The sequence below is a fragment of the Hydrogenophaga sp. RAC07 genome, from assembly GCF_001713375.1.
Lineage (GTDB): Bacteria > Pseudomonadota > Gammaproteobacteria > Burkholderiales > Burkholderiaceae_C > Hydrogenophaga.
The window spans coordinates 3,887,501-4,001,627 of the sequence record NZ_CP016449.1 but is presented as its reverse complement, the minus strand read 5'-3'; the positions used below and the strand labels follow the sequence as shown (position 1 = coordinate 4,001,627).

General features: G+C 67.1%; 103 protein-coding genes and 5 tRNA genes (2 of these 108 cut by a window edge). 66 read left to right on the top strand and 42 right to left on the bottom strand.

The window, feature by feature from the left end:
* The 5 genes from istA to BSY239_RS18595 all read right to left on the bottom strand — a co-directional run.
* Positions 1-1,095, bottom strand: partial view of an IS21 family transposase gene (gene istA / locus BSY239_RS18615; protein WP_083240221.1) — the 5' portion only. It extends 432 nt beyond the left edge of the window; only the first 1,095 of its 1,527 coding nucleotides appear in the window; the start codon lies at positions 1,093-1,095; its stop codon lies beyond the left edge, outside the window.
* Positions 1,096-1,827: 732 nt separating this feature from the next.
* Positions 1,828-2,517 carry an ArsR/SmtB family transcription factor gene (locus BSY239_RS18610; RefSeq protein ID WP_069048105.1) on the bottom strand — a complete coding sequence of 230 codons (690 nt, stop codon included), beginning with the start codon at positions 2,515-2,517 and terminating at the stop codon, positions 1,828-1,830.
* 5 nt (positions 2,518-2,522) lie between these two features.
* Positions 2,523-2,867: an antibiotic biosynthesis monooxygenase family protein gene (locus tag BSY239_RS18605; protein WP_069048104.1), complete on the bottom strand. Its 345-nt coding sequence runs from the start codon at positions 2,865-2,867 to the stop codon at positions 2,523-2,525.
* Positions 2,864-3,202 (bottom strand): NIPSNAP family protein, encoded by a 339-nt coding sequence (locus BSY239_RS18600; RefSeq protein ID WP_069048103.1) that lies wholly within the window; start codon positions 3,200-3,202, stop codon positions 2,864-2,866. Before BSY239_RS18600 ends, BSY239_RS18605 begins: the two co-directional genes overlap by 4 nt.
* Positions 3,203-3,526: 324 nt before the next feature.
* A complete protein-coding gene (locus BSY239_RS18595) occupies positions 3,527-4,468 on the bottom strand; it encodes a LysR substrate-binding domain-containing protein (RefSeq protein WP_069048102.1) in 942 nt (313 codons plus the stop codon).
* A gap of 107 nt (positions 4,469-4,575) precedes the next feature.
* Between BSY239_RS18595 and BSY239_RS18590 the strand changes: the two genes are divergently transcribed.
* Positions 4,576-4,860, top strand: a complete 285-nt coding sequence (locus BSY239_RS18590) for a DUF4242 domain-containing protein (RefSeq protein ID WP_069048101.1) — start codon at positions 4,576-4,578, stop codon at positions 4,858-4,860.
* Between the two features lie 123 nt (positions 4,861-4,983).
* Entirely contained in the window at positions 4,984-6,378 is a 1,395-nt protein-coding gene (locus tag BSY239_RS18585) for an NAD(P)-binding protein (protein ID WP_156775532.1), read from the top strand.
* 356 nt (positions 6,379-6,734) lie between these two features.
* Here BSY239_RS18585 and BSY239_RS18580 read toward each other — a convergent pair whose 3' ends face one another.
* Genes BSY239_RS18580 through BSY239_RS18565 form a run of 4 tightly spaced genes read right to left on the bottom strand, consistent with a single transcriptional unit; the run spans position 6,735 to position 10,595 of the window.
* Entirely contained in the window at positions 6,735-7,493 is a 759-nt protein-coding gene (locus BSY239_RS18580) for a glycosyltransferase family 2 protein (RefSeq protein ID WP_069048099.1), read from the bottom strand.
* Positions 7,490-8,263: a lysophospholipid acyltransferase family protein gene (locus BSY239_RS18575; protein ID WP_069048098.1), complete on the bottom strand. Its 774-nt coding sequence runs from the start codon at positions 8,261-8,263 to the stop codon at positions 7,490-7,492. Before BSY239_RS18575 ends, BSY239_RS18580 begins: the two co-directional genes overlap by 4 nt.
* Complete coding sequence (locus BSY239_RS18570) at positions 8,260-9,261, bottom strand: chorismate transformation enzyme, FkbO/Hyg5 family (RefSeq protein ID WP_069048097.1); 1,002 nt, start codon at positions 9,259-9,261, stop codon at positions 8,260-8,262. The genes BSY239_RS18575 and BSY239_RS18570 overlap by 4 nt, the downstream gene beginning before the upstream one ends.
* A complete protein-coding gene (locus BSY239_RS18565) occupies positions 9,258-10,595 on the bottom strand; it encodes an NAD(P)/FAD-dependent oxidoreductase (protein WP_069048096.1) in 1,338 nt (445 codons plus the stop codon). Before BSY239_RS18565 ends, BSY239_RS18570 begins: the two co-directional genes overlap by 4 nt.
* Positions 10,596-10,870: 275 nt before the next feature.
* Here BSY239_RS18565 and BSY239_RS18560 point away from each other — a divergent pair, with 275 nt between their 5' ends.
* The 3 genes from BSY239_RS18560 (at position 10,871) to BSY239_RS18550 (ending at position 14,307) form a co-directional block, all read left to right on the top strand.
* Entirely contained in the window at positions 10,871-12,586 is a 1,716-nt protein-coding gene (locus BSY239_RS18560) for an autotransporter domain-containing protein (RefSeq protein ID WP_156775531.1), read from the top strand.
* Positions 12,587-12,671: 85 nt separating this feature from the next.
* The gene (locus BSY239_RS18555; RefSeq protein ID WP_083240067.1) at positions 12,672-13,607 is read left to right on the top strand and encodes an aldo/keto reductase; all 936 of its coding nucleotides are present in this window, start codon (positions 12,672-12,674) and stop codon (positions 13,605-13,607) included.
* A gap of 19 nt (positions 13,608-13,626) precedes the next feature.
* On the top strand, positions 13,627-14,307 hold the full coding sequence (locus tag BSY239_RS18550; protein ID WP_069048094.1) for a DUF6064 family protein: 681 nt from the start codon (positions 13,627-13,629) through the stop codon (positions 14,305-14,307).
* Positions 14,308-14,322: 15 nt separating this feature from the next.
* On the opposite strand, the gene BSY239_RS18545 is transcribed toward BSY239_RS18550, so the two are convergent.
* Positions 14,323-15,840, bottom strand: a complete 1,518-nt coding sequence (locus BSY239_RS18545) for a winged helix-turn-helix domain-containing protein (protein ID WP_069048093.1) — start codon at positions 15,838-15,840, stop codon at positions 14,323-14,325.
* Positions 15,841-15,975: 135 nt separating this feature from the next.
* Here BSY239_RS18545 and BSY239_RS18540 point away from each other — a divergent pair, with 135 nt between their 5' ends.
* The 3 genes from BSY239_RS18540 to BSY239_RS18530 are packed head-to-tail and all read left to right on the top strand — an operon-like array spanning position 15,976 to position 18,143.
* On the top strand, positions 15,976-16,788 hold the full coding sequence (locus BSY239_RS18540; protein ID WP_069048092.1) for a class I SAM-dependent methyltransferase: 813 nt from the start codon (positions 15,976-15,978) through the stop codon (positions 16,786-16,788).
* 18 nt (positions 16,789-16,806) lie between these two features.
* The gene (locus BSY239_RS18535) at positions 16,807-17,322 is read left to right on the top strand and encodes an OsmC family protein (RefSeq protein ID WP_069048091.1); all 516 of its coding nucleotides are present in this window, start codon (positions 16,807-16,809) and stop codon (positions 17,320-17,322) included.
* Between the two features lie 2 nt (positions 17,323-17,324).
* Positions 17,325-18,143, top strand: a complete 819-nt coding sequence (locus tag BSY239_RS18530) for a class I SAM-dependent methyltransferase (protein ID WP_069049085.1) — start codon at positions 17,325-17,327, stop codon at positions 18,141-18,143.
* A 4-nt stretch (positions 18,144-18,147) separates the two neighbouring features.
* Here the strand turns inward: BSY239_RS18530 and BSY239_RS18525 are convergent, their stop codons facing one another.
* From BSY239_RS18525 to BSY239_RS18510, 4 genes are read right to left on the bottom strand one after another with little or no spacing between them, the layout of a single operon-like run.
* Positions 18,148-18,954 (bottom strand): carbon-nitrogen hydrolase family protein, encoded by an 807-nt coding sequence (locus BSY239_RS18525; protein ID WP_069048090.1) that lies wholly within the window; start codon positions 18,952-18,954, stop codon positions 18,148-18,150.
* A gap of 5 nt (positions 18,955-18,959) precedes the next feature.
* Positions 18,960-19,838, bottom strand: coding sequence for a class A beta-lactamase (bla, locus tag BSY239_RS18520; protein ID WP_069048089.1), 879 nt, complete (start codon positions 19,836-19,838; stop codon positions 18,960-18,962).
* A gap of 23 nt (positions 19,839-19,861) precedes the next feature.
* Positions 19,862-21,532: a flavin monoamine oxidase family protein gene (locus tag BSY239_RS18515; protein WP_069048088.1), complete on the bottom strand. Its 1,671-nt coding sequence runs from the start codon at positions 21,530-21,532 to the stop codon at positions 19,862-19,864.
* A gap of 25 nt (positions 21,533-21,557) precedes the next feature.
* Positions 21,558-22,187: a LysE/ArgO family amino acid transporter gene (locus tag BSY239_RS18510; protein ID WP_069048087.1), complete on the bottom strand. Its 630-nt coding sequence runs from the start codon at positions 22,185-22,187 to the stop codon at positions 21,558-21,560.
* A gap of 293 nt (positions 22,188-22,480) precedes the next feature.
* On the opposite strand from BSY239_RS18510, the gene BSY239_RS18505 reads away from it, so the two are divergent.
* Positions 22,481-24,760 (top strand): AI-2E family transporter, encoded by a 2,280-nt coding sequence (locus BSY239_RS18505; protein ID WP_172823128.1) that lies wholly within the window; start codon positions 22,481-22,483, stop codon positions 24,758-24,760.
* A 32-nt stretch (positions 24,761-24,792) separates the two neighbouring features.
* Here BSY239_RS18505 and BSY239_RS18500 read toward each other — a convergent pair whose 3' ends face one another.
* On the bottom strand, positions 24,793-25,767 hold the full coding sequence (locus tag BSY239_RS18500; protein WP_172823127.1) for a helix-turn-helix domain-containing protein: 975 nt from the start codon (positions 25,765-25,767) through the stop codon (positions 24,793-24,795).
* 220 nt (positions 25,768-25,987) lie between these two features.
* Between BSY239_RS18500 and eat the strand changes: the two genes are divergently transcribed.
* The 14 genes from eat to BSY239_RS18430 all read left to right on the top strand — a co-directional run bounded on the left by eat (position 25,988) and on the right by BSY239_RS18430 (position 40,231).
* On the top strand, positions 25,988-27,379 hold the full coding sequence (gene eat / locus BSY239_RS18495) for an ethanolamine permease (RefSeq protein ID WP_069048084.1): 1,392 nt from the start codon (positions 25,988-25,990) through the stop codon (positions 27,377-27,379).
* Entirely contained in the window at positions 27,376-28,767 is a 1,392-nt protein-coding gene (locus BSY239_RS18490) for an ethanolamine ammonia-lyase subunit EutB (RefSeq protein WP_069048083.1), read from the top strand. The genes eat and BSY239_RS18490 overlap by 4 nt, the downstream gene beginning before the upstream one ends.
* Positions 28,764-29,561 (top strand): ethanolamine ammonia-lyase subunit EutC, encoded by a 798-nt coding sequence (gene eutC / locus BSY239_RS18485; RefSeq protein WP_069048082.1) that lies wholly within the window; start codon positions 28,764-28,766, stop codon positions 29,559-29,561. The genes BSY239_RS18490 and eutC overlap by 4 nt, the downstream gene beginning before the upstream one ends.
* Before the next feature lie 81 nt (positions 29,562-29,642).
* Positions 29,643-30,551 carry an HTH-type transcriptional regulator ArgP gene (locus BSY239_RS18480; RefSeq protein ID WP_069048081.1) on the top strand — a complete coding sequence of 303 codons (909 nt, stop codon included), beginning with the start codon at positions 29,643-29,645 and terminating at the stop codon, positions 30,549-30,551.
* 30 nt (positions 30,552-30,581) lie between these two features.
* The gene (argS, locus tag BSY239_RS18475) at positions 30,582-32,255 is read left to right on the top strand and encodes an arginine--tRNA ligase (protein ID WP_069048080.1); all 1,674 of its coding nucleotides are present in this window, start codon (positions 30,582-30,584) and stop codon (positions 32,253-32,255) included.
* Positions 32,256-32,269: 14 nt separating this feature from the next.
* Positions 32,270-32,935, top strand: a complete 666-nt coding sequence (locus tag BSY239_RS18470; RefSeq protein WP_069049084.1) for an SPOR domain-containing protein — start codon at positions 32,270-32,272, stop codon at positions 32,933-32,935.
* 77 nt (positions 32,936-33,012) lie between these two features.
* Entirely contained in the window at positions 33,013-33,660 is a 648-nt protein-coding gene (locus tag BSY239_RS18465; protein WP_069048079.1) for a thiol:disulfide interchange protein DsbA/DsbL, read from the top strand.
* 206 nt (positions 33,661-33,866) lie between these two features.
* A complete protein-coding gene (gene lptA, locus BSY239_RS18460) occupies positions 33,867-34,481 on the top strand; it encodes a lipopolysaccharide transport periplasmic protein LptA (protein WP_069048078.1) in 615 nt (204 codons plus the stop codon).
* 5 nt (positions 34,482-34,486) lie between these two features.
* The gene (gene lptB, locus BSY239_RS18455; RefSeq protein WP_069048077.1) at positions 34,487-35,281 is read left to right on the top strand and encodes an LPS export ABC transporter ATP-binding protein; all 795 of its coding nucleotides are present in this window, start codon (positions 34,487-34,489) and stop codon (positions 35,279-35,281) included.
* Positions 35,282-35,286: 5 nt separating this feature from the next.
* Positions 35,287-36,927: an RNA polymerase factor sigma-54 gene (gene rpoN, locus BSY239_RS18450; RefSeq protein WP_069048076.1), complete on the top strand. Its 1,641-nt coding sequence runs from the start codon at positions 35,287-35,289 to the stop codon at positions 36,925-36,927.
* Positions 36,928-37,018: 91 nt separating this feature from the next.
* A complete protein-coding gene (locus BSY239_RS18445; protein ID WP_069048075.1) occupies positions 37,019-38,365 on the top strand; it encodes a THUMP domain-containing class I SAM-dependent RNA methyltransferase in 1,347 nt (448 codons plus the stop codon).
* A 2-nt stretch (positions 38,366-38,367) separates the two neighbouring features.
* Positions 38,368-38,805, top strand: coding sequence for a PIN domain-containing protein (locus tag BSY239_RS18440; RefSeq protein ID WP_236944102.1), 438 nt, complete (start codon positions 38,368-38,370; stop codon positions 38,803-38,805).
* On the top strand, positions 38,795-39,919 hold the full coding sequence (locus BSY239_RS18435) for a toxin-antitoxin system YwqK family antitoxin (RefSeq protein ID WP_156775530.1): 1,125 nt from the start codon (positions 38,795-38,797) through the stop codon (positions 39,917-39,919). The genes BSY239_RS18440 and BSY239_RS18435 overlap by 11 nt, the downstream gene beginning before the upstream one ends.
* A gap of 24 nt (positions 39,920-39,943) precedes the next feature.
* A complete protein-coding gene (locus BSY239_RS18430) occupies positions 39,944-40,231 on the top strand; it encodes a hypothetical protein (protein ID WP_069048073.1) in 288 nt (95 codons plus the stop codon).
* A 3-nt stretch (positions 40,232-40,234) separates the two neighbouring features.
* Here the strand turns inward: BSY239_RS18430 and BSY239_RS18425 are convergent, their stop codons facing one another.
* On the bottom strand, positions 40,235-41,854 hold the full coding sequence (locus tag BSY239_RS18425) for an FMN-binding glutamate synthase family protein (RefSeq protein ID WP_069048072.1): 1,620 nt from the start codon (positions 41,852-41,854) through the stop codon (positions 40,235-40,237).
* Positions 41,855-41,931: 77 nt separating this feature from the next.
* Between BSY239_RS18425 and BSY239_RS18420 the strand changes: the two genes are divergently transcribed.
* On the top strand, positions 41,932-42,744 hold the full coding sequence (locus BSY239_RS18420; protein WP_069048071.1) for a YecA/YgfB family protein: 813 nt from the start codon (positions 41,932-41,934) through the stop codon (positions 42,742-42,744).
* A gap of 15 nt (positions 42,745-42,759) precedes the next feature.
* On the opposite strand, the gene BSY239_RS18415 is transcribed toward BSY239_RS18420, so the two are convergent.
* From BSY239_RS18415 to BSY239_RS18405, 3 genes are read right to left on the bottom strand one after another with little or no spacing between them, the layout of a single operon-like run.
* Positions 42,760-43,422, bottom strand: coding sequence for a glutathione S-transferase family protein (locus BSY239_RS18415; RefSeq protein WP_069048070.1), 663 nt, complete (start codon positions 43,420-43,422; stop codon positions 42,760-42,762).
* Positions 43,423-43,431: 9 nt separating this feature from the next.
* The gene (locus BSY239_RS18410; protein WP_069048069.1) at positions 43,432-44,352 is read right to left on the bottom strand and encodes an alpha/beta fold hydrolase; all 921 of its coding nucleotides are present in this window, start codon (positions 44,350-44,352) and stop codon (positions 43,432-43,434) included.
* A 44-nt stretch (positions 44,353-44,396) separates the two neighbouring features.
* Positions 44,397-45,287 (bottom strand): LysR family transcriptional regulator, encoded by an 891-nt coding sequence (locus BSY239_RS18405; protein ID WP_069048068.1) that lies wholly within the window; start codon positions 45,285-45,287, stop codon positions 44,397-44,399.
* Positions 45,288-45,389: 102 nt separating this feature from the next.
* Here BSY239_RS18405 and BSY239_RS18400 point away from each other — a divergent pair, with 102 nt between their 5' ends.
* Positions 45,390-46,436, top strand: a complete 1,047-nt coding sequence (locus BSY239_RS18400) for an NAD-dependent epimerase/dehydratase family protein (protein WP_069048067.1) — start codon at positions 45,390-45,392, stop codon at positions 46,434-46,436.
* A gap of 23 nt (positions 46,437-46,459) precedes the next feature.
* Positions 46,460-47,620 carry an Acg family FMN-binding oxidoreductase gene (locus tag BSY239_RS18395; protein WP_069048066.1) on the top strand — a complete coding sequence of 387 codons (1,161 nt, stop codon included), beginning with the start codon at positions 46,460-46,462 and terminating at the stop codon, positions 47,618-47,620.
* Here the strand turns inward: BSY239_RS18395 and BSY239_RS18390 are convergent.
* Genes BSY239_RS18390 through BSY239_RS18380 form a run of 3 tightly spaced genes read right to left on the bottom strand, consistent with a single transcriptional unit; the run spans position 47,610 to position 49,753 of the window.
* Positions 47,610-48,752 (bottom strand): DNA alkylation repair protein, encoded by a 1,143-nt coding sequence (locus BSY239_RS18390; RefSeq protein WP_069048065.1) that lies wholly within the window; start codon positions 48,750-48,752, stop codon positions 47,610-47,612. The two genes, BSY239_RS18395 and BSY239_RS18390, sit on opposite strands and share 11 nt — an antisense overlap.
* 9 nt (positions 48,753-48,761) lie before the next feature.
* On the bottom strand, positions 48,762-49,238 hold the full coding sequence (locus tag BSY239_RS18385; protein WP_069048064.1) for a CinA family protein: 477 nt from the start codon (positions 49,236-49,238) through the stop codon (positions 48,762-48,764).
* The gene (locus BSY239_RS18380) at positions 49,238-49,753 is read right to left on the bottom strand and encodes a phosphatidylglycerophosphatase A family protein (protein WP_083240065.1); all 516 of its coding nucleotides are present in this window, start codon (positions 49,751-49,753) and stop codon (positions 49,238-49,240) included. Before BSY239_RS18380 ends, BSY239_RS18385 begins: the two co-directional genes overlap by 1 nt.
* Positions 49,754-49,830: 77 nt before the next feature.
* Here BSY239_RS18380 and BSY239_RS18375 point away from each other — a divergent pair, with 77 nt between their 5' ends.
* A complete protein-coding gene (locus tag BSY239_RS18375) occupies positions 49,831-51,423 on the top strand; it encodes a hypothetical protein (protein WP_156775529.1) in 1,593 nt (530 codons plus the stop codon).
* Here BSY239_RS18375 and thiL read toward each other — a convergent pair.
* Genes thiL through apaG form a run of 3 tightly spaced genes read right to left on the bottom strand, consistent with a single transcriptional unit; the run spans position 51,394 to position 54,801 of the window.
* Positions 51,394-52,386 (bottom strand): thiamine-phosphate kinase, encoded by a 993-nt coding sequence (gene thiL / locus BSY239_RS18370; RefSeq protein ID WP_069048062.1) that lies wholly within the window; start codon positions 52,384-52,386, stop codon positions 51,394-51,396. The two genes, BSY239_RS18375 and thiL, sit on opposite strands and share 30 nt — an antisense overlap.
* The gene (locus BSY239_RS18365) at positions 52,379-54,388 is read right to left on the bottom strand and encodes a site-specific recombinase (protein WP_069048061.1); all 2,010 of its coding nucleotides are present in this window, start codon (positions 54,386-54,388) and stop codon (positions 52,379-52,381) included. Before BSY239_RS18365 ends, thiL begins: the two co-directional genes overlap by 8 nt.
* A gap of 17 nt (positions 54,389-54,405) precedes the next feature.
* Entirely contained in the window at positions 54,406-54,801 is a 396-nt protein-coding gene (gene apaG, locus BSY239_RS18360; RefSeq protein WP_069048060.1) for a Co2+/Mg2+ efflux protein ApaG, read from the bottom strand.
* A gap of 89 nt (positions 54,802-54,890) precedes the next feature.
* On the opposite strand from apaG, the gene rpe reads away from it, so the two are divergent.
* Positions 54,891-55,580, top strand: a complete 690-nt coding sequence (rpe, locus tag BSY239_RS18355; protein ID WP_069048059.1) for a ribulose-phosphate 3-epimerase — start codon at positions 54,891-54,893, stop codon at positions 55,578-55,580.
* Between the two features lie 122 nt (positions 55,581-55,702).
* On the top strand, positions 55,703-56,329 hold the full coding sequence (locus BSY239_RS18350; RefSeq protein WP_236944101.1) for an HAD-IA family hydrolase: 627 nt from the start codon (positions 55,703-55,705) through the stop codon (positions 56,327-56,329).
* Between the two features lie 3 nt (positions 56,330-56,332).
* On the opposite strand, the gene BSY239_RS18345 is transcribed toward BSY239_RS18350, so the two are convergent.
* Positions 56,333-56,941 (bottom strand): chalcone isomerase family protein, encoded by a 609-nt coding sequence (locus tag BSY239_RS18345; RefSeq protein ID WP_069048057.1) that lies wholly within the window; start codon positions 56,939-56,941, stop codon positions 56,333-56,335.
* A 397-nt stretch (positions 56,942-57,338) separates the two neighbouring features.
* Here BSY239_RS18345 and trpE point away from each other — a divergent pair, with 397 nt between their 5' ends.
* From trpE to BSY239_RS18200, 29 genes are all read left to right on the top strand, one after another.
* A complete protein-coding gene (gene trpE / locus BSY239_RS18340) occupies positions 57,339-58,838 on the top strand; it encodes an anthranilate synthase component I (protein WP_069048056.1) in 1,500 nt (499 codons plus the stop codon).
* A 14-nt stretch (positions 58,839-58,852) separates the two neighbouring features.
* Positions 58,853-59,437, top strand: a complete 585-nt coding sequence (locus BSY239_RS18335; RefSeq protein ID WP_069049081.1) for an anthranilate synthase component II — start codon at positions 58,853-58,855, stop codon at positions 59,435-59,437.
* 80 nt (positions 59,438-59,517) lie between these two features.
* Positions 59,518-60,672, top strand: coding sequence for a GntG family PLP-dependent aldolase (locus tag BSY239_RS18330; protein ID WP_069048055.1), 1,155 nt, complete (start codon positions 59,518-59,520; stop codon positions 60,670-60,672).
* Between the two features lie 16 nt (positions 60,673-60,688).
* Complete coding sequence (locus BSY239_RS18325; protein ID WP_069048054.1) at positions 60,689-61,327, top strand: LysE family translocator; 639 nt, start codon at positions 60,689-60,691, stop codon at positions 61,325-61,327.
* A 22-nt stretch (positions 61,328-61,349) separates the two neighbouring features.
* Positions 61,350-62,393 (top strand): anthranilate phosphoribosyltransferase, encoded by a 1,044-nt coding sequence (trpD, locus tag BSY239_RS18320; protein ID WP_069048053.1) that lies wholly within the window; start codon positions 61,350-61,352, stop codon positions 62,391-62,393.
* 14 nt (positions 62,394-62,407) lie between these two features.
* Entirely contained in the window at positions 62,408-63,208 is an 801-nt protein-coding gene (gene trpC, locus BSY239_RS18315) for an indole-3-glycerol phosphate synthase TrpC (RefSeq protein ID WP_069048052.1), read from the top strand.
* 4 nt (positions 63,209-63,212) lie between these two features.
* Complete coding sequence (locus tag BSY239_RS18310; RefSeq protein ID WP_069048051.1) at positions 63,213-63,881, top strand: uracil-DNA glycosylase; 669 nt, start codon at positions 63,213-63,215, stop codon at positions 63,879-63,881.
* A gap of 66 nt (positions 63,882-63,947) precedes the next feature.
* Positions 63,948-64,033 (top strand) — tRNA-Tyr (locus tag BSY239_RS18305).
* 90 nt (positions 64,034-64,123) lie between these two features.
* Positions 64,124-64,197 (top strand) — tRNA-Gly (locus tag BSY239_RS18300).
* A gap of 69 nt (positions 64,198-64,266) precedes the next feature.
* Positions 64,267-64,341: transfer RNA gene (locus BSY239_RS18295), tRNA-Thr, on the top strand.
* A gap of 67 nt (positions 64,342-64,408) precedes the next feature.
* Positions 64,409-65,599 carry an elongation factor Tu gene (gene tuf, locus BSY239_RS18290; RefSeq protein WP_069048050.1) on the top strand — a complete coding sequence of 397 codons (1,191 nt, stop codon included), beginning with the start codon at positions 64,409-64,411 and terminating at the stop codon, positions 65,597-65,599.
* A gap of 80 nt (positions 65,600-65,679) precedes the next feature.
* Positions 65,680-65,755, top strand: a tRNA-Trp gene (locus tag BSY239_RS18285).
* Between the two features lie 142 nt (positions 65,756-65,897).
* Positions 65,898-66,281 (top strand): preprotein translocase subunit SecE, encoded by a 384-nt coding sequence (gene secE / locus BSY239_RS18280; RefSeq protein WP_069048049.1) that lies wholly within the window; start codon positions 65,898-65,900, stop codon positions 66,279-66,281.
* Positions 66,282-66,857, top strand: coding sequence for a transcription termination/antitermination protein NusG (gene nusG / locus BSY239_RS18275; RefSeq protein WP_056267420.1), 576 nt, complete (start codon positions 66,282-66,284; stop codon positions 66,855-66,857).
* A 115-nt stretch (positions 66,858-66,972) separates the two neighbouring features.
* A complete protein-coding gene (rplK, locus tag BSY239_RS18270) occupies positions 66,973-67,404 on the top strand; it encodes a 50S ribosomal protein L11 (RefSeq protein WP_056267423.1) in 432 nt (143 codons plus the stop codon).
* Positions 67,405-68,100 carry a 50S ribosomal protein L1 gene (rplA, locus tag BSY239_RS18265; protein WP_069048048.1) on the top strand — a complete coding sequence of 232 codons (696 nt, stop codon included), beginning with the start codon at positions 67,405-67,407 and terminating at the stop codon, positions 68,098-68,100.
* A 257-nt stretch (positions 68,101-68,357) separates the two neighbouring features.
* Positions 68,358-68,885 carry a 50S ribosomal protein L10 gene (rplJ, locus tag BSY239_RS18260; protein ID WP_069048047.1) on the top strand — a complete coding sequence of 176 codons (528 nt, stop codon included), beginning with the start codon at positions 68,358-68,360 and terminating at the stop codon, positions 68,883-68,885.
* A 42-nt stretch (positions 68,886-68,927) separates the two neighbouring features.
* Positions 68,928-69,302, top strand: a complete 375-nt coding sequence (gene rplL, locus BSY239_RS18255; protein WP_056267435.1) for a 50S ribosomal protein L7/L12 — start codon at positions 68,928-68,930, stop codon at positions 69,300-69,302.
* A 261-nt stretch (positions 69,303-69,563) separates the two neighbouring features.
* Complete coding sequence (gene rpoB / locus BSY239_RS18250) at positions 69,564-73,688, top strand: DNA-directed RNA polymerase subunit beta (protein WP_069048046.1); 4,125 nt, start codon at positions 69,564-69,566, stop codon at positions 73,686-73,688.
* Positions 73,689-73,820: 132 nt separating this feature from the next.
* Entirely contained in the window at positions 73,821-78,044 is a 4,224-nt protein-coding gene (gene rpoC / locus BSY239_RS18245) for a DNA-directed RNA polymerase subunit beta' (RefSeq protein WP_069048045.1), read from the top strand.
* 143 nt (positions 78,045-78,187) lie between these two features.
* On the top strand, positions 78,188-78,781 hold the full coding sequence (locus BSY239_RS18240; RefSeq protein WP_069048044.1) for a LemA family protein: 594 nt from the start codon (positions 78,188-78,190) through the stop codon (positions 78,779-78,781).
* Between the two features lie 21 nt (positions 78,782-78,802).
* Entirely contained in the window at positions 78,803-79,861 is a 1,059-nt protein-coding gene (locus BSY239_RS18235; RefSeq protein ID WP_083240063.1) for a M48 family metalloprotease, read from the top strand.
* Positions 79,862-79,925: 64 nt separating this feature from the next.
* Positions 79,926-81,296: a 16S rRNA (cytosine(967)-C(5))-methyltransferase RsmB gene (rsmB, locus tag BSY239_RS18230; protein WP_069048043.1), complete on the top strand. Its 1,371-nt coding sequence runs from the start codon at positions 79,926-79,928 to the stop codon at positions 81,294-81,296.
* A 34-nt stretch (positions 81,297-81,330) separates the two neighbouring features.
* Positions 81,331-82,041 carry a DUF4390 domain-containing protein gene (locus tag BSY239_RS18225; RefSeq protein ID WP_172823126.1) on the top strand — a complete coding sequence of 237 codons (711 nt, stop codon included), beginning with the start codon at positions 81,331-81,333 and terminating at the stop codon, positions 82,039-82,041.
* 37 nt (positions 82,042-82,078) lie between these two features.
* Complete coding sequence (locus BSY239_RS18220; protein ID WP_069048041.1) at positions 82,079-84,331, top strand: sensor histidine kinase; 2,253 nt, start codon at positions 82,079-82,081, stop codon at positions 84,329-84,331.
* Positions 84,332-84,361: 30 nt separating this feature from the next.
* On the top strand, positions 84,362-85,054 hold the full coding sequence (locus BSY239_RS18215; protein ID WP_069048040.1) for a response regulator: 693 nt from the start codon (positions 84,362-84,364) through the stop codon (positions 85,052-85,054).
* Positions 85,055-85,109: 55 nt separating this feature from the next.
* Positions 85,110-85,185, top strand: a tRNA-Phe gene (locus BSY239_RS18210).
* Between the two features lie 108 nt (positions 85,186-85,293).
* Entirely contained in the window at positions 85,294-85,689 is a 396-nt protein-coding gene (locus tag BSY239_RS18205) for a hypothetical protein (RefSeq protein WP_069048039.1), read from the top strand.
* Positions 85,690-85,765: 76 nt separating this feature from the next.
* A complete protein-coding gene (locus BSY239_RS18200; RefSeq protein WP_156775528.1) occupies positions 85,766-85,990 on the top strand; it encodes a hypothetical protein in 225 nt (74 codons plus the stop codon).
* 15 nt (positions 85,991-86,005) lie between these two features.
* Here the strand turns inward: BSY239_RS18200 and BSY239_RS18195 are convergent, their stop codons facing one another.
* Together BSY239_RS18195 and BSY239_RS18190 are read right to left on the bottom strand one after the other, a co-directional pair.
* On the bottom strand, positions 86,006-86,491 hold the full coding sequence (locus tag BSY239_RS18195) for a hypothetical protein (RefSeq protein WP_069048037.1): 486 nt from the start codon (positions 86,489-86,491) through the stop codon (positions 86,006-86,008).
* Positions 86,488-88,578 carry an ATP-dependent helicase gene (locus BSY239_RS18190; RefSeq protein ID WP_069049080.1) on the bottom strand — a complete coding sequence of 697 codons (2,091 nt, stop codon included), beginning with the start codon at positions 88,576-88,578 and terminating at the stop codon, positions 86,488-86,490. Before BSY239_RS18190 ends, BSY239_RS18195 begins: the two co-directional genes overlap by 4 nt.
* 110 nt (positions 88,579-88,688) lie before the next feature.
* Between BSY239_RS18190 and BSY239_RS22990 the strand changes: the two genes are divergently transcribed.
* From BSY239_RS22990 to BSY239_RS18175, 4 genes are all read left to right on the top strand, one after another.
* Positions 88,689-88,820: a hypothetical protein gene (locus tag BSY239_RS22990; protein WP_257784866.1), complete on the top strand. Its 132-nt coding sequence runs from the start codon at positions 88,689-88,691 to the stop codon at positions 88,818-88,820.
* A gap of 46 nt (positions 88,821-88,866) precedes the next feature.
* A complete protein-coding gene (locus BSY239_RS18185; RefSeq protein WP_069048036.1) occupies positions 88,867-89,829 on the top strand; it encodes an AEC family transporter in 963 nt (320 codons plus the stop codon).
* A 102-nt stretch (positions 89,830-89,931) separates the two neighbouring features.
* Entirely contained in the window at positions 89,932-90,432 is a 501-nt protein-coding gene (locus BSY239_RS18180) for a GAF domain-containing protein (protein ID WP_069048035.1), read from the top strand.
* The gene (locus BSY239_RS18175; RefSeq protein WP_069048034.1) at positions 90,429-90,842 is read left to right on the top strand and encodes a hypothetical protein; all 414 of its coding nucleotides are present in this window, start codon (positions 90,429-90,431) and stop codon (positions 90,840-90,842) included. The genes BSY239_RS18180 and BSY239_RS18175 overlap by 4 nt, the downstream gene beginning before the upstream one ends.
* A 9-nt stretch (positions 90,843-90,851) precedes the next feature.
* On the opposite strand, the gene priA is transcribed toward BSY239_RS18175, so the two are convergent.
* From priA to BSY239_RS18155, 4 genes are all read right to left on the bottom strand, one after another.
* Positions 90,852-92,960, bottom strand: coding sequence for a replication restart helicase PriA (gene priA / locus BSY239_RS18170; protein WP_069048033.1), 2,109 nt, complete (start codon positions 92,958-92,960; stop codon positions 90,852-90,854).
* 469 nt (positions 92,961-93,429) lie between these two features.
* Positions 93,430-94,530: a uroporphyrinogen decarboxylase gene (gene hemE / locus BSY239_RS18165; protein WP_069048032.1), complete on the bottom strand. Its 1,101-nt coding sequence runs from the start codon at positions 94,528-94,530 to the stop codon at positions 93,430-93,432.
* 85 nt (positions 94,531-94,615) lie between these two features.
* Positions 94,616-95,236, bottom strand: a complete 621-nt coding sequence (locus BSY239_RS18160; RefSeq protein WP_172823125.1) for a thioredoxin family protein — start codon at positions 95,234-95,236, stop codon at positions 94,616-94,618.
* Between the two features lie 45 nt (positions 95,237-95,281).
* The gene (locus tag BSY239_RS18155) at positions 95,282-97,495 is read right to left on the bottom strand and encodes a protein-disulfide reductase DsbD family protein (protein WP_069048030.1); all 2,214 of its coding nucleotides are present in this window, start codon (positions 97,493-97,495) and stop codon (positions 95,282-95,284) included.
* A gap of 198 nt (positions 97,496-97,693) precedes the next feature.
* Here BSY239_RS18155 and BSY239_RS18150 point away from each other — a divergent pair, with 198 nt between their 5' ends.
* Positions 97,694-98,932: an SAM-dependent methyltransferase gene (locus tag BSY239_RS18150; protein WP_069048029.1), complete on the top strand. Its 1,239-nt coding sequence runs from the start codon at positions 97,694-97,696 to the stop codon at positions 98,930-98,932.
* Complete coding sequence (locus BSY239_RS18145) at positions 98,929-99,771, top strand: creatininase family protein (protein ID WP_069048028.1); 843 nt, start codon at positions 98,929-98,931, stop codon at positions 99,769-99,771. Before BSY239_RS18150 ends, BSY239_RS18145 begins: the two co-directional genes overlap by 4 nt.
* Before the next feature lie 9 nt (positions 99,772-99,780).
* Here the strand turns inward: BSY239_RS18145 and BSY239_RS18140 are convergent, their stop codons facing one another.
* Entirely contained in the window at positions 99,781-100,464 is a 684-nt protein-coding gene (locus BSY239_RS18140) for a histidine phosphatase family protein (protein WP_069049079.1), read from the bottom strand.
* A gap of 192 nt (positions 100,465-100,656) precedes the next feature.
* On the opposite strand from BSY239_RS18140, the gene BSY239_RS18135 reads away from it, so the two are divergent.
* Entirely contained in the window at positions 100,657-102,999 is a 2,343-nt protein-coding gene (locus BSY239_RS18135) for a hybrid sensor histidine kinase/response regulator (protein WP_069048027.1), read from the top strand.
* On the opposite strand, the gene BSY239_RS18130 is transcribed toward BSY239_RS18135, so the two are convergent.
* Genes BSY239_RS18130 through BSY239_RS18100 form a run of 7 tightly spaced genes read right to left on the bottom strand, consistent with a single transcriptional unit; the run spans position 102,985 to position 108,978 of the window.
* Positions 102,985-103,962, bottom strand: coding sequence for a threonine dehydratase (locus tag BSY239_RS18130; protein WP_069048026.1), 978 nt, complete (start codon positions 103,960-103,962; stop codon positions 102,985-102,987). The two genes, BSY239_RS18135 and BSY239_RS18130, sit on opposite strands and share 15 nt — an antisense overlap.
* Complete coding sequence (locus BSY239_RS18125; RefSeq protein WP_069048025.1) at positions 103,959-104,654, bottom strand: VOC family protein; 696 nt, start codon at positions 104,652-104,654, stop codon at positions 103,959-103,961. Before BSY239_RS18125 ends, BSY239_RS18130 begins: the two co-directional genes overlap by 4 nt.
* Entirely contained in the window at positions 104,651-105,490 is an 840-nt protein-coding gene (locus BSY239_RS18120) for a PhzF family phenazine biosynthesis protein (protein WP_069048024.1), read from the bottom strand. Before BSY239_RS18120 ends, BSY239_RS18125 begins: the two co-directional genes overlap by 4 nt.
* Before the next feature lie 13 nt (positions 105,491-105,503).
* Positions 105,504-106,118: a glutathione S-transferase family protein gene (locus tag BSY239_RS18115; protein ID WP_069048023.1), complete on the bottom strand. Its 615-nt coding sequence runs from the start codon at positions 106,116-106,118 to the stop codon at positions 105,504-105,506.
* A gap of 2 nt (positions 106,119-106,120) precedes the next feature.
* Entirely contained in the window at positions 106,121-107,410 is a 1,290-nt protein-coding gene (locus tag BSY239_RS18110; protein ID WP_069048022.1) for an aminotransferase-like domain-containing protein, read from the bottom strand.
* A gap of 12 nt (positions 107,411-107,422) precedes the next feature.
* The gene (locus BSY239_RS18105) at positions 107,423-108,367 is read right to left on the bottom strand and encodes a DMT family transporter (RefSeq protein WP_069048021.1); all 945 of its coding nucleotides are present in this window, start codon (positions 108,365-108,367) and stop codon (positions 107,423-107,425) included.
* Positions 108,364-108,978, bottom strand: coding sequence for a LysE family translocator (locus BSY239_RS18100; protein ID WP_069048020.1), 615 nt, complete (start codon positions 108,976-108,978; stop codon positions 108,364-108,366). The genes BSY239_RS18105 and BSY239_RS18100 overlap by 4 nt, the downstream gene beginning before the upstream one ends.
* A gap of 142 nt (positions 108,979-109,120) precedes the next feature.
* On the opposite strand from BSY239_RS18100, the gene BSY239_RS18095 reads away from it, so the two are divergent.
* On the top strand, positions 109,121-110,545 hold the full coding sequence (locus BSY239_RS18095; protein ID WP_069048019.1) for an aminotransferase-like domain-containing protein: 1,425 nt from the start codon (positions 109,121-109,123) through the stop codon (positions 110,543-110,545).
* Here BSY239_RS18095 and BSY239_RS18090 read toward each other — a convergent pair.
* Complete coding sequence (locus BSY239_RS18090; protein ID WP_069048018.1) at positions 110,539-112,767, bottom strand: PAS domain-containing hybrid sensor histidine kinase/response regulator; 2,229 nt, start codon at positions 112,765-112,767, stop codon at positions 110,539-110,541. The two genes, BSY239_RS18095 and BSY239_RS18090, sit on opposite strands and share 7 nt — an antisense overlap.
* A 50-nt stretch (positions 112,768-112,817) precedes the next feature.
* Positions 112,818-114,127, bottom strand: partial view of an ATP-binding cassette domain-containing protein gene (locus tag BSY239_RS18085; RefSeq protein ID WP_069048017.1) — the 3' portion only. 589 nt of this gene lie beyond the right edge of the window; only the last 1,310 of its 1,899 coding nucleotides appear in the window; its start codon lies beyond the right edge, outside the window; the stop codon is at positions 112,818-112,820.

The following is a 114,127-nucleotide window of genomic DNA, read 5'->3' as shown; positions in this document are numbered from 1 at the left end:
GCGCACCTGTCGCCCCTCGGGCCCGACCACCAGCAGGCCATCCGCGTAGGCCCGCAGACTGACCACCGCGTGGATCCATTCACACGGCACGCTGTAGCGGTTGCGCTGGAAGTGAATGAGTGAGGTGGCAGAGACCCGCACCGGCTGCTCCACATAGCCATCAAATGCACGGGGGTTGGGCATGAGACGAGCACGTTCGTCCTGCCAGACATCGGCCACCGTGAGCTGTGTCCATTCCGGGTGACTCATCTCAGCCCAGGCCTTCACGCAGGCCTGCTGCAACCAATCGTTGAGCTCATTCAGCGAACTCCAGCGTCGCTCACTGGCCTCGCGCCAGATGTCCTTGCGCCGGTCCTGAACGTTCTTCTCGACGACTCCCTTCTCCCAGCCAGCGGCCCGGTTGCAGAACTCCGGCTCGAACAGGTAGTGCCCGGTCATCGCCTCGAAGCGTGCATTGACGCTGCGCTGCTTGCCCTGGCCGACCTTGTCCACAGCGGTCTTCATGTTGTCGTAGATGCCCCGCCGGGGCACGCCACCGAAGAGGGCGAACGCCCGCGTGTGCGCATCGAACAGCATCTCGTGCGCCTGGCTGTAGTACGCCACCAGGCAGAAGGCGCGACTGGACGCCAGCTTGGTGTGTGCCACCTCCAGGCGGCGGCGCAGCACGCCGATGAACAGGTACTCGCAGCTCCAGTCGAACTGGAAGGCCTCGCCCAACTCGAAGCTCAGTGGTACAAACCCCGCACCACGCGCAGCGTTGCCTTGCTCTTGCTGCCAGCGCTGGGCAAATGCGTAGACCGGCCCTCGGCTGCCGCTGTAGCCCTGCGCACGCAGCGCTTCAAACATCGCCTTGATTCCGCGCCGATCGCGTTTGCTGCGGTGGCTATCGGCCTTGAGCCACTGGCTCAACTGCTCCTTGTACGGATCCAGGATGCTGGGGCCCGACTCGCGCTGCGGGTATCGGGGTTCGGCCATCTGACCGTCCCTGAGCCACTTGGTGGCTGTGTTGCGCGAGATGCCCAGGCGCCGGCTGGCCTCGCGCACCGACACGTCCTGCCTCAGCACGAGGCGGCGTAACTTGCTCAATGTGCTCACGTTGATCACTCCTGCTCCCCCGTGCTGAAAAATTCAGCAGGATAGAGCGGCAACGTGGCTCAAATTTCAACGTGAATGCGTCCCGAAATGGCCCAGCTTTGGAAATGAATCAACACTTTCAACCACCTCCTCTGCAGGCAAACCGCACCTGTTTAAACTGGGTGTGATTGCATCAACAAAGGCTACATATGAAAAGACTGATCGCGGCGATGTTTCTTGCGTCGTCCTTCGCCGGCTGTGCCGTGTACACGCCATCCGGCTCGGTCGTCATTGACCCTGCTGGTCGGCATGACTCAGGTGGCGGCAAGTTCTGCCCGCCCGGACAAGCCAAAAAGGGAAACTGCTAAGCATGCAGTCAGGGGCACACACCGCACGTGCAGTGCGTTCGCAGTCATGTCCTGCCACTGGACACTCATGGCGGGCTCCACCCTTTGGGTGCCCGGTCTTGGAGGTGCAGCAGTCAGAGGAAGGCTGGCCGTTGACTGGCTGGTAGTCAACGCCGCTGTGTTTCGAGACGTCGGGCTCGAAAGACTCAGTTCAGTCTTTAGCTGCCCACCAGAGAGCTGCTTGTCATCGATTGCTTCCTGTCAACCGCTCAATGCGGGCGTCTAAAGCAGGCCAAGAAGCGACGATCGATTCGGCGCCACAAAACGAACCGCAGAGGCGCGAGACGGATCCGTGGCCAACGGCGACCATTTGGATCGGCAAAACCCCGAGGCGACTGTCGCGGTATCAGGGGGTATCGGCGCTCAGGCGAGGGAGCAATTCCTGCTGGCCGCTGATGGTCAGTTCCACGGAACGACCTGCAGCACGGCGCAGCCATCCCGCCTTGGTGAAGTGTTGGTAGATCTCGTCTGCCAGCTGGCCCGCCAAGTGATCGCGGCGTTCGGACCAATCCAGGCAGCGGTAAGCGAATCGGCGTCGTCCACTCGGCGAACCCGGAATCATCCCCAATTCTTGGAGCCACTCTCTTCCCGCTTCGGTCAGTTCGTACCCGTCGGTCGCCGATTTCAGGCGTTCATTTCGCTGCAGCGCATCGAACACCGTGACCGCGAGTTGCCCCGCCAAGTGCCCGTAGCAGCATCTCGCAAAGCGTAGGCGTTTGCGCTCAGGGTGGCCCCACGCGCGGTCGTGTTCATCGCGCTCTGCAACCAGCGCCAAGGCTTCCAGAGCATGCGCCACGTCGACATCAGCCAGGCGGTAGTACCGGTGACGGCCCCTGGGCTCGCAGACAACGAATCCAGCATCCAGGAGCTTGGCTAGATGCCCACTTGCAGTTGCTGGCGTCACCGATGCGGTCTTTGCCAGTTCGCTGGCGCTGGCGTATTCGCCGGACAACAGGTAGGCCAGCATCCGAGAGCGCGCCGGGTCGGCCACGATGGCAGCCACTCGGGCCAGGCGAGGTTCGTGGGGCTTGTTCATGGATGTCAGATTAGCGCACTCTGGGAGTCCGAAGGTGCCTGGTCACGCACCAGCATTCCGTAGTCGCGCACCACCGCGGCAACCCGCAATCGGTAGTCTGCAAGCACATCGCCGCGGCCTTCTTGCTGGGCGTGGCGATGCATTCCGTGGCAACGCCAGTTGCGCACTGCAGCTTCATCGCGCCAGAAACTGAGCGACAAATACCGTCCTGGTTGTGCAAGGCTCTCGAACCGCTCCACAGAGATGAAGCCATCGATGGACTCGAGGTCAGCCTTTAGCGCAGCTGCCAGTTCGAAATAGCGCGGCGCTGCGCCGGGGCGCGGATCCACTTCAAAGATGACCGCAATCATGGCGTCACCTGGCGCGCGACATTGCGTGTCGAATGCACATCCTCAAGCCAAGTCCGCTCCTCGCGAAGAATGAAGCGCTCCGACTGCGCACGCTCGAAGTTGGCACGTCCCTCGGCGTCGTTCTTGAGCGCCGCCCGGTAGCGTTCGTAAGCTGCCATGTCGTCGAAACCGATCAGGCCCCATGCAACATCGTTGCTGCCTTCGTGTGGCAGGAAATAGCCGATGAGTTCGCCGCCGCAGCGCGGAATGACACGACCCCAGGCTTCGGCGTAGCACTTGAAGGCGCTGCGCTGGAAGGGGTCAATCTGGTAGTGGATGAAGCAGGTGATAGACATCGTGTGCGCTCGCAGTTGGAGTGGATGGGAGCGCAACTGTCTACCAAATGACACGCAAGAAGCTTCGGTCGAGGCCGAAGCATTTTGAGCCGCAGGGCCACAGGGCGGCGGGGATTGAGTTGGTCGGGGTTTTCCGCTTCAGTGCTTCGTTCCGATGCCTGCAGCCGGCGTTTTTGGGTCGCCACACTGGGCTTCCCCCAGTCTCCCGAACGGTTTACCTGGTCCATGGCATGGACGAACATACGAGACCCGTCAGAAGCGATCTGAGCCTGGGGAGAGGTCTTCTACGAAAGTGTCAGCCATCGTTCTAACGCTTCCCGTCGACTATCCAGCGTGTGGCTCCAGCCAACGTCGAGTCTCGGCCCCCTCGGCGAGCAACCACTGACGAAAGTGCCGCAGCTGCGGCCGATGCAGCGACTCGGCGCAGAAACGCACCTGGAACGCATGCGACGTGCGTCGGCCGGCCGACATCGGGAACGGCAGAGAGAGCCGCGCTGCCTCAATAACCTCGCGCAGCAGGGCAATGCCGCACATGGCAAAGCCTGCGTTGGCGATCACGGCGTCCATCGCTGGTGTGATGCGCTGGAAGCGAATCCCGCGTTCGGGAGCCGTGCGCGTCAATCCCTGAGACATGAGCCATTCCGGCCACTTGGGTGCCTGCGGGTCATTGCGATAAAAGTCCACGTGCAGAAGCGGAAAGCCCTCCAGGCGCGCAGAGCCGCCGAGTGCAGCGACACGGCGTTCGTTCTCGGGCGACGTCACTGGCAACACATGGTCATGAAACAGCAGTTCCCCGAGACGGTCATCCTGCGAACGGGCGTCACCGACGGGGCCGAAGAAGATCTCGCAATCGGCGGCACGCATGCGCCGCGGCAGATCACCTTCGCCGTTGATCTCGAGCTCGACGTTGGGATGTTTGGCCTGAAATGCGAACAACCTTGGCGCCAACCACAAGTCAACGATGTCGCTGGCCGCAGCTATGCGTATCTGCTGCCGCTGCTGCAATTCGAGCTGATCCGCAGCCAGCGACAGTTCGCGGAACGCGGCGTGCAAGTGCGGCAATGCCCCGCTCAGTTCAAGCGTGGGTTGCAAGCCCGATCGACCTCGCACCACGAGGTCGAAACCCAAGTAGTCCTCGAGTGCCTTCACGCGCTGCCCGACCGCCGCCGGTGTGATTGCGAGCTTTGAGGCAGCGCCCTTCAACGAACCCGTCCGCAGGGCGAGTTCAAGTGCCTGCAGCGAACGCAGATGGCTGGGTTGGTCCATCGACCAAGGCTAAATCTTTTCTTTAGTTGCATCAAGATTATTTAGCTTGCCCCGTGGTGTATTGGTGCGGATGATCCATCCCACATCAACCACCGAGGAGAAGACCAATGACTCAACTGAAACGATTCCTGATCGAGCGGCATATCCCGGGGGTCGGCGGCATGTCGATCGTCGAACTGTGCGGCGCCGCGCGGGCGTCGAACCAGGCCATCGCGAAGATTGGCGCGACGATCCAGTGGCAACACAGCTACGTTGCTGGCGACAGCACCTTCTGTATCTACCTCGCGGACAGCGAGGCAACCATCCGCCAGCATGCAGAGCTCAGCGGCATCCCGGTGGCCAAGATCACCGAGGTTTCACAGATCATTGATCCGACAACGGCGAACAACTGAACAGCGATCGCTGTTCGCAACCAGAAGCCCGATAGGGTGACCCCTGGCAGGCTTTGCCGAGCTGTATCTATTTCTCAATGCCTCGTGTGCGACTTCGCATGAGGACATGCCAATTCAGGAGCGATGAGGCGTGAACCTCTCGAGACTGATTACCTCGTGGTTGGTACGGGAGCGGCCGGCATGGCGTTCACCGATGCCCTGCTCAGCCACTCTGATGCGACTGTCACTTTGGTGGACCGGCGCCACGCGCCGGGTGGACACTGGATCGACGCCTATCCTTTCGTGCGCCTGCACCAGCCGTCCGCTTTTTACGGTGTGTCGTCCGTGCCCTTGGGGCGCGATACGGTCAATCAATCCGGCCTCAATGTCGGATTTCACGAGATGGCAAGTGCGGACGAACTGCGCGCGTACTACGCACAGGTGATGGACCAGCACTTCCTGCCGACCGGGCGCGTACACCACCATCCCTGCAGCGATCACACCATCGGCCTTGATGGCCGTCACTTCATCACCTCGCGCCTGACCGGTGCGGTGCAAGAGGTGCGTGTGCGGCGAAAGCTGGTCGACACCGGCTATCTCGAAGGACGCATACCCGCGACAAGCCCGCCGCCCTTTGAAGTGGCCGAGGGCGTGCGCTGCGTGCCTGCGGGCGATATTGCTCGTTTGACAGAGCGGCCCGAGCGCTACGTGGTCATCGGTACCGGCAAGACTGCGTTGGACACCTGCGTTTGGCTGCTTTCGCAGGGCGTTTCGGCGAGCGCCATCCAGTGGGTCAGGCCGCGCGAAGGCTGGTGGCTGAACCGGCGCTTTTACCAGCCGGGGGAAAGTTTGCCCGACTTCTATGCTGGGGTCGGCTTGCAGCTCAAGGCCATGGCGCAGGGCACGTCCGTGGATGACGTGTTCGCCCGACATGAGGCCGAGGGCCTCTTCCTGCGCGTGGACACCAAGGTCGTGCCCACCATGAGCCGCGGAGCCATGATCAGCGAAGCCGAGTTGGCCTTGTTGCGCCAGATCGACGACGTGGTCCGACTGGGGCATGTGCGCCGGATTGAGCGAGACCGCATCGTGTTCGACGGTGGCTCTGTGCCCACCGGGCCCGGGACGCTGCATGTTCACTGCGCTGCCGCCGGCCTGGCGCGCCCGGCGCTGCGGCCGGTGTTCGAAGCCGATCGGGTGACCATCCAACCCCTGTTCTGGAGCTTCGCCTGCTACCCGGCCGCCCTGCTGGGCGTGATCGAAGCCACCATCGCAGATACCGCCGAGAAGAACCGCATGTGCCCGCCGATCCGGTACTGGGACGAGCCGCGCGACTACCTGTCGACCTACCTCGCGCGGATGGCGCACGACCGCGCGTGCGCGTCTCACCCCGCCGTGGTCGCCTGGTCGAAGAGCACTCGGCTCAACCCCATCTCGGGTCTGGGGGCGCACCGCGACCACCCACTGGTGGCACAGACTTCAGCCGACCTTAAACAATACGGAGCTGCAGCAGCGGGAAATCTGGTCAAGCTGCTGCAATGAGGCTGTCTCATCACCGCCCTCAACTGGCTCACCGGCGCAGGCCGAACCGGGTTTTCGTGGCACCCGTGTGATGTGGTTCGTGCAGCAGTCGCATCCTGGTCTTCGAGATGAAGTGTTGTGGTTCCACGCAGAAAGTCATGTGACATCAGATCCTGCAGTCGTTGTTTTCGCAAAGGCGCCGTAGCAAGTACCCTGGCACCCAACGGTTGAGTACCCGGTCTTGGTGATTCAACCGCCCTTCGTACGGGGTCGGCTGAATGACCGTTGACGGAGGCGGCAGCCTTTCGAGGCGATGCGTCTGAACGACTCCATTCAGTATTCACCCGACCTTTGCGGCCAAGAGCCATTGCCCCTGCTCAGTTCGTCAGGCGCCGCCACAGCAGCAGTGGCAGGCGCAGCACAAACCCGATGAACAGGCGCGTGTGCATCCAGGTCAGCAACACGTTGTCGCGCAGGTATTTGAAGTGCGACACGCCGCCTTCCTGCGCCGAGAAGTAGCGCACCGGCGCGTCGATGTTGATGGGCCGCACGCCGGCCCAGCACAGGCGCACCACGGCCTCGGGGTCGAAGTCGAAGCGGCGCATGAAGCGGGTGCCGTGCATCACGCGCATGAGCGGCGCGATCGGGTACACGCGAAATCCGTAGAGCGAATCACCGATGCCCATGCCCAGCGTTTCCAGGTTGGCCCAGGCGTTGGAGACCTTGCGGCCGTTCACGCGCAGCGCGGGCGCTTCGGGGCCGAACACCGGTTTGCCCAGCACCATGGCCGCAGGTGTGCCTTGAGAGGCCGCCATGAAGTCGGGGATCAGCGTCTCGGGGTGCTGGCCGTCGGAGTCCATGGTCAGCGCGTGCGTGAAGCCGGCCTGCGCCGCCAGCGTGATGCCGTGCAGCACGGCCGAGCCCTTGCCCTGGTTCTGTGGCAACACGATCACCCGCAGGCCTGGGTCTTGTGCGGCCTCGGCTTGCAGCCAGTCGGCCGAGCCGTCGTTGCTGCCGTCCACCACCACCCACACCGGTGTCCACCGCGCGCGCGCGGCGCGCACCGTGGCCAGCACCTTGCGGCCGGGGTTGTAGCTGGGGATGAGGACCAGATGGGTGGTGCTGGTTGCGGTCATGGGGCAGGCGGTGAGGCGAGTTCGGCGCGAAAGTACGCTTCGAGCTCGGTGGTGAAGGCGCGCGCATCGTGTGGCGCGTCGAACCGCCGGCCCAGGCGCACGCGGCAGGTCAGTGGCAGCGAGGGCTTGCGCCACAGCGGCCAGCCCTTGCCCACGTAGGGGCTGGAGAATTCGATGATCACGGTCTGCACCGGCACGCCGGCGCGGGTGGCGATCAGCGCGGTGGAGCGCGACAGCGGGTTGAGCGGGTTGGTCGGATAGCCCAGCGTGCGCGTGCCTTCGGGAAAGATCACGAGCTGCGCGCCTTGTTGCAGTTCGCGCCGGCAGCTCAGCACGGCGCTGAGCAGGTTGTCGTTGCGCACGTATCGCGCCATGCGCGCACCAGCTCCAAAAAGCGGGTTGTCCATCAGGCTGGACTTCATGAGGCAGAACGCGTTGGGCAGACGCGAGGTGATGAGCACCGCGTCGAGCAGCGAAGGGTGGTTGGCCGCGATGACCATGGGCCCCTGGTCGCGCAGCGTGTCGAGCGCGCCGAGGTCGAAGCGGCAGGTGCACAGTGTGCGCAACACACCCACGTAGAGGCGAAAGCCCCGCATGATGGCCTGGCGCCCCAGCCAGCGGCCGAGCGGCCCGGGCAGCACCCGGTACAACACCAGCGCCAGCGGCAACCAGCTCAGGCAAACAACCGCCAGCGCGCTCAGGCCCACGACCATGGCGAGGTGTTCGTACAGGCCCCACAGCAGCGAACGGGGGCGGGCCTCGGTGTTCATGGACAAGGCATCGGGTGGATCGCCTGCGACTCGATCTCCACCAGCAGATCGGCCCGGCAGATGTCGGCCTGCACGCAGACCACGGTTGCGCCGCGCAGCAAGGGCGCCAGCGTGTGCTGCACGGTGTCGGCGTCCTGCGCATGGCGCACATACACACGGTGGCTCAAACCTTCAAGCGAAAACGGCCGGACCGATCGCGCCACGCGGTTGGCCTCCTGCACCATGCACCCGATGTTGCGCACGGACTCGACGCACTGCGCCGCCACGTCACCTGCGTGCAGCGTCTCGTGCCCCACGATGCTGGCCGTGCCCGAGACGAACAGCACCTCTTTCCCGCGTGGGTAGGCCAGCGCCGCGCGCGAAAACGTGGGTGCGCGTGGCCCGTATTGCGCCGGGTAGTTCCAGGCGCTCACCTGGCGCGGGTTCTCCAGCGGCACCAGCGGCGAGGTGCCCGCCAGAAACGCCACCGAGAGCGGGCCGGCCGCCAGGCCGATGGCGCACGCCGCGGGCACCTGGCCTCCGGTGTCGCGCTGCGCCTGCACAAAGGCGTTGTATCGGCCCTGGTTGAACTGGCGGTAGCGCTCCAGTCCATGCGATTCGCCGTTGATGTCGGCCAGGTAGTTCCACACCCGCCACAGGTGGGGCAGGCCTTGCGCGCGCAGCAGACCGAACACGCGCTCGTAAACCAGCTGGCTCGCCGCTTGCAGTGGTGTGGTGCCGCCGGTGGCAGCACAGGTGTCTTCAGGCAACTCCACCACGCCGTAGAGAACATCGGCGTGGCGCCGCCAGTGGATGCCGTCGCTGCAGCCCGATGCCACCGGACCATCGGTGTGCCAGACCTCCTGCAGAAAGGCCGCGCGGGCAGACAGCAAGGGCACGCGCAGGCGTTGCAACGGCCAGTCTGCGTCGGGCGCCCTGGAAAGATCTCCCATGACCACGCCGCCGAGCACCTGGCCGGCGTTGCCCGGTGTTGGCCAGGCCGTGTGCAGCAGCGTCACGGCGTCTGGGCCAGGGCTGCGTCGTCCACTGGCCGGATGTTGGCGCGGCGGTTGCGCCAGGCGGCGAAGGCGCGCCGGGGCTGCATGATGTTGGCCGCGAAGTACAGGGCCTTGAACGCGAGCAGCGAACGCCCGATGGGCGCGCCGCCGTACACGTCGCCCGCCAGCGTGGAGAGCAGCGCCTCTTTCACGCGGAAGATGTTGCGCGGCCCCATGAAGAAGTCCCGCATGATGGGGTTGGTCACGCGGTAGATGAACCACGAAAAGGCCTTGGGCCCGTGGCGGCTCTGGCGGTCAAAACGCTTGAGCGCGGCGCGCGCCTGCTCGGGGTGGCGCAGGCAGGTGTCGATGGTCTGCGCGCCGATCTCGCCACCGCTCATGGCCAGCCACACGCCCGAGGAGAACACCGGGTCGATGAAGGTGTAGGCGTCGCCCAGCATCAGGTAGTTGTGGCCGTGGTTGCGCTGCGCGGCGTAGGAGAAGTTGCCCGTGGCTTCCACCGGTGTGACCAGGTGCGCGTCTTTCAGGCGCTCGGCCAGGCCGGCGCAGGTGGCCACGTTGTCCATCAGGAACTGCTCCACCGTGCGGCCCGCGCGCGTTTTCATGTGGTACGGCCAGGTCACCATGCCCACGCTGGTGGCGCCGTCGTTGAGCGGAATGAACCAGAACCAGCCGTGGTCAAACCAGAAGATGGTGATGTTGCCCGCGGCCTCGCCGTCGTTGCGGCGCGCATTGGCAAAGTGGCCGAACACCGCCGCGCTGTTGTGGCGCGGGTTGCGCTCCTTGATTTTGAAGCGCGAGGCCAGAAAGGTGTCGCGCCCAGAGGCGTCCACGAGAAACTTCGCGTCCCACACGGTGCTGCGGCCATCGTCGTGATCGGCATGCACGCGCACCCCGCCGTCGGGCAGGAACTCGACCGAGCGCGCCTTGCAGCCCTCGTGCACATCCACACCCTTGCGCTGCGCGTTGCGGATGAGAATTTCGTCGAACTCGGCGCGTTTGACCTGGTAGGCGAACGGCATGGACTTGTCCCAGGCGTCGGCGAACTCGAAGGTCTGTGTGTGGTCGTGGTGCGGCGAGACAAATTCGGCACCCGGTTTGTACTGCCCGATGGCGCGCACCGCCTCGCCCACGCCCAGGCGATCGAGCAAGGGCAGGTTGGCCGGGAGCAGCGACTCGCCGATGTGAAAGCGCGGGTGGTGCGCCTTTTCCAGCAGCACCACGCGGTGGCCCTTCTCGGCCAGCAGTGGCGAAACGGTGGAGCCGGCGGGCCCTCCGCCGATCACGAGAACGTCGCACTCCAGACGTTCGGGTCCCTGTTTGTCGTTGTTCATGTGAGTGCACCTTCGGCGCCTGCTCAGGCAGGCACAGGGGGTGTGGGGGCAGTGGACGGTGGAAAATTGTAGCGGGGTCGTGTGAAGCGGCCTGGGATGCGCTGCCACCTCGGGGCCGCGCGGCGCGGGAAGAGGGGGGTGATCCGGGGTCAGTTCAGGGCTTGACCGTCGGTCAGGCGGCGTAACTTCCATGGACGCAGTGGGGACTCACATTCTGCTGCGCAAACCACCCCACCACCTGGGCGGACACGCTCCGCCACACCGAGAACCTTTCCATGAAACACCCCGTTGGCCGCGGTCCGGCCTGCTTGCCGTGTTCGAGCAACCCAGTTCAGCGACTGTTTGCCTTGTCCACGTTGGCGGCTTGTTTGTTGGTGGCGCGTGGCGAGGTGTTGGCGGCTCCTTGTGCGCCCGACGCCAGCGTGACCGTCAGTTGCACGGGTCTGGTGATCAACAACCCGAACCAGACGATCACGATTCAGGCCAACACGACGGTGTCCAACACGGGCAACAACGGTGTTCGGATCAATTCCTCGGCCACCAACATCACCCTCATCAACAACGGCACGATCTCCTCGGACATCGCCACGCTGTTCAACCAGGGAACGATCACCACCTTCATCAACAACGGCGTGATTGGACCGGGTTACCACCTCTACAACCAGTCGGGATCCATCGGCACGCTCACCAACCTGGGGTCGATCACCGGCCAGTTCCGGTCGATCTACAACACGGCGCCCATCATCACGCTGAACAACCGCCAGGGAGGAAGCTCGCCGCTGGTCATGACCAACAGCCTGGTGCCGACCAACTACAACATCATCATCGACAGTCCCAGCGTCTACGGCAAGCTGTCGGCACCCGCCAGCGTGGGCAACCTGACCTTCGGCATCTACAACACCTCGGTGGTGGCTCCCGGTACTTACGAGGACGTGCTCACTGGCCTCGACGCTTCCCGGCTGACCACCACCGCAGGCGCGTTCAACGGCCTCTCATGGTCCCTGCTGTTCGACGGCGCCAACTACGACCTCGTGTTCGCCGCACCTGTCCCGCCCGGCCCGACGGCGCAGGACACCCTGAGCTCGATGCAGTCCACCGCTGAAGGCCTGCGCAGCGCCTTCGCCGTGCAGACCGCCTACCTCAACCCCGGCCTGAGCTACGACTGCGCGCTGTTCGACAGCCAGGGCCTGTGTGTGGCGGCGACCGGGCGCAACACCTCGGTGCAGGGCTCCAACGCGGGTGCCACCTCGGGCGTGGTCACGCTGGCCTGGCGTGTGCAGCCCACGCTTCGCCTGGGCGGCTATGTGGAGCAGACGATCGATTCGACCGGCGACCCGTCGGTGAGCGTGCGCAAGGGCAACCCGGATCTCGGCGTGTTCGTGGTCTGGAACCAGCGCCCCGACGGCGACGGTCCGCAGGTGCGCGTGGCGCACCGCCAGGGACAAAAGAAGGTCGACATCACCCGCCCGGTGGTCGCCGGCTCCGAGCCCGGCAGCGGCACCGCGGGCCTGACATCACGCGGCACCCAGCTGACGCTGAGCCACGGCGTGCGGCTGAACGACACCTGGCGCGTGAGCCCCTATGTGGGTGTGCGGGCGATCGAGATCGAACGCGGCGCCTACAGCGAAGCGGCCTCGGCCAGCGTCACCGCGCCGCTGAGCTACGGCGCCTTGTCCGAGCGTTCGGTCACCCTGCTGCTGGGCAGCCATGTGGCGGCCCGGCTGGCGCCGCGTTTCACGCTCACCGGCTTCGCCGGCGTGGAACACGACCAGTCGCGCAAGACCAGCGAGTACAGCGCCACCGGTGTCGCCGCGCTGTTGCCGCTCGACTTCAACAGCAGTCCGAAGAAGACGCGACCGGTGGCCTCGATCGGCGGCATCTTCGAGATCAACAAGACCCAGCAGCTCAGTGCGCAGTGGGTCTACCGCAAGGAGGCCTTCTCGTCCGCCGCCACCAATTCCTTGCTGGCCACCTACTCGGTCGGCTTCTGAGGGCGGTTCAGGGCCGGCGGCCGGGGTTGGAACTTCCCGCGTCCGCACGGCGTCCCACAGGCCTTGCCATGTCTGGAGGCCCGCCATGCCGACTCTTCCGCCCGGGCTCAGCCGCCGCCAGTGGCTGAGCACCGCCACCGCTTCGCTGGCGCCGCTCGCCTGGCCTGCGCTGGCGCAGCCGGCTGCTGCGTCGGAGGTGTTGGTGCGCCGCATTCCGTCCAGCGGCGAAGCCGTTCCCGTGATCGGGCTGGGCAGCTGGATCACCTTCAACGTGGGCAACGACTCGAAGGCCCGCGACGCCTGCACGGAGGTGGTGCGCGCCTTTTTTGCAGCGGGCGGGCGGGTCATCGACAGTTCGCCCATGTACGGTTCTTCGCAGCCCGTGATCGGCCACGCGCTGGCGAAGCTCGGGCGCTCCACCGCGCTGTTCTCGGCCGAGAAGGTGTGGGTGGGTGATGTGTCGCGTGGGGCAGCGCAGATGGAGGCCTCTCGCGCTTTCTGGGGCGTGCCGCAGTTTGATTTGATGCAGGTGCACAACCTGTTGTCGTGGGAAGAACACCTGCCGCGCCTGCAGGCAATGAAAGCGGCCGGGCGCTTGCGCTACGTGGGCATCAGCACCTCGGAAGGCCGGCGGCACGCCGAGCTGGAGCGCATCATGCGCACGCAAAAAATCGACTTCGTGCAGCTCACCCACAACCTGCTCGACCGCGAGGCCGAGCAGCGACTGCTGCCGCTGGCGCAGGAGCGCGGCATTGCGGTGCTGGTGAACCGGCCGTTTCGCCAGGGCAGTTTGCTGGACCAGCTCGCGCGCCACCCGCTGCCGGGCTGGGCGGGCGAGATCGGCTGCAGCAACTGGGCGCAGGTGGCGCTGAAGTTTGTGGTCTCGCACCCCGGCGTGACCTGCGCCATCCCGGCCACCAGCCAGGTGGCCCACCTGCGGCAAAACATGGGCGCAGCCCTGGGCCCCATGCCCGACGCTGCGCTGCGTGAGCGCATGGCGCGCGACGTCGCCGCGCTGTGATCAACCCCGGCTCCTCAACATGAGCGAGTGGTGGACCTACCGGCCCGAGGACTTCCTCATGTTCGCGCCGCGCACCTACTGGCGGCTGTTCGAGTTGCACAACCAGGCGTGGTGGCCAGCGCATGTGCTGGCCGTGTTGGCGGGGCTGGCCATCCTGGTGGGTCTGTGGCGCTCCGGGCCTGCCGCGCTCCGGTTCGCCACCGGCGTGCTGGCCCTCGGCTGCGCCTTCGTGGCGTGGACGTTTCTCTGGCAAAGCTACGCGGTGATCAATTGGGCGGCGACCGGGTTTGCGTGGGCCTTCGGGGCGCAGGCGATCGGCTTGCTCGTGCTGGCCACGCGGGCGTCGCTGGTGTTGGCGGCCGGGCGGGCGCGCCGCCGGGTGGGCCTGGGTCTGCTGTTCTGGGCGGTGCTGGTGCATCCGCTGCTGGCCCTGGCCTTGGGCCGGCCATGGGTGCAGGCCGAAGTGTCTGGACTCGCGCCGGACCCCACCGCCATCGCCATGCTGGGCGTGCTGGTGTGTGCCGATGCCGGCACCCGCGCCACACGTGTTCTGCTGGGCAGCTTGCGCGCGGGGGCGTTGTTGTGGTGTGCCGTGAGCGCGGCCACCTTGGTCACCATGGGGTCTGCGCAAGGCTGGGTGATGCTGGGTGTGACGGTGTTGGCCGTCGCCGTGTTGGCGCTCGGTCGATCGCGCTGGTGAGCGTCTTGTCGGGTCTCACCCGGCCCGCTCCCACATCAGCGCGATCCGTTCACCGATGCGCCGGCCGTGCGTCAGCGTCACCTCGTCCAGCGACAGTTGGCTGCGGCGTTGGCGCGCGGCGCTCAGCGCGGCGACCGCATCGCTGGTGGCGCCCAGGCGGTCGAGGCTGGCGGCCTGCAGCACGTGCGGCAGATGGAAGCGCGGGTCCGCGCGGCACGACAGCCGGGCCTCCACCAGCGCTTCGTCCACGCGGTCGGCGCGCAGCAGAAAACGCCCGAGCAGCCAGCCCCAGAAGCCCAGGCGGCGGTCGCGCGGGCTGATCTTCATGCCGTAACGCATGCGCTCGATGCCGGCGTCGAGCTTGCGGTTCATGGCCAACGCTGCACCCATGGCCACGTGCGCCTGCGCGTTGCTCGGGTTGAGGTCCAGCGCGCGTTGCAGGGTGTCGATGCCGTGCCTGTAGTGGCCCAGGTCGCACAGGGCGCACCCTGCATAACCCAGCACTTCGGAGCTGCCGTCATCCAGCGCAATGGCATCAACGGCGGAGGTCAGCACGTCCGCGCGCAGGTCGGGCGTGTCCGGGACCAGACCGATGTTGGCCGCCACGATGGTCAGCAGCGCGTAGTGGCCATGGCTCAGGCCGAAGCTCGGGTCGAGCAAGGTGCTGCGCCGCAGTTCAGCCCTCGCGGTGGCCATGCCGTCGGCGCTCCAGCCCTGCGCGGCCATGGCACCCACGGCCTCGTGGTAGTGAGCCCAGGCGTCCAGGTTTTCCGGGCGCTGGCGGCGGATGTGGGCGATCTCGGCGCGGGTGAGTTCGGGTTCGAGCTCGCTGATGATGCCGCGCGCGATGGTCTCCTGCGCGTCCACGGTCTCGTCGGCCGGGCTGTCGAACTGCGCGCTCCACAAGATACGGGCGGAAGCGGCCTCGATGAGCTGCAGCGAAACACGCAGCGCATCGGCCTTGGGGCGCACGCTGCCCTGCACCACGAAGCGCACACCGAGTTGCCGCGCCACGTCCGGCAGCGGGGCCTGGTGGTCGCGAAACACCAGCGACGAGGCGTGTGCGATGAGGATGAAGCCGGGCACGCGGGCCAGCAGCGCGGTGACGTCTTCCACCAGACCCTGCGCAAAAAACCCGATGCGGGGGTCGTCCGACAGCACGCTCAAGGGCATGACCGCGATGGTGGGCCGGTCCAGCGATTCGGTGGCCAGCGGCGCCGGATCGACGGGAGACCTGGGCTGCAGGTCGAGCGTGAAGCGGTAGCCCCGGCCCGACACGGTGGTGATGGCGCCCGCGCCCAGCACCTTGCGCAGCGCGGACACGTGCACCGAGAGGTTGTTTTCCTCCACCACCTGACCTGGCCAGACCTGCTCCAGCACCTCGCCCTTGCTCAGCACGCGATCGCGCTGCGTCACCAGGCACAGCAGCAGGTCAAAGGCGCGCGAGCCCAGCGCGGCGGGCACGCCGTCGACCAGCAGCACACGCTCGGCGGGCCGGAGCTCGAAGCGATCGAAGCGGTAGGACGCGGGCACGTGGGCTCCTGTGGAACAGTGGCTTCAGAAAATACAGGAAGTCTTCAGAAAAAGCCAAAGACGCTCTCGGCACCTCGGGCGGACAGTCGGGTCTCCAGACACCCACCTTGTTCAACCCAACCCGAAGGACGACCCATGGACACCCTGACCGATTTCACCGCGCTCAAACAACGCCAGCAAACCGCCTGGGCCAGTGGCGACTATGCCGTGATCGGCACCACGCTGCAGATCGTGGGCGAATCGCTGGCCGAAGCCTGCGACCTGTGCTGGGACGAAACCGTGCTGGACGTGGCCGCCGGCAACGGCAACGCCAGCCTGGCCGCCGCGCGCCGCGGCTGCGACGTCACCTCCACCGACTACGTGGACAGCTTGCTGGCGCGAGGCGCGGAGCGTGCGCGCGCCGAGCACCTGGCCATGACCACCCAGGTGGCCGACGTGGAGGCGCTGCCTTTCAAGGACGCCAGTTTTGATGTGGTGCTCTCCACCTTCGGCGTGATGTTCGCGCCCGACCAGCAGCGCTCGGCCGACGAGATGGCGCGTGTGTGCCGTTCGGGCGGGCGCATCGGCATGGCCAACTGGACCCCCGAGGGCTTCATCGGCCAGCTGTTCAAGACCCTGGGCCGCCACCTGCCGCCGCCCGCGGGCGTCAAGCCGCCATCGCTCTGGGGCGTGAAGTCGCACCTGGAAACCTTGTTCGGCGACCGCGCCTCGGCCATCGCCGCCACCCCCAAGGTCTTCAACTTCCGTTACCGTTCGGCAGCACACTTCGTCGAGGTGTTCCGCGCCTGGTACGGCCCGGTGCACAAGGCGTTTGCGGCCTTGCCGGCGGAAACCGCGGTGCTGCTGGAGCGCGATCTGATCGAGCTGCTCAACCGCCTGAACCAGGGCGGCGAGCACTCGCTGGTCGTGCCGAGCGAATACCTCGAGATCGTCATCACGCGCCGCTGAAACCACCGGAGATCCGCCATGAACGCACAAGAGCACATCCGCAACGCCTTCGGCCGCATGGCACACGTGTTCGCCAAGAGGCCGGAGGCCGCGCGGGACACCAGCGTGATGCGGGCCCGGGTGGTCGACGGTTTGCATTGCGAGGCCCGCGAGGGCGACTGGCGTTTCAGCATCGACATGCCGGTCGAAGGCGGTGGCGCCGGCGCCGGTCCAACGCCCGGCGTGCACGGGCGCGCCGCGCTGGCGAGCTGCCTGGCCATCGGCTACAGCATCTTCCTGGCGCGCGCCGGCATCGTGGTGCGAAGCCTCGAGGTGGAGGTGGCGGCGGACTACGACAACCGGGGCCTGCTCGGCATGGACGGCGTGTACCCCGGTTACCTGGGCGTGCGCCACTCGCTCTACCTGGACGCGGACGCCTTGCCTGAGCAACTCGCGCCGTTGATTGACGAGGCGCAGCGCTGCAGCCCCTACCTGCATGTGTTCGCCGACCCGCAGCCGCTGCAGGGCAGCGTGGTCTACGGACCCCGGGGTTGATCGTGGACGGGCGGCTTCAGCTGCGCGTGCAGCGCTACGGGTGGGACCGCGCCTCGGCGCGCTACGAATACCTGTGGCGCGAGGTGCTGGCGCCGGCCACCCGGGGCGTGTTGCGCCTGGCGCGGCTGCAACCGGGTGAGCGTGTGCTCGACGTGGCCTGTGGCTCGGGCGTGCTCACGCGCGCCGCGCTGGCCGCCGTCGGGCCGAGCGGCGAGGCCGTGGGCTGCGACGTGTCGGCGGGCATGGTGGCCGTGGCGCAGGCCGCATCCATCGGTTGCCACTTCCTGCGCACCGATGCACAAGCGGTGGGCGAGGTGTTGCCGCCCGGGCATTTCGACGTGGTGCTGTGCGGTCTGGGCCTGATGTACATGCCCGACCCCGAAGCCAGTCTCGCCGCCATGGCGCGCTGCCTGCGGCCCGGCGGGCGGCTGGTCGTGTCGGTCTGGGGCGAACGCTCGGCGTGCGGCTGGTCGGGCGTGTTCCCCATCGTCGATGCGCGCGTGCAGTCCGAGGTCTGTCCGATGTTTTTCCGGCTCGGGGGTGGCGACACCTTGCGCGCCGCGATGAGCGGCGCCGGCCTGCAGGGCGTGCACACCGAGCGCGTGGCCACCACCATCGACTACGCGGATGCCACCACCGCGTGCGACGCTGCTTTTGAAGGGGGGCCGGTGGCGCTGGCCTACGGCCGCTTCGACGCTTCCACCCGCGCGGCCGTGCGCGCCGAGTATCTCGAGTCCCTGCAGCACTGGGCGCGTGCCGACGGATTTGCGGTGCCGGGTGAGTTTGTGCTGGGCATGGGGGAGCGGGCGCCTGCCCTGTGAGCGGTCAGGCCGGGCCGCCGCGCTGGAGGTCGGTGCGCCGGTCGGGCAGTTGGCTGGTGGTCCGCGCGGTGTGCAACGCGGCGCGCGTCAGCGTGGTGAGCAGCAGCTGTTCATCCCGCCCGGCTTGCGCCTGCACCGCCCCCATCGGCGCGCACACGGTGCTGAGCCCGCCGTAGGTGGTGCTGCCCTCCTGCCCGCAGGCGTTGGCGTAGGCCACAAACACGCGGTTTTCCAGCGCGCGGGCGGGCAGCAGCACACGCTGGACCTCGTCGAAATCGACCATGTTGGCCGTGGGCACCAGAACCGCGTCCGCCCCTTGCAGCGCGAGGCCGCGAGCGGGCTCGGGGAATTCGATGTCGTAGCAGATCAGCAGGCCCAGCCGCCAGCCGTTCCAGTCGAATACCGCGGGCGATTGCGGCCCGGGGCTGAACTGCGCGCGGTCGATGCCGCCGAAGAGGTGGGTCTTGCGGTGGTTCGCGATGCGCCCGCCATCGGCGCCGATGAACTGCGCGGCGTTGTACGGCTGGCCCTGGGCCTTGTGTTCAGGGTAGCCGTAGACGATGGCGATGCGGTTGCGCTGCGCGATGGCGGCCACCGCTTGCGCCAATGCGCCGTCGGCCGGCTCGGCCCGCCTGGCCACAGCGTCCGGGCCGATCTGGTAACCGGTGAGCGACATCTCGGGACACACCAGCAGTTCCGCCCCCAGCGCGCTGGCCTCGGCGGCGGTGGTGTCGAGCCGCGCCAAGGCTTCGGCCATGCTGGCTGCGTAGGGGCACTGCCAGAGCGCGAGGGTGAGCGTGTCGGTGGCCATGTTGCTCAGGCCACGAGACCCGCAGCGAGCCGGGCCACACCCGCCAGCGTGGCTTCTTTCACCGCACTGCTGGCCGTACTCTCCGCGAGGTAGGAGGTGATGATGAGGGGAGGGCGGCCGTTGGCGGGCCAGGCGATGCCGATGTCGTTCGCGTCGGTCCTGTTGGTGCCGGTCTTGTCGCCCACACGCCAACCCGAAGGCAGGCCGGCGCGCAGGCGCTTGTCGCCGGTGGTGTTGCCCACCAGCCATTGCTGCAGCAGCTGGCGCGATGCGGGGGAGAGCGCGTTGCCGAGCAGCAGCTTCTGCATCGTGAGCGCCATGGCGCGCGGCGTCGTGGTGTCGAGCAACGCAGCGGCGGTGCCGGTGTTGAGTTCGGTCTCCCGGCGGTCCAGGCGGGTGGTGTCGTCGCCCAGCGCGCGTGCAAAACGTGTGAGCGCCGCCGGGCCGCCGAAGCTGTCCAGAATGAAATTGGCCGCGCTGTTGTCGCTGGTGGTGAGGGTGGCTTCGCACAAGCCGGCCAGGCTCATGCCCTCGGTGGTGCCGGCGAATCGTTCGGTCACGGGCGAATACGTGACGAGATCGGTCTTGGCGAACGTGATGCGACGGTCCAGCGATTCCTGGCCCCGGTCCACCCGCGCCAGCACCAGCGCGCTGGCCAGCAGCTTGAAGGAGCTGAGCATCATGAAACGCTCGTCGGCGCGGTGGCCGTGGACCTGGCCGGTGGCGGTGTCGAGGATGGCCACGCCCAGGCGGCCCTGGGCGGTGGCCTCCAGCTGCTGCAGCCGGGCTTGCCATCCGGGCGCCGAGTGGGCGCACGCGGACAACAGGGTGAAGGGGCTGGCGATGGCCAGCGCGGTGGCGGTTGAAAAGTGGCGTCGTTGCATCGTGGGCAGGACTGTAGCGGGGCTCAGTCCGGCAGTGCCATGGGGCCCAGTTCGGCGAACACATCGCCCGGTCCGGGGTTGGCATCAAACGTCTTGCCACCCAGGTGCTTCACGATGCCCCACACGGCGTTGAGCGAGGTCTGCACCGCGCCTTCGACCCACGCCGGCGTGAACGACACGTCGTCGCCCGCGATGAAGATGCCGCGTTCGGCGGGTGCAAATCCGTCCTGCATGAAGTGGCTGTACATGCGGTGGTTGTAGCGGTAGTGGCCGGGCAGCGCGCCCTTGAACGCGCCGAGGAAATGCGGGTCGGCTTCCCACGACACGCTGATCGGGTCGCCGATGATGTGGCTCGCAATGTCCACGTCGGGGTAGATCTTGGCCAGCGCCGACAGCGCGAGCTGCACACGTTTCTGCGTGCCGTGCGGCAGCATCTTGAGCGCGTCGCCCATCCAGGCGTAGCTCAGGCAGATCACGCCGGGTTGGTCGGGGCCGTTGTCGAACAGGTAGGTGCCGCGCGTGAGCCGGTCGGTGAGCGTCATGCCCAGGGTCGGCCAGCCGTTGGCTTTGAGGTCGTTCCAGAACGGGCGGTCCACCATCACGAAGGTCTTGGACGACTGCATGTAGCGCGTGCGGTCCAGCGCCATCCAGTGCTTCTGCGAGAAGAGGGATTCCTCCACCGCGATCTGCGTGGTCAGCAGCCAGCTCTGGCAGGTGGTGAGCACGGCGGGGTAGACGCCGGTGTTGCCCCAGGTGTCGGTGACGGCGAGCTGGTTGCCCGCCGTGCGGCGGATGGCCGTGACGCCGGCGCGCGGCGCACCACAGTGCAGGCCGGCCAGCGTCGTGCCGGCGGGCCAGTGGCGCATCTCGCTGGCAGCGGGGGCGTGTTGCCACAGGCCCAGCGGCACCTGCTGCACACCGCCGACGATGAGGTGCTGGTTCTCGTCGCAGCCGGTGAGCACCACGCGCAGGATCTCCAGCATGGAGTTGGGGAAGTCCGAGTCCCAGCCACCGGTGCCGAAGCCGACCTGGCCGAACACCTCACGGTGGTGGAAAGAGAGCTTGGCAAAGGCGTCGGACGTGGCCACGAAGTCGTAGAAGGTGCGGTCGTCCCAGAGCGGCACAAGCCGGTCCCACAAGGCCTTGAGGCTCGCAATGTCGCGTTCGCGCAGCGCCTGCTGCAGGCCGGTGAAACCCGCGCCGGCTTCGAGCGCTTGCGCCCAGGCCTCGGCCACTTCGCTGAACAGCGGCGGCAGGTCGGCCAGCGTGCGGGCCCAGTGCGTCTGGCCTTCGAGGTCGACCACGGTGCAACCGGCGGCGGGCGTGAGCGGGTTGGGAAACGGCCGCGTCTTCAGACCCAGCCGGTTCACGTAGTGAAAGAAGGCCGTGCCCGAGGCCGGGAAGCGCATGCCGCCGAGTTCGGCCACCACCCCTTGCCCGCCCTCGAAGGCCTGCGAGCGCAGCCGCCCGCCCATGCGCGAAGCCTCGTAAAGCACGGGTTTGAGGCCCAGCTTCATCAGCTCGTAGGCCGCCACCATGCCCGCCATGCCGGCGCCGACGATGGCCACCTCCTGACCCAGGCGCTCGCTCGGCAACTCGCCCAGGCCTTGCGGGTGGGCGATCCAGTCGTCGAAAGCAAAGGGAAAGTCGGGGCCGAAAACGGTGACGGGCGCCTCGGCGCTGCGCAGGGACATGGGAGCCTCCCGGTGTGAACGGACTTCAGGCCAGGCTGCTCAAGAGCCAGAGCGCCGTGCCCCACATCATGAGCGCAACCAGGCCGTCCAGCGCACGCCACACGTGCAGCGAATTGAGCCGGCGGCCCAGCCAGAAGGCGGCCACGCCCAGCGCGAGGAACCACACCACCGAACCCGCCGCCGCACCCAGGCCGAAGACCCGGCTGCCCTGGCCGTAGGCCAGCGAGGCGGTACCGATGAGCACCGCGGTGTCGAGCCAGGCGTGCGGGTTCAGCCACGAAAAGGCCAGCGCCGACAACACCGCCTGCCGGCGCGAGACCGGCTCGGCCACCACGGTGCTGTCGCCCTCGATGGCGATGGTGCGCGGGTTCAGAAAGCGCTGGAAAGCCTGCCAGCCGTACACCGAGAGGAAAAGCACACCGGCGCCGATCATGGCGCCCATCAGCTTGTCCGACAGGCCGCCAAGCTGCGCCAGACCGAGCACGCCGAGCGAGATCAGCGCAATGTCGGCCACCGCGCACACCGCCACCGTGAGCCACAGGTGCTGGCGCTGCAGACCCATGCGCAAGACGTGGGCGTTTTGTGGGCCGATGGCCATGATCAAGGAAATGCTCAGCACCATGCCGGCGGTGAAGGTGGGGAAGGCGAGGGTCATGGCGAACGGCTCCGGAAACCAAGGGTGCCCGCTGGGGGTGGCGGGTGAATGGGGGGAGTGTGCCTGCGGGCTGGCATGATTTAAACCGAATCAATCCAAACTTGGGTTGATCAAGTAATTGTTGAGTTGGCGCGGTGTCGATCGCCAGACTGTGCGCTGAGCAACCAACAGCGCACCGGGTATTCTTCGAGAATCAGGCCACCGAGGGGGCGTTGCACGGGCGCAGCCCGCCACATTCGTTCCATTTTTTGCTCCCTATCCGGAGGTACAGCTTGCAAGAGCCAGAAACATCGTTGCCGCTTCCCCAGCGCTTGCTGGCGGTAGCGGTCGTCGTGACGGCGCTGTACTTCGGGCGCGACCTGCTGATCCCCCTGGCATTGGCGACCTTGCTGGCGTTCGTGCTGGCGCCCTTGACCGACCGCATACGGCGCCTGGGCATCCCCCGTGCGGTAACGGTGACGGTGGTGGTCGCGATCACGCTGGGCGCCTTGATCGGACTCAGCATGTTCATGGCCGGGCAGGTCCGCGTGCTGGGCAAGGAACTGCCCACCTACCAAAGCAACATCGCGGCGAAGTTCGACCGGTTTCGAGCGCAGTTGCGCACGCCCGGTGTCTTTAGCGAGGCCAGCCGGGTGATCGACGCGGTCGAATCCGAGATCGAACAGACACAGGGGGAGTTCGACGACAAGCCGGCACCCGGCACCCGGCGCCCCGCCCGCGTCGAGCTGGTCCCGACGGCACCCGGGGCCTTTGAGGCGGTGGGCCGCTGGCTGGAACGCATCGGCCCGCCCGCCGCGCTCTTCGGCACCACGCTGATCTATCTGTTCCTGGTGCTGCTGAACCCCGGGGACCTGCGCGATCGGCTGGTCAGCCTGCTCGGTGGCAGCGTGCACCGTACCACCGATGCGCTCAACGACGCTGGCCAGCGCGTGAGCCGCTATCTGACGATGCAGCTGGTGGTCAACCTTTGTTACGCCGTGCCCATGGCGGCCGGGCTGTGGTTGATCGGCGTCCCCGGGGCGCTGCTGTGGGGGCTGCTGTCTGCGGTGCTGCGCTTCATCCCCTACGTCGGTTCGCTGGTGGGGGCGGCGTTTCCGCTGATGCTGGCCTTTGCGGTCGACCCGGGCTGGACGATGGTGGCCTGGGCGCTGGCCCTGATCGTGGTGCTGGAGCTGATCAGCAACAACATCGTGGAACCCTGGCTCTATGGGTCGAGCACGGGCCTGTCGGCCATGTCGTTGATCGTTGCAGCCACCTTCTGGACGGCGCTGTGGGGTCCGATCGGACTGGTGCTGTCGACGCCGCTGACGGTGTGCATGCTCGTGATCGGAAGGCACCTGCCGCAGCTGGCTTTCCTGGACGTGATGCTGGGCAGTCGGCCCGCCCTGGAACTCCCCAGCCGCATGTACCAGAGGCTGCTGGCCGGCAACAGCGCCGACGCCATCGAGCTGGCCGAAGAATCGGTGGCCGGGTCGAGCCCGCGCCAGTTTTACGAAGACGTCGGCATTCCCGTGCTGCGCATGGCCACCGTGGATCACCGCTTGCAGGAGGCTTCGGCGGAACACCGGCACCGCATCGTCAGCGGCATGTCGGCGGTGATTGACGAACTGCGGGTGCGCCACGCCGCCGAGCGGCCACAAGGCCCACTGGAAGCCCTGTGCATTGGCAGCCGCTGGACGGTGGACACCCTGGGCGCCGGCATGGCCGCCCATGCGCTGGCGCTGGATGGTGTGGCCGCGGCGGCAGCGCCGACGGCGGCGGGCGCGGTCACGGCGGAGCTCATCGCGTCGCTGGGCTCCGAGGGCGCGAAAGTGTTTGTGCTGTCGTACTTCAGCCCGCAACCTCAGGAGCACGCGCAGTACTTCTCACGCCGGCTCAAGCGGCGCTGGCCCGACTCGAAGGTGATCCTGGCCTTGTGGAATGTGGAGGGTGCCGAGCTGGCGGCGCTGCCGATTGCCGACTGGGGGGTGGATGCGGCAGTCGGCTCGATCAACGCCCTGGTCACCGAAGTCTGCGCCCGGCTGGAACGCGAAGGAACGGTGGGCTGGACGCCGGCGCAATACGGCGAGGACGACGCACAGCGGGTGCAAGCGCTGCGAGACAGCGGGGTGCTGGACGCTTCGCTGCGCGGCACGTTCGACAGTGCGGCACGCCGCGCCGCCGACATCTTCGACGTGCCCATGGCCATGATCACGCTGATCGACGAACAGTGGCAGTACACGCACGGCGACTCTGCAAAGGCCGGGCGCCTGGGTGTCGGAGAGCCGGAGCGCGGGCCGCAGCGCAGCGCTTCGATGTGCGGACACGTTGTTGCTGGCGGCGCTGCGCTGGTCGTGCCCGACGTGCAGCGGGACCCGCGTTTTGCCGCCAACCCGGCGCTGATCGAAAACGCGATCCGCTTCTACGCGGGGGCGCCGCTTCGGGATGCTGAAGGACACATCCTGGGCACGCTGTGCCTGCTGGACACCCAGCCGCGCACCATGAGCTTGCGCGATGCGAAGCTGCTGGAATCCCTGGCCGACGAGGTCATGGTGCCGCTGCGCAACCGCTCCCGCACGGCGGCCGGTGGCTGAGAACCGGAGGGCGTTGGCGGCAGCGTGCTCCATCAGGCCAGCTGCCGCGTGCGCGAAGGTGTCTCGCCGAACAGCGCCTTGTAGTCCTGCGAGAAGTGGCCCATGTGCCAGAAGCCCCAGCGGGCTGCCGTGTCGGCGATCGTGGTGGTGGACGACTGCTCGCGCAGCGCGCGACGCACGGCGTTGAGCCGCATGGTGCGCAGGTAGGTGGCGGGGCTGGTGCCCAGGGTGTCCTGAAAACCGTTCTGCAGGGTGCGGCGCGTCACGTGCAGGCGGGTGCACAGCTCGGCCACGCTCAGCGGCTGCTCCGGGTGCTCGAACACCAGTTCGCGCACCTTGCGCACCAGCTCCTGGCGGCGCAGCTGGCGCGGGTTCACGGCCTCGCTCAGGGTTTGCGGCATCACCACGTCGCAGAGCACGCTGAGCAAGGCCTCGCGCAGCGTTCGCCGGCTGGCTTCGTGGTGCAGGGCCTCGGGCTGCTCCTGCAGGCAGCGCAGCACCTCGCGCACCATGCCGGCGAGGCGGTAGCGCTGCAGCGCGGTGAGGGCCTGCACACGCGGGGCGCCGGCCCAGTGCTCGGGCCAGGGCTGCTGGTGCACGGCCTGCACGTGGCGCGCGAGCTGTTCCGTGTCGATCACCATGCCGTAGAGGCCGTGGCCGGCGGGCACCTGCAGGTCAAACGGCTCTTCACCCGCGGCGAGCATGAGCTGCAGCCCGTGCGAAGGGCGGCCCATGAAGCGCAGGCCCTGGTCGGCTTCGGGCACGGCCAGGCCCACCCACACACCGCCTGGCCAGGGGCGGCAGCGCTGGCTGGTGGCGCAGGTGGCCACCTCTTCAAACACCTGCAGGCCGTGGTCGACCAGTTCGCGCACCTCGCCGCTGAAGGTGCCGGGCGAAGTCTGTTCGTAGTGTTGTTCCCACGACGCCAGGTTGCGGGCGTGGATGTCCACGTCCTGCGCGCGTTTGACGCGAAAGCAGGCAGTGGCAGCGTCTGGCTGCACCAACATGGCACGCTCCTTCCCGGCGGTTTCCCAACCGGTTGCATGCATCAAGTTTCATGCCACCGTCCGCCCCGGTTCGGTGCGCTATCCCGAATCGGAAAAAACGCGGCCAGCGCGCCACCGCTTGCCCAATCGGGATACCGCCGCGGGCGGCGCCTTGCACAAGATGCGGGCCGGGCTGCCCGAGCCGTTTCGGGCGTCATCCACTCTTGATGCGAGCAACAACATGTCAACAACACCCAAGCTGGTATCGCGGGACCTCAAACCCGTGCTGGGCGCTTTTTCCCTGTGGGGCATTGCCGTGGGCCTGGTGATTTCGGGCGAGTACTTCGGCTGGAGCTACGGCTGGGCCAGTGCCGGCACGCTGGGCTTTCTGGTGGCCACCAGTTTCGTGGCGCTGATGTACACCACCTTCATCTTCAGCTTCACCGAGCTCTCCACCTCCATTCCCCACGCGGGCGGCCCGTTCGCCTACGCGCGGCGTGCCTTCGGTCCCACCGGCGGTTTCATCGCGGGCTACGCCACGCTGGTGGAATTCGTCTTTGCCCCACCGGCCATCTCGCTGGCCATCGGTGCCTACCTCGGGCTGCAGTTCCCGTCGCTCGACCCCAAGATGGCGGCGCTGGGCGCCTACGTGATCTTCATCACCCTCAACGCGCTTGGCGTGGGCATTGCCGCCATGTTCGAACTGGTGGTCACGCTGCTGGCGGTGGGTGAGCTGCTGGTGTTCGCCGGCGTGGTCGCGCCGGGCTGGTCGCTGGCCAACTTCACCGCCAACGGCTGGGCCGGGTCCGACACCTTCACCATGGGCACCTGGGCCGGCATCTTCGCGTCCATCCCGTTCGCCATCTGGTTCTTTCTCGCCATCGAAGGCGCAGCCATGGCGGCCGAAGAGGCCAAGGACCCGCGCCGCACCATTCCCATTGCCTACATCACCGGCATCCTCACGCTGGTGGCACTGGCCTTCCTGGTGATGATCATGGCCGGAGGCGTGGGCGACTGGAGCAAGCTCTCCAACATCAACGACCCGCTGCCCCAGGCCATGAAGATGGTGGTGGGCGAGTCCAGCGGCTGGCTGCACATGCTGATCTGGATCGGCTTGTTCGGGTTGGTCGCCTCCTTCCACGGGATCATTCTGGGCTACTCTCGCCAGATGTTTGCGCTGGCCCGTGCCGGGTATCTGCCGGCTTACTTTGCTGTGGTTCATCCGCGTTTCAAGACGCCGGTGCGCGCGCTCATCGGCGGCGGCGTGGTGGGCGTGATCGCGGTGTTCAGCGACCAGTGGGTCACCTTCGGCGGCCTGCCGCTCACCGCCAACATCGTCACCATGGCCGTGCTCGGCGCGCTGGTGATGTACATCGTGTCCATGGCCTCGCTGTTCAAGCTGCGCATGAGCGAGCCCCAACTCGATCGCCCCTACCGCGCGCCCTTCTACCCGCTGTTCCCGGCCATCGCGCTGGTCTGCGGCGTGGTCTGCCTGGCGGCGGTGGTGTACTTCAACGCCATGGTTACGGCCCTGTTCCTGGGGCTCATGGCGCTGGCCTACCTGTACTTCTTCCTCACCAGCGGACAGCGGGACGCAGCACCGCTGGACGCCATGCTCGGCACTGTGGAATGAACCTGAGCGCCACGCTGGGAGGACGCAGCCACCGGTTCGCCAGCCTGCGCGAGGTGATGGCCAAGGCCACGCCGCTGCGCTCGGGCGACTGCCTGGCCGGCGTGGCCGCCGCCACCGAGCAGGAGCGCGTGGCCGCACGCTGGGTGCTGGCCGACGTGCCGCTGGCTGCCTTCCTCAGCGAAGCGCTCATTCCTTACGAAGACGACGAGGTCACGCGGCTCATCATCGACAGCCACGACGCGCCAGCCTTCGCGCCCGTGGCATCGCTCACCGTGGGTGGGTTTCGCGACTGGCTGCTTTCGACCCAGGCCACACCCGAGGTGCTGCGCGCGCTGGCGCCCGGCCTCACGCCCGAGATGGTGGCCGCAGTGAGCAAGCTCATGCGCAACCAGGACCTGATGCTGGTGGCCAAGCGCTGCGAGGTGGTCACGCGCTTTCGCAACACGCAGGGCCTGCGCGGCCACCTCTCGGTGCGGCTGCAGCCCAACCACCCGACCGACGACCCTTCGGGCATCGTGGCCAGCATGATCGACGGCCTGATGCACGGCGCGGGCGACGCGGTGGTGGGCATCAACCCGGTGTCCGACAGCGTGCCCGACCTGGTGCGCCTGAACCATGTGCTGGCCGACGTGCTGGCGCGCGGCGAGATCCCCACGCAGAGCTGCGTGCTCACCCATGTGACCAACAGCATGCAGGCCATGTCGCACGGCGCCCCGGTGGACCTGGTGTTCCAGTCCATCGCCGGCACACAGGCGGCCAACACCTCGTTCGGCATCGACCTGGCCCTGCTCGACGAAGCCCACGCCATGGCGCAGGCGCTGGGACGCGGCACGGTGGGCAACAACGTCATGTACTTCGAGACCGGGCAAGGCAGCGCGCTCTCGGCCAACGCCCACCACGGGGTGGACCAGCAAACCTGCGAGGCGCGCGCCTACGCGGTGGCGCGGCGCTACCGGCCGCTGCTGGTCAACACCGTGGTCGGCTTCATCGGACCCGAGTACTTGTTTGACGGCAAGCAGATCACCCGCGCGGGGCTCGAGGACCACTTCTGCGGCAAGCTGCTCGGCCTGCCCATGGGCTGCGACATCTGCTACACCAACCACGCCGAAGCCGACAGCGACGACATGGACAACCTCATGGTGCTGCTCGCCACCGCGGGGCTGAACTTTTTGATCGGTGTGCCCGGCGCCGACGACATCATGCTGAACTACCAGAGCACCTCGTTCCACGACGCGCTGGTGCTGCGCGACATGCTGGGCCTCAAACGCGCGCCCGAATTCGAGGCCTGGCTGCAGCGCGTGGGTGTCACCGGCGCGCAGGGCCAGTTGTTGCCCGCACCGAGCCAGCCCGCGCTGCCGCAGCTGCTCTGGACATCGCCCGCCGCATGACCACCCCCGCACGCGACCCCTGGGCCCACCTGCGCCAGCACACCTCGGCGCGCATCGCGCTGGGGCGCACCGGCGTGAGCCTGCCCACGCGCGAGTTGCTCGATTTCGCACTGGCCCACGCGCAAGCGCGCGACGCCATCCACCTGCCGCTGGACACCGACAGCCTGAGCGCCGACCTGCAACCGCAGGGTTGGCCTGCGCCGCTGCTGCTGCACAGCCAGGCGCGCGACCGCCACGAATACCTGCTGCGCCCCGACCTCGGGCGGCGGCTGGACCCGGCCAGCGCGGAGCGGCTCGACGCCGTTGAACGCGACAGCCCCGACCTCGTGCTGGTGCTGGGCGACGGCCTGTCGGCGCTGGGCATCCAGCTGCACGGCGCGGCGCTGCTGGGCGCGATCCGCCGCGCACTGTCATCGGCGTTTGACCCGGCACTGCGCCTGGGCCCGCTGGTGGTGGTGCGCGAGGCGCGCGTGGCCGTGGCCGACGAGGTGGGCGAACGCCTGGGCGCTGCGGCGGTGGCCATGGTGGTGGGCGAACGCCCGGGCCTGAGCTCACCCGACAGCGTGGGCATCTACCTCACGCACGCGCCGCGCGTGGGCTGCAGCGACGCGCAGCGCAACTGCATTTCCAACGTGCGCCCGGCGGGACAGGACCTGGACACCGCCGCGCGCCGCCTGGTCTGGCTGCTCGGCGAGAGCCGCCGCCTGGGGCTCAGCGGCGTGGGGCTCAAGGACCACAGCGGCCTGCCACTCACCGGCTTGCCAGCGGGCTCGCAGACCCCCCGGCTGGACTGATGCGACAGGTCCCCGCCGAGAGGCGCAGGACTTAAACTGCGCCTGACCAAACCCCATCGGGTTGAGTTTTTCTCAAGCGCCATGCTCGACGCCCGCCAACTCGAAGCCCTCAACGCCGTGATCGAACACGGCGGCTTCGGCCCCGCCGCCAAGTCCCTGTCCATCACGCTCGCCGCTGTCTCGCTGCGCATCAAGTCGTTGGAGGACACGCTGGGCCAGCGCCTGCTGGTGCGCGGCAAACAGGTGCGCGCCACGCCGGCCGGGCAGGCGCTGCTGGGCCATGTGAAGCAGGTGCGGTTGATGGAGGCCGACCTGCTCGACGGTTTGCAGGGTGGCGCCAAACCCAGGAGTGGCGTGCGCTGGCAACACCTGGGCGTGGCCATCAACGCCGACTCGGTGGCGAGCTGGTTCCTGCCCGGCGTGGCCGCTTTGCTGCAGCGGCATCAGCTGCTGCTGGAGATCCTGATCGACGACCAGGACCACACCCACGACGCCTTGAAAAGCGGTGACGTGACCGGCTGCGTGACCACGCTCACCACCGCCATGCGCGGCTGCGTGGCCGAGCCGCTGGGCGTCATGCGCTACCGCTGCGTGGCCTCGCCGGCGGTGGCGCAGCGCTGCCGCACGCCGCGCGGCGCGGTGTCGGTGCACAAGCTGCTGGCGCAGCCGGCGGTGATCTTCAACCGCAAGGACGCGCTGCAGGACACGTTTCTGCTGCAGCACTTCGGCCTGCGCCAGCCCAACTACCCGCGCCATTTCGCGCCCGCGGTGGAGGCGTTCGAGACCGCGATCGAGCTCGGCCTGGGCTGGGGCATGGTGCCCGAGCAGCACCTGGCGGCCCGCCCCGGCCTGCAGGAAATCCTGCCCGACGCCACGGTGGACGTGGTGCTGTACTGGCAGCACTGGGCGCACGAGTCGCTCTCGGCGCAGCGGCTCACGGCGGCGGTGAAGGAAGCTGCGCACAAGCACCTGCGGCCCGTGCCGCCGTGAGGCCGGAGCCCGACGCCTAAAATTCAGCCCATGCTCAAGATCAAACAGGAATTGCTCGACGGCCTCGCCGCCGAGCTCGACACACTTTTGCCCGGCGCTGCCGCGCGCGCGGCCTTCGAGTCGCCCAAGGTGGCGGCGCACGGCGATTTCGCCAGCACCGCGGCCATGCAGCTGGCCAAACCGCTCAAGCTCAACCCGCGCCAGCTCGCCGAGACCCTGCGCACCGCGCTCCTGGCCCGCCCCGAGTACGCGCAGTGGGTGTCCGACGTCGACATCGCCGGCCCCGGCTTCATCAACATCCGCCTCAAGCCGGCGGCCAAGCAGCAGATCGTGCGCGAGGTGCTGGCCTCGGGTGCGCGCTTCGGCATTGCCGAGCCCAATGGCCAGAAACTGATGGTCGAGTTCGTCTCGGCCAATCCCACCGGCCCGCTGCACGTGGGCCACGGCCGCCAGGCCGCGCTGGGCGATGCGATTTGCAGCCTGTTCCAGACCCAGGGCTGGAGCGTGCACCGCGAGTTCTATTACAACGACGCGGGTGTGCAGATCGCCACGCTGGGCACTTCCACCCACCTGCGCGCGCAGGGATTCAAGCCGGGTGACCCTCAGTGGCCCGAGAACGCCTACAACGGCGCCTACATCGCCGACATCGCGACCGACTTCCTGGCGAAGAAAACCGTGACGGCCGACGACCGCGCATTCACCGCGAGTGGCGACATCAACGACCTGGACGGCATGCGCCAATTTGCGGTGGCCTACCTGCGCCACGAACAGGACCTGGACCTGCAGGCCTTCGCGGTGAAGTTCGACCACTACTACCTGGAGTCCAGCCTGTACACCAGCGGGCGCGTCGAAGCCACGGTGCAAAAACTCATCGACGCCGGCAAGACCTACGAACAGGACGGCGCGCTGTGGCTCAGGAGCACCGACTACGGCGACGATAAGGACCGCGTGATGCGCAAGTCCGACGGCTCGTTCACCTACTTCGTGCCCGACGTGGCGTACCACATCAGCAAGTGGGAGCGCGGTTTCACCAAGGTCATCAACATCCAGGGCACCGACCACCACGGCACGATCGCCCGCGTGCGCGCCGGCCTGCAGGCGGCCAACGTCGGCATCCCGGCGGGCTACCCCGACTACGTGCTGCACACCATGGTGCGTGTGGTCAAGGGCGGTGAAGAGGTCAAGATCAGCAAACGCGCCGGCAGTTATGTGACGCTGCGCGACCTGATCGAATGGACCAGCAAGGACGCGGTGCGCTTCTTCCTGCTCAGCCGCAAGCCCGACACCGAATACACCTTCGACGTGGACCTGGCGGTGCAGAAGAACAACGACAACCCGGTGTACTACGTGCAGTACGCGCACGCGCGGATCTGCTCGGTGCTGGCCAGCTGGGGCGGTGACACCGCCACCTTGAAAGGCGCCGACCTGTCCGCGCTCGACAGCGCACCGGCCCAGGCCCTGATGCTGCTGCTGGCCAAGTACCCCGCGATGCTGAGCGACGCCGCGCGCGACCTCGCACCGCACGACGTGACCTTCTACCTGCGCGAGCTGGCCGCGAGTTACCACAGCTACTACGACGCCGAGCGCATCCTGGTCGACGACGCCGTGGTGAAGACGGCGCGCCTGGCGCTGGTCGCCGCCACCGCACAGGTGTTGCACAATGGTTTGGCTGTGCTGGGCGTCAGTGCCCCGCAAAAAATGTGATGGTGAAACAAGCGATGAAAAAGAAACCTGCCAAGACCTCGAGCTCACTCGGCGGCACCCTGATCGGCTTCGTGGTGGGCCTGCTGGTGGGACTGGGCGTGGCACTGGCCGTGGCGGTCTATGTCACCCGCGTGCCGATTCCCTTTGTCGACCGCAACGTCTCGCGCAACGCCGGCCAGGACGCCCTGGAGGCCGAGCGCAACAAGGGCTGGAATCCCAACAAGGCCTTGAATGGCGATGCCGCCGCACCCGCGCCCGCCGTGCCGCCGGAAGCTGCCGGCGCCATCGTGGTGCCGCCGGCCGACGGCAAGGGCCTGCCCCCGGCGCCGGCCGCGGCCAGCCGGCCGGTGGCCGATCCGCTGGGCGACCTCGCGCAATCCAAGCTGGGCCAGGCGCCAGCCGCTGCCGGGTCCGCCGCCACGCCACCCGCCCCCGGTGCAGATCCGTTCATCTACTTTGTGCAGGCCGGTGCCTTCCGCACCCCCCAGGACGCCGAGGCCCAGCGCGCCAAGCTGGCCATGTTGGGCATCAATGCCGATGTGAGTGAGCGCGAACAATCCGGCAGGACCGTGTACCGCGTGCGCGTGGGGCCGTTCAACCAGAAGGCCCTGGCCGACCTCACGCAGGAGCAACTCGAAGTCAACGGCGTTGAAGCCGCGCTGGTGCGCATCCAGCGCTGATCCCGGGCCGGGGGCGCGCCGGGAACTTATCCCCGCTGCGCCTGCCCCAATCCAGTCCATACAAGGAGTCTGATTCCATGCAACGTCGCGATTTTTCCCGGTCCCTGCTGGCCGCTGGCACCACCGCCCTGGCCGCCACCGGTGGCCTCATCACCCCCGCCTTCGCCCAGCGCGTCGGGCCCAAGGAGGGCACCGACTTCGTGCGCGTGAGCCCCACGGCGCCGGTGGAAAGCCCGGCCAGCCAGATCGAGGTGGTCGAGTTCTTTGCCTACAGCTGCATCCACTGCTTCAATTTCGAGCCGATGTTCGACGAGTGGATGAAGAAGCAGCCGGCCAGCGTGAACGTGCGCCGCATGCCGGTGGCCTTCAGCCCGGCATTTGTGCCGATGCAGCGCCTGTACTTCACCCTGGAAAACATGAAGCTGGTGGATCGCCTGCACAGCAAGGTGTTCCAGGCGATCCATGTGGACCGCCAGCAGCTCACCAACACGCCGGCCATCACCGCCTGGATCGAAAAGCAGGGCGGCGTGGACATGGCCCGCTTCAACGCCTTCTACAACGGCGCCGCCGCCGGTCTGGCCACCAAGGCCACCCAGCTGCAGGAGGCCTACAAGGTGGAAGGCACGCCGTCGCTGGGCGTGGCCGGCCGTTACTACGTCAACGGTCAGGGCCCCCGCACGCTGGTGGTGGCCGATGCGCTGATCGCCGAGGCCCGCAAAGGCTGAGGAGCGCTTCATTCATCAAGAGAAAGCCCGCTCTGCGGGCTTTCTCTTTGAGGCTGGGACCGGGGCGCAGGCGGCTCGCCGCAACTTCTTGAATCGATGTGAGAAAAGAACCGGTAAAGGCGTCGCGCCACCCGTTCGGCCGGCATCACGTCGTTACAATGAATGCAAGTTTCGTGCCCTCAAATCCTCCTGCTGTCACCACCTCCATGCGCCTTCGCCATCCCTTGCTTCTGACCGGCTGCCTTGTGGCGGGCCTGTTGTTTGCCGCAACGGCGCAGGCCGAAAAGGCCGACCGCAACCTGCCGCTGAACGCCGAAGCCGACGCGCTGCGTTACGACGATGCGCGCCAGACCAGCATCTTCACCGGCAACGTGATCATCACCAAGGGCACCATCGTCATCCGTGGTGCCAAGGTCGAGGTGCGCCAGGACGCGCAGGGCAACCAGTTCGGCATCGTCAACGGCAGCCCCGGCTTCTTCCGCCAGAAGCGCGACGGGGTGGACGAGTTCATCGAAGGAACGGCCCAGCGCATCGAATACGACAGCCAGGCCGACACCGTGCGTTTTGTGGGCGAGGCCGTGCTCAAACGCTTCAAGGGCACCCAGCTCAACGACGAAACCACGGGCAACGTGATCGTCTACAACAACACGACCGACGTGTTCACGGTGGACGGTGGTGTGGCCAACCGCACCGCCAGCAACCCCACGGGCCGCGTGCGCGCCATGCTCACGCCCGTGCCCAAAGAGGGCGCGCCCGCCCCCACGCCGGCGCCACCGGCCAACCTGCGCCCCAGCAACCAGCTCGGTGAGGGCCAGAAGTGACAGCGATGCCATCGGCCAAGGCCCTGGGCCCGGACAAGCGCGCCGCGCCGGTGCCCGAGATCAGCCGCCTGGAGGCCCAGGGCCTGCAGAAGGCCTACGGCAGCCGCAAGGTCGTCAAGGACGTGTCGCTCGCGGTCTTCAAAGGTGAAGTCGTCGGCCTGCTCGGCCCCAACGGCGCGGGCAAGACCACCTCTTTCTATATGTTGGTCGGCCTGCTGCGCTCGGACGCGGGGCAGATCCTGCTCGACGGCCAGGCCATCCAGGACCTGCCCATCCACCGCCGCGCGCGCCTGGGCCTGGGGTATCTGCCGCAGGAGGCGTCGATCTTCCGAAAGCTCAACGTAGCCGACAACGTGCGCGCCGTGCTGGAACTGCAGGAAGACGAAGCCGGCAAAACCCTGAGCAAGGCCGCCATCGAGGCCCGGCTCGACGAACTGCTCAAAGACCTGCATGTGGACCACCTGCGCGAGTCGCCCGCGCCGGCCTTGTCCGGCGGTGAGCGCCGCCGGGTCGAGATTGCCCGGGCGCTGGCCACCAACCCGCGTTTCATCCTGCTCGACGAACCCTTCGCCGGCATCGACCCGATCGCGGTGATCGAGATCCAGCGCATCATCGGCTTCCTCAAGTCGCGCGGCATCGGCGTGCTCATCACCGACCACAACGTGCGCGAGACCCTGGGCATCTGTGACCGTGCGTACATCATCAACGACGGTCATGTGCTCACCAGCGGCACGCCGGCCGAGATCGTGGAAAACGCCGACGTGCGCCGCGTTTATCTCGGCGAACACTTCAGGATGTAGGGCCTGTGAAACAAGGCCTGTCACTCAGGGTTTCGCAGCACCTGGCGCTCACGCCCCAGTTGCAGCAATCCATCCGCCTGCTGCAACTCTCCACGCTGGAGATGGCGCAGGAGGTCGAGCAGATGCTCGACGAGAACCCGTTCCTGGAGCGCTCCGAAGACGCCGCCGACCGCGAAACTTTCGGGCTGGAGCAGACCGATGTGCCGGTCAGCGCGGGCGAGCAGATCGCCGAAGCGGCGATCGCGCCCGACATGCCCGAGGCGCCCGGCCCCATGCTCTCCGGCACCGAATCCAGCAGCAGCACGAGCAGCGACACCGGCGAAAGTGATGCCATCGAAGGCAAGCTCGACGGCGCCACGCCGGTGGAAGAAAGCTGGGAGGGCGACGGCACGGTGGAGATGGCGCCCGACGACAGCGAGTGGGGCGGCGATGCCCCCGCGCGCAACAACAATGCGTCGGGCGACGACGACACGGCGAGTGCGGCCGACCTGGCCCGCGCCCACATCAGCCTGCAGGACTTTCTGCACGACCAGGCGCGCTGCCTGCGCCTGTCGGAAGAGGACCGCGCCGCGCTGTATTTCCTGATCGAGTCGCTCAGCGACGACGGTTACATCGAAGACAGCCTGGCCGAACTGGCCGCGGCCTGGCAGGCACTGTCGGGCCGGATGGCCACCGACGACCCCAACGAGGGTCTGGAAGAACGCGAGGCGCTGGAGCAGCGCCTGGCCATGGCCCTGCAACTGCTGCAGCACATGGAGCCCGCCGGCGTGGGCGCGCGCAACCTCGCCGAATGCCTGCGGCTGCAGATCCTGGAGATGCGCAACACGCCCGAAGCCCGCGCGGCCCTGGCCATTTGTGGCCAGTCCATGGAGCTGGTGGCCAAGCGTGATGTGAAGCGACTGTGCAACCTGTGCGGCCTGGACGACGAAACCGTGCGCGGCGCGCTCGGCCTCATCGCGCGGCTGGAGCCCAAGCCGGGCCGCCGCTTCGTCGACGTGGAGCGCAACGTGGTCGTGCCCGATGTCTTGGTGACGCGTGCCGGTCGGGGCTTCAAGGTCCTGCTCAACCCCGAGGTCATGCCGCGCCTGCGCGTGCACGATGCCTACGCCAGCGCCATGCGCCAGAACCGTGGCGGTCGCGACAACGGCGGTGAGGCCGGCCACGCCGCCATGCAGCAGCGCCTGCAGGAGGCGCGCTGGTTCATCAAGAACATCCAGCAGCGCTTCGACACCATCCTGCGCGTCTCCAGCGCCATCGTGGAGCGCCAGCGCAATTTCTTCATGCACGGCGAACTCGCCATGCGCCCGCTGGTGCTGCGCGAGATCGCCGACGAACTCGGCCTGCACGAGTCCACCATCAGCCGCGTGACCACCGCCAAATACATGTCCACGCCGTTCGGCACCTACGAACTGAAGTACTTCTTCGGCTCGTCGCTGGGCACCGAAACGGGCGGCAACGCGTCGAGCACGGCCGTGCGTGCGCTGCTCAAACAGTTCATCGCCGCCGAAGAAGCGGCCAAGCCTCTGTCGGACAACCAGCTCTCCGACCTGCTGCGCGAGCAGGGCATCGAGTGCGCGCGCCGCACGGTGGCCAAGTACCGCGAAGCCTTGCGGATCGCCCCCGCGAACCTTAGAAAATCGCTTTGAACATGGCCCCCACGCTCCGCCGCTTCGCGGGTCGCTGCCCCCCGAGGGGGCTGTTTCGCCTTGGGGCGGCCCGGCGGCGAAACGCCCTTCTATGAATCAACTTCAAGTTTTCCTGCCCTGCGCCGCCGGCGTGGAGGACATGCTCGCCACCGAGGTCAAGCGCATCACCGGTGTGGACGCGCCGCACAAGGCGCGTGGCGGCGTGGCACTGAATGCGTCATGGCGCGACACCATGCGGCTGAACCTGCACAGCCGCCTCACGCAGCGCGTGCTGGTGCAGCTCTGGCACGGCGGCTACCGCAGCGAACAAGACCTTTACCACGCGGCCAGCGAGGTGGCGTGGGAGATCTGGTTCACACCGGCGCAGACCATCAAGGTCGAGATCACGGCGCAGCACAGCCCGCTGACGTCTCTGAACTTCGCCGCGCTCAAGGTGAAGGACGCGATCTGCGACCGCTTCCGCGAAAAGCGCGGCGAGCGCCCCAGCGTGAACACCACCTGGCCCGACGTGCGCATCTACGTGCACCTGACGACCGAGACGGTGAGCCTGTACATCGACACCTCGGGCGAACCGCTGTTCAAGCGCGGCTGGCGCGAGGACAAGGGCGACGCGCCGCTGAAGGAAACCCTGGCCGCGGCCATGATCGCGGCCACCGGCTGGGACGCCTGCGCCGACCAGCCGCTGGACGAGATCGTGCCGCTGTACGACCCCTGCTGCGGCAGCGGCACCGTGGTGATCGAGGCCGCGCAGATCGCGCTCAACATCCCGCCTGGCTACTTGCGCCGCTTCGCGTTCGAGAAACTGCTGCCCTTCCAGCCGCACGTGTGGCAACCCATCCTGGATGAGGCCGAGCGCCAGCAACGCGACTGGCCCGAAGGCCATCCGCCCATCGTCTTCGGCAGCGACGTGTCCTTCCGCATGGTCGACTTCGCGCAGCGCAACGCCGAACGCGCGGGCGTGGCGCACGCCATCGAGCTGCGCGGCGGTGACGCCCTGCAGCGCATGCCGCCGAGCGACAAGCCCGGCGTGATGCTGCTCAACCCGCCCTACGGCGAGCGCATCGCCGCCGCCGGTGTGGCGGGCCAGAGCTCGGAAGACCGCGCCAGCGCACGAGCCCAGCGCGCGGCGCCGCGCGAGCCGCGCACCTTCACGGTCGGCAAGGCGGCTCCGCCCGCGCCCGGCCTGGGGCGCGAGAGTGCGCAGATGCCCGACGGTGGCGACGGCAGCGACTTCTTCAACCAGCTCGCCGCCCACTGGAAAAGCCACTACGCCGGCTGGACCGCCTGGCTGCTCACACCCGACCTCAAGCTGCCCGGCAAGATGCGCTTCAAGGAGTCGCGCCGCGTGCCGCTGTGGAACGGCCCGATCGAATGCCGCCTGTTCCGCTTTGACTTGACCGCACGCAGGCCGCGGCCCGAGCCCGACGCCGAGGACTGAACGTGGCCGAGGTGCCGGACACCACCGAAGCGCTGGTGCTCGACACCAACATCGCGCTCGACCTCTTCGTCTTTGAAGACCCGGCCACCGAGTCGCTGCGCGCGGCCCTGGCCGGGGGCCAATGGATCGCCACCACCGCCATGCGCGAAGAACTCGTGCGTGTGCTGGCCTACCCGCAGATCGCACGCCGCCTGACCGCACAGACCCGCCCAGCGCAGGCGGTGCTCGACGCCTTCGACCGCTGCACCCGCCTCGTGGCCGAAGCGCCCAAGGCGGCCTACACCTGCAAAGACCCCGACGACCAGAAGTTCATTGATCTCGCGGCGGCCCACCGCGCCACACTGGTGAGCAAGGACGACGCGGTGCTCTGCATGGCCAAGCGGCTGGCGCGCGTCGGAGTGCATGTGTGTCGCGAGTGGAGTCCGAGCCATGTGGATTGAAATGCGCTGGCCCTTGTTGGCCCTGGGTGCGGTGTTCTGTGCGAACGCCTGGGCGGTGCAGAGTTGCGAACTCAACGGCGAAAGCGTGAGCCGCGCCAACGGCCACACCACCGCCGGCAAGAGCGGCGTGATGCGCTGCACCGACGACAGTGGCCAGGTGCGCCGGCTCGACCAGACGTTGCGCGGCGGCAAATACGTGGGTCCGGTGCTCATGGTGCTGGCCGACGGCGAGCGGCGCGAGTACAGCGTCAACGAACGCGGCAACCGCGACGGCGTGGCGCGCACCTTCGATGGCAAAGGCACGCTGCGCAAAGAGGAAAACTTCGAAGACGGCAGCGCCGTGGGCGTGCAGAAACACTTTGCCGAAGCCGGTCATTTGCAGGAACTGCACTTCGCCGCCGGCCGGCGCACCGTGCTCACCATCGGCTATCTTGCCGACGGCCGCCTGACCGAGCTGCGCTGCGCTGCCGTGACGCTGGTGCCGCAAGACCGCGAAGTGTGTGGCCACGCGGGCCGCGCCAGCGAGGTCACGCTCCACCGCGCAGACAGTCAGGTCGCCGGTACGGTGAGCTACCTGCAGGGCCAGATGCGGCGCCAGACCGTGCTCGACCGCGAAGGCCGGCTGGTGCGCAATGAAGAACTCAAGGACGGTAGGCGCATCAAGCGCGTGTTCTACCCCTCAGGTCAGCAGCGCTCGGAGGCCGATTTCATCGAGCGCGATCCCAACAGCCGCGAAGGCCGTGAAGGCGTGTCGCGCGAGTGGGCCGAGAGCGGCCAACTCACGCAGGCAACCACGTGGGCCGACGGCTACGAGCAGCGCATCCAGCAGTGGTACCTGAACGGCAAACAGAAAGTCCGCCAGCAGATCCGCCGCGATGGCCGCAACCAGGAACGCACCACCGAGAGCTTCTGGGACAGCGGCCTGCCCGCCGCAGTGAACGTGGAGCGCAACGGCCGCCTGCGGGGTTGGCAGAAATACTTCACCGAATCGGGCGTGCTGGCGGTGGAAGACGAACACGGCGAGCGCGGCGTGCTGCTGCGCCGCAAGCACTTTGATGCGCAGGGTGTGTTCGTGCGCGAAGAGCGGTTTCTGGAAGACGGTTCACGCGTTTGAAGCGGGATTTGGACGAAAAACCGCATGTTCACTTGGCGCTCAGTGGCCTTTCTCGCACCAGCCCTTGCGCACGCCGGCTACATAGCGCTGGGCGATCGGTTACCGCAAGCGCTTGCCCCTGCCATCGCGGTGTCGATTTACGTGCCGCTCATGCTGCTTCAAGGTCTCGGTTTGCCGGTGTTTGGAGCCGCAGAGTCGGGCGGCTGGCCTGGGCCTTCCCTCCTGGGCTGGGCATTGCTCTCCCTGTTCTGGCTGTTGGTGTGGTGGCTGTTGTTCGCCGTCGTGATCCGGTTGCTCAGTCGACCCACCTGACGCTCAAGCCAACCCGAACCGGTCAGCATGCGCCTGCGGCCAATACGTGGTGAACACCGCGTGCTGACCGGTGAGGTCGTGCAACAGGGCGCCAGGCAGGGTCTCGGGCAGCAGGTTGGCGAGCAGGCGCACTTCGTTCTGGTTCACGCGGCGCACCAGGTGGTGGGCGGTGATCTCGGCCGGGTGTTGCAGGCCGGCGGCCTGGATGAGTTCCTGCAGGGCCATGAGCGTGCGCTGGTGGAACTGGAACACGCGCTCGGCCTTGTCGGGCACCACCAGCGCCTGCTGGCGCACCGGGTCCTGCGTGGTCACGCCGGTGGGGCATTGGCCGGTGTGACAGCTCTGGGCCTGGATGCAGCCCAGCGCAAACATGAAGCCGCGCGCGCTGTTGCACCAGTCGGCGCCGATGGCCATGGCCCGCACGATGTCGAACGCGCTGATCACCTTGCCGGCACAACCGATCTTGATGCGGTCGCGCAGGTTCACGCCCACCAGCGTGTTATGCACCAGGCGCAGGCCTTCCTGCAGCGGTGCGCCCACGTGGTCGGTGAACTCCAGCGGTGCCGCGCCCGTGCCGCCCTCGGCGCCGTCGACCACGATGAAGTCGGGTGTGATGCCGGTTTCCAGCATGGCCTTGACGATGGCGAACCACTCCCACGGATGGCCGATGCACAGCTTGAAGCCCACCGGTTTGCCGCCGGAGAGTTCGCGCAGGCGCACGATGAAATGCATCAGTTCGATGGGCGTGGCGAACGCGCTGTGCGCGGCGGGTGAGACGCAGTCCTGGCCCACGATCACGCCGCGCGCGGCCGCAATCTCGGGCGTGACCTTGGGCCCCGGCAACACACCGCCGTGCCCGGGTTTGGCGCCCTGGCTGAGCTTGATCTCGACCATCTTCACCTGCGGGTCCATGGCGTTGGCCTGGAAGCGCTCGGGGCTGAAGTGGCCGTTCTCGTCGCGGCAACCGAAGTAGCCCGAACCGATCTCCCAGATCAGGTCGCCGCCGTGCAGCCGGTGGTAAGCGGAGATCGAGCCTTCGCCGGTGTCGTGCGCAAAGCCGCCGCGTTTGGCGCCGGCATTCAGCGCCTGGATCGCGTTGGCCGAGAGTGCGCCGAAGCTCATGGCCGAGATGTTGAAGACGCTGGCCTCATAGGGCTGCGTGCAACCCGGCCCACCGATGGTGAGACGGAAATCGTGCGAGGCGAGCAGGCTGGGCGCCATCGAGTGGTTGAGCCATTCGTGACCGGTGGCGTTCTGGTCCACCTGCGTGCCGAAGGGGCGCTTGTCGGTCTCGCCCTTGGCGCGCGCGTAGGCCAGACTGCGCTGGCTGCGCGAGAAGGGTGTGGCCTCGTTGTCGCTCTCCAGAAAGTACTGGCGGATCTCGGGGCGGATTTTCTCCAGCATGAAGCGCAGGTGGCCGATGACGGGGTAGTTGCGCAGCACCGAACTTTTGGTCTGCCGCAGGTCGTACACACCGAGCACCGACAGACCGGTGAACACCAGGAACCAGAAGCCGCCGATGCCGAAAGCGATCAGCGTGAACAGACTCAGCAACGCCAGCACCACACACAGGCCCAGCGCGGTGTAGCGCACGGGATAGAGGGCGTTGAGGCGTTCGAGCATGCGGGCTTTCGTCAGAGGGTGCGGAATACACTTCAACCCATCATAAAACCCGGGCCTCTGCAGGCCCCAAGACCTCCATGAACACCCCCCTGAACACGTCGCCCGACCCCGCCGGCGCGCTGGACAACGAAGACTACGACGCCCTCGACGCCATCCTGGACGACCTGCGCACGCGCGGTGAAGACGTGCCCCAGTGGGAGTTCTGCGAAGGCGCCATGGCTGCGCTGCTGTGCACGCGCCGCCCGGTGGAGCCGGCCGAGTGGTTGCCCATGCTGCTGGGCACCGGTGCGCTGCCCACCGCTCCGCAGGAAGATGGCACACACTTCGCCAACACCGCGCAGTACGAACAATTCATGGCGCTGTGGGCGCGGCGCAGCGCCGAGGTGTCCGCTTCATTGGCCGCGCCGGTGGACACGCTGGAAGACGAGCGCAGTTACCACCCCGAGTTGATGGACGTGCGCGGCGCGGTGGCCGCCTTGCCCGAGGCCGAACGCGCCGAGTTCAAGGACCAGGAGCTGCCGGCCTACGCGCAGGTGTGGGCGCTGGGCTTCATGTTCGTGGTGGAAAACTGGCCCGAAGACTGGGAGCCGCCGCGCGACAAGGACACCGCCACCTGGATCGACGAAGCGCTGGACCACCTGGTGGCCCTGACCAAGGACGACACCGGCCAACCCACGGTGAACATGCACGCCGAAGACGGCCCGCCGAGCGTGAGCGACGAGCGCCTCAACGCGTTCGGCGCGGCGATCTGGGCGGTGTACGACCTGGCCCAGATCGGGCGCAGCCTGGGGCCGCGCGTGGAGCCGATCCGCAAGGCGGAGACACCGGGGCGCAACGATCCGTGCCCGTGTGGCAGCGGAAAAAAATACAAGAAGTGCCACGGTGCCTGAACTGGCACAACGAAGTCACTTCAATTCAAACGGCCCACCCTGCACCAGCGCACGCTGGTAAGCAGGCCGGGCGTGGATGCGGCGCAGCCAGTCCATGAGCTTGGGGCGGCTCTCGTCCAGCCCCGCGCGGGCCACAGCGGCTTCCACCGGAAAACTCATCTGCACATCGGCCGCGCTGAACGAGCGGCCGGCGAACCAGTTCGACGTGGCGAGTTCGCCTTCCAGAAAATCCAGATGCTGCGTGAGGTTGGGGGTGATGAAGCGCTTGTGCACCGTGGCCGAGATCGCCTTGGCGATCGGGCGCACCAGCAGCGGGGCTTTCTCCACCTCGTCGAACACCAGCTTCATCAGCAGCGGCGGCATCAGCGAGCCTTCGGCGTAGTGCAGCCAGTAGCGGTAGCGCAGAAACGACGGCGTGCCGGGTTCGGGTGAAAACTTGCCCTCGCCGTAACGCTCCACCAGGTACTCGATGATCGCGCCCGACTCGGCCAGCGTGGTCTGCCCGTCGGTGACCACCGGCGACTTGCCCAGCGGGTGGACCTTCTTGAGTGCGGGCGGCGCCAGCATGGTCTTGCGGTCGCGTTCGTAGCGCTCGATCTGGTAGGGCACGCCCAACTCTTCGAGCAGCCAGAGCACGCGCTGCGAGCGCGAGTTGTTGAGGTGGTGGACGGTGAGCATGGGGGTCCTTTAGGCGGTGGTGGTCATGAAGCTGCGCAGTGCTGCGGCGGTGGCCCCGGGCAGTTCCTCGGGAATGAAATGGCCGGCCGCCATGGCCTCGCCGCTCACGGTGCCTGCGCACTGGGCTTGCCAGAGCGCGAGGGGATCGAAGAACTTCTGCACCACGCCGCGCGCCCCCCACAGCACCTGCGTGTCGCAGGCGATGCGTTGTCCGCGCTCGCGGCTCTCGCGGTCGTGATCGAGGTCGATGCCGGCGCTGGCGCGGTAGTCCTCGCAGGCGCTGCGAATCGCCTCGGTGCGGCAGAAGCAGCGCTCGTACTCGGCCAACGCCTGCGGTTCGATGTGCGGCAGGCGCGTGGTGCCCTGTGCCGAGCCCCACCCGCCGAGCTTGGCGTGCAGATAGGCCAGCGCATTGCCGCCGATCATGAGTTCGGGCAAGGGCGCGGGCTGGATCAGGTGGAACCAGTGGTAGTAGGCGCGGGCAAACGCCATGTCGGTGCGCGCGTACATGTCCAGCGTGGGGGCAATGTCGATCACGCAGAGCTTGCGCACGCGTGCCGGGTGGTCCACCGCGAGCCGGTGCGCCACGCGGCCACCGCGGTCGTGGCCGCACAGAAAGAAGGTGGAGATGCCCAGCGCATCCACCACGTCGACCACGTCCTGCGCCATCGCGCGTTTGCTGTATGTGCTGTGGTCGTTCTCGCCAGGCGCGTGCGACGAATCGCCATAGCCGCGCAGGTCGGGCAGCACCAGTTTGAAGTGGGGCGCCAGCTCGCGCGCCACGCGATGCCACATCACGTGGGTTTGCGGAAAACCGTGCAGCAGCACCAGCGCAGGTCCGTCGAGCCGGCCGCCCACGCGCACGGCGGCGTGGGCGCCCTGGGTCGGGATCTGTTGAAACTCGAAACCGTTGAACCAGTCAGCGCTCATGTGGTGTCTCCTGGTCGTCGAGTGTAGGTGCGGCGCGTGCGTGTTCAGGCCAGTGCCTGCGGCATCGCGGTCGCCAGAAAGTCCCAGACCCGGCGGATGCGGGGGTTGCTGCGAATTTCCCGGTGCACCGCCAGCCACATGGGCAGCGGTGGAATGTCCAGCATGGGCAGCAGCGGCACCAGCTCGGGGTTGTGTCGCGCCACATAGCGCGCGAGAAAACCCACGCCCAGTCCCGCGTTCACAGCGGCCTGGTAGGCGTTGAGGTCGTCGGTGCGCACGGCGAAATCCTCGCGCTGCAAAGGGAAGCCCATGGCAGCGAAGCCGCGCAGGATGTCGGTGTTGCGGTCGTTGCCCACCAGGTCGTGGGCCAGCAGGTCGGTGGGCACGCGCGGCGTGCCGCGCCGGCGCAGGTAGTCGCGGTGCGCAAAGGTGCCGATCACCACCTGCCCCACGCGTTTGGCCACCAGCGAACTCTGGTCGGGCCGCACCATGCGCAGCGCGATGTCGGCTTCGCGCTGCAGCAGGTTGCTCACCGCGTTGCTGGACACCAGCTCGATCTGGATGTCGGGGTGCAGCACGCGCATCTGTTGCAGGAGCGGAGGCAACAGCACGCAGGTGACCGGTTGGCTTGCGCTGATGCGCACCGTGCCGCGTGTGTCGGCCTGCGCTCCCGAGGCCTGGCGCGCCAGCTGGTCGGCCGCGCCCGACATGCTGCGCGCCGCTTCGGCCAGGCGGTGGGCGTGCGCGGTGGGCACCAGGCCGCGGCCAGTGCGTTCGAACAGCACCACCCCAAGCTGCGCTTCCAGTTCGCCGATGTGCCGGCCCACGGTGGGCTGGCTGGTGTCGAGCGCGCGGGCGGCGGCCATGAGGCTCCCCCGGTCCAGCGCCGCGAGGAACGAGGGAATCAATGCCCAGTTGAAGTGGCCGGTATGCATTTGTGCATGGCTGGTGTTTGGTTTCAGGCAATTGTGTATGGGGCGAGACATTTCCACAATGCGTTCCATGGTGCCGGTGGTCGGTGCCCACAGGAGTTCTTCATGAACACATCTCCTTCTCTTCTTCCCTCGGGCACCGTGCTGGTCCTGGGGGGCCGGGGCCGGTTCGGTCTGGCTGCGGTGCAGGCCTTTGCGCGCGGCGGCTGGCGCGTGCTGGCCCAGATGCGCCCCGGTGCGCAGGCACCGCAGGTGACGGGAGTGCAGTGGTTGCCCCTGCCGCTGGACACACCCGGCGCTGTTCAGACGCTGGTGGACCAGGTGCGTCAGGCGGGAGGTGCCACGGTGGTCGTCCACGCCCTCAACCCGAAGCAGTACACCCGCCCGGCCTGGGAGCGCGAGGCCTGGCCATTGCTGCAAGCCGGCATGCGGGTGGCCCAAGCCCTGGGGGCCACGCTGATGCTGCCGGGCAACGTCTACAACTTCGGCCAGAGCATGCCGGCGGTGTTGCTCGAAGGCGCGCCCGAGCGACCCAGCATGGCGATGGGCCGCATCCGCGCCGCCATGGAAGCGCGGCTGGAAGCGGCCACCCAGCGCGGCGAACTGCGCGCAGTGGTGGTGCGCGCCGGCAACTTCTATGGCCAGGGATCGGGCACCTGGCTGGACCGCGCGATGCTCACCGGCATCCACCGCGGCAAGCTGGTGTTTCCGGGTCCGATGGACGTGGCCACGCCCTGGGCCTACCTGCCCGATCTGGCGCGCACCTTTGTGGCGCTGGCCCAGGTCCGGCATTCGATGCCCGCGTTCGAGTCGTTGCATTTCAGCGGCCACACCCTCACCGGCGCCGACTGGGTGCGTGCGCTGGAGCCGCTGGCGCGGCAACAGGGCTGGCTGCAGGCCGATCGGCCGCTGCGGGTGGGCGGTCTGCCCTGGCCGCTGATTCATGCGCTGGGCACGGTGATGCCCGGCTGGGGCGCGCTGTCGGCCCTGCGCTACCTGTGGACGCAGCCCCACCAGCTGGACAACCGCCGCCTGCGTTCGCTGATCGGCACCGAGCCCCACACCCCGTGGCCCACCGCGCTGCAGGCCACCTTGAGCGACCTGCACCTGCTGTCGGTGCCGACGTCCCCGGCGCTGCGCGCAACCGCTTGAACGACTGAAACAGGAGCCATCACATGGACCGCCGAATTTTCCTTCGCACCGTGGGTGGTGGCGTCATTGCCGCCGCCACCGCCACCACCGTGGCGGGCTGCAGCAGCGCGCTGCCTCCCGAAGCCATCGCCGCCTGGAACGGCCCGGGCAACGAGCCCGATGCGCGCCGCTGGATCCTGGCCCACGCCATCCTCGCACCGCACTCGCACAACCTGCAGTCGTGGCTGGTGGACCTGAGCGTGCCCGAGGAGATCACGCTCTTCCTCGACCGCAGCCGCCTGCTGCCCGAGACCGACCCGTTCTCGCGCCAGATGATGATGAGCCAGGGCACGTTCCTGGAGCTGCTCGACCTCGCCGCGAAGCAGAAGGGTCTGCGCGCCGAGATCTCATTGTTCCCGCAAGGTGTGTTCCCGCCGACCACGGTGGACGCGCGGCCCACGGCGCGCATCCGCCTGGTGCCGGACGCGTCGGTGCAGCCCGATCCCTTGTTTGCCCAGGTGTTTCGCCGTCGCACCCACCGCGAAGCCTATGAAGCCCGCGAGCCCGACGCGTCGGCCTTGCAGGCCATCGGGGCCAGCGTGCAGCCGCACGCGGTGCGTGCGGGTTTTGTGGGGACCGCCCAGGCCGACCTGATGCAGCAGCACCGCCGCATCGCCATGGAGGCCTGGCGCATCGAGCTGGTGACGCCGCGCACGGTGATGGAGTCCATCCAGGTGTTGCGCGTGGGCCCGGCCGAAATCGCGCAGCACCGCGACGGCATTTCGCTCAACGACCCGATGGTGCGCGCCTTGGCGGCGGTGGGTTTGTTCGACCGCAGCAAGGCACCCGCCCCCGACGATGCATCGACGACCATGCAGATCAAGGACTTCAACGCCAACATTGCCGCCACGCCCGCGTTCTTCTGGCTGGTGACCGAGGGCAACGACCGCGTCACCCAGGTGCAGTCGGGCCGCGCCTACGTGCGTGCCCAACTCGCGGCCACGGCGGCGGGGCTGTCCATGCAGCCGCTGTCGCAGGCCTTGCAGGAGTACCCCGAACAGGCCGGCACCTATGCGGCGATCCACCAGTTGGTGGAGGCACCCGCGCCGCGATTCACGGTGCAGATGTGGGCGCGGCTGGGCTACGCGCCGGCCATCGGGCCCTCGCCGCGGCGTGGGCTCGATGCGCACATCCTCAAGGCTTGAGGTCGAACGTGGCTTCGGCCAGCGCCAGCCCGTTCACCAGCAACTCGATGCGGTGCATTCCCGGGTAGAGCGTGCGCGTGGTCACGGGTTTGAGGCTGTGGCGTTTGTCCAGCGCGCGTTCTTCGCCGGCTGCCAGCGAGAGCTTCCATCCCTTGAACACCTTGGGTGAGCTGCTGCCGTTGGCGCGCACGTGCTGCACCGCGTAGTCGATCTCCAGCGGCTGGGGCTGGCGCGCGGTGGATTGCAGCGTCACGCGCAAACCGATGGCGTCGCCCACCGCCGCCTGTGCCGCCGAGAGGCTGAGCGTGGCCCGCCCCGTCAATCCGCTGGCCAGACCCCAGGCCGCGAGCGTGGGCGCATGGCCCTGTTTGATGAGGCTGCGGCTCGCGTGGCGCAAGAGCGTGCTGCGCTCGGGCGTGGCCTGGATGAGGTGGTCCTTCACCCAGTCGGCCACCAGATCCGGGTGGTCTTTGGCAATGTCGTTGAGGTGGTTGGCCACGCTGCGCCGCACATAGCTGCTGGTGTCGTCCTGCAAGGCGCGCAGCAGCGGCAGCGCGGGGGTGGGGTCGGCCACCAGGGCCTGCAGACGCAGGCCCCAGGGCAGGCGGGGGCGGCTGCCTTCGCTGACCAGGCGGCGCACGTGCGCGCTCGGGTCGTTGGCCCAGCGCGCGAGCACGGGCCACACGGCCTGCGGCTGCTGCTGGATGAATGGGCGGATCGCGAACTCGGCGGTGGAGCGTTGCGTGAGCGCGTGCAGGCAGACCAGTGAGCGCGGCACGTCGTGCTGGCCGTGGCGCGCCACAAACTCGCCCATGGACCAGATCACCCAGCCGGCCAGCCCGGTGCTGGCCTGTGCGGAGGTGAGGCCCTCGGGCTCGCCCCGCGCGTCCAGCGGCAGCGGTGGCGCCAGGCTGGCTTCCAGCACGCTGCAGGCGGCGTTGAAATCGCCGGGCAGCGTGGCGCGCATCGCGTCCGCCAGTTGCAGCATGCGCGCCTTGAGTTCGAGCGCGTCCAGGCCGTGGTTGGCGAGCGCTTCAAAGCGCGGGCGGTCGAAGTCGCTCCAGGCGCGTTGCAGGTGCTGGCCTGCGCTGGACACGGTGGTGGCGTTGATCAGGTTCTTGAACGGTTCCATCGCGTGCTCTCAGGGCAGGCGTTGCAGCAGCCCGGCCAGTGCGTGCCGCACGGTGGCGGCACGCACGGCGGCGCGGTCGCCGTCGAAGCGCTGGTGTTCGGTGAAGCTGCCCGCCGGTGTGGCCCAGCCGAACCACACCGTGCCCACCGGTTTGTCCACACTGCCGCCGGTGGGGCCTGCCACGCCGGTCACGGCCACCGCGAGTTGCGCGGGCGAGTGGGCGAGTGCGCCCGAGGCCATCGCGCGCGCCACCGGTTCGCTCACCGCACCGTGCTGGCGGATCAGGTCGGCGGGCACTTTCAGCAGCTCGGTTTTGGCGGCGTTGGAGTAGGTGACGAAACCGCGTTCGAACCAGTCGCTGGACCCGCTCACATCGGTGCACGCGCCCGCGATCAGCCCACCGGTGCAGCTCTCGGCCGTCGCCATCATGAGTCCTCGAGCCTTGAGCTCGCGCGCAAGCTCAAGCACCAGTTCGGGCGTGTTCATCAAAACCTCCAGAGTGCGATCACCAGCAATGTGCAGAGCGCGGCGGCGAAATCGTCGAGCAGGATGCCGAAGCCGCCGCGCGGCCCGAAACCTTTGAAGGTCTTGTCGGCCCAGGCCATGGGGCCGAACTTCACCGCGTCGAAAAACCGGAACAGCACAAACGCCGCCAGCTGCGCCCCGATGCCCGCTGGCGCGATCAACCACAGCACCAGCCAGAAGGCCACCACCTCGTCCCACACGATGTGGCCCGAGTCGGCCACGCGCATGTGTTGTGCGGTCACGGTGCAGGCCCACCAGCCGACCAGCGTGGTGGTCAGGATCAGCAGCCCCCAGGCGGGCGCCGACATCAGTGGCTGCAGCAGCAGGAACGCAGCCCAGGCCCACAGGGTGCCCACGGTGCCGGGCGCAAAACGGCTCAGGCCCGCGCCTGCGCCGAGCGCAATGAAGTGGGCCGGGTGGGACAGCAGGAAGGCCCAGGTCGGGCGGGCCAGGGGGGCGGGGGCGGTCGACAACATGGACGAATTATGGGTGTGCGCACTTGCTGGGCCGTGACGCCGGCGAGATACTGGCGCGGACCAAACAAGGGGGCCGCATGGAGATGAACTCGGGTGCCATCCTCACCGCCATGGTGCTGGGCGTGCTGCTCACGGGGGCGGCCTCGTGGGTGGTCTCCGGCCTGTACCGGCGCCGCATGCTGGCCCTCATGAAACGGTCACCACCGCCCGATCCGGCGCAGGCCGTCGCCGGCAACCGGGTGCCCGCGCAGGCCAGGCCCGCCGCCCCGCTGGACCCCGCCGCCAACCGGCGCGCCAGCGGGCGCTATCTGTTCGCCGTGAGCGCGCTGAGCCTGTTGATCGGCATCACCCAGTCGGTGCTGGCGCTGCTCTTTGTCTACGGCGCCGAACTGCTCAGCGTGGGCCGCGCGCTCACGCTGGGCGTGGTCTACGCCTGGCCCATGGCGCTGACCTGGGGGCTGGTGCGGCGCTGGTCGTGGCTGCGCACGCTGGGCGCCATCGGGCTCTATTTGCTGGCCATGCTGGCGCTCACGCTGTGGCGCTCCGTGTCGCCGCAGCCTTTGGCCACCTCGTTGGGCTGGCTGGGGGGGCTGGTGCTGTTGCCGGTGGTGGTCACGCTGGTGATCGGTGCCAGCGGCCGCATCCGTGCGGTGGCGCCGTACCTGTTGCCCATCTTCATGCTGCTGGCGGCCTCGTCGGTGCTTGCGCTGCAGGTGATGGTGAGCGGCGTGCAGGACCCGCCCGCGTGGGTGATCTGGTTGGTGGGTGCCGTGGGGGCCTGGCCCGCCATCGTGCTGATGGCGCTGTCTCCGTGGGTGCTGCTCGCCTGGCCGGCCTGGGCCATCGCCCGTGCGCTGGCTCGCGCCTACCGGGCCAAGCGTTTCTCCGACCTCTGGTACCTGCTCGCAGCCTACTGGCTGGTGGTGCTGGCTGCCTCGGCCTTGCCGGCGCTGCAGGGCGTGGGCTGGATCGCGCTCACCCAGTTCCTCCCCTGGTTGTGGATTCCGCTGGCGGCCTGGGGCCTGCGCGGCTGGCTGGCGCCGCGCGGCGCACCGCCCACGCTGCTGGTGCTGCGCGTGTTCCAGCAGGACGCGGGTGTGCAGACCTTGTTCGACCGGGTGGTGGAGCGCTGGCGCCACTCGGGCAACACGGTGCTGATCGCCGGCACCGACCTGCTCAGCCGCACCATCGACCCGGACGACGTGTTCACCTTCCTCAACGGGCGCCTGGCCGACCGGTTTGTGGCCAACGAGGCGCAGGTGGCCGAGCGCCTGCGCGACTTCGACCTCGCGCCCGACCCCGACGGCCGCTACCGCGTCAACGAGTGTTATTGCTTCGACAGCACCTGGCAGCAGGCCCTGGCCGCGCTGGTGGCGCAGGCCGACGTGGTGCTGATGGACCTGCGCGGCTTTCAGGCGCGCAACCAGGGCTGCCGCCACGAACTCGGCGTGCTCGCCACCGCGGCGCACCTGCAGCGTGTGGTGCTCTTGTTCGACGCGAGCACCGACCGTGGCACCGCGCTGGCCGATCTGGCCTTGGCGCCGGCGGGGCGTGTGGTGTGGGTGGAGGCCGGGCGGCTGGAGCAGAAGCGCGTGGCGCAGATCGTGGGCGCGCTGCTCGGCGCCGGCAAAGAACCGGTGTCAGGCGAAGTGGTCGAAGCCGCGCGCTGACACCGCCACCGCGTGGCCCGAGGCGTCCAGCACGCGCAAGCCGGGCGCGGCGCTGATGCGGCCGATGCGCTGCAAGGGCGTGTGGCTGGCCTGGGCCGCGGCTTCCACGGCGGCGCGGGCGATGGGCGCAACGGTGAACAGAAGCTCGTAGTCGTCGCCGCCGTTGAGAAGGCAGTCGATGCGCCGGGCTTCGGGCAGCAGGGCCAGCGCGGGAGCGGTGGGCAACTGGCCGAGCGCGACTTCGGCGCCCACGCCACTGGCCGCCAGGATGTGGCCCAGGTCGCCGGCCAGGCCGTCGCTCACATCGATGGCCGCGTGCACCGCGTTGCCCAGCACGGCGAGCAAGGTCGCCAGTTCCAGCCGCGGCGTGGGGCGCTCCAGCCGCCGACGCAATTCGGGGTGCTGGGTCAGCGCCTGGGCCCCGCAGGCCTGGGTGGCCCAGTCGGTGCCCTGCATCAACTCCAGCGCCAGCCGCGCTTCGCCGGTGCGCCCGGTGAGGTAGAGGTCATCGCCCACCTGCGCCTGGCTGCGCTGCATGGCCAAGCCGGGGCGCACCTCGCCCATCACGGTGATGCAGATGTTGAGCGGGCCGCGCGTGGTGTCCCCGCCCACCAGCGGGCAGGCGTGGGCATCGGCCAGCGCAAACAGCCCGCGTGCGAACGCGGCGAGCCAGGCTTCGTCGGCCTGGGGCAGGGCCAGGGCGAGCGTGAAACCGAGCGGGCGCGCGCCCATGGCGGCGAGGTCGCTCAGGTTCACCGCGAGCGCCTTGTGGCCCAGGGCCTCGGGGTCGACACCCTCGAAGAAATGCCGGCCCTCGACCAGCATGTCGGTGGACACCGCGAGCTGGCAACCCGGTTGCGGCTTCAGCAGGGCGCAGTCGTCGCCGATGCCCAGGGCCACCGAGGGCCGGGCCACCTGGCCGGCGCGCTGGAAGTGGCGCCGGATGAGTTCGAATTCACCCATGGGGCTGTTCGGTGGAAGCGTCGGCAGGACGCGGGTCGCTCGGGGGCAGCAGGAAACTCAGCGGTGCCAGCACAATGCGCTGCCTGATCGCGGCGCGGATCAGCTTGCGGTTCACCTCGCTGATGTTCTGCGCCTGCAGGGCGAGACGGAACGCAAGGTAGAAACTCACGCCCAGGTTGATCGGGCCCACGGCCATCACACCGGCCGCTGCCCACCAGAAGGCGGGCTCGCGCAACACGTCCAGCCCCAGCGCAAACGCCGCCGCAGCCATCTGACCGGCCGACAGGGTCACGTGGCGCACATCCAGGCCGATGCCGAAGAACTGCAGGAAGGCGGGTGTGAGGCCGAGCATGAAACCCAGCGAGATGTTGGCGGCCAGGCCCGAGATGTTGGTGCGGGTGAAGTTGGCCCAGCGCGCGGCGCGCTGGCGGCCGAGCACGCTGGTGAAGCGTGGGTTGTGCTCCATGGCCGAGTGCAGCTTGTGGAAGACAAACCAGTTTTCGACCCAGCCCGCCACGATGCTGGAAGCAAACAGCAGCACGCCGGTGAACGCCGCAAACAGCAGCGTGGGGCCGAGCAGGCTGATGCTCTCCAGCGTGTGATGCGCTTTTTCTTCGTCCACCATGGCGCTACCGGTGGTGAACGCCAGCACCGAGCTGATCAGCAGCACCACCGGGACCACCAGGCCGATGTTGCCCACGATCGCCGCCACCTGTGAACGGAACAGGTTGGCCACCTCATCCACGAAACGCTTGACCGAACCCGGCGCCTTGATGTCCTTGAGCTTGGCCACCATGGCCGGCGCGGTGACGGCCGGCTGTTTGGTGGCCACCGTGAGGTGCAGCAGCATGATGAGCACGAACGACGCAGCGTAATTCATGCCCGCGGCAAAGCCGCTCCAGAAAGCGGAGAGACCCAGGCCGTAGAGCGCGAACTTCACCCAGGTGGTGAGGCCGATGATCGCGCCGCCGCCCGCCGCCTTGCCCAGCATGTCCTTGTATTCCGCGGCGTTGCGGGTGATGTAGTGCTCGCCGCTCTCGGCGCTGCGCTCGGCCACCTTGGCGGCGGTGAGGTGCGAGCTGGCCGCGATGAGCGAGCGGATGCTGCGGTTGTCCAGCCCCACCTGGGCGAGGTCGGCCAGCAGGGCCACGGTGGCGCGTTCGGGCTGGTCGGACTGCAGGCAATCCAGCAACTCCTTCACCCGCACCACGCGCTCGCGCAGCTGGCGCAGTCGGAACACGATGCCCACCGACACGCCGTGTTCTTCCAGGTGCGAATACACCGAGTAGGCCGCGTGGCGGCAGGCGTCGAGCTGGTTGCGCAACCGCGTGGCTGCAGCCAATGCCTCGGGGCTTTGCGCGCCATGCACGCGCACCTCGCGGCGCAGCGACTCCAGGTCGCTGGGCAACTGGTGGAACGGCTTCTGTTCCTGGGCTTCGGGCGACATGCGCACCCGGATCTCGGAGGCAAAGCCGGTCGCACTGACCTGGCTCACGCAGGAAATCATGGCGTCCATCAGCGCCACCTGCCAGAAATCGGCCGTGTCGGCGCCGGGTTCGGTGCCGGTGCCGATCAGCAGGTCGCGCAGGCGCAGCAAGGTGGCGCTGTCCAGTGCCTTCAGCCAGCGCACGTCAAAGCGCGTGGGCAGCAGCAGATCGAACAGTTCGCCCAGGTCGTGGGTTTCGGGCGTGTGGGGCAGCGCCTTCTTGCGCAGGCGGTTGCCGAACTCGCTCAGGAAGGCCGTGCGCGGGGCAAAGCCGTGGTCGGCCAGCAGCGGCGTGATGTCCACGGTTTCCACAAAACGCTGCCACCAGCGGCGCCAGCGCTGCTGCAGGTCGGGATGGGATTGCACGCTGTCGAGAAACTCGCGCACGCGGGCCACGCTGGCCTGCACGTCCTTTTCATCGCCGCGCACCCAGCGCATGGCATCGATCAGCCACAGGTGGCGTTGCGCCAGGGGCGCGTCGGGGTCGATGGCGTCGATGAGGGCAGTGACGGCCATGGGCGAGGAGCCGCGCTTCAGTGCAGCACCCGCGATGGCGTGTCACCCGCGCCGCTGGCGCGCAAGGCAAACGCGGGCACCACGGCCTCGAAACGCTCGCCGTCTTCGGCCACACAGAAAAAGCTGCCACGCATGCTGCCCGTGGGTGTTTTCAGGCGGGTGCCGCTGGTGTACTGAAACGATTCACCCGGCCGCAGCAGCGGCTGGTGACCCACCACGCCCAGGCCCTTGACCTGCTCGGTGTGACCCTGCTCGTCATCGATGATCCAGTGCCGCGAGATCAGCTGCGCCGTGGCCTCACCGGTGTTGGTGATGGTGATGGTGTAGGCGAAGGCGTACTGGTCTTCTTCGGGGGAAGACTGCTCGCTGAGGTACTGGGGTTCGACCTCGCAGGTGAACAGGTATTTGGGCATGGCGAGGATGTTACCCCGGGCATGCACCGCGCCGTGAGGCCTGACAAAATGCACCCGACCACCCATTCACCTCTCACCACAGGTTGCCCATGTCCCAGAACTCCAGCGCCGCGTTCATCGCCCCATCCATCCTGTCCGCCGACTTCGCCCGCCTGGGCGACGAGGTGAAAAACGTCATCGCCGCCGGTGCCGACTGGATCCACTTCGACGTGATGGACAACCACTACGTGCCCAACCTGACCTTCGGGCCCATGGTCTGCCAGGCGCTCAAGCCGCACGCCAAAAAGCCCGATGGCACCCCGGTGCCGATCGACGTGCACCTGATGATCCAGCCGGTGGACGCGCTGGCCGGCGCCTTCATCGACGCCGGCGCCGACCTGGTGAGTTTCCACCCCGATGCGAGCGCCCACGTGCACCGCAGCGTGCAGGCCATCAAGGCCAAGGGCGCCAAGGCCGGCCTCACCTTCAACCCGGGCCAGCCGCTGGATGTGCTGGACTGGCTGATCGACGACATCGACCTGATCCTGATCATGAGCGTCAACCCCGGCTTCGGCGGCCAGAGCTTCATCGACTCCGCGCTGCGCAAGATCGAGGACGCGCGCAAGCGCATCGAGGCCAGCGGACGGGACATCCGCCTGGAGGTGGACGGCGGCATCAAGCCCGACAACATCCGCCGCGTGGCCGACGCCGGCGCCGACACCTTTGTGGCCGGCAGCGCGATCTTCGGCAAGCCGGATTACAAGGCGGTCATTGACCAGATGCGGGCTGCGCTCGCGTGATGTTTTTTGCCGAAGCAAGACCGGGCGCCGTGCCGCTCCCAAGCCCGGTCAGCCCCCTCGGGGGGCAGCGACCCGCGCAGCGGTGGAGCGTGGGGGCGGTGATCGTCGATCTTGACGGGACGATGGTCGACACCCTGGGCGACTTCGATGTTGCGTTGAACGAAACCTTGAAGGCGCTGGGCCGACCCGGCGTCACCCGCGCCGACATCGAACGCATGGTGGGCAAGGGCTCGGCGCACCTGATCCGATCAGCGCTGCTGCACGGCGGGTTGCAGGCCGATGACGCAGCAGCGTTGCAGGGCGATGCCTGGACGCGCTACCAGGCGAACTACCTCGCGATCAACGGCGCGCACAGCGCGGTGTACCCCGGCGTCATCGAAGGTCTCACGGCGCTGCGCGAGCGCGGCCTGCCGCTGGCCTGCCTGACCAACAAGCCCCACGCCTTCGCCGTGCAGTTGCTGAAAGCCAAAGGCCTGCTGGGCTTTTTTGCACACGTGTTCGGTGGCGACAGCTTCGAGCGCACCAAACCCGACCCGCTGCCGCTGCTCAAGACCTGCGAGGCGCTGGGCACCGCGCCAGCGAACACGCTGATGGTGGGCGACTCGCAGAACGACGGCATCGCCGCGCGCGCGGCGGGCTGCCCGGTGGTGCTGGTGACCTATGGGTACAACCATGGCGATCCGATCGCGCAGGCGCCGCACGACCGGCTGATCGGATCGCTGGCCGAGCTGACCCCTGGGGTGTCCTGACTGTCAGGGTTTTGCTTTGCCCAGCAAAGCGTCTTTCAGCTGCCAGTCCGCCGGCTTGGGCCCCAGCCAGATGCGCATCAGCGCGTTGAAGAACTCGGGTTCCTTGAACGGCTCGCCTTCGACCTTGCCCTTGATCGTCAGCACCGTGCCGGTGCCGGGGACCCAGTCGATCAGGAAGGTGTCGCCCGCGACCAGCTTCTTGTGGTCGCTGAACACCTGGCTCATGCGCAGCACGCCGGGGATGAGCTTGGAAAAGGCGGCGCGGTCCATGTTGTCTTCCATGCCGCGCGAGAACAGCTTGCCGAGTTCGGCCGAATCGATGTCGCGCAACATGGTGATGGTCATGCGCCGCGGGCCGGTGGCGGTCAGCACGGCTTCGGGTGTCTCGGCTTTCTGGCCAAGGTAGAGGCCGGCGGTGTAGACCTTGAACACCGCCTTGTAGCGGATGCCCGCGCCATTGAGCAGCAGGGGCTGTCCGGCCACGGTGACGCGGTCTTCGAGTTTGACGCCGCTGAGGTCCACCGTGGCGGCCTGACCGAGCGCCGGCACGAGCAGGGCGGCGCACAGGGCAACCGACCCCACAAGGGAAGGGGAAAAGAGCTTGTGTTTCATGGGACTCCGGGTCGGAAAAAAAGAACAGCCGTTCTATTTTTCCGATTGTCCCTGCGGGTCGACCCCGCCCTCACAGGGTTTAGCCGTAAAACCAAAGCATGTCGGCGTGACCCACGACACGCAACAACCCCTTTGCTACACTCCGGCCACCATGTTCAACCCATGCACAACCCCTTCAGGTGTTCTGCCGAGCCGCAACGGCCGGGGAGCCTGGCCCTGGCGCAAGCCAGCGTAAACGTGCACTCCCCCCGGGGTTGGCACAGCGACCACCGGGCCCCGGGCCCGCCGCTGTCTCACCCCACCCAAGCCCGGCAGCACCCCTGACCGGATGGCATGGAACCCAGCGCCCCGCCCGAAGTGTCGATGACCCGACGCGTGGCCGATGGAAAGAACGAACATGATCACGGAACTGGAATTCAAGAGCCTGGCGCAGCAGGGCTTCAACCGCATACCGCTGATGGCCGAGGCCTTCGCGGATCTCGAAACCCCGCTCTCGCTGTACCTCAAGCTCGCGCATGGTCGCGGCGACGGCAAGCACAGCTTCTTGCTCGAATCGGTGGTGGGCGGTGAGCGCTTCGGGCGCTACAGCTTCATCGGCCTGCCCGCGCGCACCCTGCTGCGCGCCACCGGCTTCGGCGCCGAGGCCAAAACCGAGGTGGTGCGCGACGGGGTGGTGGTGGAGACGAACCACGGCAACCCGCTGGACTTCATCGCGGCCTACCAGCAGCGCTTCAAGGTCGCGCTGCGCCCGGGCCTGCCGCGTTTCTGCGGTGGCCTGGCCGGCTACTTCGGCTACGACGCGGTGCGCCACATCGAGAAGAAGCTCGAAAAGTCGTGCCCGCCCGACACCCTGGGCTGCCCCGACATCCTCTTGCTGCAATGCGAAGAGCTCGCGGTGATCGACAACCTCTCGGGCAAGCTGTATTTGATCGTCTATGCCGACCCGGCTCAGCCCGAGGCCTACGCCAACGGCAAGAAGCGCCTGCGTGAACTGCGCGAGGCACTCAAGTACTCGGTGAGCGCGCCGGTCGTCAAGCCCAGCCAGGGCTACCCGGCCGAGCGCGACTTCGCCAAGGCCGATTACCTCAAGGCCGTGGACCGCGCCAAGGAGTTGATCGCCGCCGGCGACTTCATGCAGGTGCAGGTGGGCCAGCGCATCAAGAAGCGCTACACCGAGTCGCCGCTGAGCCTGTACCGCGCCCTGCGCTCGCTCAACCCCTCGCCCTACATGTACTACTACCACTTCGGGGATTTCCACGTGGTGGGGGCGTCGCCCGAGATTCTGGTGCGCCAGGAGAACACGGCCGAGGGCACCAAGGTGACGATCCGCCCGCTGGCCGGCACCCGCCCGCGCGGTGCCACGCCCGAGCAGGACAAGGCGACCGAGACCGAGCTGATCAACGACCCGAAGGAGCGCGCGGAACACGTGATGCTGATCGACCTGGCGCGCAACGACATCGGTCGCATCGCGAAGATCGGCACCGTCCAGGTGACCGAGGCGTTTGCGGTGGAGCGCTACAGCCACGTGATGCACATCGTGAGCAACGTCGAGGGCATGCTGGTGGACGGCATGACCAGCATGGACGTGCTGAAAGCCACCTTCCCGGCCGGCACGCTCACCGGCGCGCCCAAGGTGCACGCCATGGAGCTGATCGACCAGCTGGAGCCGACCAAGCGCGGCATCTACGGCGGCGCCTGCGGTTACCTCAGCTATGCGGGCGACATGGACGTGGCGATCGCGATCCGCACCGGCATCATCAAGGACCAGACGCTGTACGTGCAGGCCGCGGCCGGCGTGGTGGCCGATTCGGTGCCCGAGATGGAATGGAGAGAGACGGAACACAAGGCGCGGGCCTTGTTGCGCGCGGCCGAACTGGTGGAGGAGGGTCTGGAATGAGCTCGAACAAACCAATCCAGGTTTTGATGGTGGACAACTACGACTCGTTCACCTTCAACATCGTGCAGTACCTCGGTGAGTTGGGGGCCGAGGTGACCGTGGTGCGCAACGACGAGATCACGGTGGACGACATCGACCAACGACTGGCGGCCGGAAAGGTCGATCGCCTGGTGATTTCACCCGGCCCGTGCTCACCCGCCGAAGCCGGCATCTCGGTCGCGGCGATCCAGCACTTTGCCGGCAAGCTGCCCATCCTGGGTGTGTGCCTGGGTCATCAGGCCATCGGCGCCGCGCTGGGCGGCACGGTGGTGCGCGCGCAGGAACTCATGCACGGCAAGACCAGCGTCATCACCACCACGCAGCAAGGCGTTTTCTCGGGATTGCCGCAACAGTTCACGGTGAACCGCTACCACTCGCTGGCGATCCGCCGCAGCGATTGCCCGCCCGACCTGGAGGTGACCGCCTGGACCGACGACGGCGAGATCATGGGCGTGAAGCACAAGACGCTCGCCATCGAAGGCGTGCAGTTCCACCCCGAGAGCATCCTCACCGAACATGGGCACGCGATGCTCAAGAACTTTCTGGAGCAAAGACCATGAACCCCCACGTTCCACCGCTGCGCGGGTCACTGCCCCCCGAGGGGGCTGATCCGGCTTGGGGCGGCCCGGCGCCGGATCGCATGAAAACCGTTGATCTCAGAAGCGATACCGTCACGCAACCCACGCCCGCCATGCGCGAAGCCATGATGGCCGCGCCCCTGGGCGACGACGTGTTCGGCGACGACCCGTCGGTCAATGCGCTGCAGGAAAAAATCGCAGCCCTGACGGGCAAGGAAGCCGCGCTCTTCATGGCCAGCGGCACGCAGAGCAACCTGTGCGCGATGCTGGCGCACTGCGAGCGTGGCGACGAATACATCGTGGGCCAGAACGCCCACACCTACCGCTATGAAGGTGGCGGCGCGGCCGTGCTGGGCAGCATCCAGCCGCAGCCGCTGGCGCAAAACGCCACCGGGCAGATGCAGCTGGCCGACATCGCCGCCGCCATCAAACCCGACGATCCACACTTCGCACGCACGCGCCTGCTCTGCCTGGAAAACACCTGGAACGGCCACCCCATGCCGGCCGAGTACCTGGACCAGGCGACCGCGCTGGCGCGCGAGCACGGCCTGGCGGTGCACCTGGACGGCGCACGCGTGTTCAACGCCGCGGTGGCGGCTGGGGGTGATCCCCGCCTCGGCGCCGGACCGATCCAAGCCGAGGCCGCCCCCTCGGGGGGCAGCGACTCACACGCAGTGGGGGAGCGTGGGGGCGATCCATACACCGCTTTGCGCGGCATCGTGGACCGCTTCGACAGCGTCTCGGTCTGCTTCAGCAAAGGCCTCGGCGCGCCCGTGGGATCAGCCTTGTGTGGCTCCAAAGACCTGATCCGCCGCGCGCTGCGCTGGCGCAAGATGCTCGGCGGCGGCTTGCGCCAGTCGGGCCTGCTCGCAGCGGCCGCACACCACGCACTGGACCACCACATCCACCGCCTGGCCGACGACCACGCGCTCGCGCAGCGCCTGGCGCAAGGGCTGACCGGCATCGATGGCCTGGCTGTGCGCTCGGCGCAAACCAACATCGTGTTCGTCGATGTGGCGAACGGGCGCGGCCCCGACCTGCTGGCGCACCTCGCGCGCGACGGTGTGCTGGCCACCGGCCTGATCGGCCTGCGCTTCGTGACCCACCTCGACGTAGATGCGGCAGGCATCGACCGCGCCATTGCCAGCACCCGTGCGTTCTTTGCGCAGGGCGCCACAGTCGCCAGCACCCGGCCCGTCGGCTCCGCCGTCTACTGAGCGCAGGCGCCCGGTCATGCCCGATCTGCCGCAACTCCTGCTGTTCATCGCGGCCGGCTGGCTGCTCAACCTCACGCCGGGGCCGGACGTGCTCTGCATCGTGACCCACGCATTGAAGAGCGGCGTGCGGGCCGGCATCGCGGCCGCGCTGGGCATCGTCAGCGGTTGCTTTGTGCACGTGTTCGCCGCCGCCGTCGGCGTGAGCGCGCTGCTGGCGACCTCAGCCACCGCGTTCACCGTGCTCAAGTGGATCGGTGCGGCCTACCTGCTGTGGATGGGCATTCGTTTGCTGATGTCGAAATCCACGCCGCTGGATTTGAATGCGGGCACCGCAGAGGTGAACCTGTGGCGCGTGTACCGCCGCGGTTTCCTCACCAACGTGCTCAACCCCAAGGTGGCGATTTTTTTCCTCGCGTTCGTACCGCAGTTCATCGCGCCCGAATCGCCCAACAAGGCGCTGGTGTTTTTGCTGCTGGGGTTGATCTTCAGCCTCAACTCGCTGCCCATCAACGTCGGCTATGCCTGGCTTGCCGCCTGGGCCGCGCGCCGCGTGCAGACGGTGCAGCGCGCCATGCACTGGCTCGACCGCGCCGCCGGCCTGCTCTTCATGGGCTTCGGTCTGCGCCTGGCCTTCACCGACAATCCCGCCCAGTAAACAAGAAGCTTTGGAGACACGCATGCCGAACAGCCACAAGATCACGCCACAAGAGGCGCTGCAGCGCACCATCGAGCACCGCGAGATCTTTCACGACGAGATGCTGCACCTCATGCGCCTGATCATGAGCGGCGAAATGTCGCCCGTGATGATGGCCGCCTTCATCACCGGCCTGCGCGTGAAGAAGGAAACCATCGGCGAGATCACCGCCGCCGCGCAGGTGATGCGCGAGTTTTCCACCAAGGTGCATGTGGCCGACAAGACGCACCTGGTCGACATCGTGGGCACCGGCGGCGACGGCTCGCACACCTTCAACATCTCCACCTGCTCGATGTTCGTGGCGGCCGCGGCCGGCGCCCGCGTGAGCAAACACGGCGGGCGCAGCGTCTCCAGCAAGAGCGGCAGCGCCGACGTGCTGGAAAGCCTGGGCGTGAACATCAACCTGCCGCCCGAGGCCATCGCGCGTTGCATCGAACAGGTCGGCGTGGGCTTCATGTTCGCGCCCAACCACCACCCGGCCATGAAAAACGTCGCCCCGGTGCGGCGCGAACTCGGCATCAAGACCATCTTCAACATCCTCGGCCCGCTGACCAACCCGGCCTCGGCGCCCAACATCCTCATGGGCGTCTTCCACCCCGACTTGGTGGGTATCCAGGTGCGCGCGCTGCAGCGCCTGGGCGCCGAACACGCGGTGGTGGTGTACGGCCGCGACGGCATGGACGAAGTCTCGCTCGGCGCGGCCACGCTGGTGGGCGAACTCAAGAACGGCGAGATCACCGAGTACGAAATCCACCCCGAAGATTTCGGCATGACCATGGCCAGCAGCCGCGCGCTGCGTGTGGAAACGCCCGAGGCCTCGCGCCAGATGCTCATGGGCGTGCTGGAAGGCCGCGACGACCCGACCTTCAAGGCCGCCAGCGAGATCGTGGCGCTCAACGCCGGCGTGGCGCTGTACGCGGCCAACGTGGTCGCCGACATGGGCGCAGGTATCGCACTCGCGCGGCGCACGCTGGCCTCCGGCGCGGCCCTGGCCAAACTCGAACAACTCAAGGCCTTCGCGGCCTGACCTGGAGCACTGCCATGAGCGACATCCTGCAAAAGATCGTGACCGTCAAGCACGAAGAAATCGCCGCCGCCCAGCGCAAGAAGCCGCTCGACGTGGTGCGCTTCGACGCCGAGAGCCGCGTGCTCACGCGCGACTTCGAAGGCGCGTTGCGTCGCAAGATCGCCGCCGGCCAGGCCGCGGTGATCGCCGAGGTCAAGAAGGCCAGCCCGAGCAAGGGCGTGCTGCGCGAAGACTTCGTCCCGGCCGACATTGCCCAGAGCTATGCCGAGGGCGACGGCACAGTGAGCGCGGCCTGCCTCTCGGTGTTGACCGACAAGCAGTTTTTTCAAGGCAGCACCGACTATTTGAAACAGGCCCGCGCGAGCTGCGACCTGCCCGTGCTGCGCAAGGATTTCATGGTGGACCCGTACCAGGTCTACGAGGCCCGTGCCATGGGTGCCGACGCCATCCTGCTGATCGCCGCCTGCCTGGACAACGCGCAGATGGCCGATCTCGAAGCGCTGGCGTTGAGCCTGAACATGGCGGTGCTGGTGGAGGTGCACGACCGCGCCGAACTGCAGCGCGCGCTCAAGCTCAAGACGCCGCTGATCGGCATCAACAACCGCAATCTCCGCACCTTCGAGGTCACGCTGCAGACCACGCTGGACCTGATGGCCGAGGTGCCTGCCGGGCGCCTGCTGATCACCGAGTCCGGCATCCTCGGTCGCGAAGACGTGCAGACCATGCGGACGGCCGGCGTGCACGCCTTCCTGGTGGGTGAGGCCTTCATGCGCGCGCCCGAGCCGGGTCTGGCGCTGGCCGAGCTGTTCGCCTGAACGCATGTCCGGGCTGGACACGTTGGGCTGGGCCGACCTGACCGCGACTTTCTGGTCGTCCGCTGAAGGTTCCGCGCTGGCTTCGTTTCTGGAGGCCCGGCGCGCGCAGGGCGCCACCATCTACCCGCCAGAGCCCCTGCGGGCCCTGCAACTCACCCCGCCCGGCCAGGTTCGGGTCGTCGTGCTGGGGCAGGACCCCTACCACGGCCCCGGTCAGGCCGAGGGCTTGGCGTTCTCGGTGGCGCCCGGCGTGAAGCCACCGCCCAGCCTGCGCAACATCTTCCAGGAACTGCAGCGCGATCTGGGTCTTCCCCTGCCTTCCAGTGGCTCCCTGGTGCGCTGGGCCCAGCAGGGGGTGTTGCTGCTCAACACCTGCCTGACGGTGGAGGACGGCCAGCCCGCCAGCCACGCCGGGCGGGGCTGGGAGGTGTTGACCGACAGGCTCATCGAGCGCTGCAGCGCCTCGGGCCAGCCCAAGGTTTTCCTGCTCTGGGGTGCGCATGCCCAGAAAAAGGCGGCCCTGATCGACTCAGGGCGGCACCTGCTGCTGTTCGCCAACCACCCGTCGCCACTGTCGGCCCGCCGCGGCCCCTTGCCGTTCATCGGCTGCGGCCATTTCAGCCAGGCGAACGCCTGGTTGGTGGAGCAGGGCGCCCGGCCCGTGGCCTGGTGATGCACGGGCTTGCGTTGAGGCTGGTACACGGTCTTAAAACCATGGCATAATCGCGGGCTGCGCTATGGAGGGGTGGCCGAGTGGTTAAAGGCAGCAGACTGTAAATCTGCCCGCTTACGCGTACGCTGGTTCGAATCCAGCCTCCTCCACCAGCGATCGATGTGTGACATGCAAGCGATGGGACTTTGCGTCCGGCAGCTCTTGCCTTTGTGGGCGTGAGCCGTTTGGGCGGGGCGAATTTGGCGGGAGTAGTTCAATGGTAGAACCCCAGCCTTCCAAGCTGATGACGCGGGTTCGATTCCCGTCTCCCGCTCCATGTCCCGCTGGTAGTCGGTATTGAGTTGGTTTTGAATGTTCCAGGATGGTCGGCTTGCCGGCTTCCTTGGCCCTTGTGGCTCAGTGGTAGAGCACTCCCTTGGTAAGGGAGAGGTCGCGGGTCCGATTCCCGCCAAGGGCACCAGTTATTTGCAGATCTGCAGCCGCAGGTTTTTTGGTTGTTTCGGCAGTTTTGATTTGGAGCTGAAAAAATGGCAAAAGAGAAATTTGAGCGGACCAAGCCGCACGTCAACGTTGGCACCATTGGTCACGTTGACCACGGCAAGACCACGCTGACGGCGGCGATCACGACCGTGCTGGCGGCCAAGTTTGGCGGTGCCGCCAAGGCCTACGACCAGATCGACGCAGCGCCCGAAGAGAAGGCCCGCGGCATCACGATCAACACCGCGCACGTGGAATACGAAACGGCCAACCGCCACTACGCCCACGTGGACTGCCCCGGCCACGCCGACTATGTGAAGAACATGATCACCGGAGCCGCCCAGATGGACGGCGCCGTGCTGGTGTGCTCGGCCGCTGACGGCCCCATGCCCCAGACCCGCGAGCACATCCTGCTGGCCCGCCAGGTGGGCGTGCCTTACATCATCGTGTTCCTGAACAAGTGCGACATGGTCGACGACGCCGAGTTGCTCGAGCTGGTCGAGATGGAAGTGCGCGAGCTGCTGGACAAGTACGACTTCCCCGGCGACGCCACCCCCATCATCCACGGCTCGGCCAAGCTCGCCCTGGAAGGCGACAAGGGCCCGCTGGGCGAAGAAGCCATCATGAAGCTGGCCGATGCGCTGGACACCTACATCCCCACGCCCGACCGTGCCGTTGACGGCGCGTTCCTGATGCCCGTGGAAGACGTGTTCTCCATCTCGGGCCGCGGCACCGTGGTGACCGGCCGTATCGAGCGCGGTATCGTCAAGGTCGGCGAAGAGATCGAGATCGTCGGTATCTCCGACACCCAGAAGACCACCTGCACCGGCGTGGAAATGTTCCGCAAGCTGCTGGACCAGGGCCAGGCTGGCGACAACGTCGGTATCCTGCTGCGCGGCACCAAGCGCGAAGACGTGCAGCGCGGCCAGGTGCTGTGCAAGCCCGGCTCGATCAAGCCGCACACGCACTTCACCGGCGAGATCTACGTGCTGTCCAAAGACGAAGGTGGCCGTCACACGCCGTTCTTCAACAACTACCGCCCGCAGTTCTACTTCCGCACGACCGACGTGACCGGCTCGATCGAGCTGCCCGAAGGCAAGGAAATGGTCATGCCCGGTGACAACGTGTCGATCACGGTCAAGCTGATCAACCCCATCGCCATGGAAGAAGGCCTGCGCTTCGCCATCCGCGAAGGCGGTCGTACCGTTGGCGCCGGCGTCGTTGCCAAAATCATCGCGTAAGGACTTTGAGGGTCGGGCCACTCGCTTGAGCGTGTGCCCTGGTCCCAACCGATTTAAGCGCCCTCAGGGGCACCGCCAGTAGGGGTATAGCTCAATTGGCAGAGCGTCGGTCTCCAAAACCGAAGGTTGTAGGTTCGATTCCTACTGCCCCTGCCACCCAACAGGGAAACCCGGAAACTGATCCGGTCTGTTGAGTGGTTGACAAGCCCACCGAAGTCGACAAGACCTCTGGTGGGCTTGCGTGTCTCAAGCTTTCGGGTTTTGAGCGCGTTTTTTGATAAGTTTTGTCTGGATTTTCATGGCCACCTCCGAAGTACAAACCGTCCACACCGGCGCCGACAAGGCCAAGCTGGCGGCTGCCATCGTGCTGCTGTTGGGCTCGTTTGTCGCCTTCTACCTGCTGTCTTCCCGCGGTGCCCTGGTGCAGTGGGGTGCGTTGCTGGTGCTGATGGGTGCTGCCGTGGTGGTGTTTGTTGTGTCCGAATCGGGCAAGCAGCTGGTGGCTTTTGGCCGCGATTCCTGGCGCGAAGTGAAAAAGGTTGTCTGGCCCGCCCGCAAGGAAGCGATCCAGATGACGGCTTACGTGTTCGCCTTCGTGCTGGTGATGTCGCTCTTTCTGTGGCTCACCGACAAGACGGTCGAATGGCTGTTCTACGACCTGATTCTGGGCTGGAGAAAATAAATGACCGAGCAAAACAGTCCCGTGACCGACGGTGTGGCCGCTGAAGGCATGCGCTGGTACGTCGTCCACGCCTACTCGGGCATGGAAAAGGCCGCCGAGCGCAACATCGTCGAGCGCATCAACCGCGCCGGCATGCAGGACAAGTTCGGCCGCATCCTCGTGCCCACCGAAGAGGTGGTCGAGATGAAAAACGGCCAGCGCCGCACCACCGAACGCAAGTTCTTCCCTGGCTATGTGCTGGTGGAAATGGTGATGGACGACGACACCTGGCACCTGGTCAAGCACACCAACAAGGTCACCGGCTTCGTGGGTGGTGCGAAGAACCGCCCAGCCCCGATCTCCGAGGAAGACGTTCAGAAGATCGTCAACCAGATGCAGGAAGGCACCGACAAGCCCCGCCACAAGGTGGAGTTCGTGGTTGGTGAGTACGTGCGCGTGAAGGAAGGCCCCTTCACCGACTTCAACGGCACGGTGGAAGAAGTCAACTACGAGAAGAACAAGATGCGCGTGTCGGTGACCATTTTCGGTCGCGCCACACCGGTCGAACTCGAATTCAGCCAGGTCGAAAAAACCTGACAGTTCCAGGTGCTGGCGGGTCGGCCCGACGCCAGTGCTGTTGAAGTTTTCCGGGTCCCCAACCGCGAGGAGGTTGTCCACTGTGGCAGCCGTCTGCACTCGCAGGAGCTAAAAAATGGCGAAAAAAATCGTCGGCTTCGTCAAGCTGCAAGTCCCAGCTGGCAAGGCCAACCCTTCCCCTCCGATCGGCCCGGCACTGGGTCAGCGCGGCCTGAACATCATGGAGTTCTGCAAGGCGTTCAACGCCCAGACCCAGGGCGTTGAGCCAGGTCTGCCGCTGCCCGTGGTGATCACGGCGTACGCGGACAAGAGCTTCACCTTCATCATCAAGACGCCGCCGGCGACCACCTTGATCAAGAAGGCGATCAAGCTCGACAAGGGCTCTTCGGTGCCCAACAAGAACAAGGTCGGCAAGATCACGCGCGCACAGCTCGAAGAGATCGCCAAGACCAAGATGAAAGACATGACCGCCGCCGATGTGGACGCTGCCGTGCGCACCATCGCCGGTTCGGCCCGCTCGATGGGCGTGATTGTGGAGGGCGTGTAAATGGCCAAGCTGACCAAAAAACAGAAAGCCTTCGAAGGCAAGGTCGACAGCAACAAGCTGTACGCCCTGATCGAAGCCATCGCCATCATCAAGGAATGCGCGAACGCGAAGTTTGACGAATCCATCGACGTGGCCATCCAGCTCGGCGTGGACGCCAAGAAATCCGATCAGGTGGTGCGCGGCGCCGTCGTGATGCCCAACGGCACCGGCAAGACCAAGCGCGTGGCCGTGTTCGCCCAGGGTGCCAAGGCCGAAGAAGCCAAGGCCGCCGGTGCCGATATCGTGGGCATGGACGATCTGGCCGCCGACATCAAGGCCGGCAACATGAACTTCGACGTGGTGATCGCCTCGCCGGACGCCATGCGTGTCGTCGGTACCCTGGGTCAGATCCTGGGTCCGCGCGGTTTGATGCCCAACCCGAAGGTTGGCACCGTGACGCCCGACGTCGCGCAAGCCGTGCGCAATGCCAAAGCAGGTCAGGTCCAGTTCCGCGTCGACAAGGCCGGCATCGTGCACGGCACGATCGGTCGCCGTTCGTTCGAAGCCGACAAGCTCCAGGGCAACCTGGTGGCCCTGCTCGACGCGCTGACCAAAGCCAAGCCAGCGACCAGCAAGGGTGTGTACCTGCGCAAGGTGGCGGTGTCGTCGACCATGGGTGTCGGCGTTCGTGTTGACATGCAATCCATCTCGGCGTAATCGCAGAGAGAAGAATTCGGGTGACGCAGGTTGCCCGGGTGTGGTGGGCCCGGAGGCTGGTTGTGATGACCGGCTCCCGGGGCCATCCAAGACCGTTGGTGTCGGATCAAGTTCTTCGGAATGCGGTCCGACTTAATTGTGACAAGCCAACGCAGATGGCGATCCCGCTGCAGATGGAATCCGTTCCGAAACAGTTGATCGCTGCAATGAGGCGTGTCTCAGGTCGTTGGACCGAAGACACATTTAAGGAGTAGACCTTGAGTCTGAATCGCAGTGAGAAAGAAGCGGTCATTTCCGAAGTGACCAGCCTCGCCGCAAAAGCTCAAACGCTCGTGATGGCGGAATACCGTGGTATCACGGTCGCGAACATGGACAAACTGCGCGTCACAGCCCGCAGCAACGGTGTGAGCCTCAGTGTGTTGAAAAACACGCTGGCCCGCCGTGCGGTGGCTGGCAGCGCATTTGAAGTGGCCGCCGACCAGATGACCGGACCGCTCATCTATGGCTTCTCCGTCGACGCCGTGGCCGCCGCAAAAGTGGTGGCCGAGTTCGCGAAAACCAACGACAAGTTGGTCATTCGCGCCGGTGTGTATGGCGGCAAAGTCCTGGACGTCAATGGCGTGAAGCAGCTCGCAAGCATCCCTTCGAAAGAAGTGCTGCTGGCTCAGCTGTGTGGCTTGCTGATGTCGCCCATGTCGCGTACGGCCGTTGTGCTGGGCGCGCTGGCGGCGAAAAAAGGCGAAGGCGCTGCCCCCGTGGCAGCCGAAGAAGCGGCTGCTGCCTGATTGGCGCGCACCGTTCGTTCAACCAATTGTTAGGAAATCAAAATGGCATTCGATAAAGACGCATTTTTGACCGCGCTGGACAGCATGACGGTCATGGAACTCAACGACTTGGTGAAAGCCATCGAAGAGAAGTTTGGCGTGAGCGCAGCCGCCATGGCCGCCCCCGCAGCCGGTGGTGGCGGTGCTGCTGCTGTTGCTGAAGAGAAGACCGAATTCAACGTCGTGCTGCTCGAAGCCGGCGCCAACAAGGTCTCGGTCATCAAGGCCGTTCGCGAAATCACCGGTCTGGGCCTGAAAGAAGCCAAAGACCTGGTCGACGGCGCACCGAAGAACGTGAAAGAAGGCATTGCCAAGGCCGACGCCGACGCAGCCCTGAAGAAGCTGGTGGAAGCCGGCGCCAAGGCCGAGCTGAAGTAATTCGCTCGTTCCCCGAGGCTGGAGTGCTCGAAAGGGCCTCCAGCCTTCTGTGCTTTCAGAGCACACCCACAAGCCCGGTCGCCGACCCCGCTTTTGAGTGTCTTCTGACCCCGACTGCAGAAGACGACTTGGTTCGGGCCTGTGTGCAATGCACAGGCCGTCCGCCAATGGTTGGTAGAGGCCAGCCACCAAGAAAGCCACCAGGAATCCGTCCTCCTGGTAGGCAAGACAGTCGCCGCAGACCTCAAGTCCGGAGATCTCATGGCCCCAGCATCGAAATACTCATACACCGAACGCAAACGCATCCGCAAGAGCTTTGGTACCCGCGAAAACGTTCTCGCGATTCCCTACCTGTTGCAGATGCAGAAGGACGCCTACACCGCGTTCCTGCAAGCCGACAACGCGCCGAAAAAGCGCACCAACGAGGGCTTGCAGGCGGCGTTTGAAGCCGCTTTCCCCATCGTCTCCCACAACGGTTTTGTGGAGATGAAGTTCGTTGAGTACAACCTGGCCAAGCCCGCCTTCGACGTGCGCGAATGCCAGACCCGTGGTCTGACCTTCGCCTCGGCTGTGCGCGCCCGCGTGCAGCTCATCATCTACGACCGCGAGTCCTCGACCGCGCAGTCCAAGGTGATCAAGGAAGTGAAAGAGCAAGAGGTCTACATGGGCGAAGTGCCCCTGATGACCGAGAAGGGCTCCTTCATCATCAACGGCACCGAGCGTGTCATCGTGTCGCAGCTGCACCGCTCGCCCGGTGTGTTCTTCGAACACGACAAGGGCAAGACGCACAGCTCGGGCAAGCTGTTGTTCTCCGCTCGCATCATTCCTTACCGCGGCTCCTGGCTCGACTTCGAGTTCGACCCCAAGGACGTGTTGTTCTTCCGGGTTGACCGCCGCCGCAAGATGCCGGTCACCATCCTGCTCAAGGCCATCGGCCTCACGCCGGAAACCATCCTGGCCAACTTCTTCGTCAACGACCACTTCCGCGTGATGGACAGTGGCGCGCAGATGGCTTTCGTGCCCGAGCGCCTGCGTGGCGAAGTCGCCCGTTTCGACATCACCGACAAGGCCGGCAAGGTCGTGGTCGCGAAAGACAAGCGCATCACCGTGCGCCACACCCGCGAACTCGAGCAATCGGGCACCACGCACATCAGCGTGCCCGAAGACTTCATGATCGGCCGCGTGGTCGCGCGCAACATCGTGGACGAGGACACCGGCGAGATCATCGCCAAGGCCAACGAAGAGTTGACCGAAGTGCTGCTGAAGAAGCTGCGCACTTCCGGTGTGCAAGACCTGCAATGCCTCTACACCAACGAACTCGACCAGGGTGCGTACATCTCGCAGACCCTGCGCATCGACGAGACCGCCGACGAGTTCGCTGCGCGCGTGGCCATCTACCGCATGATGCGCCCTGGCGAGCCGCCGACCGAAGACGCGGTTCAGGCCCTGTTCCACCGCCTGTTCTACAACCCGGACACGTACGACCTGTCGCGCGTGGGCCGCATGAAGTTCAACGCCCGCGTGGGCCGTGACGAATCCACCGGCGCCATGGTGCTGTCCAACGAAGACATCCTGGCCGTGGTCAAGATCCTCGTGGACCTGCGCAACGGCCGCGGCGAAGTCGATGACATCGACCACCTGGGCAACCGCCGCGTGCGTTGCGTGGGCGAACTGGCCGAGAACCAGTACCGCACGGGTCTGGCGCGTATCGAGAAGGCCGTGAAAGAGCGTCTGGGCCAGGCCGAGCAAGAGCCACTGATGCCGCACGACCTGATCAACTCCAAGCCGATTTCCGCGGCCCTCAAGGAGTTCTTCGGTGCTTCCCAGCTGTCGCAGTTCATGGACCAGACCAACCCGCTGGCCGAGATCACCCACAAGCGCCGCGTGTCGGCTCTTGGCCCGGGCGGTCTGACCCGCGAACGCGCCGGCTTCGAGGTGCGCGACGTGCATGTGACCCACTACGGTCGCGTTTGCCCTATCGAAACGCCTGAAGGTCCCAACATCGGCCTGATCAACTCGCTGGCGCTCTACGCTCGCCTGAACGAGTACGGTTTCATCGAAACCCCGTACCGCCGCGTGATCGAAGGCAAGGTCACGAACCAGATCGACTACTTGTCGGCCATCGAAGAAGGCAAGTACGTCATCGCGCAGGCCAACGCCACGCTCGACGGCGAAGGGCGCCTGACCGGTGACCTGATCTCCGCCCGTGAAAAAGGCGAATCGATCCTGACCCCGTCCGACACCATCCAGTACATGGACGTGTCGCCGGCGCAGATCGTGTCGGTGGCGGCGTCGCTGGTGCCGTTCCTGGAGCACGACGATGCCAACCGCGCGCTGATGGGCGCCAACATGTCTCGTCAGGCCGTGCCTGTGCTGCGTCCTGAAAAGCCGCTGGTGGGCACCGGTATCGAGCGCGTCGCCGCGATCGACTCCGGCACCGTGGTGACCGCCACCCGTGGCGGCAAGGTCGACTACGTGGATGCCACCCGCATCGTGGTGCGCGTGAACGACGCCGAGGCGGTGGCCGGTGAAGTGGGTGTGGACATCTACAACCTCATCAAGTACCAGCGTTCCAACCAGAACACCAACATCCACCAGCGCCCCATCGTGAAGAAGGGCGACATGCTGGCCAAGGGTGACGTGATCGCCGACGGCGCATCGACCGACCTGGGCGAGATCTCGATCGGCCAGAACATGCTGATCGCCTTCATGCCCTGGAACGGCTACAACTTCGAGGATTCGATCCTGATCTCCGAGAAGGTCGTGTCCGAAGACCGCTACACCTCGATCCACATCGAGGAACTGGTGGTGATGGCGCGCGACACCAAGCTGGGCGCGGAAGAAATCACCCGCGACATCCCCAACCTGGCCGAGCAGCAGCTCAACCGCCTGGACGACTCCGGCATCATCTACGTGGGCGCCGAAGTGCTGCCCGGCGACGTGCTGGTCGGCAAGGTCACGCCCAAGGGCGAGACCACGCTCACGCCTGAAGAGAAGCTGCTTCGTGCAATCTTCGGCGAGAAGGCGTCCGACGTGAAGGACACCTCGCTGCGTGTGGACCAGGGTTCACAAGGCACCGTGATCGACGTGCAGGTGTTCACCCGCGAAGGCATCACCCGCGACAAGCGCGCCCAGCAGATCATCGACGACGAACTCAAGCGTTTCCGCCTGGACCTGAACGACCAGCTGCGCATCGTGGAAGCAGACGCCTTCGACCGTATCGAGAAGCTGCTGATCGGCAAGCTGGCCAACGGTGGCCCGAAGAAGCTGTCCAAGGGCACGACCATCGACAAGGCCTACCTCGACGACGTCGAGAAGTACCACTGGTTCGACATCCGCCCGGCCGACGAGACCGTGGCTGCCCAACTCGAGTCGATCAAGAACTCGATGGAGCAGACGCGCCACAGCTTCGACCTCGCGTTCGAAGAGAAGCGCAAGAAGCTCACGCAGGGCGACGAGCTGCCCGCGGGCGTGCTCAAGATGGTCAAGGTCTACCTGGCCGTCAAGCGCCGCCTGCAGCCGGGTGACAAGATGGCCGGCCGCCACGGCAACAAGGGTGTGGTCTCCAAGATCGTGCCCGTGGAAGACATGCCTTACATGGCCGACGGCACCCCCGCCGACATCGTGCTCAACCCGCTGGGCGTGCCTTCGCGCATGAACGTGGGTCAGGTGCTCGAAGTCCACCTAGGCTGGGCCGCCAAGGGCCTGGGCCAGCGCATCGGCGACATGCTGCAAGCCGAAGCCAAGGTCTCGGAGCTGCGTGGTTTCCTCGACACCATCTACAACCAGGCCGGCAAGAAAGAGTCGCTGGGCGACATGAGCGATGCCGAAGTGATCGAGATGGCGGAGAACCTCACCACCGGTGTGCCGTTCGCCACCCCGGTGTTCGACGGTGCTTCGGAAGACGAGATCCGCACCATGCTCAAGCTGGCGTATCCCGACGACATCGCCGAGATCAAGGGCTTGACCGCCACCCGCACCCAGGCGCAGCTGTACGACGGCCGCACGGGTGACGCTTTCGAGCGCAAGACCACCGTGGGCTACATGCACTTCCTGAAGCTGCACCACCTGGTCGACGACAAGATGCACGCCCGTTCCACCGGTCCTTACTCGCTCGTCACCCAGCAGCCGCTGGGCGGCAAGGCGCAGTTCGGTGGTCAGCGTTTCGGCGAGATGGAGGTGTGGGCACTGGAAGCCTACGGCGCCTCGTACATCCTGCAGGAAATGCTCACCGTCAAGTCGGACGACGTGCAAGGTCGAACCAAGGTCTACGAGAGCATCGTCAAGGGCGAGCACACGATCGAGGCGGGCATGCCCGAGTCCTTCAACGTGCTGGTCAAGGAGATCCGCTCGCTGGGTATCGACATCGAGCTGGAGAGAAGTTGATCCCCCTGCGCCGCTCTGCGGCTTCCCCCCAGGGGGACAGCACCTGCGGCCCGGCAAAGCCGGTTCCGCGGTGCTTCTGGGTCAAGTCACTTCGCTCCTCATTCGCTGTCTCTGTAATTTAAGGAAATTCACATGAAATCCTTGCTCGACCTGTTCAAGCAGTTCACGCCCGATGACCACTTCGATGCCATCCGCATCGGCCTGGCTTCGCCGGAAAAAATCCGCTCGTGGTCCTTCGGTGAAGTCAAAAAGCCCGAGACCATCAACTACCGCACGTTCAAGCCCGAGCGCGATGGTCTGTTCTGCGCCAAGATCTTCGGCCCTATCAAGGACTACGAATGCCTGTGCGGCAAGTACAAGCGTTTGAAGCACCGCGGTGTCATCTGCGAGAAGTGCGGCGTTGAAGTCACGCAGACCAAGGTGCGCCGCGAGCGCATGGGTCACATCGATCTGGCCGCTCCTTGCGCCCACATCTGGTTCCTGAAGTCGTTGCCATCGCGTCTGGGCCTGATCCTGGACATGACGCTGCGCGACATCGAACGTGTGCTCTATTTCGAAGCCTACGTGGTGACCGACCCCGGCATGACCCCGCTGAAGAAGTTCGGCATCATGTCCGAGGACGACTATGACGCCAAGCGCAAGGAATTCGGCGACGAGTTCGTGGCCAAGATGGGCGCCGAGGGCATCAAGGAACTGCTGCAGGCCATCGACCTCGACATCGAGATCGAGAAGCTGCGCAACGACCTGACCGGCTCCGAGCTCAAGATCAAGAAGAACGCCAAGCGCCTCAAGGTGCTGGAAGCCTTCAAGAAGTCGGGCATCAAGCCCGAGTGGATGGTGCTCGACGTGCTGCCCGTGCTGCCACCGGACCTGCGTCCGCTGGTGCCGCTGGACGGTGGCCGCTTCGCTACCTCCGACCTGAACGACCTGTACCGCCGCGTCATCAACCGCAACTCGCGTCTGCGCCGCCTGCTGGAGCTGAAGGCTCCTGAAATCATCGCGCGCAACGAGAAGCGCATGCTGCAGGAAGCGGTCGACTCGCTGCTGGACAACGGCCGCCGTGGCAAGGCCATGACGGGCGCCAACAAGCGCGCGTTGAAGTCGCTGGCCGACATGATCAAGGGCAAGAGCGGTCGTTTCCGCCAGAACTTGCTGGGCAAGCGCGTCGACTACTCGGGCCGTTCGGTCATCGTGGTCGGCCCAACGCTCAAGCTGCACCAGTGCGGCCTGCCCAAGCTGATGGCCCTTGAGCTGTTCAAGCCGTTCATCTTCTCGCGCCTGGAAGCCATGGGCATCGCGACCACCATCAAGGCCGCGAAGAAGGAAGTTGAAGCCGGCACGCCGGTGGTGTGGGACATCCTGGAAGAGGTGATCAAGGAGCACCCGGTGATGCTCAACCGCGCTCCCACGCTGCACCGCCTGGGCATCCAGGCGTTCGAGCCCATCCTGATCGAAGGCAAGGCGATCCAGCTGCACCCGCTGGTCTGCGCTGCGTTCAACGCCGACTTCGACGGCGACCAGATGGCCGTTCACGTGCCGCTGTCGGTGGAAGCGCAGATCGAAGCCCGCACCCTGATGCTGGCCTCGAACAACATCCTGTTCCCTGCCAACGGCGAGCCCTCCATCGTTCCGTCGCAAGACGTGGTGCTGGGTCTGTACTACGCCACCCGTGATCGCATCAACGCCAAGGGCGAGGGCATGATCTTTGCCGATCTGTCCGAGCTGCTGCGCGCACTCGACAACGGCGTGGTGGAAATCACCGCCAAGATCAGCGTGCGCCTGACCCAGCAGACGCTGGACAAGGCCACGGGTGAGTGGACGTCGTCCACCTCGCTGGTCGACACCACCGTGGGCCGTGCGCTGCTCTCCGAGATCCTGCCGCGTGGCCTGCCGTTCGACGTGCTGAACAAGCCGCTGAAGAAGAAGGAAATCTCGCGCCTGATCAACACCTCGTTCCGCAAGTGCGGCCTGAAGGAAACCGTGGTGTTCGCCGACAAGTTGCTGCAAAACGGCTTCCGTCTGGCCACGCGCGCCGGTATCTCGATCGCCGTGGACGACATGCTGGTGCCCAAGGAGAAGCCGGCCATCATCGACCGCGCCGAAAACGAGGTGAAGGAAATCGCCCAGCAGTACGCGTCCGGTCTGGTGACCGCGGGCGAGCGCTACAACAAGGTGGTGGACATCTGGGGCAAGGCCGGTGACGAGATCTCCAAGGTCATGATGGCCCAGCTGGCCAAGCAGAAGACCACCGACCGCCACGGCAAGGAAGTGGACCAGGAGTCGTTCAACTCCATCTACATGATGGCCGACTCGGGTGCGCGTGGCTCCGCTGCGCAGATCCGCCAGCTTGCCGGCATGCGAGGCCTGATGGCCAAGCCTGACGGCTCCATCATCGAGACCCCCATCACGGCGAACTTCCGTGAAGGTCTCAACGTGTTGCAGTACTTCATCTCGACCCACGGTGCGCGTAAAGGCCTGGCCGACACGGCGCTGAAGACCGCCAACTCGGGCTACCTCACGCGCCGCCTGGTGGACGTGACGCAGGATCTGGTGGTCAACACCCAGGACTGCGGCACCACCAACGGCACGCTGATGCGCGCCATTGTTGAAGGTGGTGAAGTCATCGAATCGCTGCGCGACCGCATTCTGGGTCGCACCACGGCCGAGGAAGTGACGCACCCCGAAACGCGCGAACTGCTGGTGCCCGCCGGCGAGATGCTCGACGAAGACATGCTCGACATGTTGGAAGCCGCTGCGGTGGACGAAGTGAAAGTGCGCACCGCACTGACCTGCGAAACCCGCTTCGGCATCTGCGCCAAGTGCTACGGCCGCGATCTGGGCCGCGGTGGTCTGGTCAACATCGGTGAAGCGGTCGGCGTGATTGCTGCCCAGTCCATCGGTGAACCCGGTACCCAGCTGACCATGCGCACCTTCCACATCGGTGGTGCGGCTTCGCGTGCGGCTGTGGCCTCCAGCGTGGAAGCCAAGTCCAGCGGCGTGATCGGCTTCAACGCCACCATGCGCTACGTGACCAACACCAAGGGCGAACTGGTGGTGATCTCGCGTTCCGGCGAAATCATCATCCACGACGAACACGGTCGTGAGCGCGAGCGCCACAAGGTGCCGTACGGCGCGATCCTGTCGGTGAAAGCCGACCAGAACATCAAGGCCGGCGCCATCCTGGCGAACTGGGATCCGCTGACGCGCCCGATCATCACGGAATTCGCTGGTCAGGTGCGTTTCGAGAACGTCGAGGAAGGCCTCACCGTGGCCAAGCAGGTGGACGATGTCACTGGTCTGTCGACCCTGGTGGTGATCGATCCGAAGCGCCGCGGCGTGGCCAAGGTGGTGCGTCCACAGGTCAAGCTGATCGACGCGCAAGGCAACGAAGTGAAGATCCCGGGCACCGACCACTCGGTGACCATCGGCTTCCAGATCGGCTCGCTGATCCAGGTGCGCGACGGCATGGACGTGGGCCCTGGCGAAGTGCTGGCCCGCATCCCGGTCGAAGGTCAGAAGACGCGCGACATCACCGGCGGTCTGCCGCGTGTGGCCGAGTTGTTCGAAGCCCGCAGCCCGAAAGACAAGGGCATGCTGGCCGAGATGACCGGTACTGTGTCGTTCGGCAAGGAGACCAAAGGCAAGGTTCGCCTGCAGATCACCGACCCCGAAGGCAAGGTGTGGGACGACCTCATCCCCAAGGAAAAGAACATCCTGGTGCACGAAGGCCAGGTGGTCAACAAGGGCGAGAGCGTGGTGGACGGCCCGGCCGATCCGCAAGACATCCTGCGCCTGCTGGGCATGGAAGAGCTGGCCCGCTACATCGTTGACGAAGTGCAGGACGTCTACCGCCTGCAGGGCGTGAAGATCAACGACAAGCACATCGAGGTGATCGTTCGCCAGATGCTGCGCCGTGTGGTCGTGGACAGCGTGGGTGATTCGAGCTACATCGCCGGTGAGCAGGTCGAGCGTTCGGAGATCCTCAACACCAACGACTCACTGCGTGCCGAAGGCAAGCTGCCCGCGGTGTTCAGCAACATCCTGCTGGGTATCACCAAGGCTTCGCTGTCGACCGACTCGTTCATCTCGGCGGCTTCCTTCCAGGAAACCACCCGGGTGCTGACCGAGGCGGCCATCATGGGCAAGCGCGACGAACTGCGTGGTCTGAAGGAAAACGTGATCGTGGGTCGTCTGATCCCGGCCGGTACCGGCATGGCCTACCACGAGGCGCGCAAGGTCAAGGAGAAGATGGACGACGAAGAACGCCGTGCCATTGCCGAAGCCGATGCCGTATCGCTGGCAGCCGACCAGGCCGAGCAGGCCGACGCTTCAAGCACCAACGAGTCGGCCGAATAAGCCCACCCCGCTGAAGCACAAAAAGCCCCCAGTCATCCGACTGGGGGCTTTTTTCATGGTGCCGTGCCGCGCGTGGGCGGAGAGCCAAAGGTATATTGGCCCGGCCTGCCGGGGGGCGGGGTTGTTGATCAGGAGTGCCGAACATGTCCGTTTCGTTGTGGGTGATGCTGGGGGTGGGTCTGGCCGTGTTTTTCTGGGCGGTGGGTGCCTACAACCGCCTGGTGCGGTTGAAGAACGCCATCGCCAACGCGTTCGGTCAGATCGATGTGCAGCTCAAGCGGCGCTACGACCTGATTCCCAACCTGGTGGAAGTGGCGCGCAAGTACCTCGCACACGAATCCCAGACGCTGGAAGCGGTGATCGCTGCGCGCAACCAGGCCCGAACGGCCGAACAAACGGCGGCCACCAGCCCCCTCAACGCCGGAGCCTTGGGGGCTCTGGCCGGTGCAGAGCAGATGTTGGGTGGTGCACTGGGCCGGCTGTTCGCCGTGGCCGAGGCCTACCCCGATCTCAAGGCCGACCAGAACATGCGCGAGCTCAGCGAGGAGCTTTCCAGCACCGAAAACCGCATCGGTTTTGCACGCCAGGCGTACAACGACAACGTGCTCGAGTTCAACGACGCGGCGGCCCAGTTCCCCACGCTGATCGTGGCGCGGCTGTTCAACTTCGTGCCGCAGGCCATGCTGGAGTCCACCACCAGTGAAGCCGAGCGCCAGACATTGCGCATCGAGATCTGACACTCGCTCAACAGCGCGGCCATGCGGTTCTTCGAATTCCAGCGCGAGGCCCGGGGCGAGACGGTGCGCTTGCTGCTGGCCTTCGGCGTCACGGTCTTGCTGTTGCTGGTGGCGGTCAACGCGGCATTGGCGCTGGCCTGGGGTCTCACCTGGGGCTTCTGGATGCCCGGAGACCTCAGCTTTCCGCGCCATTTCTTCGAGGTCAACACCGCCGTCACCTTGTTGTTCGTGCTGGGTGGGTGGTGGGTGGAAACCTCGCGCCTGAGCGAGGGCGGCGGCGTGCGCCTGGCCGAGCAGCTGGGCGCGCGGCTGGCGCAACCCTCGGGCCAGCTGGACGAACAACGCTTCTGCAACATCGTCGACGAAATGGCGATTGCTTCCAATGTGCGGCGGCCCCAGCCCATGGTGCTGGCGCGTGATCAGGGCATCAATGCCTTTGCCGCGGGTTGGGATGAAGACGACTCGGTCGTTGCGGTGACCCAGGGCGCGCTGGAGCACCTCACGCGTGAGGAGTTGCAGGGTCTGGTCGCCCACGAGTTCAGCCACATCGGTGAAGGCGACACGCGTTTGAACATGCGGTTGGTGGGCATGGTGTTTGGTCTGGAGATGCTCTTCCGCATGGGCCAGTCGCTGTTCGAACCCGACACGCGTGACCGGCGCATGGCTGCCGCACTCATCGGCCTGGCCGTCATGGCCGCGGGCTGGTTGGGCTGGGTGGCCGGCCATGCCCTGCAGGCGGCCGTATCGCGCCAGCGCGAGCTGCTGGCCGATGCTCGGGCCGTGCAATGGACCCGCAGCCGCGACGGCCTGGGCGGCGTGCTGCGCAAGATACTGACCCAGCAGAACGCGGGCGTGGAAACACGCGCCGTGGGTTCGGTGGTGCAGCACATGCTGCTGGTGGGCAACGAGTCCGGCAAGGTCGCGGGCTGGTTCGACTCGCATCCGCCGCTGAACGAGCGCATTCGCCGCATCTACGGCCGAAACCCGGGCCCACTGCCCCTGCAGCGCGGGGTGGAGCACGAGGCCCCACCAGCCGCTGCGGCACCCAACACCGACACCCCGGGCTGGACCCTGGTTTGAAGAGCCGCGATGGCGGGCGGTGCTGGTACCCTCACCGGTCCCACCACCCCATCCCGGACCCCGATTGACCGCCTCTCCACCCGCTCCGCGCCCAGCCGGCGCACCCCTCGGGCCGACCCTCGCCACCCAACTGCGCCACACGGCACGCTGCGTGCGGGCCGTCGAACAAGGGCAGTCGCTCAGCGAGGTGATGCCCCAGGTCGCCGCCGAGCTGCGCCCGGGCGTGCAGGCGCTGACCTTCCACGTGTTGCGCCATCTGGGCACGGCCCGTGCGCTGGTGGACCAGCTGGTGCAGCGCAAGCCCGACGCCGCGGTGCAAGCCCTGCTGTGCAGCGCCCTGAGCCTGATGCTGGAGGACGCCGAAGCGGGCTCGGCCAGTGGTTTGCACTACGCTGCCCACACCGTCGTCAACCAGGCCGTGGACGCCGCGCGGCAAGACCGCAGCACCGCGCGCCAGGCCGCATTCGTCAACGCCTGCCTGCGCCGCTTCTTGCGCGAACGCCCGGCGCTGATGGCCGAGGCGCTGCGCCACCCCGTGGCGCGCTGGAACCACCCGACGTGGTGGATCGAGCGCCTGCAGCGCGACCACCCCGAACGCTGGCAGGCCATCCTGGCGGCCAACAACCAGCCCGGCCCCATGACGCTGCGCGTGAACCGGCGCCAGATCGGGCGTGCTGCGTACCAGCAGGCCCTGCTGGCGATCGGCGTGGCCTCCAACCCGGTCGGCGACGATGGCCTGGAGCTGGACACGCCGCAGCCGGTGGAGCGCCTGCCCGGTTTCTCCCAAGGCCACTGCTCGGTGCAGGATGCCGCAGCCCAGATGGCCGCCAGCCTGCTCCTCGAAGACCGTCACTGGACCGCCGCCGACCGCGTGCTCGACGCCTGTGCCGCGCCCGGCGGCAAGACCGCCCACCTGCTCGAACGGGCCGAGGTGAGTCTGCTCGCGCTGGACATGGATGCCCGCCGCTGCGAGCGCGTCGACGACAACCTGAAGCGCCTGGGGCTGAGAGCCGAGGTGCGTTGCGCCGACGCGTCCCGGCCCGCCACCTGGTGGGACGGCCAGGCCTTCGACGCCATCCTGCTGGACGCGCCGTGCACCGCGTCGGGCATCGTGCGCCGTCACCCCGACGTGCGCTGGCTGCGCCGGGCCAGCGACGTCGACCAGCTCGTCAAGGTGCAGCGTGGTTTGCTCGAAGCGCTCTGGCCGCTGCTCAAACCAGGCGGGCGCCTGCTCTACGCCACCTGCTCCGTGTTCCGCGCCGAAGGTGCCGATCAGGTGCAAGCGTTCCTTGAGCGCCACACCAATGCGGTGCATCGGCCTTCTCCAGGCCATTTGCTGCCCGGTTCGGCCGCCCCGGCGGGGGAGTTCAACGACAATCCGTTGGGTGGCCATGACGGATTTTTTTACACTCGCATCGACAAGGTTGCACCTTGACCGACCACCGCGCTGGACGCGGTGGGCCGGCGGCATGAGCCCGATGGCGAGCCTGCGCGGTTGGTTTGTCCTGGTCGTTTTCTGGGTCCTCGTTTTCGGTGCAACCGGCACCGCCCAGGCCCAGAAACCCCAGGCGTTTCAGCTCAACCTGCAGCGCACGCCCGAGGCGCTGTACCTCTCCGGCCGCATGGACATCTTTCCCGAGCAGGTGGTGGAAGAAGCCTTGCTCAAGTCGGTCCCGCTCTATTTCGTCTGGCAGGCCGATGTGTACCGCGAGCGCTGGTACTGGGCCGACCGCCGCATCGCCAGCGTCACGCGCACCTTGCGCCTGGCCTACCAACCCCTCACCCGCCGCTGGCGGGTCAGCCTGTCCAACGACGCGGCGGTGAACGCCGGCGGCGCCGGGCTGCAGTACGCGCTGCACCAGAACTACGACTCGCTGGCCGACGCGCTGGCGGGCGTGGCCCGCGTGTCGCGCTGGAAGATCGCCGATGCGGCCCGTTTGCCCACCGACGAAAACCATCGCGTCGAGTTCTCCTTCCGACTCGATCTCTCGCTGTTGCCCCGTCCGTTCCAGATCGGTCTGGGCAACCAGCCCGGGTGGACCATCGAGATCCGGGACGAGATTGCCGTGCCCAACCGCGTCGAGCCCGAGCGAGCGCCCGCACCCGCCCCGGACCTGGGGGCGGTCGAGGTGCCTGCCAGCGCCACCGCGGGTGCGGAAGCGCCGGCGCCGGCCCGCTGACACCCTGCCCAGCCTGCGCGCCCGCAGCAGAACCCCCGTGAACACCCCGGACGCCATCTCCACCTTGCACAAACGACCGGGCGCTGTGCGCTGGGCCGTGGGTGCGGGTCTGGTGTTCATGACCGGCGTGGGCATGGTGTTGCTGTTCCTGCTCACGCTGGCCACGCGCAACCGCGCGCTTTACGAACAGAACTTCGGCTGGCTGGTCGCCATCAACGTGGCCGTGGCCGGTTTTCTGCTGCTGGTCATCGTGTGGCTGGGCGTGCGGCTGGCCCTGCGGTTCAAACGCGGCAAGTTCGGCAGCCGCCTGCTCATCAAGCTGGCCGCCATCATCGGGCTGGTCGGTGTGCTGCCCGGCTTGCTCATCTACACCGTGTCCTACCAGTTCGTGTCGCGCTCCATCGAGAGCTGGTTCGACGTGCGCGTGGAGTCCGCCCTGAGCGCCGGCCTCAACCTGGGCCGCACCACGCTGGACACACTCGCCGCCGACCTCAGCAGCAAAACCCGCGTGGCCGCCGAAGGCCTGGGACGTTCGCCCAACTCGTCGGCCGTGCTGGCGCTGGAGCGCCTGCGCGAGCAACTCGGCGTGACCGATCTCGTGCTCTGGAGCGCGTCGGGCCAGGCGCTCGGCAGCTCGGGCCTGTCGCGTTTTGATCTCTCGCCCGAACGGCCCAGTGCCGCGCAGTTGCGCAGCGTGCGCGCCTCGCGCGTGGTGGCGCAGATCGAGGGGCTGGACGAAGGGGCCGACGGTGAACTCGAAGCGGCGCTGGCCGCCAACCAGGCGCGCATCAAGGTCTTGGCGCTGGTGAGCCCGCCCAGCTTCGGCTTCGATGCCGAGCCGCGCTATCTGCAGGTGGTGGCGCCCTTGCCAGCGGCGCTGGTGGCCGACGCGCTGGCCGTGCAGGTGGCCAACCGCGAGTACCAGGAACGTGCCCTGGCGCGCGAGGGCCTGCGGCGCATGTACATCGGCACGCTCACGCTGGCGCTGTTTCTGGCGGTGTTCGGCGCGGTGCTGCTGGCGGTGCTGCTGGGCAACCAGCTGATCCGCCCGCTGCTCGTGCTGGCCGAAGGCATGCGCGAGGTGGCCACCGGCGATCTGTCGCCCAAAAAATCACTCGCGTCACGCGACGAACTTGCCGGCCTCACGCGCACCTTCGCGCTCATGACGCAGGACTTGTCGGACGCACGCGCCGCCGTGCAGCAAAGCATGGAGCAGGTGGACGCTGCGCGCGACAACCTGCAGACCATCCTGGACAACCTCACCGCGGGCGTGGTGGTGCTTGACCAGCAGGGGCGGCTGCAGAGCGTCAACCCCGGCGCGGCGCGCATCCTGCGCACGCCCCTCAACGTGCACATGGGCCAGCCCCTGGCCACCGTACCCGGGCTGGAAACGTTTTCCTCCGCGGTGCTGCAGCAGTTCGAACGCTTCCTGTCCGATCAGACGCCGCACGAAGGCGGCTACTGGCAGCAATCGTTCGAACTCAGCGCCAACGGCACCACGCCGTTTGACGAAGGCATCACGCTCATCGCGCGCGGCGCGCTCCTGCCCAACAACGAGCGCCTGCTGGTGTTCGACGATGTCTCAGAGATGGTCTCGGCCCAGCGCGCCAAGGCCTGGGGCGAGGTGGCGCGGCGCCTGGCGCACGAGATCAAGAACCCGCTCACGCCCATCCAGCTCTCGGCCGAGCGCCTGGCCATGAAGCTCGACGGCAAGGTGCAGCCCGCCGAGCAGGCCATCCTCAACAAATCGGTGCGCACCATCGTCGACCAGGTCGACGCCATGAAGCGTCTGGTCAACGAGTTTCGCGACTACGCGCGCCTGCCCGCCGCGCAGCTGCAACCGGTCGATCTCAACGCACTCGCGCGCGACATCCTCTCGCTCTACGACAACGCCGCCGTGCCGGTGCGCCTGGAAGCCGCCGACGACCTGCCCATGGCCCAGGCCGATCCGCAGCAGGTGCGCCAGATCCTGCACAACCTCGTGCAGAACGCCCAGGACGCCATGGCCGGTGTGCCCGACGCCCAGGTGCTGCTGCGCACGCGACGCTCCGACTCCGGCCAGTGGGTGCGCCTCTCGGTGCTCGACCAGGGCCCCGGTTTTGCGGAACACATCCTCAAGCGTGCGTTCGAGCCGTATGTGACCACCAAGGTCAAGGGCACCGGGCTGGGCCTGGCCGTGGTCAAGAAAATCATGGACGAGCACGGTGGGCGCGTGGACCTCGGCAACCGTGTGACCGAAGGCAAGGTGATCGGCGCGCAAGTGTCGTTATCATTCGCAGTTGCCAATTGACAACAAGTACCGAGGGAAACACACCGCGCCATGGCAACAATTCTGGTTGTAGACGATGAACTGGGCATCCGGGACTTGCTGTCCGAAATCCTGAACGACGAAGGTCACACGGTCGAACTGGCCGAGAACGCGGCCCAGGCCCGTGCGGTGCGCGCCCAGCTGCGACCCGACCTCGTGCTGCTCGACATCTGGATGCCCGACACCGACGGTGTGACACTGCTCAAGGAATGGGCCAGCACGGGCCTGTTGTCGATGCCGGTGATCATGATGAGCGGCCACGCCACCATCGACACCGCGGTGGAAGCCACGCGCATCGGTGCCACCGCCTTCCTCGAGAAGCCCATCACCATGGCCAAGCTGCTCAAGGCGGTGGACCAGGGCTTGAACAAGACCCCCCCCAAGACCAGCGCCATCGCGGTGCCGGTTCGCCTGAACGCCGGCATGGCGATGGACCTCACGGTGGAAGCCGCCATGACCGGCGGCATCGCGCCCGAGCCGGTGGCGGACATGGGACCGCAGTCCTCGCAGTCCTTCAACCTCGAAGGTCCGCTGCGCGAAACCCGCGACGAATTCGAGAAGGCCTACTTCGAATACCACCTCGCCAAAGAAGCCGGCTCCATGACCCGCGTGGCCGAAAAAACCGGCCTGGAGCGCACCCACCTTTACCGCAAACTCAAGCAGCTCGGCGTGGATCTCGCGCGCAGCAAACGCAACGCCCTCTGAGCCCGGCCGCTCGGAAAATCGAGCGACGGAAGCTGCTACAATCTCGTTTCTGTCAGGCCCGGTAGCTCAGTTGGTAGAGCAGCGGATTGAAAATCCGCGTGTCGATGGTTCGATTCCGTCCCAGGCCACCAAACTTCTCGCAAAAGCCCATCCAACGCGATGGGCTTTTTCGTTTCCGGGTCCGCCGCTTGGCGCCGATCCCCTGGGGCTTGCCCTCTCCCTTGACGACTGGATACCCCATGACCCACCCTTTGTCCGTGACGGACCGTGACGACCTGCTCGCCCGCTTCAACGCCGGTCTCAGCATCCGCACCCTGCGCCACGTGGCCGAAGAGGCGCGGCTCGATGGTGAGAGCCTGAAGCAGGGCGTGGAGCGCTACGAGATCGACTACGCGTGGCAGGTGCTCGGGTCGCAGCGGTCGCTGGATGCGTGTCTTGTGGTGCTCGCTGCGCACCTGGGCCATGAGGTCGGCGACGCGCAGCGGGCGTGTCTGGTGGACGTGTTGCAGTCCGCCGCGACCGCTCAGCCCACCGACGCGCTGATGAGCTTTGACAACGACGTGCCCGAGCAGCTGGCCACGCTGTTGTGCGCGTGGTTCGACCGGCAGTCGGTGCGGGTGACCGAAGCGGCCTGAGGGCGAGCACGCCCCACCCCGCTCGCGCCAGAATGTGGCGCTGGGCGCGCCGTGCCCACCACCCGAGGAGCGGACCTTGAACCTTTGCAAGTCCTGTCGAGTTGCACTGTTGACGCTGGTGTTGCCCGCGCTCACCGCCTGCGGTGTGGAGACCGTGGGCACGGCTGCCACGGCGGGTGCGATCAAGCAGCAGGAGATCGAACAGGGGCGTGTTGTTCAGCAGCAGGTGCAGCAGCAACTGCAGCAGGCCATGGACACCACGCAACAGCGCGCCGAGCAGCTGGAGCAGGCCACGCGCTGAGCGCGGCGTGCGTGTTCAGCGCCAGCCGGGCGCTTTCTTCAACACGAAGTTCATCACCGGCTCAAGCGTTGCACGGCCTTGGGCGGGACGGCGGATGCCCCGCAGTTCCTGGCCGCAGCCGCTGGCGGTCACGTTGCCTTCCCACACCGCGTCCATGGTCACGCCGTCGGCCGATTCGTCGAGGTTGAATTCGCCGCTGGTGACGTCGCCCGAGACCAGGGCCTGGCGATCGTTGCCGGGCGTCGTGCGTTTGAGGCTGCCGCGCACGCTGCCCGGGTACTCGGGGTGGCGCTCGAACAGCAGGGCACCGGTGGACGCGGGCGCGGCTTCGCTGCCGCCGTCCTGCGGCCACAGCACGAGTTGCCACAGGCCGTAGAGCTGGGCCGGCACCATGTCGGCAGGCGGTGTGCACACCACAGCGGGCGTTTGTGCCGAGGCGGGCAGGCTGGCGGCCAGCGCCAGGGCAGCCGTTGCGAGCCAGTGGTGTGGACGTGTCTTCATGGTGCGGTGTCGGCCGCTTTTTGCGCGGCCTGGTCGGTGGCTCGTTGTGCGAACTCGGCGCGCAGCGCGCGCAGTTTTTCGCGCGGGTCTTCCTTGGTGGTGGCCTGGTCCAGCCCCATTTCCTGGATGAAGCGGCTGGCCTGGCCCGGGATGCTTTCGCGGCCCTTCTTGCGGCGTTTGAGCCAGCTCACAGCCAGCGTGCGCTGCGCGCGCGTGATGCCCACGTACATCAGGCGGCGTTCTTCCTGCAGGCGTTGCGCCATGTTCTCCACGGCGGCGTCGCTCTGGCCGGGTTCTTCGTCCATCTTGAAAGGCAACAGACCTTCGTTCACGCCGACCAGCATCACGTGCGGCCACTCCAGGCCCTTGGAGGCGTGCAGGGTGGACAGCGTCACCACGTTCTGGTCCTTCTCGCGTTCGGAGAGGGTGGAGAGCAGGGCAATGGTCTGCACCACTTCCATCAGGCTCTTGCGCTCGGCCTCCACCTGCACGCCCGCTTCGTCTTCGATCTGGCCGCCGCAGCGCCCGGCGACCCAGTCGCAGAAGTCCATCACGTTGGTCCAGCGCGCGGCCGCCACCTTCTCGTTGTCCTCGCTGTCGTACAGGTGTTTTTCGTACGCGATGTCCTTGAGCCATTCGGTGAGGAAGGCGCGCGCGGCCTCGTGACCCACGGTGTGTCTGGCGCGGTACTCGAGGTCGTTGACCGCGCGGCCGAACTCGTGCAGCGTGGCCACGGCGCGTGCGGGCAGGGCGGTGCTCAGCGAGTTGGCGAACAGCGCTTCAAACAAGCTCAGCTTGTATTGCGTGGCGAAGCTGCCCAGCGCCTGCAAGGTCGTGTGGCCGATGCCGCGTTTGGGCGTGGTGGCCGAGCGCAGAAACGCCGGGTCGTCGTCGTTGTTGACCAGCAGGCGCAGCCAGGCACAGAGGTCGCGGATCTCGGCCTTGTCGAAGAAGCTCTGGCCGCCCGAGACCTTGTAGGGAATCTGCGCGCGGCGCAGCGACTGCTCGAACGAGCGCGCCATGTGGTTGGCGCGGTAGAGGATGGCGAAGTCGCGGAATTCCTTGTGCTGCGAATTCGAGCGCAGGCTCTGGATGCGCGCCACGGCGCGTTCGGCCTCGTGGTCTTCGTTGTCGGCGTCCACCACGCGCACCGGCTCGCCCTCGCCCAGGTCGCTCCACAGCGTTTTGGGGAACAGCTTGGGGTTGGGCCCGATCACGTTGTTGGCCGCGCGCAGGATCGCGCTGGTGGAGCGGTAGTTCTGCTCCAGCTTGATGACCTTGAGTTCGGGAAAGTCCATGGGCAACCTTTTCAGGTTGTCCAGCGTGGCGCCGCGCCAGCCGTAGATGGACTGGTCGTCGTCGCCCACCGCGGTGAAGCGCGCGCGCTCACCCACCAGCAGCTTGAGCAACTCGTACTGCGTGGCGTTGGTGTCCTGGTACTCGTCCACCAGCACATGGCCCATCTTTTTCTGCCAGCGTTCGCGCACATCGAGGTGTTCGGTCAGCAGCTTGAGGGGCAGCGAGATCAGGTCGTCGAAATCCACGCTCTGGTAGGCGGTGAGGCGCTCCTCGTAGCGACCCATGATGGTCGCGGTCACGCGCTCGTTTTCGTCCTTGGCCTGCGCCAGCGCCTGCGCCGAATTCAGCCCCGCACTCTTCAAGGCGCTGATGGCCCACTGCCAGCCGCGTGCGGTGGCCGCGTCGTTGGTGCCGCCGCAGTCCTTGAGCAGGCTGGTGATGTCGTCGGTGTCGAGGATGGAGAACTGCTTCTTCAAACCGAGTGCCGTGCCGTCTTCGCGCAGCAGGCGCACGCCCAGCGCATGAAAGGTGCAGATCAGCACTTTTTTGGCGTCGCGCCCCACCAGCTGTTTGGCGCGTTCGCGCATTTCGGCGGCGGCCTTGTTGGTGAAGGTGATGGCGGCGATGCGGTCCGCGGCCAGCCCCGCCTGGATCAGCCGGCCGATCTTGTGCGTGATCACACGCGTTTTGCCCGAACCGGCACCGGCCAGCACCAGACAGGGCCCGCCCAGGTGGTTCACGGCTTCGAGTTGGGCGAGGTTCAGGCCGGAGCCTGTGTGGGCTGACATGGGTGTGGGGTGGGTGCCTGGATGGGCCAGTGGGGCGGCCAGGAACGGTGCGATGGGGGAACGCTGGATCATACCGACCGCCCTCCACGGGACCGCAGGGCCCCCGGGCCATGATTCGGGTGTGCGACAACCCGCTCTGCGGGTCCCGCAACCACCTGCGGGCGTTCAGCCAGGCGCTGGTGGCCGCCGGCGGTGTCGACGAGCGGCCGCAGTTCCTGTGCCTGGCCGAATGGACGGCGTAGGCCGCTTCTGCGCAGGAGCGTTGCGGCAACTGAGACAATCGCCCCCGTGCTCAACATCCTGCTCGTCACATTCCCGTTTTTTGCGCTGGTGCTCGCCGGTTTTTGGGCCGCTCGGCGAAGCATGTTGCCGCTGGAGGCGATTCCCGGCCTCAACGGCTTCGTGCTGTACTTTGCGCTGCCCTGCCTGCTTTACCGATTCGGCTCCACCACGCCGATCGCCAGCCTGCTCGATGCGTCGGTGGTGGGCGTGTACGTCCTGTGCGCCCTGGTGATGGTGGCGTTCGCCGTGGCGATGACGCTGAACCAGCGCATCCGGTGGAACGACGCCTCGCTCGGCGCGCTGGTGGCGGCCTTTCCCAACACCGGCTTCATGGGCGTGCCGCTGCTGGCGGCCTTGCTGGGTCCGCAGGCAGCGGGGACGGCGATCGTGACGATCCTGGTCGACATGGTGGTCACCAGCTCGCTGTGCATCGCGCTCTCGAGACTGGACGAAGCCGAAGGGCATGGGCGGCAGGCCATGCTGGACGCGGGCAGGAAGGCGCTGCGCGGCGTGGTCGCCAACCCGATGCCCTGGGCCATCATTCTTGGAGCGGTGGCTTCGGCGTGGGCATTCACCTTGCCCAAGCCGGTCGAGCAGACCGTGTGGCTGCTCGCCGATGCGGCCTCGCCGGTGGCGCTGTTCACCATCGGTGCGGTGCTGGCGCGCGCGCAGATGCGGTCCAACCACCCGATGCCGATGTTGGACTATGTGCCGGTGGTGGTGATGAAACTGCTGCTGCATCCGCTGCTGGTGCTGGCGGTCGGTTCCGCAGCGATCCAGCTCGGTGTGCCGCTCTCACCAGCGGCGCTCACGGTGATGGTGCTGGTGGCGGCCTTGCCAAGCGCGAGCAATGTTTCCCTGCTGGCCGAGCGCTTCGGCGCGGACAACGGGCGCATCGCCCGCATCATCCTGGTGACGACTGCCGCGGCCTTCTTCACGTTCTCGGCCGCTGTGTCCCTGATGACCTGAGGTGTCTGGGTTCAATTTTTCGGCAGAAGGGTCGATACGAACAACAACAGAGGGTCTGTTGTTCGGCTGAAGTCTCATCCGGCCACGCGCCCGGAGAACCTCATGATCCTGGCCCCCTTGCCCCACAACGAGAAGCAGCGCCTTCAGGCCCTGCGGGATCTGCTGATCCTGGACACGCCGCCCGAGGAGCGCTTTGACCGCATCTCGGCGTTTGCCGCGAAGGAATTCGACGTGCCCATGGCCCTGGTCTCGCTCGTGGATCGCGACCGGCAGTGGTTCAAGTCGAGTTTCGGCATGGACATGTGCGAGACCTCGCGAGACATCTCGTTCTGTGGACATGCGATCACCATGTCCGAGACGCTGGTGGTGCACGACGCCCTGAAAGACCCGCGTTTTGAAGACAACCCGATGGTGATCGGCGAGCCCTATGTGCGGTTCTACGCGGGCGCGTTGCTGCGTCTGCCCTATGGCCAGATCGTGGGCACCTTCTGCATCATGGACCGGCGTCCGCGGCCGTTCGACAAGCTCGATGTGGCCATTCTGGGTGGGCTGCGCGACCTGGTGGTGGAGGAAATGTTCCGCCGCGAGGAGGCCCTGACGTGAGCGCGCCTGTCGATGCAACCCGCATCCATGTGTTGCTGATCGAGTCAGACGGACTGGTGCGCAGCACGGTGGCTTCCGTGTGTCGGGAGCTGGATATCGTCCGCATGCATCAGGCGACCAACCTGGCGATGGGTGAACAATGGTTGCAGACCAGCAAGGCCGACGGCTTGATGCTGTCCCTCGCCGACCCCGACGCTGCGCTGGGCCTCCTGGGCCGATTGCGTGGCGGCGACTTCCGTTGCGAAGCCAGTATCCCTGTCGCGGTGATGGCGCCCTCCTGCGATGCCGCCATGCTCAAGCGGCTGAAGGAGCTGGACGTCCGCCGGTTCCTGCTGCAACCCTTCAAACTGCGCGACGTGATCCAGACGGTCGAGCAGCTCTGGCCCGCCGTGGAAAAGATCGCCGCCTGACGCCGGGGCTCAGATCACCAGCGGGTCCACATCCACCGCAAAACGGACCAGGCCGCGCGCCTCGGGCAGGCTGCGGCTGGCCAGCAGCACGGGCTGCCACGCCGACAGAAAACGCTGCAGCGCGCCGCGCGAGGCGGCTTCCACCAGCAGCTGGGCGCGCTCCACATTGGCCACGCGCTGGATGGTCAGCGGCACCGCCGGGTACAGCGTCACGTCCTCAAAGTGCGGCAAGCCCACGGCGGCCTGTGCCGCTGCGTTCAGGTAAGCCTGCGCCGCCTGCTGGGTGCGGGCGTCGGCGCGCAGCAGGGCCTGGTGACCATAGGGCGGCATGCCGGCGCTCAGCCGTTCGGCCAACTGGGTGAGTGCAAACGCGGGGAAGTCGTGCTGCTTGAGCGAGGCAAACAGCGGGTGCTGCGGGTACCAGGTCTGCACCCACATCTCGCTGGCCGCACTCTGCGCCGCGTCCCGCCCGGCGCGGCCTGCGGCCTGCATGAGCAGGGCAAACAGGCGTTCGGGCGCGCGGTAGTCGCTGGCAAACAGACCCGAGTCGGCGTTGATGCTGGCCACCAGCGTGATGCGGCGGAAGTCGTGTCCCTTGGCGATCATCTGCGTGCCCACCAGCACATCGACCTCGCCGCTGTGCATGGTGGCGAGCTGCACCTCCAGGCTGCCCTTGAGGCGGGTGGAGTCGGCGTCCATGCGCGCCACGCGCGCCGGAGCGCCGTCGGGGCGCTTCACGTCCGCCAGCAGCGCCGAGAGTTGCTCCTCGACCTGCTCGGTGCCGCGGCCCACGGGCGCGATGTCGAGGTTGCCGCAATCGGGGCAGGCGCGCGGCACGCGTTCGGTGAAGCCGCAGTGGTGGCAGCGCAGCGTGCGGTCGAGCTTGTGGAACACGCGGTAGGCGCTGCAGTGCGGGCAGGCGCTCTTCCAGCCGCAGTCGTGGCAGGCCAGCACCGGGGCGTAACCCCGCCGGTTCAGCAGCACCAGGCATTGTTCGCCACGCCCGATGCGCTCGGCCATCGCGGCGATCAGGGGCGGTGCCAGCACGGCGCCCTTGGGCTGGTGGTTCATGTCCACCAGCCGCAGGCGCGGCAGCGCACCGCCGCCGATGCGCGCGGGCATGGCCAGCCTCAGATAGCGGCCCTGGTCGGCCGCGTGCCAGCTCTCCAGCGAAGGCGTGGCCGAACCCAGCACCACCTGGCAGCGTCCGTCTGCACCCAAGGCCTCGGTCTCCACCTTGCCCCGGTACACCGCCAGATCCCGCGCCGAGTACCGCGCCCCTTCCTGGCTCTTGTAGCTCGGGTCGTGTTCTTCATCCACCACGATCAGCCGCAGGCCCGGCAGGCTGGCCAGCACCGCCATGCGCGTGCCCAGCACGATGCGCGCCTGGCCGGTGTGCGCTGCGAGCCAGCTGGAGAGGCGCTGCGCCGGCGTCATGCCGCTGTGCAGGCACACCACTGCGCCCGCGCCGCACAGGGGCTCGAAGCGTTCGCGAAAGCGCGCCTCCAGCTGCGGCGTGAGGTTGATCTCCGGCACCATCACCAGCACCTGCGCGTCGGCGTGCGCCGCCAACGCACGCTGCGTGGCCTGCAGATACACCTCGGTCTTGCCGCTGCCGGTGGCGCCGAACAGCAGCACCGGCGCCTGGGCGCTTGCCAACGCGGCCAGCGCCTGGCGTTGTTCGTCGCTGAGCTCGTGGCCATCGGCGGCCGCACCCAGTGGGTCCGGCGCTTCTGACCGGGTCGCTGCGCGCCGTTTGAGCCGGCGCGCCAGCTGCACATTGCTCAGATCGCGAAGTTGCGGCGGCAGCGCTGCCAGGGCCACCTCGCCCAGGCTGCGCTGGTAGTAGCGGGCGGCGAACTGCACCAGTTGACGCCAGCGATCGTTGAGCGGCGGCAGGCCGTCGAGCACACCGGCCACGTCTTTCGTCTGCGCTGGCGCGAGGCCTTCGGGCGGTGCGGCCGGGCAGTCCCACACAACACCGAGCACCTCGCGCGCGCCCAGCGGCACCCGCACCAGCGTGCCGGGCGCGAGCGACAGCTCACTTCGGTAGGTCAGGGTGGCACCCACCCCGCTGTGGGCGGGGGTGGCCACCACGACGCTGGGCCAGAAAGCCATGCTTAGCGGTTCTTCCTCAGTTGAACTGTCGGAATGCGGTGTAAGTCGTTGATTTGGCTCAGCATCGGGACATATCCAGATTTTCTGTGGATAACTTTGTTGATAGCTTCATTTTCTGGTGCCACAGCCCTTGAGAATCAAGGGTTTGCTTAAACTGCCTTCAAAAAAAGCAGCTTGCAAAAACGATATGAATCAACAACTTACGCAGTAAATGCCGGGAGCACTTTGCTGTTGTTGGGCTTCACGCCCTATGGCGCACCGCAGCACAAAATTTGTGCATAAGTGGAGCTTGTCAAGCGCGTTTTTCGGCAATTTTTGTGTTAATGGCCCGTTGCAACCCAGGATATGACGGATTCATGACGCCTTTCGGCCTACCAGAAAACCCCTGGGTTCCTCGCCGTATCCCGCGGCTGGATGGCGGGTGAAGCTTCCAAAAGGGGAGCAACGCGGGAGTGGAGGAGCGCGTTTTTCAGGCTGCGCGCAAGCGCTTCGAATGCGAATGCACAGCGTTCACCAGCGCCGACACGTGCTCGGGCGGCGTGTACTGGCTGATGCCGTGACCGAGGTTGAAGATGTGGGTGGCACCCGTGCCCGGGCCCTGGTGGGGCGGGCCAAAACTCTCCAGCACCCGCGCCACCTCGGCGTCGATCTGCCCGGGCTGTGCAAACAGCACGTTGGGGTCGATGTTGCCCTGCAGCGCCTTGCCGTTGGGGCCTTCGCCCACTTGAGCACGGGCCTTGGCCAGGTTCACGGTCCAGTCCAGGCCGAGCGCGTGGCAGTCCAGCGCCTTCATGTCGTCGAGCCACAGGCCGCCACCTTTGGTGAAGACGATGCGCGGGATCACCACACCCTCGTGTTCGCGCTTGAGTTGGGCCAGCACACGCTTGGTGTAGGTGAGGCTGAAGTCCTGGAAGTTGCCATCCGCCAGCACGCCGCCCCAGCTGTCGAACACCATCACGGCTTGCGCGCCGGCGTCGATCTGCGCGTTCAGGTAGGCCGCCACCGCGTCGGCGTTGATGGCCAGGATGCGGTGCATCAGGTCCGGGCGGCTGTACATGAGCGTCTTGACCGCGCGGTAGTCGTCCGAACCGCCGCCTTCGACCATGTAGCAGGCCAGTGTCCAGGGGCTGCCCGAGAAACCAATCAGCGGCACACGGCCGTTCAAGGCCTTGCGGATGGAGGTGACGGCGTCGAACACGTAGCGCAGCTTGTTCATGTCGGGCACGGCCAGCGCGTCCACGTCGGCTTCGGTGCGCACGGTCTTCGCAAATTTGGGGCCTTCACCCAGCGCGAACGACAGGCCCAGGCCCATGGCGTCGGGCACGGTGAGGATGTCGCTGAACAGGATGGCCGCGTCCAGCGCGTAACGTTCCAGCGGCTGCAGGGTCACCTCGGTGGCGTAGTCCACGTTGGTCGCCAGCCCCATGAAGCTGCCGGCCTTGGCGCGCGTGGCGCAGTACTCGGGCAGATACCGACCCGCCTGGCGCATGAGCCACACGGGCGTGTGGTCGGTGGACTGGCGCAGGCAGGCGCGAATGAAGGTGTCGTTCTGCAGGGGGGCAAAGGGCATGGGGCGTCCGGCGGGTTGGCTGCGATGCAGACCATTATCCGGGCTCAGACAACCACCGCTGAACGAAGGGGACAGCACTCCGTGTTCAGGCGCTGCTGTACTTGACCGAGCAACCGTAGGCGCGGCTTGTGGCCACGCTCACCGGCTTGCCGGCCTGGATCTCCGCCATGGCCTGGCGCACGTAGTTGGTGGCCTTGGGGATGTCGTCCACGCGGGCCGAGGCGATGCTGTCGATGCCACCGGCGTACACCAGCACGCCCTGCGCGTTGACGATGTACATGTGCGGCGTGACGCGTGCCGCAAAGGCCTGGCCGACCTTGCCGTCCTCATCCATCAGCGTGGCCGTGGGGCTGGCTTTCTGCTCGGTCATCCAGCGGCCGAGCTGGGCGGGCGTCATGTAGTCGCCGCTGTCGTCGCGCGTGGAGTTGATGGCCAGCCAGACGCCGCCCTGGGCCGTCACCTCTTTCTGCAGGGCCTGCATGTTGCCCTGGTAGTGCTTCTTCACGAACGGGCAGCCGGGGTTGTTCCACTCCAGCACCACCGGCTTGCCTTTGAACTGCGACAGCTTCACCGGCTGGCCGGCGGTGTCCATCAGGGTGAAGTCGGGTGCGGCCTGGCCCACGCCGGCCGCCCGCGCGGTGGCGGGCAACAGCAGGCCGGCAAACGGAGACAGGGCGGTCAGGGCGATGATGGGGCGGCGTTGCATGGTGATGACTCCTGATGACGGGACGATGAGGGCGAATGCACAGGCTCAGAGCCGGGACAGCGCCGCGCGAACCTCCTCCACACTCAACACTTCGGACAGCACCTGGGTGGCTTGCCCATTCTTGTAAATCGCATACACCGGCACGCCGTTGCGCCCCAGCGTGGCCAGCGCGGCGGTCACGGCCGGGTCGCGGCGCGTCCAGTCGGCGCGCAGCAAGGCCACGTTCTTGCCGGCGATGTCGCCGAGCACGGCCGCATCGGCCAGCGTCGTGCGCTTGTTGTACTGGCAGGTCACGCACCAGGCGGCGGTGAAGTCGACAAACACCGGGCGGCCCTCGGCCACGAGGGTGGCTTGAACGTCGGGGCTCCAGGCTTGCCAGCTCACGCCGGCCTGCGAGGTCGCCACCGCCTGACCGGGTGTGGCGTCTTGCAGGCGCGTCACATTGGGACCAACCGTCCAGCCCATCCAGACCAAACCGGCCAGCGACAGTCCCGCCAGCGCCGCGCGGCTTTTGCCGCGCAGACCGAGCGACCAGACCAGCAGCGCCAGCACCACCAGCAGCATCAGCAAACCGGCCGCGCCGTCGATGCCGCTTTGCTGGCCGAGTACCCAGAGCAACCAGACCACGGTGGCGAACATCGGGAAGGCCATGCCGCGGCGGAACGTGTCCATCCAGGGGCCCGGGCGGGGCAGGGCGCGCGCCACGGCCGGAATCCAGCTGGCGGCCAGGTACGGCAGCGCCATGCCCAGGCCCAGCACCGCGAAGACGGCGAGCGCCTGCTCGGCCGGCAGGCCGATGGCCAGGCCCAGCGAGGCGCCCATGAACGGCGCGGTGCAGGGCGAGGCGATGGCCGTGGCCAGCACGCCGGTGAGGAAGGCGTCCACCGTGGGGTTTTTGGCCTGCAGGCTGGCCAGGCGGCTGGGCAGCACGTTGCCGAACTCGAACAGGCCAGCCAGGTTCAGACCGATCAGCGTGAAGAGCACGGCCAGCCCCGCGACCACGGCCGGGCTCTGCAGCTGGAAGCCCCAGCCCAGCTGTTCGCCCGCGGCACGCAGGCCCAGCAACAAGGCGCCCAGCGCCACGAACGAAAGCACCACGCCGGCGCTGTAGGCCAGGCCGTTGGCGCGGTGGGCCGCCCGGTCGTTGGCGTGCTTGGCAAACGCCATGACCTTGATGGCAAGCACCGGGAACACGCAGGGCATGAGGTTGAGGATCAGGCCGCCAAGCAGCGCGCCCAGCATGGCGGCACCCAGCGTGAGTGAACTGGCGCTGCCCACCGGCGCGGCGGCGCGCGCGGCGTTGGCGTCCAGCGCGGCCTGCAAGGCGTCGGGAACGGCGGCGGGCAGCGGTGCCACCGCCGGCCAGGCGCCCTGCACCGGGACATCCAGCCGCGCTCCGGCCGAACCGGGCCCCTGGCCGGGTGGGTTGGCCTCGGCCACCACGAGCACGAGCTGCGTGGGGCTTTCACTGCGGTGGGGCGAGAGCGGCACGCGCGCGGTCCAGCGCGCGCCGTCCCAGGCCTGGGTCCAGGGCGAGCCGGGTTCGATCAGGCCGGTGGTCTCGGGGTAGAACTCCAGTGCCTTGCCGCGCCAGGCAGCGGGCAGGTTCGCCAGCGACACGTTGAGAAAACCGTCTTCGGGCTGCAACTGGCTGCCGGCGGCCGGCTGGTCCCTGGGCGCTGCGTCAAAGCTGGCTGCGAACGCCGCACCAGAGCTGCCGGTCGAGCCGTTGACCGGGATGTTCAGCGTGAAGTTGCCTTCTTCGGGGATGCATTCCTTGCGGCAGACCAGCCAGGCGGCGTAGAGCTGCACGTTCAGGACGTCGCCCTTGAAATCGGGGCCCACGGTGAGCGGCACCGGCAGCACCACGGTGCCGTCATAGCCGTAGTTGGCCAGGTTGCCGATGGGGAACTTGCGCGGTGTGGGCCAGGCGATCTCGCCCGCCGTCACGCCGGGCGGCAGGGTCCAGCGCAGTTCGGTGGGCAGGCCGGAATCACCGGCGTTTTTCCAGTAGGTGTGCCATTCCGGCGCATGGGTGAGCTGCAGCCCGACCCAGATCTTCTGACCCGGTCCGGCGCCGTCGGGCGCGTGCGCCACGATCTCGGCCCGCGCCTGGTCGCTCTGCACCACGGTGGCGCTGGCCGCCGGGCCGCCGAGCAAACCTTGCGCGGCCGCGCCCAGGGGCAGGGCCGCGGCGAGCAGCCAGGCGCCGAGCAGGCGCAAGGGGGCAGAAGTGCGGGGGGAGGCGGTGGACGGCATCGGGCGTGGGAGTGGGACGGCGAACGGTGTGAGCCGCAGGACCGGCCCAAGTTCCTCGGGCCGGTCCTGCGGCTTTTGAATATAAGTCAGTGCTGTTTTTCTGTCTTGTGGTGCCCAACGGGTCCGTGTCCCTTCACAGCCCGGGATCAATTGTGTACAACCCGATCGGGAACAGGCCGGGCCTGCATGGAGGTGTGCATGGGATCGATCGTGGAACGCGCGCTGCTGCCCTGGGCGCATCGCATGAAGACGCGGGTGAACCTGCCGGTTCGCCTGAGCTGGGGCGAGCGCGGGGCCTCATCGCTGGCGCTGGGCGACTTCGAGCAACCGCAGGTGGAGATCCGCGTGCGCGACGCTTCGGCCCTGCCGCTGCTCATCGACCCGGGGCTGGACACGCTGGGCCAGGCCTATGTGGAAGGGCTGATCGACGTGGAAGGCTCGGTCCCCGACATCCTGGCCGTGGCCCACGGGCTGGCCGCGAACGCACAGCCCGAGGGCGGTCTGCTCGGGCGCCTGCGCCGGCGCTTCGGCCACACGCGCGAGAGCGACAGCGAAGCCATCCAGTACCACTACGACGTGTCCAACGACTTCTACGCCCAATGGCTGGGCGAGGGCATGGTGTATTCGTGCGGCTACTTCGAGCGCGGCGACGAAACGCTGGACGAGGCGCAGGTCAAGAAAATCGATCACATCCTGAACAAGATCCGCCTGCAGCCGGGGCAGCGCCTGCTCGACATCGGCTGCGGCTGGGGCGCGCTGGTGCTGCGTGCGGCCGAGCGGTTTGGCGCGCAGTGCGTGGGGGTAACGCTGTCGCAGAACCAGTTCGACCTGGCGCGCGAGCGGGTGCGTGCCGCCGGCTTGCAGGACCGCGTCGAGATCCGTTTGCAGGACTACCGCGACGTGAGCGACGGGCTGTTCGACCGCATCACCAGCGTGGGCATGTTCGAGCACGTGGGGCTGGACCACCTCGTGCCCTACTTCACCCGCATTCGCGCTCTGCTCAAGCCCGATGGCTGGGCCATGAACCACGGCATCACCAGCACCGACGCGTATGACGGCGAAACGCGCCACGGCGGCGGGCATTTCATCGACCGTTATGTGTTTCCGCAAGGCGAGGTGCCGCACATCAGCACGGTCTTGCGCACCTTGCAGGAAGGCGGGCTGGAGGCGTTCGATGTGGAGAACCTGCGCCGCCATTACATGCGCACCACACAGCTCTGGAGCGATGCCTTCGAGGCGAACACCCCGCGGATCAAGCCGCTGGTGGACGAAAAGCGCTGGCGCATCTGGCGCATCTACCTGGCTGGCTGCGCCTGGGCCTTCGAGCACGACGAGGTGGCGATCTACCAGGTGCTGTGCCGCGCGGCCGGCCAGCCGGCGGGTGGCTTGCCCTGGTCGCGCCGCTGGATGTATGCCGACCGTAAGATCGGTGCATGACAAGCCCCCACCGTTTCTGGTCCGACCTCAGCACCGCCGACTTCGCTTCGCTCGACCTGGCCCGCGCCATCGCCGTGCTGCCCGTGGCCGCGATCGAACAGCACGGCCCGCACCTGCCGCTGTCGGTGGACACCGACATCGCCAACGGTGTGATCCACGCGAGCCTGCCCCACATCGCACCCGATCTGCCCGCGCTCTTTCTGCCCACGCAGGCTGCTGGCTACTCGCCCGAACACACCCGCTTTGCCGGCACGCTCACCCTCAAGGCCGAGACCGTACTGCGCCTGTGGACCGAGATCGGTGAATGCGTGGCGGCCAGTGGCGTGAAGAAGCTGGTGCTGTTCAACGCGCACGGCGGGCAGGTCGGTTTGCTGGACGTGGTGGCACGCGACCTGCGTGCGCGCCTGGGGCTGCTGGTCTACAGCGTGAACTGGTTCCATTTGCCGCTGCTGGACACCGAGGGCCGCGATCTGAACGCGATGTTCAGCGCCGAGGAGCACCGCTTCGGCATTCACGGTGGCGAGATCGAAACCTCGCTGATGCTGGCGATTGCCCCCGAGCGGGTGCGCATGGAGCACGCGGCGAATTTCGCGTCGAAGTCGCAAGACCGTGCCGGTCGGTTCGGCATCCTGGGCAACGGGAAGAGCGCCAAGCTCGGCTGGCAGATGCAGGACTACAACGCCTGCGGCGCGGTGGGCAACGCCGCAGCGGCCACGGCCGAGAAGGGCCATGCGGTGCTGTCTGCGGCGGGCCGCGCGCTGGCGCGTTTGTTGGGCGAGATCGATCAGCTGCCCGAAGACACGCTGACCGATGCGACGGCGTTCAGCCCGAAGGGCTGAAACACCGGGTCAGGCATAGGTGATCCAGGGCTTGTAGTCCTGGTGATCCAGGTGCGGCAGCGTGTTGTAGGTCAGCAGCGTGTGCCGCTTGGGGTTGAACTGGAACTCGGTGACCGCGCTGTTGCGGATGCGCAGGTTCAGCTCAATCGTGGCTTCGGGGCTCAGGCCCAGCACATGGCCCACGGCGGTGGAGATCGGGCCACCGCTGGAGACCAGCAACACGTTCTGCCCCTGGTGGGTGGCGCGCACATGATCCAGCGCGCTCGTGACGCCGTGCACGAAGTCGGTGTAGCTCGGCATGCCTTGCGGGCTCACGGTGCCGGCCATCCACTGGGTCAGGCCGTCGCGCAACAGGCGAAAGTGGTGGCGGTAGAGCTCGGGCGCTTCGGCGGCCGAACGCGGCCTTTCCAGCGGGTGCGGGTGGATCGCGCGGATCACGGCCTCGCTGTCGTACTCGTTGAGGCCGGGCCAGGCCAGCGGCGCGTGGGTCAGCTTTGCGCCTTCGGCGATGCCGGCCCAGGTCTGGGCGTGGCGCTTGAGCGTGCCGGTGATGACGGCGTCGAACACCACGCCGCGCTCGGCCCAGTGTTCACCGAGCCGGCGGCTCTGGCGTTGGCCGAGCTCGCTGAGCTGGTCGTAGTCGTCGGCACCAAACGAGGCCTGGCCGTGGCGCACAAGGTAGAGCGTTCCCATGAGCGGCATTCTGGGTCAGTGGCCCGGGCGCACTTTGTCCCGGCAGCGACTGGGTGCACCTGGCGCAGTCGCGCAGGCGTCTGTGGCTCGGCGCGGTGATCCGAACACCGGGGTTTTTCGGGTGCTGATCGGTCGGCTGCGGCAAAAGCCCTGTGCTTCAATCTTTGGGTATGTTGGCCCTTTGCACCACCCATGTTGTTTGACCTGCCCACCCTGCTGTCCTTGCGGGTGGGCATCGACGTCTTGATCGCCCTGGCCTTCTGGGCGCAGATGCGACGGTACCCCGCCATCGGTGGCCCGGGCTGGTGGTCGGTATCGGCGCTGCTGAGCATCGTGGGCTCGGTCATGCTGCTCTTGCGCGGCAGCTGGCCCGACGCGTTGACCTTTCCCCTGGTCAACACCGCGCTGATGGTCAGCGCGCTGTGCGCGTGGATGGGCTTTCGCAGCTACGTCGGCATGCCCCGGCCCTTGCTGCCCATCCTGACCGCCAGCCTGGCGTTCTTCTGCACCACGCTGTATTTCCTCGTCGAGTGGGATGTGTTGGCGGTGCGCCAGGCTGTCTTCACGGCCTCGGTGATGGCGATCACCGTGTTGTGCCTTGTCGACATCCAGCGTGCCGATCCGCAAGGCCGTGTGCCGGAGATGCAGGCGCTCAAGTGGCTCACGGCAGTCGAGTTCCTCGGCGTGCTGGGCTTTGCCGTGGCGCTGAAGGTCGGACCCTGGTCGCAGGCCGATGTGACGCCGGTGTTCATCTTCTTCTTCCTGCTCACCAAGCTCTTGCGCGTGGTGCTCTACGGCGCGCTGGTGTCGTACCGCCTGCGCATCGACGGGGACAAGGCGCGCCAGGGGCTGCTGCAGCGCGAAGCCGATTCGCGCGCCCTGATCGACAACCTCAGCGCGGGCGTGGTCGTGTTCCGGCCGGACCACACCTTGTCGAGCATCAATGCCGCCGCCCGGCGTTTCCTGGGTTGGAGCGAGGGCGGCGCCAACCGCGCCTTGCCCGAGCCGTCGCCACAAGGCTGGCGCCTGCTGCGCGATGATGGCCAGCCCATGCGCCGCCACGAGGTTCCGTTCGAACGTGTGCTGGCCACCGGCCAGCCGGTGCGCAGCGTGGTGATCGGCATGCCGCAGGCCGAGGGCACAGGCGTGAACTGGGCCTTGTGCAACGCCTACCCCGAGAACAACCCGCTGGGCGGTTTGCGCCACGTGGTGCTGACCTTCATCGACATCACCTCGCTCAAAACCGCGCAGGCCCAGCAGAAACACCTGCAGGCGCAGCTCGCGCAGTCGCAGAAGATGGAAGCGCTGGGCACGCTCGCCGGCGGTGTGGCGCACGACTTCAACAACATCCTCGCTGCCATCCTGGGCAATGCCGACCTGGCGCGCCAGGACCTGCTGGAGAACGCCACCGCGCGCGAGAGCCTGCACGAGATCAGCACCGCGGCGCGCCGCGGTCGCGAGCTGGTGCGCCAGATCCTGGCCTTCAGCCGCCAGCAGCCCATGGCGCGTACGCGGGTGAATGTGTGCACCGTGCTCGCGGAGTCGTGCACCCTGCTGCGCGCCGCGCTGCCGCCCGAGGTGGAGTTGGTGCAGTGTTGCGCGCCCGAGGACCTGGCCATCGAAGCCGACGCGACCCAGATCGGGCAGGTGATGGTCAACCTGTGCACCAACGCCATCCATGCGCTGGAAGGTCGACCCGGGCGCATCGATTGCCAGATCGACACCTTGCCCAACTCGTCACCGGTGTTGCCCCCCGAGTTCGCCCAGACCTGTGCCCGGCTCGGGGTGGGCGTGGCCCGCCTGCGCGTGAGCGACAACGGACGCGGCATGGACGCCACCGTGCGCAACCGCATCTTTGAGCCCTTCTTCACCACCAAGGCGGTGGGCCAGGGCACCGGCCTGGGCCTGCCGGTGGTGCTGGGCGTGGTGCAGGTGCATGGCGGGGCGATCGAGGTCGACTCCGAGCCTGGCCGCGGCACCACCTTCACGCTGTATTTCCCGGTGGCACCCGCCCTGCCCGACATACCCGCCGAGATGGGCGGGGTATCCATTTCACCCATCGTCTGTGAACCCGGCACAATGAACTCCACCCCGTCACAGCCCCCAGCCGACAACCGCTCACCCCACCCCAGTGCCATGGCAGACGATTCCTCCGCGGTTCCCCACCACATCCTGTACCTGGACGACGACGACACGCTGGTGTTTCTGGTGCGCCGACTGCTGGAGCGCCGGGGCTACCGGGTCACGGCCTTCACCTCGCAGACGCAGGCACTCGACGCGGTGCGCGCCGATCCCGACGGTTTCCAGCTGTTGCTGACCGACTTCAACATGCCCGGCATGTCGGGCCTGGAAGTGGCCAAGGCGGTGCTGGCGATCAACCCCCTGCTGCCGGTGGCGGTGGCGTCGGGCTACATCACCGACGAACTGCAGGCCGAGGCCAAGGCCGCCGGTGTGCGCGAAGTGGTGTTCAAGACCGACGCGGTGGAAGCCTTCTGCGAAGTGGTGGCGCGCCTGGTTCGCTCAGAACCGGCTTGAACGTTCCAGGACACCTGCCAGCGTCGCGCTGTCCACATTGCCACCGCACAGGGTGGTGCCCACCACCTGCCCCTTGAGCGAAGCCCGCTCCTGCCACGCCGCCGCAAAACTCGCGGCGCCCGCGCCTTCGGCCACGTTGTGCGTGTCGGCAAACAGCATGCGCATGGCCTCGGCCACTTCGGTGTCGCTCACCTGCACCAGGTGATCGAGGTGGGGTGCCAGCACCTCGAGTGCGGCCGGATCGGCCACGCGGCAGGCCATGCCGTCGGCCAGCACCGTGCTCACCGGTGAGGCCACCACAGAGCCTGCAGCCAGCGAGTCGGCGTAGGTCGTGGCGTGCGCGCTGATCACACCGACGATGCGCACTGTGTGGCCCAGTGCGAGCTTGGCGGCAATCGCCGAACACGCGCCCGAGCCCTGGCCCACCGGCACATAGACCACGTCCATCTGCGGCACGGCGCGAAACAACTCCCACCAGGCGGTGCTCACGCCGCGCAGCAGGTCGGTGTGAAAGCTCGGCACCATGTGGGCGCCGCGATCGACCGCCAATGCGATCGCGTGTTCGCGGCTTTCCTGGAAGTCCTCGCCGTGCTCGATCAGGGTCGCACCGAGGGCGCGCATGGCGGCGTTTTTCTCCACCGAGTTGCCATGCGGCACCACGATGCTGCAGGCCACACCGTGCTGGCGAGCCGCCCACGCGATGCTCTGCCCGTGGTTGCCCCGCGTGGCGCTCATCACCTCGCGCGGCAGCTCGCCGCGTTGCCGGAGCTGGTCGAAGTAGGTGAGGCCGCCGCGGATCTTGAACGCGCCCACCGGTGTGTGGTTCTCGTGTTTCACCCAGCAGTCGGTGCCCAGGCGCGCGCTCAACGTGGCCCAGCGGTATTGCGGTGTGGCCTGGAACGATTGGTAGACCACATCGGCGGCGGCTTCGATGTCGGCGAGCGTGGGCAGGTGGGTGGTCATGGGGGCGAGAGCAGGGTGAGGCGGCCACGGGCCGGGGTGTCGAGTTCGACCGAGAGACTGGAAGGGCCCTCAAAGCCGTTCGTCACGCCCATGGCGTCCAGGCCGAGCACCTGCAGCGCCGCGCGAAGACCGGCCGCACCGGCGTGCCGCAGGCGCAGCTGGCGCAGCGTGATTCCGCTGGCCGGCATGTGTTGCGTGGGGTGCGCCGAGCCCCACTGGATGAGCGTGGGCAGCACCCCGTTGTAGAGCCGCTGGCCGTCGTCGCGCACGCTGATGCGCCATTGCAGCAGGCCGTTGGGGGTTTCGCGCGAGGCGCTGACCACCGGGCCGCGCTGGATGCCGATGGCTTGCAAGGCGAGCAGCGCGGCGTCGATGTCGGGCACGCTGGCCACCCAGTGCACCAGCTGCGGTCCGTCTTGGGCCAGCCGCGCCTGCAGCGCCGCATCGTCCAGATCGAACCAGCGCTTGAACCCCGCGCCGCGCGTGGGCGTGGCCGTCGGGTCGATGGCGATGATTTCCAGGTACGGGGGCTTGTCGCTGCCGTCGGCGAGCTTGAGCAGGCGGTTGTGGGTGCCGAACAAGGGGTGTTCACCGCCCGGGCCAGGCGTGACGCCGAGCGTGGCTTCGCACCAGGCCACACCTTCGTCCAGCGTGCGCGCGGCCACGACGAGGTGGTCGATGCGCGGCGTCACAGCACCACCTGACCGCTGATGCAGGTGACCGAGGCACCGCCGACCCAGATGGTGCCGTCCGCGTCACGCTCGATGTGCACGCGCCCGGCGCGGCCCATGGCCGTGCCTTGCGCCGCCACGTACCGGTCGGGTGCGAGGCCCGCGCCGATGAGCCATTGCGCCACGGCAGCATTCAGGCTGCCGGTCACCGGGTCTTCGCTCAGCGTCTCATGCGTGTGGAAGAAAGCGCGCACTTCAAACGCGGTGTCCGCGCCGGCGGGCTTCGGCGCGACCACGCCGATGTCCAGCCCCGCGAGGACCGTGGCGTTGGGCTTCAGGGCCAGCAGCTGCGTGGCGCTGCGCAGCATCACGCCGCGCCAGGGTGGGCCGTTCTCGCACCAGGCGTGGGCCAGGATGTCTTCGCGCGGGATGCCCAGGCCACGCGCGATCAGTGCAAGGTCGGCCTCATCGAGCGGGCCGCTGCGGCGCAGGGGCGGTGCTGCGAAGGCAAGCCTGGCGTCATCGCGTTTGATGCGCACCAGACCCACGCCGCATTCCTGCACGACGTGTTCGCCGCGCGGCTGTCCGCCGGCCTGCAACCACGCGTGGCAGGTGCCCAGCGTGGGGTGGCCGGCAAACGGCAGCTCGCGCCCGGGGCAGAAGATGCGCACGCGGTAGTCGGCATCGGCGTTCGCGGGCGGCAGCACGAAGGTGCATTCCGAGAGGTTGGTCCAGTCGGTGAAGCGCTGCATGGCTTCGGTGCTGAGGCCCGTGCCGTCGAGCACCACGGCCAACGGGTTGCCGAGGTAGGGCGTGTCGGTGAACACGTCGACTTGTTGAAATGCGCGTGGGGTCATGGCGGGTTCCAGTTCAGGACAAAGGCAGGTCGAGCACACCCCGGCTCGCGGGCACGGCCAGCCAGCCGGCGTACCAGCGCTCCAGATGCGGCCACGATGGGCGCGACTGCGGCAGGCCCCACCAGCGGTGCACCTCGCAGGCGATGGGAATGTCGGCCATGGTGGGCTCGTCGCCGCCCATGAAGGCCTGGTGTGACAGGTGCTCGTCGAGCATCGCAAACAGCGGTTCCGTGGCCGCGACCGATTGCGCGATCACGCCGGCGTCGCGCTGTTCGGGTGCCACGCGTATCCACTGCTTGAAGCCCGGGCTGCCCGCCGGGTTGAGGGTGGTCTGCTGCCAGTCCATCCAGCGTTCGGCGTCGAAGCGTTGCTGCAGATGGGGCGGGTACAACCTGCCCTCGCGGGCGCAGAGGTACCTGACGATGGCGTTGGATTCCCACAGCGAGAAGTCACCATCGCGCAGCAGCGGCACCAGGCCGTTGGGATTCTTCGCGCGGTAGTCGGGCGTGTCCACCACACCGAATGCCAGGCCCGCGTCGGTGCGCGGCAGATCGATGCCGAGCACCTGCGCACACAGCACCACCTTGCGCACGTTGATGGAACTCAGGCGGCCCCACAGGTGCAGCACGCTCAGGCTCCTTGCTGGTCGCGGATGGCGCGCGCCAGGCCCGCGATGCCCACGCCCATCTGTTCGACCGTGGCCGTCACGAAGCTCAGGCGCAGGGTGCGTGGGTCGGCGTGGTCGGCGTAGAAGGCGCTGCCGGGCACGAAGGCCACGCCATGCTCCACCGCCTTGGGCAGGAGTTCGGTGGCGTTCATGCCCTCGGGCAGCCGCACCCAGAGGAACATGCCGCCGTCGGGCTCGTTCCACTGCACGTCCAGACCCGCCATCTCGTTGTCCAGCGCGGCGAGCATGGCCAGGCACTGGCGCTTGTAGAGCGCGCGGATGGTGGGCACGTGCCGGTCCAGAAATCCGTCCTTGAGCACCTCGGCCACCACGCGCTGGTTGAAGCTGGGGCTGTGCAGGTCGGCGGCCTGTTTGGCTTGCAGCAGCTTGGGGTAGATGCTGGCGGGCGCCACCATGAAGCCCAGGCGCAGGCCGGGCGCGAGGATCTTGGAGAACGAACCCAGGTAGATGCAGCCCTCGGGGTTGAGTGCGGTCAGTGGCGCGGGCGGCGGCTGGTCGAACCACAGGTCGCCATAGGGATTGTCTTCCACCAGCGGCAAGCCCACGCGCGAGGCCGCGGCCACCAGCGCCTGGCGCCGCGCCAGATCCATGCTGCGACCGGTCGGGTTCTGAAAATTGGGCAACACATACAGAAAACGCGGCGCGGCCTGCGGGCTGCTGGCCGGGTCGAGATCGAGCGTGAGCAGGCGCCGCCGCTCCATGCTCTCGGGCTGGTCGTCGCCCGCGCCGAGCTGCTGCAGCAAGGCGTCCACGTCCACGCCCCCGGCGTCACTCGCCACGCCCTCGATCTGCGGCTCCATGGGCGCGAACGCCTGCAGCGCACCGAGGTAGGTGGGTGTTTCCACCAGCACGCGGCTGCCGCTGTCGATCAACACCTTGGCCACCAGGTCCAGGCCCTGCTGGCTGCCGGTGGTGATGAGCACCTGCGCCGGGTCCACCGCCCAGGGCAGGCTGGCCGCGACCCACTCGCGCAGCGGGCCGTAGCCCTCGCTGGCGGCGTACTGCAAGGCACTGCGGCCGTCCTCAAGCAGTACGCGGTCGCAGGCCTCGCGCATGGCCTCGATGGGGAAGGTGTCGGGCGAGGGCAGGCCGCCGGCAAGGCTGATGATGCCCGGGCGCTCGGTGAGCTTGAGCAGCTCGCGGATCACCGACGGGTTCATGCGCTCGGCGCGGCGCGCCAGGGTCCAGGGCGTGGCGGTGGACCGGGTGGTGGGCAGGTCGTTGGGCTTCATGGCGTTCTCCGTTCAAATCCGTTGGGCGGGTGCGGTGGCGTGTACCGGCATTTTCTTTCCGATGAAAACGGTGGCGATCACGGCTGCGGCAAAGCCCAGTGTGACCGCGTCCAGCCGCTCGCCGAGCAGCGGCACAGCGAACAGCATGCCGAGGAAAGGCTGCACCAGTTGCACCTGGCTCACCCGCACCGTGCCACCCAGGGCGAGGCCCCGGTACCACGCAAAAAAGCCCAGCCACATGGAAAACACGGCTGTGTAGGCAAAGCCCCACCAGGCCGAAGCGGGCAGCGCGGCCTGCGGGCTGGTGAACGCCGCCAGCGGCAGGGTGAGTGGCAGCGCCATCACCAGTGCCCAGCAGATCACGTGTTCGGCACGCATGTGTTGCGACAGGCGCGCGCCATACCCGTAGCCCACCGCAGCGCACAGCATGGCCGCGAGCAGCAGCGCGTCGGCCGGGTGGATGTTCAGGCCCGCGCTGCCCGAGCGCAGCACCGCAAAACCCACCACCAGCGCGCTGCCCAGCGCCGCGCACAGCCAGAAACCGGTGGACGGGCGCTGGCGGTGCAGCAGCGCGCCCACCGCCGCGGTGGCCAGTGGCAACACGCCCACGATCACGCTGGCGTGAACCGCTTCCACGTAGCGCATGGCCACCGAGGTGAACAGCGGGAAGCCGAACACCACGCCGCCCGCGGTGATGGCCAGCGGCAGCAGGTCGGCGCGACGGGGCAGCGGTGCGCGTGTGGCGATCAGGAACCCGATGGACAGCAGGGCCGCCACCACAGCCCGGCCGAGGGCCACGAACACACCCGACATCTGCGGCGCGTCCACCGTGCCCACGGCCAGCCGGGTCATGGGCAGGGTGAGCGCAAAGATCGTCACGCCGAGAAGACCCAGCAACAGGCCTTTGTTGGCGGGCTGCTCAAGCCAGCGAGGGGTGGCAAGGGCTTGTGTGTTCATACCGTGAGCATCCAGAGGGCCGTGGCCACCAGCACGGCGGCCAGCAAACGGTTGAACCAGACCAGGCGCCTGCCCTGGGTGAGCCACTCGCGCAGCAGCGAGCCGGCCACCGCGTAGGTGAAGTTGCTGACGAAGGCGAACACCACCATCACCGCGCAGATGATGGCCAGCCGCTCTCCAGGATTGGCGGCGGGTTGTCCACTGGCGTTGACGACCCAGCCTGCGGTGAGCGTTAGCGCCAGCATCCAGGCCTTGATGTTGAGGAACTGCAGGCCCACGCCTTGCAGGAACGTGACGTTGAGGCGGGACGCGTCGACGTCGGACAGCCGGGCGGCGCCAGCCAGCTTCCACGCCAGCCACAGCATGTAGACCACGCCGAGCAGTTTCACGCCCCAGCGCAGCGCGGGCACGCTCAGCACCAGCGCGCCCAACCCGAGGCCGCAGGCCAGCATGAGCAGCGTCCAGCCGGTGGGCACGGCGAAGCAGAAGCGCAGCGCGCGCCGCAGGCCCAGGTTGGCCGCGAGTGCGGTGGACAGCGTGGTGTTCGGCCCCGGCGAAAAGCTCATCGCGGTGCAGAACAGCAGCAGGGCGGTCAACTCGGGGGCGCTCATGGGCAGTGGGACGGGGGTTGTCGGTGCGGGAGGTTCAATGTAATCTTGGTCCCAATACACCACCAATACAGTCGGCCAGCGCAGTTGTGAAACTGTACTGGTCGTGCCAACAGTACAGAACGCTTGCCAGGATGCCGCCACCATGCTGATGAAGACCGCCACACAGTCCCTGACCGAACAGCTCGCTGTGCGTTTTGCCGACCGCATCCGCAGCCGCCTGCTGGCGCCGGGTGCGCGGCTGCCTTCGGTGCGCCAGTGCGCCGAGCAGCACGGCGTGAGCACGGCCACCGTGGTGGCGGCCTACGACCAGTTGCTGGCCCAGGGCCTGGTGCACGCGCGCAAGAACCGCGGGTTTTTCGTGCGCGAGATGCCCACCGCGCGGGGCGAGGGAGCCGCCGCCGAGGCCAAGGCGGCCGCGCGCGTTGGCGCATCGCCCATCAACGCCACCGCGCTGATCCGCGGCATGTTCCACAAGGTCAGCAACAAGCCACACCCGGGCATGGGCGTGTTCCCGCCCGACTGGCTGGAATCCACCTTCATGCCGGCGGCGGTGCGCAAGGTCACGAGCACGCGCGCCTTGCAGGACTTTTCGCTCCAGTATGGCGAGCCGCTGGGCGACAGCGGCCTGCGCCGCGTGCTGGCGCAAAAACTGGGCACGTTGAGCATCCACACCGAACCCGACCACATCATCACCACCGTGGGCGCCACGCACGCGCTGGACATCGTGAGCCGCACGCTGCTGCGCGCGGGTGACCCGGTGATGGTGGAGGAGCCCGGCTGGGCGGTGGAGTTTGCGCGCCTGGCTGCGCTGGGCATGCGCATCCTGCCGGTGCCTCGGCGTGCCGACGGGCCCGACCTGGACGTGATGGCGAAGTACTGCGAGGTGCACAAACCCAAGCTCTACGTGAGCGTGAGCGTGTTCCACAACCCCACGGGTTATTGCCTCTCGCCCGGCGGCGCGCACCGGCTGCTGCAGCTGGCCAACCAGCACAACTTCCACATCGTCGAGGACGACACCTACAGCCACATCGCGCCCGAACACGCCACGCGCCTGAGCGCGCTCGACGGCTTGCAGCGAACGATCTACGTGAGCGGTTTTGCCAAGATCCTCGCGCCCAACTGGCGCATCGGTTATCTGGCCGCGCCGCCCGCGCTGGTGGAGCCGCTGCTGGACACCAAGCTGCTGAGCACGCTGACCACGCCCGCACTGCTGGAGAAGGCGCTGGCGCTGTGCATCGAACAAGGCCAGCTGCGCCGCCACGCCGAGCGCATCCGCACGCGGCTGGACGCGGCGCGCGCGCGCAGCGTCAAGCTGGCGCTGGCGGCGGGCTGCACGTTTGCCGCCGAGCCGGTGGGCCTCTTTGGCTGGGTGGACACGGGGGTGGACACCGACGCGCTGGCACAACGCATGCTGGACGAGGGCTACCTGATCGCACCGGGTGCCTTGTTCCACGCAGCCCGTGCGCCGAGCACGCTGATGCGCATCAACTTCACCACCACGCAGGACGCCGCGTTCTGGCGCGTGTTCGGCCGGCTCACCCGGGGCGACCGGGCCGCTGCTCAGTAGGTGGTGGCGGGTGGGTCGGTGCTGCCGAAGAGGTCGGCGCCCTCGGCGTTGAGGATGCGCGCGAGGATGCGGTCGATCTTGCGCGCCTCGGCCCGCATCAGCGGCAAGGCCCGGCCAAACAGGCTCCAGTCGCCCGCGCTTGCCGCGAGCTCCAGGCCCTTGGCCAGGCGGGCGCCGCGCTCGGCCGTCATGCTGCCCAGCGAGCCCTTGAGGCCGTGCGCGTGCGCCACCGCGGCGGCGGCATCGCGGGCCACCAGTGCGCGCTCCATGTCCTCCAGCCGAGATACCAGGTCGCTGCGCATGGCCATGGCCAGTTGCTGCAAGGTCTCTTCGTCACCATCCAGGCGCCGACGCAGCTTTTCCACGTCCAGGGCCTGTGGCGACGCGGCGGGTTGGCTGGGTGCCGGGATGGCGGGGTGGGTGGTCGGCACGCCGGCGAGCAGGTCCGGTGTGTGCCCGGCGGGCAGCCCGTGGGCCAGCATCTCCAGCACCCGGTCCATTTCGCGCATCAGGGCCTGCGGGCTCACCGGCTTGGGCGTGTAACCGTCCATGCCCGCGGCGAGGCAGTTTTCGCGATCGCCCGGCATGGCGTTGGCGGTGACGGCCACGATCGGTGTGCGCAGGAGTCGGCGCCGTGCCTCCGCCTCGCGGATCATCTGGGTGGCCTGCAGACCGCTCATGCCGGGCATCTGCACGTCCATGAGCACCAGGTCGATGCCGCCTTGCTCCCACTGCGCCACAGCCTGTGCGCCGCCGCGCGCCACGCGCACGATGCAGCCCAGGCGCAGCAGCAGCTGGCGCAACATCATCTCGTTGACCGGGTGGTCTTCGGCGAGCAGCACCACCATGCCGGCGTAGCGCGGGCCGGCGTCGGCGATCTCCAGCAGCTCCATCGGCGCGCTCAGGGGCCCGCTGTTGTCCATGGGGGCTTCCTGCAGCGGCAGCGTCAGCGTGAAGGTGCTGCCCTGGCCGAGCTCGCTCTGCAGGTCGATGCGGCCGCCCATGAGGCCGGCCAGCCGTGCGCAGATGGCCAGGCCCAGACCGCTGCCACCATGGCGGCGCGCGGTGGACGCATCGGCCTGCGTGAAGGCTTCAAATATCGTGGCTTGTTGCTTGCGGCCGATGCCCACGCCGCTGTCCTGTACCTTGAGTTGCAGTTGACGCGACCCCTGACCAGCGGTCTTGGGGCTGGACACCGTCACGTCGATGCGTCCGTTGCGCGGCGTGAACTTGATGGCGTTGGACAGCAGATTGCCCACCACCTGTCCCAGCCGTCCCGGGTCACCCATGACCCATTGCGGCAGGTCGGGATGCAGCACGAGCTGGAAGCTCAGCGGTTTGGCCCGGGCCTGCTCCGCGTGGGGGCCCGACGCGTCTTGCAGTGCGCGGTGCAGGTCGAAGCGCGTGTGTTCGATATCCAGCTTGCCCGCTTCGATGCGCGACAAGTCGAGGATGTCGTTGAGCAGGGCGAGCAGCGAATGCGCCGAGCTGTCCATGAGCGAGAGCCAGCTCGCCTGCTCGGCGTTCAGCGGCGAGTCCATGAGCATGCGGGTGAGCCCCATCAGCGCATTGAGCGGTGTGCGCACTTCGTGGCTGATGTTGGCCAGGAACTCGCTCTTGGCCCGGCTCGCCTGCTCGGCCAGTTCACGGGCGCGCGCGCCGTCTTGTTCGATGCGTTTGCGCTCTCCGATGTCGGCCAGCGTGCCCATGAGGCGCAGCGGTTTGCCCTTGGGATCGTGTTCGGCCACCATGCCGTGCGTCTCGACCCACATCCAGCCAGTGGCGGTGCGCACCCGGTGCTGCACCACAGCGCGCTGTTCGCGGCCTTCCAGCAGGGCCTTCATGGCGCTTTGAAGCCGCGGCGCGTCGTCGGGGTGCAGGCGCGCCTTCAGGTCGTCAATGGCCCAGTAGGCGTCCCGGCCGATGTCACCCACCAGTTCGCCCCAGCGCGCCGTGAGGAACATCTGGTGGGCGGGCAGCTGCCAGTCCCACAAGGCCAGGCCGGCGGCGTCCACCGCCATCTGCAGCCGGTCGCGGGTTTCGTCCAGCGCTTCTTCGGCCAGCAGGCGGCTGTTGGCCTCGCGGTGCACCGAACTGCGCAGCCTGTCCAGTTCCCGGTTCTGCTGTTCCACCTCGGACAACAACTGCGAGGTGCGCGCCTTCTCCTGCGCAAGCTCGTTGAGCGCTCGCTGCAAATCCAGAGCCAGGCGGTCAGGTGTCATGGGCCATAGTGTGGGGTGTTGCGCAACTTCGGCTCAGGCTGACCGGCGTATCAGCTTCCGCCAAGCACCTCCCAGCGCTCCATTGCACGAAGCCATTCAGCCTCGATATCGGCATGGCGTGCGCCAAGTTGAGCGGCCCGGGCCGGATCGGTGTTGAAAAGTTGACCGCCGCCCAGTTCTTTGTCCACGCTGGCCTGTTCGGCCTCGAGTTCGGCAATGCGCGCCGGCAGGCCGTCGAATTCCCGCTGTTCCTTGTAGCTGAGCTTCTTCTTGTTCGTGGCGGGGGCTGTGGCCGGCGCTGGCGCGGCAGGCGCTTTGACGACAGGCACGGCATTTTGCGCATCGCGCTCGCGTTGCAAGGCTTCAGAACGGGCCGACTGTGTCATCCAGTCCTGCACATCGCCCACGTACTCGCGCCAGCGGCCTTCGCCCTCGAACACCAGGGTGCTCGTGACCACGTTGTCCAGGAAGCGCCGGTCGTGACTCACCAGAAACACCGTGCCTTCGTACTGCTGGAGCAGGTCTTCGAGCAGCTCCAGCGTGTCGATGTCCAGATCGTTGGTCGGCTCGTCCAGCACCAGCACGTTGGCCGGACGCGCAAACAGGCGCGCCAGCAGCAGACGGTTGCGCTCGCCACCCGAGAGCGTGCGCACCGGCGCGTTGGCGCGCGCTGGCGAAAACAGGAAATCGCTCAGGTAGCTCTTCACGTGTGTGCGCTTGTTGCCGATCTCGATCCACTCGCTGCCCGGGCTGATGAAGTCTTCCAGCGTGGCGTCCAGATCCAGCTGGTCGCGCATCTGGTCGAAATACGCCACGCTGATCTTGCTGCCCTGGCGCACCGAGCCGCCCGTGGGCACGAGTTCGCCCAGGATGATCTTGAGCAGCGTGGTCTTGCCCGCGCCGTTCGGGCCGATCAGGCCAATCTTGTCGCCGCGCAGGATGGTTGCCGAGAAATCGCGAACCACCGTGCGCTGCCCACCGTCCGTGGTGGGGAATGACTGCGTCACCTTCTCAAGCTCTGCCACGATCTTGCCGCTGGCGCTGCCGCTGGCCACTTCCAGCTTCACGCTGCCCAGCGCGTCGCGGCGCTGCGCACGTTGCTCGCGCAAACGCTCCAGCCGCGTGATGCGCCCTTGCGCACGCGTGCGCCGTGCCTCCACCCCCTTGCGAATCCACACCTCCTCCTGGGCCAGCAGCTTGTCGGCGCGTGCGCTGATCACCGCCTCTTGTGCCATCTGCTCTTCCTTGAGGAGCTGGTATTGCGCAAAGTTGCCCGGGTAGCTCAGCAGCCGCCCGCGGTCCAGTTCCACCATGCGCGTGGCCACGCGGTCCAGAAAGGCCCGGTCGTGGCTGATCGTCA

Coding starts and splice junctions, on each gene's coding strand:
- BSY239_RS18610 (WP_069048105.1), bottom strand. CDS start 2,517: ATGAACAAGCCCCACGAACCTCGCCTGGCCCGAGTGGCTGCCATCGTG.
- BSY239_RS18605 (WP_069048104.1), bottom strand. CDS start 2,867: ATGATTGCGGTCATCTTTGAAGTGGATCCGCGCCCCGGCGCAGCGCCG.
- BSY239_RS18600 (WP_069048103.1), bottom strand. CDS start 3,202: ATGTCTATCACCTGCTTCATCCACTACCAGATTGACCCCTTCCAGCGC.
- BSY239_RS18595 (WP_069048102.1), bottom strand. CDS start 4,468: ATGGACCAACCCAGCCATCTGCGTTCGCTGCAGGCACTTGAACTCGCC.
- BSY239_RS18590 (WP_069048101.1), top strand. CDS start 4,576: ATGACTCAACTGAAACGATTCCTGATCGAGCGGCATATCCCGGGGGTC.
- BSY239_RS18585 (WP_156775532.1), top strand. CDS start 4,984: ATGAGGCGTGAACCTCTCGAGACTGATTACCTCGTGGTTGGTACGGGA.
- BSY239_RS18580 (WP_069048099.1), bottom strand. CDS start 7,493: ATGACCGCAACCAGCACCACCCATCTGGTCCTCATCCCCAGCTACAAC.
- BSY239_RS18575 (WP_069048098.1), bottom strand. CDS start 8,263: ATGAACACCGAGGCCCGCCCCCGTTCGCTGCTGTGGGGCCTGTACGAA.
- BSY239_RS18565 (WP_069048096.1), bottom strand. CDS start 10,595: ATGAACAACGACAAACAGGGACCCGAACGTCTGGAGTGCGACGTTCTC.
- BSY239_RS18560 (WP_156775531.1), top strand. CDS start 10,871: ATGAAACACCCCGTTGGCCGCGGTCCGGCCTGCTTGCCGTGTTCGAGC.
- BSY239_RS18555 (WP_083240067.1), top strand. CDS start 12,672: ATGCCGACTCTTCCGCCCGGGCTCAGCCGCCGCCAGTGGCTGAGCACC.
- BSY239_RS18550 (WP_069048094.1), top strand. CDS start 13,627: ATGAGCGAGTGGTGGACCTACCGGCCCGAGGACTTCCTCATGTTCGCG.
- BSY239_RS18540 (WP_069048092.1), top strand. CDS start 15,976: ATGGACACCCTGACCGATTTCACCGCGCTCAAACAACGCCAGCAAACC.
- BSY239_RS18535 (WP_069048091.1), top strand. CDS start 16,807: ATGAACGCACAAGAGCACATCCGCAACGCCTTCGGCCGCATGGCACAC.
- BSY239_RS18525 (WP_069048090.1), bottom strand. CDS start 18,954: ATGGCCACCGACACGCTCACCCTCGCGCTCTGGCAGTGCCCCTACGCA.
- bla (WP_069048089.1), bottom strand. CDS start 19,838: ATGCAACGACGCCACTTTTCAACCGCCACCGCGCTGGCCATCGCCAGC.
- BSY239_RS18515 (WP_069048088.1), bottom strand. CDS start 21,532: ATGTCCCTGCGCAGCGCCGAGGCGCCCGTCACCGTTTTCGGCCCCGAC.
- BSY239_RS18510 (WP_069048087.1), bottom strand. CDS start 22,187: ATGACCCTCGCCTTCCCCACCTTCACCGCCGGCATGGTGCTGAGCATT.
- BSY239_RS18500 (WP_172823127.1), bottom strand. CDS start 25,767: ATGTTGGTGCAGCCAGACGCTGCCACTGCCTGCTTTCGCGTCAAACGC.
- eat (WP_069048084.1), top strand. CDS start 25,988: ATGTCAACAACACCCAAGCTGGTATCGCGGGACCTCAAACCCGTGCTG.
- BSY239_RS18490 (WP_069048083.1), top strand. CDS start 27,376: ATGAACCTGAGCGCCACGCTGGGAGGACGCAGCCACCGGTTCGCCAGC.
- eutC (WP_069048082.1), top strand. CDS start 28,764: ATGACCACCCCCGCACGCGACCCCTGGGCCCACCTGCGCCAGCACACC.
- BSY239_RS18480 (WP_069048081.1), top strand. CDS start 29,643: ATGCTCGACGCCCGCCAACTCGAAGCCCTCAACGCCGTGATCGAACAC.
- argS (WP_069048080.1), top strand. CDS start 30,582: ATGCTCAAGATCAAACAGGAATTGCTCGACGGCCTCGCCGCCGAGCTC.
- BSY239_RS18470 (WP_069049084.1), top strand. CDS start 32,270: ATGAAAAAGAAACCTGCCAAGACCTCGAGCTCACTCGGCGGCACCCTG.
- BSY239_RS18465 (WP_069048079.1), top strand. CDS start 33,013: ATGCAACGTCGCGATTTTTCCCGGTCCCTGCTGGCCGCTGGCACCACC.
- lptA (WP_069048078.1), top strand. CDS start 33,867: ATGCGCCTTCGCCATCCCTTGCTTCTGACCGGCTGCCTTGTGGCGGGC.
- lptB (WP_069048077.1), top strand. CDS start 34,487: ATGCCATCGGCCAAGGCCCTGGGCCCGGACAAGCGCGCCGCGCCGGTG.
- BSY239_RS18445 (WP_069048075.1), top strand. CDS start 37,019: ATGAATCAACTTCAAGTTTTCCTGCCCTGCGCCGCCGGCGTGGAGGAC.
- BSY239_RS18435 (WP_156775530.1), top strand. CDS start 38,795: ATGTGGATTGAAATGCGCTGGCCCTTGTTGGCCCTGGGTGCGGTGTTC.
- BSY239_RS18430 (WP_069048073.1), top strand. CDS start 39,944: ATGTTCACTTGGCGCTCAGTGGCCTTTCTCGCACCAGCCCTTGCGCAC.
- BSY239_RS18425 (WP_069048072.1), bottom strand. CDS start 41,854: ATGCTCGAACGCCTCAACGCCCTCTATCCCGTGCGCTACACCGCGCTG.
- BSY239_RS18420 (WP_069048071.1), top strand. CDS start 41,932: ATGAACACCCCCCTGAACACGTCGCCCGACCCCGCCGGCGCGCTGGAC.
- BSY239_RS18415 (WP_069048070.1), bottom strand. CDS start 43,422: ATGCTCACCGTCCACCACCTCAACAACTCGCGCTCGCAGCGCGTGCTC.
- BSY239_RS18410 (WP_069048069.1), bottom strand. CDS start 44,352: ATGAGCGCTGACTGGTTCAACGGTTTCGAGTTTCAACAGATCCCGACC.
- BSY239_RS18405 (WP_069048068.1), bottom strand. CDS start 45,287: ATGCATACCGGCCACTTCAACTGGGCATTGATTCCCTCGTTCCTCGCG.
- BSY239_RS18400 (WP_069048067.1), top strand. CDS start 45,390: ATGAACACATCTCCTTCTCTTCTTCCCTCGGGCACCGTGCTGGTCCTG.
- BSY239_RS18395 (WP_069048066.1), top strand. CDS start 46,460: ATGGACCGCCGAATTTTCCTTCGCACCGTGGGTGGTGGCGTCATTGCC.
- BSY239_RS18390 (WP_069048065.1), bottom strand. CDS start 48,752: ATGGAACCGTTCAAGAACCTGATCAACGCCACCACCGTGTCCAGCGCA.
- BSY239_RS18385 (WP_069048064.1), bottom strand. CDS start 49,238: ATGAACACGCCCGAACTGGTGCTTGAGCTTGCGCGCGAGCTCAAGGCT.
- BSY239_RS18380 (WP_083240065.1), bottom strand. CDS start 49,753: ATGTTGTCGACCGCCCCCGCCCCCCTGGCCCGCCCGACCTGGGCCTTC.
- BSY239_RS18375 (WP_156775529.1), top strand. CDS start 49,831: ATGGAGATGAACTCGGGTGCCATCCTCACCGCCATGGTGCTGGGCGTG.
- thiL (WP_069048062.1), bottom strand. CDS start 52,386: ATGGGTGAATTCGAACTCATCCGGCGCCACTTCCAGCGCGCCGGCCAG.
- BSY239_RS18365 (WP_069048061.1), bottom strand. CDS start 54,388: ATGGCCGTCACTGCCCTCATCGACGCCATCGACCCCGACGCGCCCCTG.
- apaG (WP_069048060.1), bottom strand. CDS start 54,801: ATGCCCAAATACCTGTTCACCTGCGAGGTCGAACCCCAGTACCTCAGC.
- rpe (WP_069048059.1), top strand. CDS start 54,891: ATGTCCCAGAACTCCAGCGCCGCGTTCATCGCCCCATCCATCCTGTCC.
- BSY239_RS18350 (WP_236944101.1), top strand. CDS start 55,703: ATGGTCGACACCCTGGGCGACTTCGATGTTGCGTTGAACGAAACCTTG.
- BSY239_RS18345 (WP_069048057.1), bottom strand. CDS start 56,941: ATGAAACACAAGCTCTTTTCCCCTTCCCTTGTGGGGTCGGTTGCCCTG.
- trpE (WP_069048056.1), top strand. CDS start 57,339: ATGATCACGGAACTGGAATTCAAGAGCCTGGCGCAGCAGGGCTTCAAC.
- BSY239_RS18330 (WP_069048055.1), top strand. CDS start 59,518: ATGAAAACCGTTGATCTCAGAAGCGATACCGTCACGCAACCCACGCCC.
- BSY239_RS18325 (WP_069048054.1), top strand. CDS start 60,689: ATGCCCGATCTGCCGCAACTCCTGCTGTTCATCGCGGCCGGCTGGCTG.
- trpD (WP_069048053.1), top strand. CDS start 61,350: ATGCCGAACAGCCACAAGATCACGCCACAAGAGGCGCTGCAGCGCACC.
- trpC (WP_069048052.1), top strand. CDS start 62,408: ATGAGCGACATCCTGCAAAAGATCGTGACCGTCAAGCACGAAGAAATC.
- BSY239_RS18310 (WP_069048051.1), top strand. CDS start 63,213: ATGTCCGGGCTGGACACGTTGGGCTGGGCCGACCTGACCGCGACTTTC.
- tuf (WP_069048050.1), top strand. CDS start 64,409: ATGGCAAAAGAGAAATTTGAGCGGACCAAGCCGCACGTCAACGTTGGC.
- secE (WP_069048049.1), top strand. CDS start 65,898: ATGGCCACCTCCGAAGTACAAACCGTCCACACCGGCGCCGACAAGGCC.
- nusG (WP_056267420.1), top strand. CDS start 66,282: ATGACCGAGCAAAACAGTCCCGTGACCGACGGTGTGGCCGCTGAAGGC.
- rplK (WP_056267423.1), top strand. CDS start 66,973: ATGGCGAAAAAAATCGTCGGCTTCGTCAAGCTGCAAGTCCCAGCTGGC.
- rplA (WP_069048048.1), top strand. CDS start 67,405: ATGGCCAAGCTGACCAAAAAACAGAAAGCCTTCGAAGGCAAGGTCGAC.
- rplL (WP_056267435.1), top strand. CDS start 68,928: ATGGCATTCGATAAAGACGCATTTTTGACCGCGCTGGACAGCATGACG.
- rpoB (WP_069048046.1), top strand. CDS start 69,564: ATGGCCCCAGCATCGAAATACTCATACACCGAACGCAAACGCATCCGC.
- rpoC (WP_069048045.1), top strand. CDS start 73,821: ATGAAATCCTTGCTCGACCTGTTCAAGCAGTTCACGCCCGATGACCAC.
- BSY239_RS18240 (WP_069048044.1), top strand. CDS start 78,188: ATGTCCGTTTCGTTGTGGGTGATGCTGGGGGTGGGTCTGGCCGTGTTT.
- BSY239_RS18235 (WP_083240063.1), top strand. CDS start 78,803: ATGCGGTTCTTCGAATTCCAGCGCGAGGCCCGGGGCGAGACGGTGCGC.
- BSY239_RS18225 (WP_172823126.1), top strand. CDS start 81,331: ATGAGCCCGATGGCGAGCCTGCGCGGTTGGTTTGTCCTGGTCGTTTTC.
- BSY239_RS18215 (WP_069048040.1), top strand. CDS start 84,362: ATGGCAACAATTCTGGTTGTAGACGATGAACTGGGCATCCGGGACTTG.
- BSY239_RS18205 (WP_069048039.1), top strand. CDS start 85,294: ATGACCCACCCTTTGTCCGTGACGGACCGTGACGACCTGCTCGCCCGC.
- BSY239_RS18195 (WP_069048037.1), bottom strand. CDS start 86,491: ATGAAGACACGTCCACACCACTGGCTCGCAACGGCTGCCCTGGCGCTG.
- BSY239_RS18190 (WP_069049080.1), bottom strand. CDS start 88,578: ATGTCAGCCCACACAGGCTCCGGCCTGAACCTCGCCCAACTCGAAGCC.
- BSY239_RS22990 (WP_257784866.1), top strand. CDS start 88,689: ATGATTCGGGTGTGCGACAACCCGCTCTGCGGGTCCCGCAACCACCTG.
- BSY239_RS18180 (WP_069048035.1), top strand. CDS start 89,932: ATGATCCTGGCCCCCTTGCCCCACAACGAGAAGCAGCGCCTTCAGGCC.
- priA (WP_069048033.1), bottom strand. CDS start 92,960: ATGGCTTTCTGGCCCAGCGTCGTGGTGGCCACCCCCGCCCACAGCGGG.
- hemE (WP_069048032.1), bottom strand. CDS start 94,530: ATGCCCTTTGCCCCCCTGCAGAACGACACCTTCATTCGCGCCTGCCTG.
- BSY239_RS18160 (WP_172823125.1), bottom strand. CDS start 95,236: ATGCAACGCCGCCCCATCATCGCCCTGACCGCCCTGTCTCCGTTTGCC.
- BSY239_RS18155 (WP_069048030.1), bottom strand. CDS start 97,495: ATGCCGTCCACCGCCTCCCCCCGCACTTCTGCCCCCTTGCGCCTGCTC.
- BSY239_RS18150 (WP_069048029.1), top strand. CDS start 97,694: ATGGGATCGATCGTGGAACGCGCGCTGCTGCCCTGGGCGCATCGCATG.
- BSY239_RS18145 (WP_069048028.1), top strand. CDS start 98,929: ATGACAAGCCCCCACCGTTTCTGGTCCGACCTCAGCACCGCCGACTTC.
- BSY239_RS18140 (WP_069049079.1), bottom strand. CDS start 100,464: ATGGGAACGCTCTACCTTGTGCGCCACGGCCAGGCCTCGTTTGGTGCC.
- BSY239_RS18135 (WP_069048027.1), top strand. CDS start 100,657: ATGTTGTTTGACCTGCCCACCCTGCTGTCCTTGCGGGTGGGCATCGAC.
- BSY239_RS18130 (WP_069048026.1), bottom strand. CDS start 103,962: ATGACCACCCACCTGCCCACGCTCGCCGACATCGAAGCCGCCGCCGAT.
- BSY239_RS18120 (WP_069048024.1), bottom strand. CDS start 105,490: ATGACCCCACGCGCATTTCAACAAGTCGACGTGTTCACCGACACGCCC.
- BSY239_RS18110 (WP_069048022.1), bottom strand. CDS start 107,410: ATGAAGCCCAACGACCTGCCCACCACCCGGTCCACCGCCACGCCCTGG.
- BSY239_RS18105 (WP_069048021.1), bottom strand. CDS start 108,367: ATGAACACACAAGCCCTTGCCACCCCTCGCTGGCTTGAGCAGCCCGCC.
- BSY239_RS18100 (WP_069048020.1), bottom strand. CDS start 108,978: ATGAGCGCCCCCGAGTTGACCGCCCTGCTGCTGTTCTGCACCGCGATG.
- BSY239_RS18095 (WP_069048019.1), top strand. CDS start 109,121: ATGCTGATGAAGACCGCCACACAGTCCCTGACCGAACAGCTCGCTGTG.
- BSY239_RS18090 (WP_069048018.1), bottom strand. CDS start 112,767: ATGACACCTGACCGCCTGGCTCTGGATTTGCAGCGAGCGCTCAACGAG.